The organism is Terriglobia bacterium, from assembly GCA_020072645.1.
Lineage (GTDB): Bacteria > Acidobacteriota > Terriglobia > Terriglobales > Acidobacteriaceae > Angelobacter.
Genome location: JAIQGK010000020.1, coordinates 1 through 93,689, shown reverse-complemented (window position 1 = coordinate 93,689; position 93,689 = coordinate 1). Strand labels below are relative to the sequence as shown.

At 55.4% G+C, this 93,689-nt stretch carries 77 protein-coding genes; 35 read left to right on the top strand and 42 right to left on the bottom strand.

Annotated features, from left to right (window positions below; genetic code table 11):
• Positions 1–354 precede the first annotated feature (354 nt).
• Positions 355–1,467 carry a serine hydrolase gene (locus LAO76_24590; protein MBZ5494114.1) on the top strand — a complete coding sequence of 371 codons (1,113 nt, stop codon included), beginning with the start codon at positions 355–357 and terminating at the stop codon, positions 1,465–1,467.
• A 9-nt stretch (positions 1,468–1,476) separates the two neighbouring features.
• A complete protein-coding gene (locus LAO76_24585; protein ID MBZ5494113.1) occupies positions 1,477–2,841 on the top strand; it encodes a histidine-type phosphatase in 1,365 nt (454 codons plus the stop codon).
• A 116-nt stretch (positions 2,842–2,957) separates the two neighbouring features.
• On the opposite strand, the gene LAO76_24580 is transcribed toward LAO76_24585, so the two are convergent.
• A complete protein-coding gene (locus LAO76_24580) occupies positions 2,958–3,185 on the bottom strand; it encodes a helix-turn-helix transcriptional regulator (protein MBZ5494112.1) in 228 nt (75 codons plus the stop codon).
• Positions 3,186–3,276: 91 nt separating this feature from the next.
• On the opposite strand from LAO76_24580, the gene LAO76_24575 reads away from it, so the two are divergent.
• A complete protein-coding gene (locus LAO76_24575; GenBank protein MBZ5494111.1) occupies positions 3,277–3,573 on the top strand; it encodes a hypothetical protein in 297 nt (98 codons plus the stop codon).
• A 27-nt stretch (positions 3,574–3,600) separates the two neighbouring features.
• Here LAO76_24575 and LAO76_24570 read toward each other — a convergent pair whose 3' ends face one another.
• The 7 genes from LAO76_24570 to LAO76_24540 form a co-directional block, all read right to left on the bottom strand.
• On the bottom strand, positions 3,601–4,617 hold the full coding sequence (locus tag LAO76_24570; protein ID MBZ5494110.1) for a hypothetical protein: 1,017 nt from the start codon (positions 4,615–4,617) through the stop codon (positions 3,601–3,603).
• A gap of 7 nt (positions 4,618–4,624) precedes the next feature.
• The gene (locus tag LAO76_24565; protein MBZ5494109.1) at positions 4,625–4,975 is read right to left on the bottom strand and encodes a helix-turn-helix transcriptional regulator; all 351 of its coding nucleotides are present in this window, start codon (positions 4,973–4,975) and stop codon (positions 4,625–4,627) included.
• Between the two features lie 574 nt (positions 4,976–5,549).
• Positions 5,550–9,104, bottom strand: a complete 3,555-nt coding sequence (locus LAO76_24560; protein MBZ5494108.1) for a PxKF domain-containing protein — start codon at positions 9,102–9,104, stop codon at positions 5,550–5,552.
• Between the two features lie 361 nt (positions 9,105–9,465).
• Complete coding sequence (locus LAO76_24555; GenBank protein MBZ5494107.1) at positions 9,466–11,571, bottom strand: hypothetical protein; 2,106 nt, start codon at positions 11,569–11,571, stop codon at positions 9,466–9,468.
• A 950-nt stretch (positions 11,572–12,521) separates the two neighbouring features.
• Positions 12,522–12,704 carry a hypothetical protein gene (locus tag LAO76_24550; protein ID MBZ5494106.1) on the bottom strand — a complete coding sequence of 61 codons (183 nt, stop codon included), beginning with the start codon at positions 12,702–12,704 and terminating at the stop codon, positions 12,522–12,524.
• Positions 12,705–12,747: 43 nt separating this feature from the next.
• Complete coding sequence (locus tag LAO76_24545; GenBank protein ID MBZ5494105.1) at positions 12,748–12,933, bottom strand: hypothetical protein; 186 nt, start codon at positions 12,931–12,933, stop codon at positions 12,748–12,750.
• Between the two features lie 82 nt (positions 12,934–13,015).
• Positions 13,016–13,642, bottom strand: a complete 627-nt coding sequence (locus LAO76_24540; protein ID MBZ5494104.1) for an MEDS domain-containing protein — start codon at positions 13,640–13,642, stop codon at positions 13,016–13,018.
• Positions 13,643–14,263: 621 nt separating this feature from the next.
• Here LAO76_24540 and LAO76_24535 point away from each other — a divergent pair.
• The gene (locus LAO76_24535; protein MBZ5494103.1) at positions 14,264–14,674 is read left to right on the top strand and encodes a hypothetical protein; all 411 of its coding nucleotides are present in this window, start codon (positions 14,264–14,266) and stop codon (positions 14,672–14,674) included.
• Positions 14,675–14,972: 298 nt separating this feature from the next.
• Here the strand turns inward: LAO76_24535 and LAO76_24530 are convergent, their stop codons facing one another.
• Complete coding sequence (locus LAO76_24530) at positions 14,973–15,170, bottom strand: hypothetical protein (protein ID MBZ5494102.1); 198 nt, start codon at positions 15,168–15,170, stop codon at positions 14,973–14,975.
• A gap of 379 nt (positions 15,171–15,549) precedes the next feature.
• Between LAO76_24530 and LAO76_24525 the strand changes: the two genes are divergently transcribed.
• On the top strand, positions 15,550–15,873 hold the full coding sequence (locus LAO76_24525) for a hypothetical protein (protein ID MBZ5494101.1): 324 nt from the start codon (positions 15,550–15,552) through the stop codon (positions 15,871–15,873).
• Positions 15,874–16,012: 139 nt separating this feature from the next.
• Here LAO76_24525 and LAO76_24520 read toward each other — a convergent pair whose 3' ends face one another.
• The 5 genes from LAO76_24520 to LAO76_24500 all read right to left on the bottom strand — a co-directional run bounded on the left by LAO76_24520 (position 16,013) and on the right by LAO76_24500 (position 21,856).
• Positions 16,013–16,369, bottom strand: coding sequence for a hypothetical protein (locus LAO76_24520; GenBank protein MBZ5494100.1), 357 nt, complete (start codon positions 16,367–16,369; stop codon positions 16,013–16,015).
• A gap of 188 nt (positions 16,370–16,557) precedes the next feature.
• On the bottom strand, positions 16,558–17,604 hold the full coding sequence (locus tag LAO76_24515; GenBank protein MBZ5494099.1) for a 2-oxoacid:ferredoxin oxidoreductase subunit beta: 1,047 nt from the start codon (positions 17,602–17,604) through the stop codon (positions 16,558–16,560).
• Positions 17,604–19,463, bottom strand: a complete 1,860-nt coding sequence (locus tag LAO76_24510) for a 2-oxoacid:acceptor oxidoreductase subunit alpha (GenBank protein MBZ5494098.1) — start codon at positions 19,461–19,463, stop codon at positions 17,604–17,606. Before LAO76_24510 ends, LAO76_24515 begins: the two co-directional genes overlap by 1 nt.
• Before the next feature lie 188 nt (positions 19,464–19,651).
• Positions 19,652–20,845: a restriction endonuclease gene (locus LAO76_24505; protein ID MBZ5494097.1), complete on the bottom strand. Its 1,194-nt coding sequence runs from the start codon at positions 20,843–20,845 to the stop codon at positions 19,652–19,654.
• A 204-nt stretch (positions 20,846–21,049) separates the two neighbouring features.
• Positions 21,050–21,856, bottom strand: a complete 807-nt coding sequence (locus tag LAO76_24500; GenBank protein ID MBZ5494096.1) for a hypothetical protein — start codon at positions 21,854–21,856, stop codon at positions 21,050–21,052.
• 136 nt (positions 21,857–21,992) lie between these two features.
• Between LAO76_24500 and LAO76_24495 the strand changes: the two genes are divergently transcribed.
• Entirely contained in the window at positions 21,993–22,643 is a 651-nt protein-coding gene (locus LAO76_24495; protein MBZ5494095.1) for a DUF480 domain-containing protein, read from the top strand.
• Positions 22,644–23,072: 429 nt separating this feature from the next.
• On the opposite strand, the gene LAO76_24490 is transcribed toward LAO76_24495, so the two are convergent.
• Entirely contained in the window at positions 23,073–23,924 is an 852-nt protein-coding gene (locus LAO76_24490; protein ID MBZ5494094.1) for a dienelactone hydrolase family protein, read from the bottom strand.
• A 341-nt stretch (positions 23,925–24,265) separates the two neighbouring features.
• Between LAO76_24490 and acs the strand changes: the two genes are divergently transcribed.
• A complete protein-coding gene (gene acs, locus LAO76_24485; protein ID MBZ5494093.1) occupies positions 24,266–26,179 on the top strand; it encodes an acetate--CoA ligase in 1,914 nt (637 codons plus the stop codon).
• A gap of 1,065 nt (positions 26,180–27,244) precedes the next feature.
• On the opposite strand, the gene LAO76_24480 is transcribed toward acs, so the two are convergent.
• The 3 genes from LAO76_24480 to LAO76_24470 all read right to left on the bottom strand — a co-directional run bounded on the left by LAO76_24480 (position 27,245) and on the right by LAO76_24470 (position 30,271).
• Positions 27,245–27,976, bottom strand: coding sequence for a hypothetical protein (locus LAO76_24480; protein MBZ5494092.1), 732 nt, complete (start codon positions 27,974–27,976; stop codon positions 27,245–27,247).
• Positions 27,977–28,232: 256 nt separating this feature from the next.
• Positions 28,233–28,967: an N-acetylmuramoyl-L-alanine amidase gene (locus LAO76_24475; GenBank protein ID MBZ5494091.1), complete on the bottom strand. Its 735-nt coding sequence runs from the start codon at positions 28,965–28,967 to the stop codon at positions 28,233–28,235.
• Between the two features lie 11 nt (positions 28,968–28,978).
• A complete protein-coding gene (locus LAO76_24470; GenBank protein MBZ5494090.1) occupies positions 28,979–30,271 on the bottom strand; it encodes a hypothetical protein in 1,293 nt (430 codons plus the stop codon).
• Between the two features lie 247 nt (positions 30,272–30,518).
• Here LAO76_24470 and LAO76_24465 point away from each other — a divergent pair, with 247 nt between their 5' ends.
• A complete protein-coding gene (locus LAO76_24465; protein MBZ5494089.1) occupies positions 30,519–31,955 on the top strand; it encodes an APC family permease in 1,437 nt (478 codons plus the stop codon).
• 24 nt (positions 31,956–31,979) lie between these two features.
• Positions 31,980–32,345 (top strand): hypothetical protein, encoded by a 366-nt coding sequence (locus LAO76_24460; protein ID MBZ5494088.1) that lies wholly within the window; start codon positions 31,980–31,982, stop codon positions 32,343–32,345.
• Positions 32,346–32,349: 4 nt separating this feature from the next.
• Here LAO76_24460 and LAO76_24455 read toward each other — a convergent pair whose 3' ends face one another.
• From LAO76_24455 to LAO76_24445, 3 genes are all read right to left on the bottom strand, one after another.
• A complete protein-coding gene (locus LAO76_24455; GenBank protein MBZ5494087.1) occupies positions 32,350–33,360 on the bottom strand; it encodes a hypothetical protein in 1,011 nt (336 codons plus the stop codon).
• A 255-nt stretch (positions 33,361–33,615) separates the two neighbouring features.
• The gene (locus LAO76_24450) at positions 33,616–35,286 is read right to left on the bottom strand and encodes a B12-binding domain-containing radical SAM protein (GenBank protein ID MBZ5494086.1); all 1,671 of its coding nucleotides are present in this window, start codon (positions 35,284–35,286) and stop codon (positions 33,616–33,618) included.
• Between the two features lie 100 nt (positions 35,287–35,386).
• Positions 35,387–35,611 (bottom strand): hypothetical protein, encoded by a 225-nt coding sequence (locus tag LAO76_24445; protein ID MBZ5494085.1) that lies wholly within the window; start codon positions 35,609–35,611, stop codon positions 35,387–35,389.
• A 354-nt stretch (positions 35,612–35,965) separates the two neighbouring features.
• Here LAO76_24445 and LAO76_24440 point away from each other — a divergent pair, with 354 nt between their 5' ends.
• The 3 genes from LAO76_24440 (at position 35,966) to LAO76_24430 (ending at position 39,062) form a co-directional block, all read left to right on the top strand.
• Positions 35,966–36,211 (top strand): DUF4160 domain-containing protein, encoded by a 246-nt coding sequence (locus tag LAO76_24440; protein MBZ5494084.1) that lies wholly within the window; start codon positions 35,966–35,968, stop codon positions 36,209–36,211.
• Positions 36,183–36,446, top strand: coding sequence for a DUF2442 domain-containing protein (locus LAO76_24435; GenBank protein ID MBZ5494083.1), 264 nt, complete (start codon positions 36,183–36,185; stop codon positions 36,444–36,446). Before LAO76_24440 ends, LAO76_24435 begins: the two co-directional genes overlap by 29 nt.
• A 141-nt stretch (positions 36,447–36,587) precedes the next feature.
• Positions 36,588–39,062 carry an ABC transporter permease gene (locus LAO76_24430; GenBank protein ID MBZ5494082.1) on the top strand — a complete coding sequence of 825 codons (2,475 nt, stop codon included), beginning with the start codon at positions 36,588–36,590 and terminating at the stop codon, positions 39,060–39,062.
• 63 nt (positions 39,063–39,125) lie between these two features.
• On the opposite strand, the gene LAO76_24425 is transcribed toward LAO76_24430, so the two are convergent.
• The 5 genes from LAO76_24425 to LAO76_24405 form a co-directional block, all read right to left on the bottom strand.
• Positions 39,126–39,980 (bottom strand): transglutaminase-like domain-containing protein, encoded by an 855-nt coding sequence (locus LAO76_24425; GenBank protein ID MBZ5494081.1) that lies wholly within the window; start codon positions 39,978–39,980, stop codon positions 39,126–39,128.
• 93 nt (positions 39,981–40,073) lie between these two features.
• Positions 40,074–43,169, bottom strand: coding sequence for a CusA/CzcA family heavy metal efflux RND transporter (locus tag LAO76_24420; GenBank protein ID MBZ5494080.1), 3,096 nt, complete (start codon positions 43,167–43,169; stop codon positions 40,074–40,076).
• Positions 43,169–44,341: an efflux RND transporter periplasmic adaptor subunit gene (locus tag LAO76_24415; GenBank protein ID MBZ5494079.1), complete on the bottom strand. Its 1,173-nt coding sequence runs from the start codon at positions 44,339–44,341 to the stop codon at positions 43,169–43,171. The genes LAO76_24420 and LAO76_24415 overlap by 1 nt, the downstream gene beginning before the upstream one ends.
• Positions 44,338–45,696 carry a TolC family protein gene (locus tag LAO76_24410; GenBank protein MBZ5494078.1) on the bottom strand — a complete coding sequence of 453 codons (1,359 nt, stop codon included), beginning with the start codon at positions 45,694–45,696 and terminating at the stop codon, positions 44,338–44,340. Before LAO76_24410 ends, LAO76_24415 begins: the two co-directional genes overlap by 4 nt.
• A 57-nt stretch (positions 45,697–45,753) precedes the next feature.
• A complete protein-coding gene (locus tag LAO76_24405; protein ID MBZ5494077.1) occupies positions 45,754–46,020 on the bottom strand; it encodes a hypothetical protein in 267 nt (88 codons plus the stop codon).
• Positions 46,021–46,299: 279 nt separating this feature from the next.
• On the opposite strand from LAO76_24405, the gene LAO76_24400 reads away from it, so the two are divergent.
• Genes LAO76_24400 through rseP form a run of 4 tightly spaced genes read left to right on the top strand, consistent with a single transcriptional unit; the run spans position 46,300 to position 50,554 of the window.
• Positions 46,300–47,097, top strand: a complete 798-nt coding sequence (locus LAO76_24400; protein ID MBZ5494076.1) for an isoprenyl transferase — start codon at positions 46,300–46,302, stop codon at positions 47,095–47,097.
• Positions 47,098–48,024 carry a phosphatidate cytidylyltransferase gene (locus LAO76_24395; GenBank protein ID MBZ5494075.1) on the top strand — a complete coding sequence of 309 codons (927 nt, stop codon included), beginning with the start codon at positions 47,098–47,100 and terminating at the stop codon, positions 48,022–48,024.
• Positions 48,021–49,190 (top strand): 1-deoxy-D-xylulose-5-phosphate reductoisomerase, encoded by a 1,170-nt coding sequence (locus LAO76_24390; protein ID MBZ5494074.1) that lies wholly within the window; start codon positions 48,021–48,023, stop codon positions 49,188–49,190. The genes LAO76_24395 and LAO76_24390 overlap by 4 nt, the downstream gene beginning before the upstream one ends.
• Positions 49,191–49,234: 44 nt before the next feature.
• The gene (gene rseP, locus LAO76_24385; GenBank protein MBZ5494073.1) at positions 49,235–50,554 is read left to right on the top strand and encodes an RIP metalloprotease RseP; all 1,320 of its coding nucleotides are present in this window, start codon (positions 49,235–49,237) and stop codon (positions 50,552–50,554) included.
• A gap of 121 nt (positions 50,555–50,675) precedes the next feature.
• Here rseP and LAO76_24380 read toward each other — a convergent pair whose 3' ends face one another.
• Positions 50,676–51,626: a DUF1835 domain-containing protein gene (locus tag LAO76_24380; protein ID MBZ5494072.1), complete on the bottom strand. Its 951-nt coding sequence runs from the start codon at positions 51,624–51,626 to the stop codon at positions 50,676–50,678.
• A gap of 291 nt (positions 51,627–51,917) precedes the next feature.
• Here LAO76_24380 and LAO76_24375 point away from each other — a divergent pair, with 291 nt between their 5' ends.
• The 5 genes from LAO76_24375 (at position 51,918) to LAO76_24355 (ending at position 55,911) form a co-directional block, all read left to right on the top strand.
• The gene (locus LAO76_24375) at positions 51,918–52,460 is read left to right on the top strand and encodes a carbonic anhydrase (protein MBZ5494071.1); all 543 of its coding nucleotides are present in this window, start codon (positions 51,918–51,920) and stop codon (positions 52,458–52,460) included.
• A gap of 178 nt (positions 52,461–52,638) precedes the next feature.
• Positions 52,639–53,214: an aminodeoxychorismate/anthranilate synthase component II gene (locus LAO76_24370; protein ID MBZ5494070.1), complete on the top strand. Its 576-nt coding sequence runs from the start codon at positions 52,639–52,641 to the stop codon at positions 53,212–53,214.
• A gap of 347 nt (positions 53,215–53,561) precedes the next feature.
• Positions 53,562–53,885 (top strand): PilZ domain-containing protein, encoded by a 324-nt coding sequence (locus LAO76_24365; GenBank protein MBZ5494069.1) that lies wholly within the window; start codon positions 53,562–53,564, stop codon positions 53,883–53,885.
• A gap of 123 nt (positions 53,886–54,008) precedes the next feature.
• On the top strand, positions 54,009–54,908 hold the full coding sequence (locus LAO76_24360; GenBank protein MBZ5494068.1) for a hypothetical protein: 900 nt from the start codon (positions 54,009–54,011) through the stop codon (positions 54,906–54,908).
• Between the two features lie 217 nt (positions 54,909–55,125).
• Positions 55,126–55,911: an energy transducer TonB gene (locus LAO76_24355; GenBank protein MBZ5494067.1), complete on the top strand. Its 786-nt coding sequence runs from the start codon at positions 55,126–55,128 to the stop codon at positions 55,909–55,911.
• Positions 55,912–55,972: 61 nt separating this feature from the next.
• Here the strand turns inward: LAO76_24355 and LAO76_24350 are convergent, their stop codons facing one another.
• Positions 55,973–56,341 (bottom strand): TraR/DksA family transcriptional regulator, encoded by a 369-nt coding sequence (locus LAO76_24350; GenBank protein MBZ5494066.1) that lies wholly within the window; start codon positions 56,339–56,341, stop codon positions 55,973–55,975.
• 486 nt (positions 56,342–56,827) lie between these two features.
• Positions 56,828–58,291, bottom strand: a complete 1,464-nt coding sequence (locus LAO76_24345; protein ID MBZ5494065.1) for a sigma-54 dependent transcriptional regulator — start codon at positions 58,289–58,291, stop codon at positions 56,828–56,830.
• A 305-nt stretch (positions 58,292–58,596) separates the two neighbouring features.
• Between LAO76_24345 and LAO76_24340 the strand changes: the two genes are divergently transcribed.
• Positions 58,597–59,028, top strand: coding sequence for a hypothetical protein (locus tag LAO76_24340; protein ID MBZ5494064.1), 432 nt, complete (start codon positions 58,597–58,599; stop codon positions 59,026–59,028).
• 178 nt (positions 59,029–59,206) lie between these two features.
• Here LAO76_24340 and LAO76_24335 read toward each other — a convergent pair whose 3' ends face one another.
• Together LAO76_24335 and LAO76_24330 are read right to left on the bottom strand one after the other, a co-directional pair.
• Positions 59,207–59,935 carry a GvpL/GvpF family gas vesicle protein gene (locus tag LAO76_24335; GenBank protein MBZ5494063.1) on the bottom strand — a complete coding sequence of 243 codons (729 nt, stop codon included), beginning with the start codon at positions 59,933–59,935 and terminating at the stop codon, positions 59,207–59,209.
• 208 nt (positions 59,936–60,143) lie between these two features.
• Positions 60,144–60,533: a hypothetical protein gene (locus LAO76_24330; GenBank protein ID MBZ5494062.1), complete on the bottom strand. Its 390-nt coding sequence runs from the start codon at positions 60,531–60,533 to the stop codon at positions 60,144–60,146.
• Between the two features lie 184 nt (positions 60,534–60,717).
• Here LAO76_24330 and LAO76_24325 point away from each other — a divergent pair, with 184 nt between their 5' ends.
• Together LAO76_24325 and LAO76_24320 are read left to right on the top strand one after the other, a co-directional pair.
• Positions 60,718–61,836 carry a sensor domain-containing diguanylate cyclase gene (locus LAO76_24325; GenBank protein MBZ5494061.1) on the top strand — a complete coding sequence of 373 codons (1,119 nt, stop codon included), beginning with the start codon at positions 60,718–60,720 and terminating at the stop codon, positions 61,834–61,836.
• The gene (locus tag LAO76_24320; GenBank protein MBZ5494060.1) at positions 61,836–63,134 is read left to right on the top strand and encodes a glycosyltransferase; all 1,299 of its coding nucleotides are present in this window, start codon (positions 61,836–61,838) and stop codon (positions 63,132–63,134) included. Before LAO76_24325 ends, LAO76_24320 begins: the two co-directional genes overlap by 1 nt.
• A gap of 47 nt (positions 63,135–63,181) precedes the next feature.
• Here LAO76_24320 and LAO76_24315 read toward each other — a convergent pair whose 3' ends face one another.
• A complete protein-coding gene (locus tag LAO76_24315; protein ID MBZ5494059.1) occupies positions 63,182–64,708 on the bottom strand; it encodes a hypothetical protein in 1,527 nt (508 codons plus the stop codon).
• Between the two features lie 26 nt (positions 64,709–64,734).
• Positions 64,735–65,064 (bottom strand): hypothetical protein, encoded by a 330-nt coding sequence (locus LAO76_24310; GenBank protein ID MBZ5494058.1) that lies wholly within the window; start codon positions 65,062–65,064, stop codon positions 64,735–64,737.
• Positions 65,065–65,739: 675 nt separating this feature from the next.
• On the opposite strand from LAO76_24310, the gene LAO76_24305 reads away from it, so the two are divergent.
• Genes LAO76_24305 through LAO76_24295 form a run of 3 tightly spaced genes read left to right on the top strand, consistent with a single transcriptional unit; the run spans position 65,740 to position 71,488 of the window.
• Positions 65,740–67,713, top strand: a complete 1,974-nt coding sequence (locus LAO76_24305) for a glycosyltransferase (GenBank protein ID MBZ5494057.1) — start codon at positions 65,740–65,742, stop codon at positions 67,711–67,713.
• On the top strand, positions 67,710–69,659 hold the full coding sequence (locus LAO76_24300; GenBank protein ID MBZ5494056.1) for a tetratricopeptide repeat protein: 1,950 nt from the start codon (positions 67,710–67,712) through the stop codon (positions 69,657–69,659). The genes LAO76_24305 and LAO76_24300 overlap by 4 nt, the downstream gene beginning before the upstream one ends.
• Entirely contained in the window at positions 69,641–71,488 is a 1,848-nt protein-coding gene (locus LAO76_24295) for a glycosyltransferase family 39 protein (GenBank protein ID MBZ5494055.1), read from the top strand. The genes LAO76_24300 and LAO76_24295 overlap by 19 nt, the downstream gene beginning before the upstream one ends.
• A 21-nt stretch (positions 71,489–71,509) precedes the next feature.
• On the opposite strand, the gene ftsW is transcribed toward LAO76_24295, so the two are convergent.
• The 8 genes from ftsW to trpD form a co-directional block, all read right to left on the bottom strand.
• Complete coding sequence (gene ftsW, locus LAO76_24290) at positions 71,510–72,604, bottom strand: putative lipid II flippase FtsW (GenBank protein MBZ5494054.1); 1,095 nt, start codon at positions 72,602–72,604, stop codon at positions 71,510–71,512.
• A complete protein-coding gene (gene murD, locus LAO76_24285; protein ID MBZ5494053.1) occupies positions 72,604–73,977 on the bottom strand; it encodes a UDP-N-acetylmuramoyl-L-alanine--D-glutamate ligase in 1,374 nt (457 codons plus the stop codon). The genes ftsW and murD overlap by 1 nt, the downstream gene beginning before the upstream one ends.
• Before the next feature lie 43 nt (positions 73,978–74,020).
• A complete protein-coding gene (locus tag LAO76_24280; protein ID MBZ5494052.1) occupies positions 74,021–75,097 on the bottom strand; it encodes a hypothetical protein in 1,077 nt (358 codons plus the stop codon).
• 221 nt (positions 75,098–75,318) lie between these two features.
• Positions 75,319–75,681 carry a hypothetical protein gene (locus tag LAO76_24275; GenBank protein MBZ5494051.1) on the bottom strand — a complete coding sequence of 121 codons (363 nt, stop codon included), beginning with the start codon at positions 75,679–75,681 and terminating at the stop codon, positions 75,319–75,321.
• 139 nt (positions 75,682–75,820) lie between these two features.
• On the bottom strand, positions 75,821–76,954 hold the full coding sequence (gene mraY, locus LAO76_24270) for a phospho-N-acetylmuramoyl-pentapeptide-transferase (protein MBZ5494050.1): 1,134 nt from the start codon (positions 76,952–76,954) through the stop codon (positions 75,821–75,823).
• A gap of 95 nt (positions 76,955–77,049) precedes the next feature.
• On the bottom strand, positions 77,050–78,423 hold the full coding sequence (locus LAO76_24265; protein MBZ5494049.1) for a UDP-N-acetylmuramoyl-tripeptide--D-alanyl-D-alanine ligase: 1,374 nt from the start codon (positions 78,421–78,423) through the stop codon (positions 77,050–77,052).
• Positions 78,420–79,946, bottom strand: coding sequence for a UDP-N-acetylmuramoyl-L-alanyl-D-glutamate--2,6-diaminopimelate ligase (locus LAO76_24260; protein ID MBZ5494048.1), 1,527 nt, complete (start codon positions 79,944–79,946; stop codon positions 78,420–78,422). The genes LAO76_24265 and LAO76_24260 overlap by 4 nt, the downstream gene beginning before the upstream one ends.
• 189 nt (positions 79,947–80,135) lie before the next feature.
• Positions 80,136–81,188: an anthranilate phosphoribosyltransferase gene (trpD, locus tag LAO76_24255; GenBank protein ID MBZ5494047.1), complete on the bottom strand. Its 1,053-nt coding sequence runs from the start codon at positions 81,186–81,188 to the stop codon at positions 80,136–80,138.
• 219 nt (positions 81,189–81,407) lie between these two features.
• Here trpD and LAO76_24250 point away from each other — a divergent pair, with 219 nt between their 5' ends.
• The 7 genes from LAO76_24250 to LAO76_24220 all read left to right on the top strand — a co-directional run bounded on the left by LAO76_24250 (position 81,408) and on the right by LAO76_24220 (position 91,214).
• Positions 81,408–82,412: a site-specific DNA-methyltransferase gene (locus tag LAO76_24250; GenBank protein MBZ5494046.1), complete on the top strand. Its 1,005-nt coding sequence runs from the start codon at positions 81,408–81,410 to the stop codon at positions 82,410–82,412.
• Between the two features lie 6 nt (positions 82,413–82,418).
• Entirely contained in the window at positions 82,419–83,045 is a 627-nt protein-coding gene (locus LAO76_24245; protein ID MBZ5494045.1) for a hypothetical protein, read from the top strand.
• A 413-nt stretch (positions 83,046–83,458) separates the two neighbouring features.
• Positions 83,459–84,634, top strand: a complete 1,176-nt coding sequence (gene sucC / locus LAO76_24240) for an ADP-forming succinate--CoA ligase subunit beta (protein MBZ5494044.1) — start codon at positions 83,459–83,461, stop codon at positions 84,632–84,634.
• Positions 84,634–85,518, top strand: coding sequence for a succinate--CoA ligase subunit alpha (sucD, locus tag LAO76_24235; protein MBZ5494043.1), 885 nt, complete (start codon positions 84,634–84,636; stop codon positions 85,516–85,518). Before sucC ends, sucD begins: the two co-directional genes overlap by 1 nt.
• A 76-nt stretch (positions 85,519–85,594) precedes the next feature.
• Complete coding sequence (gene ndk, locus LAO76_24230) at positions 85,595–86,020, top strand: nucleoside-diphosphate kinase (protein MBZ5494042.1); 426 nt, start codon at positions 85,595–85,597, stop codon at positions 86,018–86,020.
• Between the two features lie 265 nt (positions 86,021–86,285).
• Positions 86,286–90,926: an Ig-like domain repeat protein gene (locus LAO76_24225; protein ID MBZ5494041.1), complete on the top strand. Its 4,641-nt coding sequence runs from the start codon at positions 86,286–86,288 to the stop codon at positions 90,924–90,926.
• Between the two features lie 99 nt (positions 90,927–91,025).
• On the top strand, positions 91,026–91,214 hold the full coding sequence (locus LAO76_24220) for a tautomerase family protein (GenBank protein MBZ5494040.1): 189 nt from the start codon (positions 91,026–91,028) through the stop codon (positions 91,212–91,214).
• A gap of 51 nt (positions 91,215–91,265) precedes the next feature.
• Here the strand turns inward: LAO76_24220 and LAO76_24215 are convergent, their stop codons facing one another.
• A complete protein-coding gene (locus LAO76_24215) occupies positions 91,266–91,781 on the bottom strand; it encodes a hypothetical protein (GenBank protein MBZ5494039.1) in 516 nt (171 codons plus the stop codon).
• Positions 91,782–91,843: 62 nt separating this feature from the next.
• Between LAO76_24215 and LAO76_24210 the strand changes: the two genes are divergently transcribed.
• Positions 91,844–93,349 carry an MFS transporter gene (locus tag LAO76_24210; GenBank protein ID MBZ5494038.1) on the top strand — a complete coding sequence of 502 codons (1,506 nt, stop codon included), beginning with the start codon at positions 91,844–91,846 and terminating at the stop codon, positions 93,347–93,349.
• The last annotated feature ends 340 nt before the right edge of the window (positions 93,350–93,689 follow it).

Below are 93,689 nucleotides of genomic sequence, written 5' to 3'. Positions count from 1 at the left end.
TAACTGCTCTCGACGGATAAAGGTAAGTCGTGCATTCTTATGAATGTCCATTCGGGCCTCCAGATTTGAGTTGACTGCTCATCACAATCAGCTTCTCTGGTTTTGCTCGAATGGACAACCTCTTGAAATGTCACACCTAGCCCGCACAAATATTTTCCTGGCATTGCTTTTTTCGCCAGAAACGATTTCCCACGGGACCCAGGACAATTGAAGCGCAAGTGCCCGGTAAGGAATCGAGCACTGCCGAAAGGTGAAGCCTTTCATTTGTGGTTTGAATCAAGACGCCAGCAGTTTGCAATGAAATCGCGGGCGCTCTTGCCAGCGAATGAAAGTTAGCGCTGCAAGAAAGGACGGATGATGGGAGATTTGACACAAAACATTACAGACCTCATGGATAACTACCTTGCTCAGGGTTATCCGCCGGGTGTTGCCGTTGCTGCGTACTCGGGAAACCAATCGCTTGAACTCACAATTGGGCGCGGAGTGGCCAATAAGGAATCCGGGCTGAAGGCCGGGCCAGAAGTGATTTTTGAACTCGGTTCGGTAACCAAGGTTTTTACCGCCACGATGCTGGCATTCAAATCTTCTAATCTCGATGATCCGCTCGGCAAATATGTAACCCAGATCAATAATCCAGCGGTACAGCAAGTGACCCTCAAACAACTGGCAACCCATACCGCGGGGTTTCCAGAAAACGTGCCGAAAAAAATTGGCGGTGAGGGAAAAGATGGCGCAATCTACCTTTTTCATGATCAGTATCCGCCCGCAGATTCAGCGCTGGTAAATTTCTGGAACCAGTGGAAGCCGACCGATGAGCTTGGCGACAACTACTGCTGGCCTTGTCAGGTGGGCACGTGCTGGCAATACTCCAACGTGGGCTTTGTCACGTTAGGATATGCGGTGGGCAACAAACAATACAACACACAGCTTACAGCACAAATCACCGGCCCCCAACAGTTGAACATGCCCTCCACTGGGGCACTGCCTCCGTCGGGCGCGAAGCTGGCCCAAGGGTATATGAAAGATGGAAACAAAGCCCCGGGCGAGGCAGCAGACCTGAAATCGAATGCGCTTGACATGCTTACCTGGCTGAAGGCGCAGCTTATTTTAATCAAAATGCCTCCCCCGCTGAAGACGGCAATTCTGATTACTCAGGATACGTTTTTCACTTCAGCGAGCCAGTGCTGTCAAAGCGGACATCCCATCGGGTTCAATATGGGGCTGGGCTGGCAGATACGCACGTTGCAAGTACAGGGAACCAACCAGAACCTGTATACAAAAGATGGCGCCAGTGGCCTTGGAGGACAGAGTTGCTGGGTGGGTTTTGTCCCGAGCCAAAATGTCGGAGTTGCAGTGCTAACCAATGGTATAAGCGCTGACCAGCCTCCACCCGTGCTGGGCATGCAGATCCTGGATACGCTGCTGGGCCTGCCTGTAAACCTGCAGCCAGCGGGGAAGGGCCACTAGGGAGATCAAATGTCCGCAAAGCATTTATTGCTGATTCTTCTTCTGCTGGTTACACCAGCGCTGGGTCAGACGCCAGAACTCAGGATGGTTGTAGTGCTTACCCGGCATGGGGTGCGTTCGCCACTCTCTGCCTCAACCAGTTCTCCGTACCAGAGCCAACAATGGCCCAGCCTTGCCGAATGGCATGTTACCTGTCCAGGGGACCTGACGCCGCGCGGCACGGAACTGGTTAAACAAATGGGTATTTTTTATCACGCCTACTATGCCGACAGAGGGCTGCTGCCGCCGGTCAATCAATGTCCAGCAAACAACGTATATATCTGGTCCGATAATGTTGAACGAACTTTGGGCACCGCCCAGGCGCTTGCCGATGGGATGTCCCGAGGAGCCGCCAATTGCCTGATCGCGGTGAACTCTTTGCCCTACACCCCGGCTCCCCAGTCAGGACCCAACCAATGCAAGGTCAGCAGTAAGAATAAAACCGACTACTTTTTTCATCCGTTATCCGACCCATTACTCCAACAAAACATTGAGCCTAATCAAATAACAATTGTCAGCAACAAGATCAATCAGGAACTGCCGCAGTTGCGGACCAGCTACAACCCTGCGCTGCAAATGATGCAGAACACCTTGAGGTGTTGCGATCCCAAAGAATGCAAAGGAGCAAAGACTTGTACTCTGTTCAACCTGAATGATCAGGCCCAGGCAAGCGGCACATCGCTCAAATGGGATGGGATGTTTTCCGTGAGTTCAACGGCGGCCGAGAATTTTCTGCTCGAATATGGCAACGGCATGCCGTGCAACCTGACCGGATGGGGTCTTGTTACTTACAACAGCCCTGATTGCAATGGCGGCCAATCCTTCCGGCAGATGGAAGGGCTGCATACGTTGTATTTCGACAAGACGAAGCATGACGGATACATGGCGCAGATTCAGGGATCGAATCTGGCAAACCAGATACTGCAAAGGCTGCAGCAGGCCGGCCCTGCGCCTTTTGTGATCTACTCAGGTCACGATACTGATGTCGCCAGCGTTTCCGGTTTACTGCATCTTAACTGGAGCCTGCCAGACCTTCCTGATAACGATACGCCACCGGCAGGCGCGCTGATCTTCGAACTATGGGGCGGAGTGACCCCGGAAACGCAGTCTGTCCGGCTGTATTATGTCCACCAGACCTTGACGCAGCTTCGTACTCTGGAGTCTTTATCGCTAAAAAATCCACCCAACATGGTTGAGCTCAAGCTGCCAAGTTGCACGCAACCATGTCCTTTTACACAATTTCAGACGATCACAAATGGCGCGATCTTAAAGGGTCTAACGACGGCAGGGCCATCCGGTGTGCAGGTGAAGCGGAAATCACGAAAGACAAAATAGCAGTCTTGCTGTTTCTCGTTGCTCTCGCAGGTAAAAGCTCTCCACCGAATCATCGCGCTTTTCGTCTTCCGGCGCCACAGTTTTGGCTATGCTCCTTGCACTCTACACACGCGCTTTTAGCGGCCTTTGCGATGGTGTGTGTCGCCATCGTCCAGGAGCTGTGACGGCATAACGTGCAAGGCGCGGCTGATCTTCGCAAGAGTCGATAAAGTCATATTTTCAGGACCGGTGGTCAGGCGGGCTACCAATCCAACTGAGATACCTAGCTTTCTGGCAAAGGCACGTTGCGTCAATTCGCCTTGCGCCTCGCGAAGCTTCCGGTACACAGTTTTGGCTACGTCCATTTCACTCTACACACGATCCTTCCCGTTGACTCATTTGTTCCATACATGGAACACCTTTTCTGCTAAGAATAACAGGGAGCAGGATTTCACTATGCCGAAGCAATCCCCTAAGAAAGCCACACAAAAGGCCCGCCGCGATCGGACGCCCCATGAAAATACCTACGCGCGTTTGGTGAACTTTCCACAGGCCCGTGGCCGGACGGTAGAAAAGGTCGAGTTAAGTCTCGACTCCGATTATCATTGCGTCTCCATTCGCTTTAAGGACAATACCGACCTCACCGTCGTGATTGATCCGGCATTGACGTTTCAAGCAACGTATTCCAAATGGAAGGCCGGAAACCAGAAGGTCCTCAGGCGCTGGCCCGTGGTGCGCAGCAGCGGAGCCTGAAGTCCAGGCTTTGAATTTGAGTAGCGGCTAGAGTGTTTGAGAAGCCGGCATTACCGCGCCATTGCGCGAGCCTTTGGACATGCGCCGCAGCTCGCGGACAGTTTGATAAGCGTGAACAATCGCTGCGATACAAATGCCAATGACGACGCACAGGATGCTCCACGAAATCACCTGATTCAACTTGACGAGCGCTTGAGTATGTTGTGCGTCTAAATTAGCGGTCCCTGCTGGTATCAAGTAAGGATGGAACTTTGCCAAAGAGACAAAGATAAAGAGCGCGATGGAATCTGAAAGTAGCAGAGCGACGGCGCGAAGCCAAGTCCACCGCGGGCGCAGGATGTTCACGCATTGCTGCATCGCGACAATGGACGGCGGCGCGAGCAGGGGAAGATACCAGGCGTAAAGAGCCGGGTTCAGTGAGAAAAATCCCGCAATGGGTCCAAATATCAACGCTCCGTAACGTGGAAGTGAGAGCCACCAGGCGATATAAACGATACTGAAGACCAGGCCGAAGACGGATTCCACGCGTGAGACCCGATCTTTTGGGCGAGGCAGCTTGCGCGGGTCCCATTGCTGCAACACACTCACGGCTGATTGAACGCGTTCCAGGATGGCGAAGGCCAGTGTGACGCTGCCGAAAATGACAATAATGTTTGTGCAGAATGAAGCCCAGCCGCCAGCCAGAGTCAGCACAGGGTCGGCTGCGCGATGCGAGGGCACAAACACCGTCAGGACAATCCAAACCACAAGCCATGGCACAAGATAACCGAGCGCGACGATCTTCAAAACGAAGCTGTAAAGCGGGAACAGCACCGGGCCAATCAGCGCTTGCTGCTTCTGGTAGCGTCCGGCAACCCACAAAGGATGGCCGGCCTGCTTGAGGAGCGCGACGAGTTCATCCTCGTTCATCGGTCGGCCCAGCGCAGATTCCCGCTCTTCAATCTGCGAGCGAAGATCCTCACCGAGTTCAGCAATAATGTCATCCTGCTGCGCACGCGGCAGCCAAAATCTAACAGCCTGTAAGTAGCGATCAAGAAGTTCCATAAAGAAGTTATGCCTCCCGCAAAATCCGTTCAATAGATGCGTTGATGGTGTGCCACTCCTGCAATAAGTGCTGCAAGATCAGCTCACCCTGCCGCGAAAGCCGGTAAAAGCGTTTGTTGCGCTTGTTTTCTTCACGCCACTCACTGACCAGCAAGCCCTGCGTTTCAAGGCGGCGCAGCAGCGGGTAGAGCGTGCCTTCATCAATGGCCAAGCCGAGATCGTCAAGGGCTTTGCGCAACGTGTATCCATAGTGTTCTTGCCTGAGCTGGGCCAAGACAGCGACGATCAGGCAGCCACGGCGCAGTTCCAGCTTGAGGTTCTCAAACAGGTCAACGTCGAGCTTGGTACTGTTTTTCATACAGTGTGTAAGACATACTATATGTCACACAGTATAGATGTCAAGGGGGAATCGATTTTGTCGGGAAGCCTGGAGCGATTTTAGGATTGCTGCTGCTCTTCAGACAGCCGATCATCCAAGCAGTCCCGATAGCCCTGCGGTGCAGCGGAGCCGATCCTTCGGCTGCCCACCCCAACACGCAAAGACCGCGCGTTGGGGACCCCGGCTGCGCGGAAACGGTGTCGAAACACCTCTGCAAATTCGCGTAACTTGCCTCAGGATAGCGTGTCGCGTGGGTAAGATGGTTCGCTAACCGCGAGACGTGCGTAGTGGATACAGTAGCCCAGGAAACGCTTTACTGGAATTTAAAGTTGGTGTATCCCCATAGTTTTACCTCGATGGCTAAAACCAATCTCTTCAGCAGCTTTACCGCAGGCCCTCGAAGGCTTGCTCCACCATCACCGGAATACAGCAACTCAGAAAATGCTCTAAAGCTCGCAAACGCCGCAACGGACAAAAAACGGGCCTCTGAGATTTGCTTGCGATTGCTGCAAGTCCCAGAGGCCCATCATTCTGTCTAGCCGTGGTTTTGCTTTTAGCGCAAAGTCACGAACACAGGTTTTCTGGTTCCATCGTCCAGAGAAACGATCGCTTCATAACATCCGGCGGCCAGGCCATCGGTCTTCCAGTTGAACTGGAAAGTGTTGTCCTGGAACTGCAGCCCGGAATTCCCGGCTGATCCAGCGTCAAAAGGAACGCCCTCACCGCCGGCTGAGCACGATGGATCGGGCGCTATCTGCACGGCTGCAATCGAGCTAAAGCTACTGATAAAACCCTGTTGCGCGTTCTGGAGCGTCCATTTCAAGGGAACGGTTGAGCCCAACTTGAAAACCTTGTTGTTTGAAACGGGGCTGAAGAAGCCGTTGAACAGATAGTCCACATCGTAGCTGGCGCTTACCGGCGCGGCGATATTGCCCGCGCCATCCTGGGCCCCGCTGCATGTGGCGGTGAAATGGCCAACGCCGTTAGCAGTCCCGCCGCTGATGGAAAGTGAGGCTTGCACCGCGACACCGGTAACTGAATCCGAGGTCGAGCAGCTTGCCGCTGGGACCGCGCCCAGAGTGTAGGTTGCTCCGTTGATGACGCCGTTCAGCACAACCAGCGGCGCGGTGGTGTCGACAACCGTAATGCTGAAGCTGCCTTCCGCGGTTTTGTTGCGGCTGTTGGTGGCGGAACAATTTACCGTTGTGCCGCCCAGAGCAAACGTGGAACCCGACGGCGGAGCGCAAGTCACAATAACATTTGTGTCTCGCGCATCTGTTGCCGTCGCGATAAAGCTCACGATCGCCCCCGCTGGGCTGGTAGCTTCAGCGGTGATGTTTGCTGGCAGGTGCAATACCGGAGGCGTGGCCTCAGGCAAGGTGAAGTAAGCCACGGGCATGTCATGGTCGGAAATGCGCTCCGGGCGGTTGGGATCATTGCGGAAGACTTCAGGGAAATCCGCATCATTCCGCGCGATAGCGAAACGGCTCAGCTTTGACAGCAGGGTCGAGTTCACCACCACGTGGTCCAGCACCTGGTGGCTGCCATTGAAGTCGTACGAGTATTGCTGGTCGCGCGGCAAGGTAGTGACCAGATCAGTGAAGTCAGGATCCACAAGGTCTGGGCTGGCAAGAACAACCTGATCAACCGGCGCGGGCCGGCCGAGAATGGTCCCTATCACATCGACATAGCCGTCACTGAATTCAAAGGCATTGCAATCACAGACCGAGATTACGTTTTCACCTGCAGCCTGATGCAATTGCAAAAGATTAGCCAGGAATTCAGCCTGCGCTTCACGCTTGGCGCGGACGCGCGGGCCATCCACCGGATCATCGATACTCAGCAGAGAGCGTAGATGGTTGACGACCATGGTGAATGGCAGTGAAGTATCAGAGTTCGGCTGTGAAGCGGTTGCCATCAGCACCAGTGGCGGACGATCATTGAGCAGCGCGGTAGTGCCATCGGGCTGGAGGAAAGTTGTGTCCTTGCCAACCTGCTCCACAGAGACCACGTTGATGGCGCCCTTGACGAGAAGACCAACATCGATCCCGCCCACGTCATTGCCCTCAACCAGAAACGGCTGATAGTTGGGATCAGGCTGGCCAGCGGCAACTGCGTCGGCATTTACTTTGTCCGCGAGCGCTTGCAGAGTAGTCAGGTTTTCCATCTCTTCCACGCCGATGACGTCCGGCGTGTTGAGCACGGTGCGGATCGCCAAAGAAGCCTTGTTCAGGCGATTGGCAAAGGCCGTTGGTGTAAGCGCAACGTCACTGGTGGCAGGGTCGTTGACGGTGTCAAAGAAGCGCTCCATATTGAAGTTGGCGATGGTCAGTTCGTTGGGCGCAGCAACCGGAACAGGCGTTGCGCTCACATTGCCGCTGGCCGTAGCGGTATTGGGATCGGTCAGGATGCTGTAGAAACGAGAGTTGAAATCAAGCGGACCGGTGAGGTTGGTTACAGTCGCGCCGGTGGTGACATCAAGAACGTTTGAGCCGCTCTGGACAGCCGTATTCACGCGGAGGATTTCCGGGTTTGTGTCCCAACGCGTCACTGTTAAAGGAGCGCCGGCTGGCAGCGGATCCGGCAGTTGCACTCCGGGCTCACGGAATGGCTGGAGAATACCGGCAATTACGCCAAAGAAGACGCCGTTGGAAGTGGACGTGGCATTGGCTTCGTTAAGATTGCCGTCCGTCGGGCCGCTGACGGTCATTACGTCAACGTGAACGCGCATGCCTTCATATTTTTCCAGCTGGTCGATGGGACCGGCAGGATTGGTATCCGCTGCAGTGAGCGTGACTGGCGTAGGCAGCGGATTCCCTGTGCTGATCAGCGAGATTGAAGGTGATCCGGAAATTTCAGTCGAAGGCGGGCTATTGGGATCACTGCTGGGAATAAATTCGTTCACGGTGCCAGTCACCTGAACAAAATTTCCGACTGCAGCCACCGCAGCGGGACGGCTGGATGTGAACACGAAGACGCCTTCCGAGGTGTTGGGATCAGCATCCGCAGCATTGTCAGGGTTCTGGATGAAGAAGCCGTTCGAGACGACTGCGGTAACAATTCCCGTGGTTGAAACAAGCTTGCCGACGACAGGTGAAGTGTCGCCCGGGCCTTGAATATCATGGATCGAGAGATTCAGGGGCGCGGTGGTAACGGTAAGGGTGATAGTGGCTGAGCCGCTACGGCCCTGCGCGTCTGAAATAGAAATCGGCAGAGATTTTGTTCCGGGCGTGGTGGTGATGGTAACAACCGTGGAGAATGAGAACGTGTTGTTTCCGGCGGTCACGTCGCCATTGGTGCCGTCGTCAAAGAATGGCTCGGTGGCTGAGCCGCCAATACTGCTGAGATCACCGGAAACGACGATGCCGCTACTCGTTGGGTTGGCGCCGGTCGTTACCAGCACGGTGAGCAAAGTTGTGCCGCCTTGAATCACTGAAGCGGGACTGGCCGCGCCAGCACCGCTGGGATTCGTGGTCCCAACCGGAGTGTTGCGAGGATTGGGCGCACCGGTGATGAAGTCTGCGGTGTTGCTGTCAGTGTCCTGGAGGCCGTTGTTGCGGCGAAAATCCGCAGTAGTGTTGGTGAGCGTAGGAGCAGCCGCCGTGCCTTCAAAACAGGAGGCGCCACCCGTGCCGGTGCCATAGCCTACGAAATCGACGATCGCGCCGCCGACCGGACAGCCGCCGGAAAGTGCAACCGTGCTGCTGACCAGCGCGACTTTCCCCGCCGTGGCGCTCATTGCGATGTTGCCCGTGGCGTTAGGCGTGGGAAGATTCGTTGTGCCGCCTGCGCCCTGCGATTCCTGGATCAGAAAATACTGTCCGGGAGCGAGCGAGCCGTTCAACGCCGTTACCTGCCACGTTGTTCCAGCGGCCGAGGAATACTGAACCGACCATCCGCTCAGATTTACCGTGGCTCCATCAGCATTGAAAATCTCAATAAAGTCATTCTTGAAGGTTGAGCCGGCGTTGCCGCCGCCTCCGTAAATCTGGCTGATGACGATGCCATTGGTGCTGGCTTTAACCACGCGAGGCGGAGAAACCAGGACTGAGCTAAGAAGAAGGACAAGGCACAAGGCCAGGCGAAGAGAGAGGGATTTCGTTTTCATAGGCTGCATGAGTATCAATGGAAGAGGGCGAGAGCACAAACCAAAATCCTGTTAAAAACATGATTTCTGTGGATATCAGGACATTCCCATTTTGGGAATTCAACGCGTGGTAAAGCCAAGAGCTTACTGCGGATGATACGGAACGCGGAGAGAGGTAAAAAATTCCAGCGTTTGCTGAGGCTGGATCCAGGTGTGTGCCCGTTGATAATGATGAATTTTTTTGAAAAGCGATGATGGAGTGACACAGTCATCGATCGCGCTAAATATGCCTGGAGCGCCACAACGCAACGGTCGCAAAAAAATCCGGGGCCATTTGCGGCCCCGGAAATTTTGTTGAATTCAAACGTTACTGGACGGTCGCTTACTGGACATTTAATGCGACGTCGTCAAGAACGAATGAGGTTTGCAGGCTGGTGTCTTCAGTGCCAGTGAACTTGATCACAACTGTCTGGCCAATGAAAGAGTTCAAGCTGAACGAATGCTGCTGGTAGCCCGTAGCATGGTTCAGGTTGGAGAACGTACCCAGAGTTGAGAGCAGCGTGCCGCCGGTGTTGAACACCTGGACTTTCAGGGTGTCGAACGCCGTGGTGGTAGTGGTTTCCGCAGTATCAATGTGCAGCCAGAAGACCAGGGTTGCACTGGTTTTTCCCGCGGTAATGGCGACGGTCTGCGCGGCTGAATCGGTATGAGTAGTGCCGTACCCGTCCATCCACGCATCCCATGCTCCGGTGTGCGCGGGCTCCGCGGTGGAATTGTTCAGCACGCCGGCCGTGAGAGTCCAGGGAGAAGCGGAGCCGGTTTCAAATCCGCCGTTGACGATGAGGTTCGTCGTGCCGCCAGCGGCATTGATCGTCAGGCTGATCGTGGTTGTATGAGACAGAGTTCCGGAAACGCCGGTGATCGTAATGGTCGATGTCCCGGTGGTTGCGGTGCTGCTGGCTGTGAAAGTTAGAACGCTGGTCGAAGTTGTCGGGTTGGTGCCGAACGAGGCGGTTACGCCTGAAGGCAGGGCCGAATTCGAGAGCGTCACGCTTCCGGTAAAGCCGCCGGACGGCGTAACCGTGATTGTCGAATTGCCGCTGCTTCCCTGCGTTACGCTCAAGCTGCTGGGCGAAGCCGAGAGCGAGAAGTTTGGTGTGGCCGTGGCACTTACCGTCAATGAAATTGACGTTGTATGGCTGAGCGTCCCAGAAACGCCGGTGATCGTTACCGATGTCGTTCCCGTGGTTGCTGTGCTGCTGGCTGTGAAAGTCACCAAGCTGCTTCCCGTTGTCGGGTTCGTGCCAAAGCTGGCAGTCACGCCGGAAGGCAGGGCTGACGTTGAAAGCGTTACGCTTCCGGTAAATCCGCCGCTCGGTGTCACGGTAATGGTGGAGCTGCCGCTGCTTCCCTGCGTTACGGTGAGGCTGCTGGGTGAAGCTGACAGCGTGTAATTTGGTCCCGACACAACCGGGAAGTTAACGCAATTATTTGCCGAGTTGGAAAATTCCAACTGGATCGTATACGTGGTGCCATTGGCGGTGTAAGAGCCTTGCTGGCCGTTGCAGATATCGCCAATTTCGCCGTTGGTCATGTCATACCACGCCAGCGGCGCGGAGAACGTCGTTGCGATCCCCACATCCGCATCTGTCATGGCTTCAACCAGCTCGTGGCTGGTAACCGACGTATAGTTGCCAAACACAGTCGATGTGCCGCAACCCGTGGAGCAACCGCTGCCCGCCTGCATGTCTGGCAGTACGCCGTACAGAACATGCTTCGTGTTCAGCGTGCTTGACGTTGTGCCGTGATAGGCGCAGAAACCGCCGGCCTGGCAGCTATTGCTGCCGCCCTGTGAGATCGTTTTCCCCGGGGGGAAATAGATCATATAAAGAGTATTGGGATTTCCAAGCGCATCGTTGGTTGGCCCGGGCAGGTGTCCTGCATTGATCTGCGCCAGAAGTTCCGACTGGATCTGCGTGTCAGTAATCGTGGAGCCGTTGTTCGCGGCTGACGGAACAATCTGGAACAATCCGGCAAATGTGCCATTCCCGAATGTCTGACCAGTACCGCCTGAAACAGGTGTGTTGTACTGCTGCAGCAAAGAGATGAGTCCGGTGCTGGTGATATCAGCAAAGAAGTTTCCCATGGTCGGTGAAGTTGTTCCGGCAATTTGTGAGTTATACGAACCGCTGCCGTACAACACCTGTATCACCTGGACGTTCGAGATGATCGGTCCACCGAAATAAGTCAGGTGCGCGCCGGCTGGGGCGGCAAAGCCTATCGGTGCGGGCCCGTTGGGGTCACGCCACGGAACGCCGTGAAACTTTGGCTGGAGAGACAAAACAGGCAGAGGCTGGGCCACGTTCCCGGGCCCCTGTGATACGGAATCTCTTCCGTCTGCATTGGGCTGTGAAACCTGCGCCATTACGGGCAGGGCTAGTAAAATCAACACCAGAAACAACGCTGAACCGCGCAACATTCGGGACATTCTTGGCTCCTTGTTCTCAACGCTCATTCGAACCAGCGTTTTTTCAGGCACGCTCTTTCAAATAAGCGTTCTTTTCTTTTTCGAATTAGAAATAGTTAAAGCCCTATAAAATAAAGCCGAAAAAATATTCCCTTTCAAATCGCCGGGATCGCGCCGGTCACCATCACAGTCACCATTTCGGTTCTTTTAAAACGCCTCCGCGGAATCTTGAAACCGATCTCTGGTCTTCACTGGATCGCTGCGCCACTCCACGTCTCGTCTGCATCATGGGGGCGTCCAGATGCGACGAAACATTCACGCGGCGTGACGTGTTCCTGACCATCGATCAATCTCCTGTTTCTGGTTTTGGTGGCCGTTTGAATTAATTCGAGCTGAGAGCGGAGGTGACCCTATACGTTCTCTTGCCTATCGCTGACTGCCGTCCATACTACTAAACCAGCAGAGACACTGAAGAACTTTTTTTAGTACAGTGCACTTTATTCGCTAACTTTTTCCCGATTTGGGACGCTCGTCATCGCGGCCACCTTGGCGGACTTTGGTCAAACGAGTACATGCGATTGCGATTCGAGTGCCACCGCTTCCGCTTCGACGTGAAGATTTCTCGGCATCGATTCGGCTTGCGCCTTGCAGATTTCTCGAACATCACTTCCACCATTACCCGATTCGTCTCGGTGTCTCCGTTCTCGGTGGTGGTTTTTTTAATCCGCGCTCATCTGCGTAATCTGCGGCGAAGGGTTTGCTTCTCGTGTGCAGTTCGGTTGCCTGGCGTTTCAATTACTGAAGTCACCGGTCTGAATAAAAAGCTCGCTAAAAATGCGCTCAGGCGCGGTATTGTATCGGGCAACGAGGTAAGTCGGCCCATGCACTATCACCCTCAGCACGCTTCTTCTGCATTCACCTTGAAACCCGGCGAAAGAATTACTGACTGCTCTCCGCTTTGGACTTCCGGCTCAGACCGCATCCTGGAGGAAGTTGCCAACTGCAGTCATTGTCTCCAGCCCACATATCGCGTCATCGTCATAACTTCTGCGGCTGGATTGGAACGGCGAGCATCCTTGTGCCTTCAGCATTTTGTTCATGCCGTCAGGACATTCCCTGAATTGCGCCGCCGGTCCGCCTGATCCGCGCCTCATCCGCGTTGATCCGCGGCAATCTTCCGGGAAACCTGATGTAATCTCACATGTGAGGAAATTCAATCTTCATGCGATCATAAATTCGTCGTGCCAGATTGATAGCGTCCCCAATGCGGGCCGCAACGCGAGGCGTATGGTCCCACTTTTCTTCCCGCGCAAGTCGCACGGCGGCAATCAGGCACGCTCCCAGATAAATGATCTTGCCCGGCGCTCCATTTGATTCAGCCATTGGGACACAATAGACGATAAAAAAGCGAAAGTCAAATACCCAAAATGAACCGGCGCCGCGGCCCCAGGATTTTTTGATGGTTTCAGGCTGCGTAGATTATCTGCAGCTTGCCCGCTACTTCATCCGGACGGGCAGTTCGCGAAAACGCCTCTTCCGGCAATTCGTAGAAAGGATTTGAGAGCAGTATCGGACCTTCAATGCGTACGAATTTGTGCGTTGCCAGGCAATGATCGATTGATTCCGGCGGCATCGTTCTCAGGTTGTACAGGCACAGCCCCAGCGCGTGGCTCGATTCATAAAAGCGATTCAGCCGGGCCTCGTACTCCACAAGCTTTTCCGTGCCCGGAACCCCGTCCAGCACCCAATTCATGTCCCCGGCGGCACAAAGGCCCTTAAATCCCGCGCTCAGCGCGTCGTTCACAGCACTCTCCAGCAATGCGATCATCTTTTCCGGATCAAACTTGCCGCCTTCCAGGTGACCGCTGTCCTTTGTAGCCAGCAGGATGGCGCCGCGCGCTTCTTCTGACTCAACGTCAATTCCACCCTGTTTTAAAGCGGATCTAAACTCATCCAGCGTATGTTCGCAGCAAACATAAAAGCACCGTTCGCCCCGGCCCAGGCCGCCGCGAATATATTCAACTGCTGCTGTGAGCTGTTCTTCAGGAGTGAGGTATAAAGCACAAACATGATCGCCTTGCTGAAACACCATTCTTGGAGATGACCCTGGCATAACACCAGGATTATACGCGTTTCCGCCGAGCCCAGAGCAGTTGCATTGGGCCGTTAGCTTTTCCAGACATAGAAATACTTCTCATCGGATTGCGTTCTACTTTCAGGCCCCTGGCCCGGGTGGCCCGGTTCACCGCTGAACGCAGATTCGCCAATCACCAGACACAATCAGCGGGCTAGAAAAAAGCCAGGGGGAGATCGTCACAACTTTTTGCCCCATCCTTCGCGCCTTTGCGAAAGGTGAGGGCCGCTCGCTTGTGTTGCCCTTGCAAAAACTTCATACCCGAACCGGTCAGATTAAGCCAACCTGCGGTACAATCCGCACGAACACACCCCCTGATCATGCCCCTGAAGACGCCCAAGCCGCGTTTTGAGCGCCGTCCTGTTGGCGGAATGCCCCCGCGAATGCAGTCGTATTGCATGGCCTGTCGCGAATTCATTGCTGCCAGTGACAAGCTCAAAAATCTGCGGATCGCGGAGAAGGCGCACCTCTGTCCTCAGCGAAAACAGTAACACTGGGATATAAATGCACAGCGCGTGGGCCACGCCCCTCGACGCATCTCACGTTAGAGTGACGGCTAACGAGGTAGAATGAGGCCCCATGAACACGACCCCGAAAGACCTGTCTTCTGAAATCAGGCATTTCTCCGCTGAGTTGAAGCGACTGGAAGAACGGCTTAAGTCAGAGCCGCCGCCCGCCCCCGCGGCTCTGAGCGAATTTCGTCATCGCGTGGACAATGTGCGCTTGACGGCCTGGAGCGCAAGCGAACTCATCCATGCGGAAGGCGCTAAAAAAGGTCCTGATTCTGTGCTGGCTTTCCTCACGGCCGAGCGGCTCAGAAGGTTTGAGCAGTTGGTGAAAAGCCTGTGCGGCGATATGGAACGCGGGCTGATCACCGTGCGGACAGAAGGAATTCAGGTCTTGTTCGAATCCGTCAACGATCTCCAGCAGCGGTTGGTCTCCGCCATCAATCGCAGGACACAAGGTCCCGGACCCAGCCGGACGAACTAACTTGGGGAAGGTTGGTTCATGCTTACCGAGGGATGAGTGCACGCCTGTCTTAACCGGTTCCAGTTTTCAGCCAGATAAACCTGCATGTCGGCCTCTGCCCAGAAAGTTTTTTTGAAGCCGCACCCCTTGCAGACCAGTGAAATGTCATTGGAATTTACGTGTGGATCAATACGGCGGCCGCAGCCGGCGCATTGAATGTCCCCGGACACAAAACCCTTTTCCGGGGCGCACTCCCCCACGAACCGCAGTCCATCTGCATCTCTTGAAATCTGCATTTCCCCCCTCGCTCGTTCTGCTGTTATGCGCCGCGTTTCATCTTCGGCTTCGCGGGCGCCAGTCCCAGGGCTATATCCGCCAGCGCCAGAAACTTGTTGCATTCTGATGGCTCAACCCTGTGAAGCTTCCAATCCCTTTGCTGTACGGGCTGCTTGAGGCGTGAAGACGGAGCAATCCACAGGTCGCTTTTGCGATAGTTGTTCTTGCCCTTCTTCGCCATTCAAACTGCCGTTATTAAGGTACTTGCCGCTGCAAGCAGGCGCTTTAGGAGAGAAATACCTGCCCGGTAAGGGGGTGGGAATCGGGCGGAGGTTTTAATCCTTTAAAACACCTTACGGCTCAATTTAGATTATGCCGGATTGCCTTGGGTTGTAAGAACGGATTGTAAGAACTGAATCAAGATGATCATCCGATTCGCTTACGCAGCGAATGGGCGACACGCCGATCCGGGGTTATCTGGCGTAAAATCTGCGGCAAAGGGCTTTTGGATTTTCAAGGATTGGGAAAAATTTTTGGCAATCTTCCATAGCAGCTGACGCATCCTACAAATTGAAACGCGCATGCATGCGGGTGGTTGATATTAGTCAGCGGTGATCAACATGCCCAGGAAAACCAAGCCTCGCAAGCCCGTTGCGCCTCCAGATGGAGTTTGGATAGCTCCGCGCACCGTTAACCAATCAGAGCCCAGGACATATGAGCCTGCCGGCATTGCCCGTTCCAACCGCTACCTTGAGTTTGCCGACATCGCCTTGGGCGTGAAGAAGACATCTTTTAGTAGTAAGAAGAAGAAGGCCTCCAATTCAGTGGCCCTCGCGCAGCATGATCAACATCCTGACGGTAAAGTCACATCCATTAATAGCGCCAAAGCCCTGAAACACAGGACTTCACAACAGGGGTTCGGCGCTTTTCGCGGTTCCCGCTGATTCCGCGGAAAAATTTTGCCCGCCCCTATATTTCCGGAAAGCCTTCTGACTCTACTGCTATAGAAGCAGGTTCATCCGTCGATGAAAAATTAAAAGGACACGGACCGGAAGCCGTGTCCTTTTTAATTTTCAACAACTCTTAATTGCCCCTTCCGCCGCGCAGGATCTTTATCACCATTGCCAGAAAGTCGTCAGGCGCCAGCGACTCGTGCGAAAAATCCGGCGACATCAGCTCTGGCCCACTCTCCCTGTGCAACTCCAGCACCGGCACCTCGCAATGTTCCTTCACCGCCGCCCATACCCGCCGCTTCTCTGAAGGCATAAGAGAATATCCCAGCATCACCAGCCGCGGCTTGTGCACCGCGCATGCGGCCTGAATGGCCGTTGAATCACTGGCCGCCAGCACCTCAAATCCTGCCTTTTCAAGCACTTTTCTGCGCACGTCTGCCAGGCCCGGATCGTGCGATACCACCAGAATTTTGTCCTTTTCAGTCACCCATAATGGGATGCTTTGAAGAATGTCTCAGCTCTTTTTCAGAAGCATTTCACAGGTGGAAAAAGTCAATTTTTTCCTAGGGTTTTTTGTCGCTTTTTCTTTTTTTCCTCAGCGATAAAGCGCGCCCGCTCCTCACAGACCCTCTGAGGTTTCTTGGCTGATGTTTCCGCTCGGGACTTTAGAAAAGCCTACCGCAGCTCTTCCATGATTTCGTCCAGCGCCTGACGTGGAGGACGCGTCAACTCTTGCGGCATTCTGGCCAGTGAAGTTTCTGTCAGGTTGAGCTGTTCAATGAAGCTGGGAGCGGTTGTGTTCACGTAAAACACGCCGGTCAGCATCTCGCCTTTTTCGTGCGCCTCCGCCAGCAGCCGCAGCGCGCCCACTTTGTCCGTGGCGTCATAGTCGCGGTCCAGCTTGCGCAGGCGCATGTGTGAACCGTCATGCATGCGCACGCTTGCCGTGGTGCCGGGATCGTAATCCACATCAATGCTTTCAAAACTTGGCACAAAGCCGACTTCCTGCACTGGCTCATCATGGTCCTTGGAATACTTGTAGGACTTGGTGGATCCATCATGATCGTTGAAAGTCACGCAAGGCGAAATCACGTCAATCATCACGGTGCCGCGGTGCGCGATGGCGGCTTTCAGCAGGTTCAGCAACTGTTTCTTGTCGCCGGAAAATGACCGCGCCACAAACGTCGCGCCCAGCTGGATCGCCAGCGCGCAGGTATCGATGGGCGGCAGATCATTGATCACGCCGGTCTTGAGCTTCGATCCCAGATCAGCCGTGGCGGAAAACTGCCCTTTGGTGAGCCCATACACGCCGTTGTCTTCAATGATGTAAATGATCGGCAGATTGCGCCGCATCAGGTGAATGAACTGCCCAATGCCGATGGAAGCCGTGTCGCCGTCACCGGAAACGCCAATCAGCATCAGCTTCTGGTTGGCCAGAGCAACGCCAGTCGCGACGGAAGGCATGCGTCCATGCACGGAGTTGAAGCCGTGAGCGCGGCTCACAAAGTACGCCGGCGTCTTGGATGAGCAACCGATGCCGCTGAGCTTCGCGATATTTTCCGGCTGGACACCCATCTCATACATCGCGTCAATGATGCGCTCCGTGATGGCGTTATGGCCGCAGCCCGCGCACAGCGTGGTCTTGCTGCCGCGATAGTCGAGCACGGTAAGCCCAACATGATTTGTTTTTGGGGCCGGTGTGGGCGTGGAAGTGGCGGACATTACTGGGCCTCCTGAGAAACGTTCTCCTGGGAAACTATAGCGTCAGTGACGGAGCGCGCATCAATCGGCAGCCCGTTGTAATGGACCACGCTGCGCAGCTTCGTCACCTGGTCAGCCGCTATATCAAGCTTGATGAGCTGGAACATTTGCGCGTCACGGTTTTGTTCCACCACGTAAACGCGGTCATGATTTTTGATGAAGTCATGCACTTCCTGCGTAAAGGGATAAGCGCGCACGCGCAAATAATCCGTGGCGATTCCGTGCTCCTTGAGCAGTTGGTCGCACGATTCAGTCAGCGCCCAGTGCGTGGTGCCGTAGGCGATGATGCCGATCTTCGACGTGCCGCTAACTTCCTTCACAGGCGCCGGCACAAACTTGCGTGCTGTTTCAAACTTGCGCGCCAGCCGGTCCATATTGTTCACATAATCGTCTGGACGCTCGCTGTACTGCGCTTTTTCATTGTGTCCGCTGCCGCGCGTAAAATACGCCGCATTCGGATGCGCCGTGCCCGGCAGCGTGCGGTACGGAATGCCATCGCCATCAACATCTTTATAGCGGGCAAAACTGCCCAGGCGCTTGAGGTCTTCTTCATTCAGCACTTTGCCGCGCGCAATCGGCTTTTCAGGATAAGTAAAAGGATGCGCCATCCAGTTATTCATCCCCAGATCAAGATCAGAGAGAACGAAGACCGGAGTCTGGAATTGCTCCGCCAGATCAAACGCATCAACGGCCATGCTGAAGCACTCTTCCACCGATGACGGAAACAGCAGAATATGTTTCGTGTCACCATGGGAGAGGAACGCGCAGAACATCACGTCGCCCTGCATGGTGCGCGTGGGCAAACCGGTTGAGGGGCCTACGCGCTGAATATCAAAGAACACTCCGGGCAGCTCAGTGTAATAACCCAGGCCAATGAATTCCGCCATGAGTGAAATGCCGGGACCGGAAGTTGAGGTCATGGATCGGGCGCCTGCCCAGCCTGCGCCCAGGACCATTCCGGCGGCGGCCAGTTCGTCTTCCGCCTGGACAACAGCGAATGTCGCTTTGCCGTCCGGGCCAATGCGGTATTCTTTTAGATAGTCGATCAGCGTTTCCACCAGCGAACTTGAAGGCGTGATTGGATACCACGTGACCACCGTGACGCCGGCAAACATGCAACCCAGGGCGGCGGCAGCGTTGCCGTCCACAATGATTTTGCCCTGGTTCTCATTCATGCGCTCCACCCAGAACGGGTCCTGCTTGGTGAAGGTGGCAATCGCGTAGTCATATCCCGCGCGGACAGCAGCTGTATTCAGCTCAGCGGCTTTCTTCTTTTTGCCAAACTGCTTGACCAGCGCTTTTTCAGATTCGGCAACGTCAATGCCCAGCAGCGCATCCACCACGCCCACATAGAGCATATTCTTGACCAGCCGGCGCAGCTTGGCTTCAGGGCATACAGGCGCCACCAGCTTGTCAAACGGCACCGGGTAAAAAGTAATGTCCTGGCGCAGGCCGGAGAGCTTGAGCGGCTCGTCATACACGCAGGCGGAGCCGGGCATCAGGGACATCACGTCTTCCTGCGCGGTCTCGGCGTTCATCGCCACCAGAAAATCAATTTCCTTCTTGCGCGCGATGTAGCCATGCTTGCTGGCGCGGATGGTGTACCACGTGGGCAGGCCGGCGATGTTCGACGGGAACAGGTTCTTGCCGGAGACCGGCACGCCCATCTGAAAAATGCTGCGCAAGAGCACGGTATTGGCAGACTGCGAGCCTGAGCCGTTTACCGTGGCCACCTGAATGCTGAAATCATTGACCTTGCGCCCCGGCGGAGGGGTGCGCTCGGCTTTTTCCTGAACTCCAAGTTCAATTGTCGTAGCCATGAAGTATCCTGTGCGGCCGTGCGGCCACAATTACCTGAATGTTGGGCCTTGCTAGTGTGAGGTAACTCCTTATTATAAAACAGTGAGCCAGATCACACTGGCTGAAACCTTGTGCTTTTGGCCGGGTCCCGGGCGCATTAGGACCGCGGGATCCTTTGGGTGAAGAGTCAACACACTTCGCCGCAGCACTATCTCAATCCAAACTCTGCGATAAGCGCAGGGCGTGCAGCGAGCAGGCTTTCCAAATGGCTTTCTGGCCACATCTCGATTTTTAAGGCACGGTCGCTTTGGTTGTGCCTTTCGATGAGACTAACTGCATCCACGCTAAATCGCCCGCTTGTTGCGAATATGAGTACATCCACTTTTGGTGAATCCCAGAGGGCCATTTGTTCCTTAACAGTTGCTACGTCCCCCGGAGACACACTCGTAGTCAACCAATGTTTACATTGAATAATTACGCGGCTACGAAGCGCGCCCGCTAAAGGGTCATTAAGCACACGCATCACTGAAAGGTCCCGGCCTTTGTCGGGTGCCTTCGTTTTCGTAAGCCACGCAGGATTTTCGTAACCAGGAGTCGAACTTATAAGAGCAAAGATCAATCGCTCAAATCCTTCGTCATCCAAAGATTCCCATTTTAATTTTGTTGAGACCGTTCCCGTTGGCTGAGTTGCAGCAAGTGTTCCGATGTCTTCTACTTCAACCGGGACCGGCTCGTCTTGGTCATAGAGACCTTTGGTAAGGCCGCTCTTTACAGAAGGCCAGTCCATACGAATGATGTCACGTAAATCTAGTACCATGCCGAATCCCAGGTGTCGTTGAAGGTCGCCCCAGCGCGGAGGGCGCGGAAGAGCACTCCCTAAAAGCATTTCAATTTCTTGCACCTGACTCTTCAATTTTTCCCAATTTTCTCCTTCGATATCCTCATTTACCTCCCGCTCGCCGACAAGTTCAAGTTCCTCAAGTAATCCGACCGTGTGGTCAATGCGTGCGATAAGATCATTCATTGCATTTCGAATGAGCTGACGACGTTTTTTATTGAGGCGGTGGCGGTATTCCGCAAGCTCACGCCCAGGGGCATTGATGCCTTCCTCAACAGCAATTTCTACGCTTATTTCTCCAAGTTCCTTTGCATCTAAGCGATTCTGACAGATTGCATTTAAATCCATTGGAATACCTTCGGGCTTCCATCCATCGATTTTGGGCAAACCTACAAGCACGTCGCGGTATGATCGGACCCGTTCCTCATACACAGGATCGCTGCCAAATTGGAGACCCTCAGGGATGAGCTTCTCAATTTCGGCCCATAGGCGTTCCAGTTTGGTCAGATTTGCTTCCGCTGCCTCAAATTGGCGCAGAGCAGAATTGATTGGACTTTCGGCCACGGTGTCCCCCACCTAAACAAAAATAAACTCTTTAGGCAAACTCAGCATCTTCCGCTCCCGTCAACTCGAAGAGGACATGTCAAACAAAAGTCCCTCAAAGCTGCCCGCCCGCTGATGACAACACGGACCCGCTCATGCCCTTCGAGATGAAGTTTAATCAAAAGCTCACAACAGAGCCGAATGACCGACTGGCGCAGCTCACCTCTAATACTTGATCTTTACCGACACCTTAAACTCCTGATAATTCGAGTACTCTGCAACGTACTGACCGCCCACCGGCACCCTGGGATTAGGGATGGTTTGTTCAGCAGTGACTGTCCTGGGCATCCAGAAAGTTTTTTTCTGGATCACCACCGGAGCGTAATCGACGGCCAGCGACAGCACGCCTTCCGGCATGGGCGGGTCCAGATATTGGATTTCCAGCCGCAGCACGTTCATGGATGAGGGATCGATCCACGCCTTGCCGCTGCCTTTCATGACGTACTGGCTGCCAAACAATTCACGATGCAGCAGCGCCTGCTGGTCTTTCTTGGTCTCAAACTTGATAAGCACCGCAGTTTTCTTATCAACCTTGTCAGTCCCGATGACCTTGTAATTGAAATACCGAGAATTTTCAGGAGAGAAGATTTCAACCAGAATGGAGCTGAAGCCGCCGCCAAAGAGAAACGGCCCGGTAAGCTGCTGGCCTTTGGGCGCGGGCCGTCCGTCAATCGTCTGGATATCGCGCCATTCGGTAAAGGGCTCGTATTTGCCGTCTGGATTTTTATCTCTGTTCTGCGTGCCCCTGAAGGTCGAGTCGATGTCAGTCTCATGAATGGTCGTTCCGCCCATCAGCTCTTTGGAGGTAATTTTCTCGTCGCAGATAAAATCCGGAAGAGAGCTCTCGAATTCCTTTACATGGTCCTGGACGCGTGGCAGAATCTGGCCCAGTTTGGGCATCGGCTGAGAATGGCCGGCGGAAGACAACACAACGCCGATCAGTCCTATGCAGACCAGCGACCTCAGGCTCATCCCCGCATTTCCTCCTGCGTCATCTTAAAGCCGGAAGCACGCTGCCGCATTCTTTTTCCGCACAAATCGCCTCACGTCCATAACTCTTTGCGGTGAAGTTAAGCGTTGCACCCGCCGCTCCTGATAAATTGTTAGCGTGAATATTGTCCTGAATGCCGCTGAAGCCCGGGTGCTCGGTTCGTTGGTGGAAAAAGACATCACCACTCCCGACTATTACCCGCTTTCACTGAACGCGCTCATCAACGCCTGCAACCAGAAGAACAATCGCGAGCCGGTGACGAACTTTGACGAAGAAACGGTCCGGCTGGCGCTGCGCAACCTGAGTGACAAGCGGCTGGCCGGCCCTGCCGGCGGCGCGGACGGGCGCGTGACCAAGTATGAGCATCGCATGCAGGAGGTGTTCAACTTTACCCGACAGGAAACCGCACTGATCTGCGTGCTGCTGCTGCGCGGCCCGCAGACCCCCGGCGAATTGCGCGGACGCACCGAGCGCATGTACCAGTTTGAGCACCTGGATGATGTGCTTTCCGGCCTGCAACAGCTCATGCGCCGCGAGCCTCCGCTGGCCAAAGCGCTGGGACGAAGGCCGGGCACAAAAGAAATCCGCTACGCGCATCTGCTTTCCGGCGACGTGGAAGCCTGGGAGCCGCCGGCGGAGACGGCCTCAAGTTCGGGATCCGCTGACGCCGAGCGCATGATTCAACTGGAAGAACAGGTAGCGGCATTGCGCAGCGAAGTGGCGGAGTTGCGGCAGCAGATGGCGGAGTTCAAGAAGCAATTTGAGTAAAACCAAAAACCCTAACACTGATAAAACGGACCAGGAACTTCTACCGCGGATTTGCGCGGATGACCGCGGATAAAGAGCGGAAAACTTTTACCACTGATTTGCACTGATGACACTGATCGGAATCGGGTGATCGCGCGTGATCGGGTGATCTGGACAAAAATTATCATCTCCACATTTGCAAAACACTCACCCCTGATTGCACTGATGACACTGATTGGAAGATCGTGATCCCACGTGATCGGGTGATCCGGTGATCTGGAACCAGTACAGCCCCTGCTTTTGGACAAAAAGCAAATCTCACCACGAGATGAACACGGATGACACGGATTTACAAATTCAAAATGGGCCTATTAACTTTTTTGATCCGTGTAAATCAGTGTTAATCAGTGTCATCTGTGGTGAGGTTTTGTACAAAGCCGTACAACTCACTCACGGCTTGAGGTAGCGCGCGAAAAACGCTTCGGCCCGGCGCATTGAGTCTTCCTTGGCTTTGCGGTTGGCAGGAACTCTTTGCTTCTTGTTGCCGGGATCGTCAAAGTCATGCTCCGCGCCGGTGTACAGTACAAACTCAATCTTGGCTCCATCGCGCTTGCCGGTTTCATTGAGCGACTGGCAGAGCCGCGGTGAAACTTCTTCATCGTCTGTGCCAATGGCGAGAAGCACCGGCGCATAGGTGCGATAAGCCTTTTTGTAATGGTCCTGCAAACCGCAGCCGGGATAGAAGGCAATGGCCGCGCGAAAACCGGTTTCAGGCGTCGGGTCCTGCATGCCCGGCGTGTTGCGGGCCATGGATGAAAGCGTGGCGCTGGCGCCGTTCGACCATCCTTGCAGGCCGATTCGATCCGCCGCCACGTCATTGCGTGTGCGCAGATAGCGGAGCGCACCGTAGGCATCAAAGGGACGAATCGTGACTTCATTCAATTCTTCAGGCCTATCTGAATATGTTCCTTTGGCGAAACCGGCGGGATATCCGCGCGGGCCAAAGCCATCCACATGCAGGGCAACATAGCCTCGCTCCGCCCAGAATTCTCCCCACATCTTATGGCGCTTGGTGAGAGTATGAGCGTCATAAACGCCGTGCGCCAAGCTGGAATAAGCGCCATGCCGGCCATGCATCATTACCACCGCTGGATGCGGCCCGCGACCATCAGGCAGCCATAGATAGCCTGTGAGCTTAGTCTTGCCGTCGTCGCTCATGAAGTGCACGGTTTTCGGCGTGACCTGGGCCGCGGCCGACAACATCAAAAACAAAGACACAAAAGTAATCGCGAGTTTACGCATTAGGATGGAATGCCTCTCTCTGGCAGAAGATTTATTGATCAGGAATTTTAGCGCTGCTTCAGTTGTAGGCCAGCGCCTTTGCATTAAACCACGGAGCCCATAGATTTCATGCTTATTTGTTGCTTGTCCTCTAGTGTGATCCCTGTCACATCAAGTCATCAAGGCTAATCTTATGATGTCCGCTCATAGCTGCCTGACGGCGTTACAATTGGCTGCGCCGCCACCTGGGCGAGATGGTTGACTTGCCGTTTCGCCATTTTTCGGCTGAAGGCCACAGCAAAGGACAAGGCCAGCATTGTGGGCCGGATTTGTTTCTGGCCGCATCGCCTGAGGAGGAGTCAATGTCAACAGTCGCCCACTCTGAAGCCGGGATTGAGCAGCTACTACACGCGGAAAACGAACTTCTGCCGCCAAAATCTCTCGTCGAAAACGCGCGCCTGAAAGATTACGCCGCGGAATACAAGCGGTCCGTGGAAGATCCTGAAGCGTTCTGGGCCGACGCCGCGAAAGAGCTGGAATGGTTCCGTCCGTGGACGAAAGTTTTTGACTGGAAGTATCCGACGTTTGAGTGGTTTCAGGGCGGCAAATTCAATATCACTTATAACTGCCTCGATCGCCAGGTGAAGTCTGGCCGCAAGAATAAAGTCGCCTATATATGGGTGGGCGAGGATGGAACCGAGCGGCAGGTAACGTACGGGCAGTTGCTGGATCAGGTTGGTCGCACGGCGAACGCGCTGAAATCGCTGGGAGTGAAGAAGGGCGACAGAGTCATTATTTATATGCCGCTGTGCCTTGAAGGCGTGGTTTCCATGCTGGCATGCGCGCGCATTGGCGCTGTGCACTCCGTGGTTTATGCGGGATTCAGCGTGGGCGCGCTGCGCAGCCGCATTGAAGATGCCCAGGCGCGAGTGATTCTTACTGCGGATGTGACGTACCGTCGCGGCAAGCAAGTGCCGTTGCGCGCGATTGTGCAGGAGTCGATTGCCGGGCTGGAGCTGGTGGAAAAAGTTGTGGTGCTGCGGCGCGCCAAGCCGATGATCGAACTCACGGAGCGCGAAGTGGATTTCAACGAGCTGGTGCAGGCGCAGAAAGCCGAGTGCCTGGCCGAAGTGATGGATTCAGAAGATCCGCTTTACATCCTTTATACGAGCGGGACCACTGGCAAACCCAAGGGCGTGGTGCACGTTCACGGCGGTTATGCCGTCGGAATTCACTATCACATGACGCGCTTCTGGGACGCGAGAGATGACGATATTTATTTCTGCACCTCGGATATCGGCTGGGTTGTGGGGCATTCCTACATTGTTTACGCGCCGCTGCTTGCGGGCGTGACAACGCTGTTCCGTGAAGGCGCGATTGATTATCCCAATCCTGGGATTGCCTGGGAGCTGGTGGAAAAATATCGCGCCTCCGTCGTCTTCACCGCGCCGACGGCGGTCCGCATGTTCATGCGCCACGGCGATGAGCTACCGAAAAAATTCGATCTTCGCAGTCTGCGTCTATTCACCTGCGCGGGCGAGCCGCTGAATCCTGAAGCGTTGCAGTGGGTGTATCGCGTGCTCTGCGGCAATGGCACCACGGCTTTCGTCGCCGACAACTGGTGGCAAACTGAAACTGGCGGCCCGTGCCTGGGCACTTTGCCGATCATGGCTGCGCGTCCGGCAAAGGCGGGCAAGGCGCTGCCCGGAGTTGTGGCTGAAGTCGTCGATCAGCAAGGCAATCCCATGCCGCCGAACAAAGGCGGGCTGTTGGTGATCCGCAAGCCGTTTCCGCACATGTTCCGCACTGTGTATGGTGACCCGGCGCGTTACTCGCAGGATTGGGGCAAGGTTCCCAACTGTTACACCACGGGCGACGTCGCCGTGTGCGATCAGGACGGCTACTTCACCGTCGTGGGCCGCGCGGACGATGTGCTGAACGTAGCCGGCCATCGCATCGGCACCGCCGACGTTGAAGGCGCGCTGGTCAGCCATCCTGCCGTCGCTGAAGCGGCTGTCATCGGACGCCCCGACGAAATCAAGGGCGAGAACATCAAGGCTTTCGTGATCCTGCGCATTGGCCACACGGCCTCGCCAGAGCTTGAACAGAAATTAAAGGAGCATGTGCGGCACGTGCTCGGAGCAATCGCCGTGCCCTCTGAAATTGCGTTCCCCGATAAGCTGCCCAAAACGCGCAGCGGCAAGATCATCCGCCGTCTGCTCAAAGCGCAGGAACTGGGCCGCGACGTCGGCGATCTCTCCACACTCGAAGAGTAGCGAGTGTAGGGAAAGCCCACAACCGGTGCGGGACCACCCCATCCCGACTCCCAGTTATGTTTCCAGCACACAATCACATCGCACTTTTTAGGATCGTGCTTGTGCAGCAGGAAATTGCGGCTTTCAAATTCCAGTTCAATCAGCAGCCGCTGCCACCGTCCCCGCTCCACTTCGCGCAACGCCTCGCAATCCGGAAATGCCGCCTGAATGTGCGTTACCACTAAGCCCAGCTTGTAAGCCACCATGCCAAACAGATAAAGCACGCCCATCTCGTTCACTGGCTCATGCGCCAGCCCCGGCGGCGTCAGTGGACGCCCGTACACGGGCCGGTCCGGCAATAACCTTGGCTTGTGCCCAAGAGGTGCGCCATCAGGTCCGCGTTCCACGGCCTTCCGCATCCCCGGTCCACGTGGGCTCCATTCCGCGATCATCTTCATCAGCTCTGGGTATTTCTTGTCCCGGCCGCTGCTTTCGGCGAATGCGCGCATTCCCTCCGCAACGCTTTTCCATCCTCCAAACCTCGAAAGAAATGGCCGTACGCTGTATTTCCCGTGCATGGATTGGTCATTGATTGAAGGCACCCGCTTCGCTTTCCGTGCCACCTCTGCCCAATCCTGGAATAGATCACCCATGCTCGTGGACACGGACGCATGTCCCACTTCCATGCCTGCTGCTCGCAGTGCTTGGTTGAAGGTTCCAAAATGCCTCATGATATGCCTGATCGTGATGCGGCTCATTTTGGTCAATTCGTGATATCTCGGCGCGCGCCCCAACTTCTCCGCGCATGCGTGCAATGCGGCAATAACCTCTTCTTTAGTGGCTGAGGTCGAACGTCCTTTTTGCTTGATCATGTTGGCTCCAATAAAAAAGCCGCCTCTCGGGCGGCTCTGTGTTGATGTGAAATTGTGGGAATGAGGCACGGATCCAGCCGTGCCCTAAAGAAGTAAAGAGGATTGTTCCTTGGCCTCTGCGGCTGGGCAAGCTTCAGCCTGGCCCGCTAAAACAAAGGGGCTAGTTGCCAATTGCTAAGTGCCAATTGCTCCCCTATTACCATATGCACGGATTTCAGCTTTCCGGGACAAGTTTTCTGAAAGAAATTTTCAATTTCCCTTCCGGCGTCTCGATAAAGATAAGTTCCGGCTCCGCCTCGGGCTCCCTTTGCAGCCGCCTCGCCCGCTGCGGCTCGCCCGATTGCAGCACCGCGCTGATCGCTCCTTTGTGTCGATCAAATCGTCTCCAGGCTGCCTGAAGGACCCGCTTATCGTCCTCCGTAAAGCAGGCCGCCAGCGCCGCCTCGCGTCCAAACCCGATCACTCTTAAATCCATGACGAGTCGTTCCCCCGGGTCCAGGTCCGTCAGCTCTGCCACCCGTTCCCAATCCACAACCAGGTTCTCGTCCTTCAGCGCATCTGCTATATCGTCTTCCAGGGAATGCAGCTCTGCGTCTGACCCGAACCTGTCTTCATAGTCATTCAGGGCCATCCCCAGCTTGTCGTCATGCTCCAGCTGTTCCCCTTCTTCGTCTCGATATTGCAAATCGCACGCAAGGATCTCCATATTTTGGTTGGGTCGGATATCCACGATCCCCATCCTCACCGCGCATCGCACAGCTCCCTTGCGGACATACGCCATCGGGTTCGGGTGCTCCTTCCATCGTCTCTCCGCGAGCACTGCCTGAATTGCTGGAACGTAGAGCAATCCAAGGCGCAACTCTTGCAGCAGTCTCTTCCACTCTTGTTCACAGGCTTCATACGTTTTGGCCTGTACGGCGGCCAATAATTCAACCTCCATTGCCATTCCCGGCTCCTGGTGAGAAATAAAGTCGGAATTTATTATAGGCGAATAAATGGAGAAACTAAAGAATTGTTTTGGGGGCGTTGGCTTTAGACGAAAGTAGCCACCACCGAATCTTTTGGCTCGGCCTGGAATAAAACTATTCCCTGCCCGGTTCTTACCTCAACATCTTCTCAATTCCTCATCGGGCCGCACTTCTCATGCGGCCCTTTTTCTATGCATTATCTGAACTATGCATTATCTGAACAACGACGGGCGGTTACGGCTGGTCCGTTCCGCCCGCCCAGAGGAAGTTTCCCGTGCCGTCGGAATACCAGCGGTTGTTGCCGTTCACGGTATCACCGAGGAAAACGGCGACGACCTGGACCTGCGTCTGGGCCGGAATAACGCGCAGCACGGGCGCAGCCAGTGATGGAGATCCGCTGCGCAGCCGCACATTGCTGACGGTTTTGACGCTGGTGGGCGCTGATGGAGCCACGGGCGCCGCCGCGGGAATGCGCGCCAGAATGGTGGGAATGGCGATGACGTTGCCAGGACAGGACTTGAGAAAGCGTATCTGGTGGTGGCGAATCACGTGGTCCTGGTCCAGCGGAATGCTCCAGCGCTGGGCGATTTCGCCCACCAGCGCGGCGCTGGCGGCAAGCTGGGTATCCGGCCACTGGTCGTCGGCAAAACCTTCATGCTCAATGCCAATGGTATAGAAATTCGGGTTGATAAAAGTTCCCGGCGCGCTGCCCGGCTTCAGTCCGGACCATTCCGGCTTGTCAATGGTTCCGGCATGATACGCGGTGTCCTTTTCGTCAACGTACTGGTGAATGTCGCCGCTTTTGCTGACGCAGTAATGCGCGGAGACCCTGGCGTTGGGATCGCTGAACTGCATATCAATGCTGCGCAGGCTGCCTTCACCAATGTGGATGACGATGGCTTCCGGCTTGAAACCCGCTGGCCGTCCGCGCCGGAAGTTTACCGGGGCGCAACCGACGAATGTTTTCATGGCTCAGCTCCTTATCCTACTGCGTTAACGTCGCCCTGTTCACCGCCCACGCCGACGTTCACAACGGCTGTTGGCGTGCCGGAACCATCGCCTGGAGCTTGCGTGGTCTGGCGAATGCAGCGTTGCGTAGCGTCATTCTGTGCGATGGAAGAGCGCAGCTTCAATAAGTCTTGCAGGCGTCCATACCAGAATGGCGCGCCCAGGCTCAGCAGCAAGGCGGAAAGCAGAATGCCCGGGACCTTTGCCAGTGTCCACTTGTCCCACCAGGTGTCAAAGTCTGTGGGCAGCGTGACCAGGCCGGCGGTGGAAAGCAGATTGTAGTAGTCCTTCTGGACTGAAGCTGTTGTTGGAGGCGGGGTAGATGTGGATGAAGGCGCGTTTCCGGTTGCAGCCGCGTTTGAAGATGAAGGAGTTGAGGTCTGCGGAGATGAAGTCGTGGCCCCAGTTGCCGTGGCGTTCGATGACGACGGAGTGGCAGTCGCGGCCGGAGCCGCCGTTGGAGAACTGGCGGGAGTTGGAGCGCCGGCAGCATCCGGCGTTGGCGTGGGCGATGCGGTGGCTGATGGCGCGGATTTCCCGCTGGGCGTTTCCGCTACCTTCTGCGAGGCATCCACCACTTTCTGCGCGCCGGCTTTCACTGCGTCACGAAACTGGTCATCCACGGAAAGGCGGTTCACCAGGGCAAACGTATCGAGCTGTACCGTGATGGCAATAACCAGCGCGGCAATAAAAGTGACAACGCGCGCCGTGACGGTAAAGCGTGAGCTGACTCGGTCAATCGTCTGGTCAAACCAGCCGTGGACCTTGGCGACAAACTGGCTTTTGGCTTCCTGCAGGATGGCCATTCCATGACGGACATCATTCGCCAGATCAGGACGGAGCGCTTCCAGTTGGAGCGCCGTAGCCCGAATATTTTTCAGTGTTCCCGCAGGATCGGTAATGCCATTTTTCGCCAGCAGATCATCCAGCGCTTTCTTGGCGACCGGCTCAAGCGTGGCCGCGCTTTCTCCCGCGGAGAGCCCCATAAGAAGAGTGGTGAATTCTTCACGATGGATGACTTCGCCCAGCTTTCCGTTGGCCTCAGCCACCAGCGGATGCTTGAGCAATGTTTCCGCAATCTTGTCGGCGGCTTCCTTGCCGATATTGGGATCAATCTGCTTCAGCAGGCCGGACAGGCCTTCCAGCAGGTTTTTGCCCCGGCTTTGCATCAGGTTGGACACAAACTGCGTAACGATGGTGACAGCCATGCTGAACAACAGCATTACCGTGGCTACGCCAATCAAAATGTCGAGAGTTTTCAGCATGCTTGCCCCCGTGCGCCGGGAACTATTGCGCGGCGCTAAAAAATTTGCGTGTGATACTTCTTAATGACGTAAAAAGATGCCGCTTCCCTTCACCAGATTATTGTATTCGTCGCTTCACGCCGACTTTTGCAAAAGCTGCCGACCGAAACGGCTGGAGTTCTTTGCGGGGGATGAACGGCTTACAGGCGCACCGTATAGAATGTTGTCGCTCGCTCGAATCCACGCCACGGAAACTGGGAAGGAATGAATGGCCGAGGAAACCGCTCCAAAATCACAGTTGCGCCGCGCCATGGGCTTCTGGGACGTGCTGTTGTTCAACATCGCCGCCGTGCTGGGCCCGCGCTGGATTGCCGCCGCCGCGCACAACGGTACTTCGTCCATCAGCCTGTGGGTGCTGGCCGCCGTGTTCTTCTTTCTGCCCACGGCGCTGATCATTATTGAGCTTTCCACACGCTATCCGGCGGAAGGCGGCCTTTACGTGTGGAGCAAAGAGGCGTTTGGCGACTTCCACGGCTTTGTGGCTGGCTGGGCGTACTGGATTTATACGTTCTTTTATTTCCCCGGACTGCTCACCGCCAGCGTGGCCATGTCTGTGTACATTGGCGGACCAAAGTATGCGTGGCTGGCGGGCAGCCCAAAATATTTACTCTGGGCGTCCCTGGGATTGCTGGCGATTGCGGTGCTGTTCAACATCGTTGGGCTCGATATCGGCAAATGGCTGCAGAATGCCGGCGGCATTTCCACGTACGTACCGCTGGTGATGCTGGTGGGCATTGGAACTTACCTGGCCATGCATCGCGGCAGCGCGACGCATTTTTCCTGGCCGCGGCTCTGGCCGGAATGGCCGCCTGATATCGACAAGCTGAATTTCTGGTCGAGCATTGCGTTTGCTTTTACCGGCATGGAACTGGTCTGCGCCATGAGTGAAGAGATCCGCGAGCCCCACAAGACTTTTCCTCGCGCCATCTATGCCTCCACCGGACTGATTGCCGTGATTTACGTTCTGGGCACCATGGCGCTACTCTGGCTTTTGCCGGCGGATCAGATTGATCCCCGCAACGGAGTGTTTGGCGGCATCAGCTTTGGCTCCGCCGCGCTGGGGATCGCCTGGTTTGGAATGCTCGCGGCTTTGCTGGTGACGGTCGGCAACGCTGGAGGCGTAGGCGCGACGGTGGCCGGCGTTGCGCGCGTGCCGTTTGTCGCCGGAATCGATCATTACTTGCCTGCGTATTTCGGCAAGATCCACCCCAAATGGAAGACTCCATATATTTCCATCCTGATTCAAGCCGTGATCTCGGCGGCGATCCTTGTGCTTTCACAGATCAACGCCACGGTCATCGGTGCGTATCAATTTCTGGTTTCCATGTCAGTGATTCTCTACTTCATTCCCTTCCTTTATATGTACGCGGCGGCCATTAAGCTTGCTCATCGGTCTGACCGCGCCGACGGACAAGCCGTGCTGGTTCCGGGCGGCATGCCAGGAATCTGGATTGCCGGCTCACTCGCGTTTCTGATTACGCTGGGTTCAATGGTGCTGGCGGCGATCCCTCCCGGCGGAGAGAACAAAGCTCTGTTTGAAGCCAAACTTGTTGGCTGCACCGTGGCATTCATAGGCACCGGCTTGATTCTTTACTGGCGCGGCGCAAGAAACAAAGCAAGGGCTGCAACCGTGCAACAGGTATAGAATCAGCGCAGCAAGCGGTGCCGCATGAAGACTTCATTGTTATTTCTGGCTGCGATTTTGCTTGGCGTCTCATGCGTCGGCTGCGGCGGCGTTCCGCAGAATAATTGCAACATCACCGCCATCGTAGCGCCTATAAGCGCCATCTCTGACCATCTTGCGGCTCCGCCAGACGACGAGGTACAGTTTGCCACGGTCTCCAGCGTCAGCGGCAATTGTCCGCTCACTCCGGACACAATAGGCACATGGTCAACTTCTGCCCCGGGCAATACCAGCATCGACTCCATGGGTTTGGCCAAGTGTCTGAGCGCAACCACCACGCCGGCAACCATCAGAAACAGCGGAACCGTTCGTGGCATAAAATTTGCGTCCGCCACGCTCACCTGCCGCTAGGCACTCATTGGCTTTGTAGACTTTGGGCGACTTGATTCCGCCACGATGAGCAATCGATTTTCTGCGCAATGGATTTATTAAACAACGGCTTCAGGTCGAGCGTTTGCCCATAGAACCACGTTGAAGCGCCGACCACCCGATAATCCGGAGAAAAGTCAGAGGAGTAATACGTCAGGTCTTCCAGTTGGAGCACGTCAAAAGACTGGAATCCGGTCTCAGTGTATGGCATCTGCTTAAATGAGTTGGCTGTGATCTGGTACTCCGCTTTGTTCGCGATGGCCGCCGCATCGCCGCGCCACACGTCAGCGCCAATCTTTTCGCACTGGTTGCGCAGCACCGCCGTCACCTGCGGATTTTTTAGATCATCGTCGGCCAGAATAAACATGCGATGAATCTTGCCGCCGCTGTCAACGAACCGTCGATTCGCGCGCATATAGTCATTGAAGGTGTCAGTGTTCCAGTATTGCCAGTAGTGGTCCACCACCCAGACTTCAATCGCGCGATGCGGATCGCGGCCAAGTATGTCCGCATAACCATCCAGCAGTCGTGTGAGTCCCTGAAGCGTATGGCCGCTCTGGGCCTCATGCATCGGCGCCTTGGGACCTAGCTTCCACAATCCCCACGCCTCGGAAATATGGGTTGATAGCTCAAGCTTCCATGCTTCCGGGTGGCAATTCCACCACCAGAATGGCATGACCACAAATGCAAATGTCAACGTGACCGAAATCTTCAGCCAATGCCGAGAGAGCCAAGCCGGGAAACGAGATGATTCTCGCAGTGCGGCAGGCGATGCGATAGCAAGGCCATCAGCAGAGGCGCTTTCCCCGAGATGGGCAGACGATGGATCTTTGTCACTGACCGGCGGTTTCTTGGATCCCGTCAGTTTAAGCAAAGCGCCGCCCAGCCCCTTCAGGGTTATCGCGATTTTTTCGTAGAGGAAAAGAGCAATAACGGCCACCACGGCCATAACGACAACACTCCAGAACGCTGCCTGGCTTATATTCATATCGCTCATTTTGCGCCTCCGACGTTCCAGTCCAGGAAAACCTGCCAACAGATGGGTCTGGGACTAAGGCCCTGACGGAAGGTGACGCAACAGGCCAAAACGTTTCACGCGACTTGATAGCCATCATTGGAAATCGCGTTCTGTATTTGGGGTAAGGGTAGGCACAAAAACTGCACCGCCGCGGTGTGTGTCTTAGAATCGCGGGCTTTCAGACCCAAACTAGAAATTGAAATCAGGGCGCTGCAACCCGGTGCCTTTTCCAACTCACGCCAGAGAAGGTTCGAGCGCCGTCTCCTGTCTCAATGCCTGCAACAGAACAGACTGCTGGCCGGCGACGAATGCATTCCGTTCCTCCAGCAAATCTCTCTGGAAAGCCAGGCAAGCCGCTCTGATCGTCTCCGGCGTGCATCTGGCCTCCACGCCCACGGAGTAGGAATCCCAAACCTGCTGTACCACGTCAAACAGGAATTCATTGGCAGCCTGGGTAATTTCCTGCAGCTTTTCATGATATTGCGCCAGCCCTTCCAGCGGCGGAAAGAGGCCTCGCATGGCGGCTACTTCGGCTTTGGCATATTGCAGTTGCGGCGTCAGCGCGCCAATACCGTGGATCCAGCCGGATACATGCACCATCTGGTTCAGGTCATAGAAAAGCGCATCCAGCCGGGGATCAAGGAAATCATAGTCAGGGTGCAGAACGTCGCCTTTGAGTCGTCCAGTTTTGGCAAGTTCCTCTTTGATGGGTGTTCCATCATAGGGGACCATACGGCAGAATGAAGCGGCGGAGCTGCCGTCGCCGACGATAGTGCGGAGAAACTCCAGGTTTTCGCGCACGGATTCGAACGTTGAAGAGGGATCAAACAGCATGAACCCATACTCGAACATGATGTCTAAATCCTTCAGGATTTTCACTGCCCGCAGATTCTGTTCTACGTTGATTCCTTTGTGCAGTGTGGTAAGTCCTTGCGCGCTACCGGATTCCAATCCCATATAAACCAGATACAGTCCCGCGTCCCGCATTCGCGTCATCAACTCTGGTTCAACCGCATCGGCGCGGCAATTGATCTTCCAGATAATGCGGCGGGCGAGCCCAGCGGCATGCAGCGCATCCACAAAGTCATTCGCCCAGCGCCGCCATACCGGCCCGTAGAGCGGAAAATCGTCATCCTGAAAAAGAAAGATGGTGATTCCGTCGCGCTCATGCAGCATCCGCATTTCTTCCACCACGCGCACCGGGTTGCGCGTGCGCACAACCTTGCCCGGCGCCGTGCGGTAGAAAACGTAGATAGAACAGAAGGAACACGTGCGAATACAGCCCCTGCTTGCCAGCATGGGCGCTACCCGCCGGCCCAGGAGACTCATAGGCCTCTGGTCGCGGTCGGGATATGGCAAGTCATCCAGGTCACGTACCAGCGCGCGTAGCGGGTTGTCGACTATCTGGCTCTCCTGCCGGTATGCGATTCCATCGATTCCCCGCCATTCCTGCCCCAGGCTAACGCGATCCACCAATTCCAACATCGTCAACTCACCCTCAAAAAGCACGGCGCTGTCTACGGCGGGAGCAAGTTCGAGCGCCTGTTGATAGCTCAGACTGGGGTAATGACCGCCCATGGTGAAATGGCATGAAATACCGTTCTGGCGCAGATAGCCTGCCAGCTCTTCAAACTGTTCAATGTAGAACTGGAATATCAGGGAAAAGCCGATCACCACCGGATTCATCTCTTGCGCAGCCCGCAGGATTTCTTCCCGCGGCTGCTCGAAGTCAAGTATCTCGGCGCGGTAGCCATGACTTCGCAGCGTGGAAGCCAGGTACCCCAGACCAAGATTGGTCTGTTCCTGAAATCCGATCAGCATCACTGGCCGCGACGTGTCACGGCTTTGATGAGAAAACAGCGTTCCGCTGCTTGCAGCAACTTCGTGGGAAATCTCTCGATTCATGGCGTGCTCTCCTTGCCGTAAGATGGGGAAGATAAAAGCGGGCAGTGAGAAAACAGCCCAGCGGCCCCGTTTTTTGCGGGACCGCCGAACGGTAACAGGATCAGCCCTTCCTTTGATTGAGCGCCGAGATGTGCGCATCAATCGCCTTGCTCTGCGCTTGCAGGACTTCTTTTTCCATCTGCAGTTGCGCCAGCGCCACTTTCACAAGCGCCTCTTTGTCATGTAGTTGAAACAGCCATGGCGGGCCCGGATCTGGAATCCGCCAGTGGATGAATTTGAATATGTCTTGAAGCTCAGTTTGAACCTTCGAATCGATTGGTGCCATTTGAGTCGTCCTCCTCGTGCAAGTTGGATACTTTGGGAGCCAGGGTTGTTAAAGAGCCCGGAGTTAAGATCGACGGGGGGCCGCTCTCATGCGGCCGCGACACGTCATACGTACTGTTATGTGCACGGCCATGCAAAAGCGTTACAAATTTTGGAAAGAAAAAATTGACGGTTTTTAGGGACAGGGCGCTCAGCTGGCATGGATTCGATTTGGATTCCTACTCAACTACAACGCAGAGTTTGCAACAAAAGAAATCGGGTATGGTGCGGTGAACGGCGCAATTCCATCCCTTGCAAAAGAGGTGAAAGATGAGCAACGAGTGTTTTTTTTGCTTACTTGTTACAATCCCATCGCATGCCAACCGTGCTTCGTTCCGGACCGTACCGACTCTATTTCTATAGTCACGAGCCAAACGAACCACCACATGTGCACGTAGATCGAGATGATCTGTCGGTAAAGTTCTGGCTCGATCCAGTTGCGTTGGCCCAAAATTTTGGCTTTAATGCGCGTGAATTGGGTGTGTTGTATGGCATCATAGTGGAGCATCAGCAACAGCTCCTGGAGGCTTGGCATGGGCATTTTGGCACTCGGCGCGGATGAGAGAGTAGCCGAAGTTTCGTTCACTGACTCCGCCCTGAGTGTGGCCCTGAAAGATGGCCGAACGATTACCGTGCCTCTCACTTGGTATCCCACGCTGCTGAATGCCACACCTAAACAAAGAATGAACTGGAAAATCGCCGGCGGCGGATACGGCATCCACTGGCCCGACCTCGACGAAGACCTCAGCACCGAAGGTCTCCTGCGCGGTGCACCGGCTCCACGCAAAGCCCGCTAATCCCGCGCCGCCTATAATCTTTTTCAGATCACCTTTGAATTTTCTGCAAACTTTTTTCTTCAGCTTACGTATTCATAAAAGGCAGTCTTAGTCCGTCTATATACGTGTGCCAGCGCGTCCGGCGAAGGGAGCGGTCTTCAAATGGGGAATTTCAACTCACAACTCAGGCAAGTCCTTCGTCGGCTGGTCCGCACTCCCATGTTTACCGCGGTCACGCTAATCACCCTGGCTGCCGGCGTGGGCGCCAATACGGTTGTCTTCAGCGTGCTTGAGGGGATTCTGCTGAGGCCGCTGCCGTATCCCAAGCCGGAACAACTGGTAACCATTGCCCATGCGGCTCCGGGGATCAATTCGGCCGGAACATTCCCGGGCGCGCCTTCCAACTACTTTATCTATCGCGACCAGAACCACAGCTTTCAGGACATTGCCATGATGACCGGCGATTCGGTCAGCATCACCGGAATTGGCGAGCCGGAACAGGTACGGGCGCAGCGTATGACGGACGGGATGACCTCGATTCTGGGCGTCAATCCCGTGCTGGGCCGCGGCTTTTCCCGCCAGGATGATCTGCCCAGCAGTCCGCTCACCGCCATCCTGATGTATGGCTACTGGCAACAGAAGTTTGGTGGCGATCGCGGCATTGTGGGACAGAACATCAAGGTGGATGGCAAGCAGACGCAGGTCATCGGCGTCATGCCCAGGGACTTTCACATACTTGATCAGGATGATCCGGCAGTGCTGGTGCCTTTTCAATTCGACCGGCCCAAGATCTTTCTGGGAAATTTCAGTTACTTCACGGTGGCGCGGCTTAAGCCGGGCGTCACAGTTGAGCAAGCCAGCTCTGACGTGGCCCGTATGCTGCCCGTCGTGCTCTCGAGCTTCCCTGCGCCCCCGGGCTTCAGCCTGAAGATGTTTCAGGACGCGCGCCTTGAACCCAAAATTTCACCGTTGAAGGACCGCGTGGTTGGCGACATCGGCAAGACGCTCTGGGTGCTGATGGGGGCGATTGGGCTGGTGCTGTTGATTGCCTGCGCCAATGTCGCCAACCTGGTGCTGGTGCGCGTGGACGGACGCCGCCAGGAATTGGCGATCCGCTCAGCGCTGGGCGCGGGCTGGGGACGCATTGCTTCTGAGCTGCTGTTTGAAAGCCTGGTGCTGGGATTCTTGGGCAGCCTGCTTGGATTGGGCATCGCTTATGGCGCGTTGCGTCTGCTGGTATCTGCGGCGCCACGCAGCTTGCCGCGCGTGCATGAGATTGGCATGGATGGCTGGGTCTTGCTGTTCACCCTCGGCGTGGCACTGCTGGCCAGCATCTTGTTCGGCTCGATTCCCATTTTCAAATACGCGGGCGCGCGGCTGGCTACCGGTCTGCGTGAAGGCGCTCGCGGCATGAGCCAGAGCCGCGAGCAGCATCGCGCGCGCAGCGTGCTGGTGGTGATACAGGTGGCGCTGGCGCTGCTGGCGCTGATCTGTTCCGGTTTGATGACGCGCACCTTCATCGCCCTCACGCGTGTGCAACCCGGCTTTAGCGCGCCTGAAGAAATTCAGACGTTCACCATCGCCCTGCCCAAGAGCGTGGTGGCCGAAGATCAGAATGTCCCACGCAAGTTTGAAGAAATCATGCACAAAGTGGAGGCGGTGCCGGGCGTCACGTCCATCGGGCTCTCTACCAGCATTCCGCTCGATGGAAACGGAAGCTTCGATCCGGTATTTGCTGAAGACCACACCTATCGGCCGGGTGAACTGGCGGCACTGCGGCGCTTTAAATGGATTTCACCCGGCTTCCTCAAAACCATGGGAACTCCTCTGCTGGCGGGACGCGACCTGACCTGGACCGATATCTACAACATGAATCCAGTGGCGCTTGTTTCAGAAAATGTGGCGCGCGACCTGTGGCACGATCCTGCCGCCGCACTGGGCAAACGCATTCGCGTGGGCTCAACTGACGACTGGCGCGAAGTGGTTGGCGTGGTGAGTAACGTGTACGACGACGGCCTGAACCAGAAGCCCTCCACCGTGGTCTATTGGCCGTTGCTGATGCGCAACTTTGAAGGCAATGGAGTAAGCACGCGCCGCGAGGTTTCATTCACTCTGCGCACTCCGCGCGCGGGCACAGAAAGCCTGATGAAAGAAGTGCGGCAGGCTGTCTGGTCGGTGGATCCCAACTTGCCGCTGGCTAAAGTGCATACCGTGGATTATTTCTATCGCAGTTCCATGGCGCGCACTTCATTCACTCTGCTGATGCTCGGTGTTGCGGGCGTAATGGCGCTCCTGCTTGGGACCGTGGGCATCTACGGCGTGATCGCTTACTCGGTTTCGCAGCGCACACGCGAGATCGGCATTCGCATGGCGATGGGTGCGCAGCGGAGCGAGCTCACCGGAATGTTTGTCCGCCATGGGCTGGCGCTCAGCGCGATTGGCGTCGCCTTTGGACTGGTGGCTGCATTGATCTGCATGCGCTTTCTTTCCACTTTGCTCTTTGGCGTGAAGCCTGTCGATCTATTGACCTACAGCGCGGTTTCCATTGGGCTTGTGGCCACGGCGCTGCTGGCAAGCTATCTGCCTTCGCGCCGCGCAGCCACAATTGATCCTGTGGAAGCATTGCGCGGAGAGTAGTGGAATAGCGATTGCAACGAGCTGAAACCCAGAGATCGCCCAAGTCGCACTCGGGATTGCAGATTAGTTCATCATCGCCATTGACCGCCGCAGTGACAGCGCGGTCTGCCGGATCTCTTCAGCGTCGGAAGCGTCAGGAGACATCTTTACGTACTCATCAAAATCGCTCAGCGCGCCGCGATAATCGTTGAGGTTATACCGCAGCACCGCGCGCTGCTTCATGTCTTCAGGCGAGCGCGGATAGATCACCAGGATCAGGTCCACCACCTGCACAGCTCGGCGGAAATCGCGCTGGGAAAGGTAAACCGTGCGCAGGTTGTTCAGCATGCGTGTCAGCATCTGGCGGCGCGTTACGGCCAGAAGAAATTCGGGTTGCAGCGCCACCTGGCCAGCATAAATGCTGTCGAGCTTCTGGCGGCAATCGTCCTCAGTCACGATTGACCCGCGCTCAAAAGCGTCAATTAAAATGGAATGGCCATCCACGTCATAGTGCTTGAGCAGAAAATGTCCCGGCATTCCGACGCCGAATAACTGAAAACTCACGCGCCGCGCCACTTCCATATAGACCAGCGCCAGAGTAATGGGAATACCCAGGCGGCGGTCGAGCACATCATGAAGAAAAGAATTTCGTGGACTGTAATAATCCACGGTGTTTCCGCGAAACATCTCTTCCTGGAAAAGCACGTCGTTCAACGCGGCAATGATCTGCACGGGATCGTCCGGGTCGTCGATTTTTTCTGCCACGCGCGCGGCCAGTTCGTCCACGCGCCGCACGTAATGCTCGATATCGAGTTGCGGATCTTCAATTCGGGAAAAAGTCAGCGCGGAGCGCAGAAGATCGACCCGCTCGTCTTCGATTTCCGAACCCACCAGCGCGGCAAATGCCTGGATGATGTCTGAACTGGCTCCGGTGATCACCTATAAATTCTAGTTCAAACGGAGGCTGAAAATCTGCTGCCCGGAAGGCCAGCGTATGGCCTTGGCCTAAAGCGAGCTTTCTTTGGTCGCGGATCAAACCTGCAATACGTCGCCTTCGCGGGCGATGGTCCGATACAGCACCGGATTGATAAAGAAGCCTAAGAACAGCCGGGAAATAAGTCCGGCCACAATCACAATGGCAAAAGGCTTCTGCGTGTCTGAGCCGATCCCCGTCGATAGCGCCGCAGGCAGCAGGCCAAGGCACGCCACAAGAGCGGTCATCATGATCGGGCGCAACCGCAGCAGAGCCGCCTCACGCGTCGCCGAGCGTATGTCCATGCCTTCCAGCCGGAGCTTGTTGATGTAAGAGATCAGGATCACGCCTGTCTCCACTGACACTCCCATCAACGCCAGCAGGCCGAGCACAGATGAAACGCTGAACGGCGTATGCGTGAGCTTGAGCGCAATCAGCGCGCCCACCGGCTCGGTCATGATCACGTCCAGGGCAATTGCCATGGGAAATTTGAAGTTGCCATACAGAGCAAACAGGATAAAGAAGATCAGCAGAACCGCCAACGGACCTATGATGCTGAGCTGCTGCTTGGCGGCGATGAACTGGTCATACTCGCCACCCCACGCGATCTGGTATCCGCCGGGTATTGATACATTTTTCTGCACCGCGGCCTGCCCATCTTCTACCGCCCGTTGCAGGTCGCGGTTTTCAATGCTGTACTGCACGCCGATATAGCGTGAGTTGTTTTCACGATAGATAAATGATGCGCCGTTTCCCTGCTTGATTTCCGCCATCTGGCTGATGGGAATCTGCTGGCCGTCCGGAGTGCCCACCAGCAGGTTGCCGATTTCCTGTGCGCTGCTGCGGAACTGCGGCTGCATGCGCACCACAAGATCAAAAAGCTTTTCTCCCTGCACTACCTGTGTAGCGGCCTGTCCGCCCACCGCGGCTTGTATCACTGCTTCCACGTCAGCCACGTTGATGCCATAGCGCGCGATCTTCTCTCGATCAACATTGATGTTCAGGCTCGGCTGGCCCAGCTCATGCACCACCGTAAGGTCAGAAAAGCCGCGCACATTCTCCAGCGTCTTCTTGATTTCCACGGCCTTCTTTTCCAGCACATCAAGATCGGAACCGTAAATCTTTACGGCCAATGAACTCTTCAGACCGGTAAGTGCTTCGTCCACTGCGTCTTCGGCCGGTTGCGTGTAGTTAAAAATGATTCCGGGAAAAGCTTCCAGTCTTTTGTCGATGTCAGCAATCAGCTTTTCCTTGGTATCGAGCTTGCCCTTCCAGGACGAATCGTCGTACGGCTTCAGTCCGACATAAAATTCGGCGTTAAAAAATCCGGTAGGATCGGTGCCATCGTCGGGACGGCCATGCTCGGAGCCAACCACCGTAACTTGAGGATAAGAAATCAGAATGTTGCGGACCTGCGGCACAATCTTGCTCGACTCTTCAAAGGAAATCGTATAAGGCATGGTGGCGCGGACCCACAGCGCGCCTTCATCGAGATGAGGCATGAATTCGCCGCCGATAAAAGGAACGAGGCAGAGCGTCGCGGCAAAAATCAAAACCGCAATCAGCAGCGTCAGCCTGCGATGGTCAAGGCACCAGTCGAGCTGCCACGTATAAATGTCTTTGATCCACTCAAACGCGCGGTTCTTTGGTTCCTTAACGCCCTTGGTGAACATGTAGGAAGCCAGCACCGGAACCAGCGTGAGCGTAAGTATCAGCGCGCCGATCAGGGCGAACGACATGGTTTCCGCCATGGGATGGAAAAGCTTCCCGGAAGGCCCACTCAGCGCATAGATAGGAAGATAACCCGCGATGATGACAGCGACGGAATAAAAAATAGGGCGATCAACGTCCTTGGCCGCCGCCAGAATCACTTCGTTCAGTTTGTAGGGCTGGCCTTCTCGCAGCGCCAGCTCGCGGTAGATGTTTTCCACCATGACCACTGTGCCGTCAATGATGATGCCAAAGTCAATGGCGCCTATCGACAGCAGGTTGGCGGAAACATCATGCGCATGCAGCACGATGAAAGCAAACAACAGTCCCAGCGGGATGGTGAGCGCGACAATAACGGCAGCACGAACGCTCACCAGGAAGAAAAGCAGCACCAGCAGAACCAGGATCATCCCGCGGATAAGATTGCCTTCCACTGTCCGCGTAGTAACCTCGACCAGATCGCTACGGTCATAAAAAGGCCGCACCTTCACGTCACGCGGCAGAATGGAGCTGTTTAACTCCTCCGTCTTCTTTTGTACGGCCTTCAGAACGGTCTGCGTCTGCTCATCGCGGCGCATCAGGATCACGCCTTCCACGGCATCGTCGTGATTTTCGTTGTGCGTCTGGAAACCAAAGCTACCAAGGCGCGGAGCATTGCCAATCGTCACGTCGCCAACGTCCCGGATACGAATCGGCGTTCCCTTGTTGCTGGCAATCACGATGTTGCCGATGTCGCTGGTGTTTTGCACCAGACCAAGCCCGCGGACGTAATAGAATTGGCCGCCCTGGGAATAAAATCCGCCGCCGGCATTCGCGTTGTTGACTGAAAGCGCCTGGAGCACCTGCGGGACTGTCAGGTGATATCCGTACAGCCGCGAAGGATCCAGCAGCACCTGATACTGCATGACCGTGCCGCCAAGGCCGGAATCGTCGGCCACGCCGGGAACGGATTTGTATGCCCGCTCAACCACCCAGTCTTCAATGGTCTTCAACTCCTGCGGTGTGCGGTCAGGACTTTCCAGCACGTAGCGATAGACAAGTCCGCTGGGACTGAATAGCGGCGCCATGCTGGGCGTCACGCCCGTGGGAAGCTCCGCGTCGCCGATTCTCTGGAAAATTACCTGCCGAGAAAAATAATTGTCGGTTCCCTCTTCAAACGTAAGCTTGATATCGGAGAGCCCGTAGAGCGAGATGGAGCGCATCACCACCATTTTGGGCGCGCCAGACATTTCCACTTCCAGCGGGAGAGTGATGAGCCGCTCAACTTCTTCCGCGGCGTGGCCTGGCCACTGCGTGATGAGTTCGACCGTGGGCGGAGCAAGGTCTGGGTATGCGTCCACCGGCATGCGCTGAAATGACACTATGCCGGCGATGATCAGCAGCACGGTGAGCATCAGCACCAGAAAGCGCTGCCGCAAAGCCATTTGTACAAGTCTGTGGATCATTATTGCGAACTCGCAAACTGCAGGAACAAGCTGCCGTTGCCGGCGACGCGTTCTCCAGGTTGCAGACCGGCGATGATCTGCGTTTTGCCGTCACTGCTTTGGCCCAGTTTTACCGGTCGTCGCGCGAACTGGTCTTGCGCCACTGCCACATAAACAAACGGCTCATTCTCTGCGTCGCGCAACACTGCCGCATCCGGCACCAGCAGCGCGTTATCGATCTTGCCTGCCACAACCGTAGCTGTTACGTACATGTCTTTTTTCAAGCGGCCTTCAGGGTTCTTGGTGTCGATTCGCGCTTGCAATGTCCTTGATGTGGCGTCCAGCGCCGCGCCCATGAAAGAAATTCGTCCATGAAACACGTCGGGATACGCATCCGTCTTGATCGTGACAGGATCGCCCACGTGGACGTAAGCGAGTTGGTTCTCATAAACGTTGGCGAGCACCCAGACCGTACTCATGTTGGAGATGGTGAAACACTGCGTTTGTCCCGCTTGAAGCACTTGTCCTGGCGCCACCAGGCGTTCAACGGCCTCGCCCGGAATGGGCGCAAGCACCGGAACTTCCGGCGAAGTAGGATTCTCAATCAGCGTGTCCGGACGCGGAATGCCGAGAATCTTTAGCGATTGCTCTGCCGCCTGCTGATCGGCTTGCGCTTGTATTTCCGCCGACTCCGCCGCCTGCAAATCACGTTCGGCGATCGCATGGTGAGCGTAGAGGTCCTGCGAGCGCAGGTAATTCTTGTGCGCCAGTGAATGCGCGTCACGCGCCTTCAGGTAATTCGCGCGAAGCTGGGAGTAATCCGGGCTGCTGACGTACAACATCGGCTGGCCCTTTTTCACCTGCTGGCCCGGCGAAACCAGAATCCTGCTTACCGGTCCGCTCACCTGCGAGATGACAGGCGTAGTGAGAAAGCTGTTGTACGCAACTGTTCCGTTCAACCGCAGAACGCGCGGCCATGATGTGGGTTGGACCGTGACCACCTGGATGTGCGAAACCTGCTCTTTAGGCACGGTAAACAGCTGGGTCTTATTGGCATCCGTTGCGCTTTTTTCTTTGGCCTTCGGATCGCCACTCGAACATCCGGACAGAATCATCCCAAGAGCCAGAGCCGCCATGATCGAAGCCTTGGCATTAAGCGAAATTGGGCGGAGCAGTTGGTGAAGATATCTCATGGCAAACTCCTTGTCCCGATGGCCTGCCGCAACTGCTCCAGGCTGAGCATGTAGGCGGCCAGCGCCTGCCGGTAAGCGAGTTGTGTTGAGCGATAACTCCGCTCGGCATCGAGAAAATCAAGCAAGGTGGCTGCGCCCGCCTTATATGCATATTGGCTGATGTCGCGCGAATCCTGCGCCTGCTTGAGGTAGCCGGAAACATAAAGCTTCACCACGTCCTGGTTGGAACTTGCCGATTCATACGCGTTCGTCACGTCGGTCATTACCGTGTCCTCAGCGGCTTTGGCGGTTAGCTCAGCGCCGGTCAGCGCGAATTTGGTTCGCGCAATTTCACCTTGATTGCGGTCAAAGATGGGAAGTGGAACGCTAAAGAAGAGCGAGGTAGAGCTTGCGCCGGATACGTGCGAGTAACTGGCGGAAGCATTGAAATCCACTTTCGAATTTGCCTTGGCCAGCGAAATCTGGCTGTTGGCGGCTTTTATTCCCTTTTGCGCTGCCAGCAGATCAGGCCGCGTGGCCAGAGCCTTTACCTGCAAGTCCGGCAGGGCTGCCGTGAGCGGCTGGTAGTCCAAGTCGCCGACCACGTCAAAATCGTGCGGGAGTGAGGCGTATCCAACGAGTTGGCGCAGGCTACCCAGGGCCTGGACTTTGGCTACTCGGGCGGAACTTACATCAGTCTGGAATTGCAGGAGTTGCAGCTTGATCTTCAGGTAGTCGCCTTCACTGATATCTCCGGCTTTGTAACGCTGTTCGCTGATCCTGACTGTGTCCTGAAAGCTGTTCAGGTTTTCCAGCGCAAACTGTAATGTGGAATTTGCCAGCAGCACATCAATGAACTGCTGCGCAACATTGAAGACCAGCGTGCGTTCCGTATCGGCGATCTGCGCTGCTGTCACGGCCGTTGCATCGCGAGCAGCCTGCAATCGGTTCTGGCGTTTGTGCCCGCGCTCAAAAAGATAGCCCAGGCCGATATCAAATTGCTGCAGGTTGTTCAGCGTATCGGTAGAGAAGTCTCCGCTAAACACCGGTATAAATTGCGAGTCCCAGGCAAGTGTCGGGTTCGGCCGAAGATTGGCGGTAATTTCCTGCGCCTGGTTTTGCTGGATCTGCGTACGCGCGGCTTTGATGCTGGGACTGTTCGCCAGCGCCATTGTGATCGCCTGCTCCAAAGTGATTTGCGTGGCCGCGGGGCGATCGCGGGTCGGCGTGGGCGTGGCCACAGGAGGCGTAGATTGGCCTGCGGACGGCGCCGATTGGCTTTGGCCGGCGGCGGAAGAGCTAAGCGGAATTGTCGTCTGCCCCGGCAAAAGCGGAGGCAGCATAAAGCATGAAAGCAAGAGGGACACCCGAAACATCGTTCCCCTCCAAAAAATTCTGGATTTTATGGAGCTAATCTGGATGAATGGCCTGGATCAGGCAGCGGGAGGCGGGCGGATGAAGAGGCTCAGCTCAGAAATGGCGCTCTTGCCCTGTGTTTTATACGGGACGGTAAAAGCTTCCACGGAATGGAAGACCAGCAGCAGGTAAACCGTGACCGTGGGCGCATTCGCATGAACGGAAAGGCAGATAACACAAGTAGAAGAGTTCTGCGCGACTGCGGCATCGGAATGGCTATGCGTTGCTTCCAGTCCGGCCACAAACAAGGCAAGCACAATGCAGACCATTGCGATCAGGCGCATGAGCTTACGGCTCTCGAATTGACTGGTTCCGGCTTGCATGGGCGATTGCGGTGGAGTGCCACCGAATGCAGAATTCAGCTTACAGTAATTTCCACAGCCTGCCAACGTATCCTCATTGTATTGATGCAGGGTGTTCCGTCTTAGGCACTCACGAAAGTGTTCGGCCCTGAGGGTATCCCGCCTCGAGAAACCGCATCTACGGACCAGCTTTACAAACCTTAGGGCCCGGAAATTGCACGACCAGAGCTGCTGTGCTAGCGTTGAAGTGTATTGAGAGGCATTTTGCGAACCATTCCTTCGGGGCTGGACCGAAAGGAAGCTGAACTCTACAGCCAGCTTGATCCTCACCAGTTCCCAAAACATGTCGCGATCATCATGGACGGCAACGGCCGCTGGGCCAAACGCCGCCACCTGCCGCGTATTGCCGGCCATCGCCGGGGTGTGGACTCCGTCCGCAAAGTCGTGACCACGGCTTCCAATATCGGATTGTCTGCACTGACGCTCTATGCTTTTTCAGCGGAGAACTTCACCCGCCGTCCTCCGACGGAAATCCACTTTCTAATGAAGCTCCTGCACCGATATCTGAAGAATGAGCTGCCGCTGATGCATCGCAACAATATCCGGCTGTCATTTATCGGTCGCAGCCACATGCTGCCGCAGGAAGTACAGGAGCGCATGGCCTGGGCCAAAGAGCAAACGGCGCACCACACCGGCATGGTCATGACGCTGGCGCTGAATTATGGATCGCGCTCAGAGATCGTGGACGCCTGCAAATCCATGGTGAACGCCGCGGCCAACAATGGCGGCCTGGACCATTTCAAGATCGACGAAGAGAGCCTGAACCGCCACATGTACACCAGCAACCTGCCGGAGCTGGACCTGATTATCCGCACCAGCGGTGAAATGCGCCTGAGCAATTTCCTGCTGTGGCAGGCGGCGTACGCGGAAATCTATGTGACCAAGACGCTCTGGCCTGACTTCAACGGCGTGCATCTGCTGGAAGCCATCAAGGAATATCAGTCGCGCGAACGGCGCTATGGCGGCTTGAACGAACCCAGCCCAGGCAGCTCAAACTAGATGAAAAGAGTCCTTACCGCAGCGGTGCTGGTGCCGGTGGTGCTGCTGATTTTGTTCAAGGCGCCAAACTGGCTTTACAGCGCGTTTATTGGGCTGATCGCCGTGCTTGCCGTCCATGAATATTTCGGCATCGCGTTCCATTACCAGCAAAAGCTGCATGCCTACGTGGTCGAGGTGGCGATTGGCCTGTATTTTCTGGGCCAGAGTCTTTTTGGAATCAATGCGTTTGGTATAGAAAATCTTGGTAGAGCGTTTGACCGATGGGCCACCGACGCAACCGGTGCACGCGTGCTGCCCCTTGTCCTGGTGGCTCTTGGCATGTTTCTCTGGCCGATGAAGGATGTTTTGCCGGCGGCGGCATTTTCTTATTTCGGGTTCATTTATGTGGCCTTAACGTTGGGCGAAATCTCAACCATCGGGCATTTTGAGAATGGCCGCGTTACCGTATTCGTCTTTCTCTTGGTGGTATGGTCCGGCGACATTTTTGCCTATTACATTGGACGCGCTTTCGGAAAACATAAGCTGGCAGAAACCATCAGCCCGAAAAAAACCTGGGAAGGAGCTATCGCTTCCACGGCAGGAGCGGTGCTGGTCTCAATTGTGCTCTTTCACTACATACACTCTCTTGGAACGGTATTGGTAAAGCTTCACGCGCTGCCGTCAGAGAGCCTTCTCTTTACCGATATCCGGCTGTACGCGCCTGGCTGGCAGCTTGCCGCCGTGTTTGGTTTCGTGGTCAACATTGCTGCTCAGCTTGGTGATTTGGCAGAATCGGCCTTCAAACGCGGAGCGGACGTTAAGGATTCCGGGACATTGCTACCCGGCCATGGCGGTTTGCTGGACCGGATTGACGCGATGCTGTTCGCGGCTCCGGTATTATGGTTTTTCTATCCCGCTTTATATATGGCGCTCAGGCATCAACCATGAAACGCATTGCCATCCTCGGTTCCACCGGCTCTATTGGCCGCAGCACGCTCAACGTGATTGAAAACAATCCTGAGCGATTTCAGTTGTGGACAATGGCCGCAGGTTCGAACATTGAATCCGCCTTGAACGACGCGCGCCGCTGGAAACCGAAAATTCTTTCACTTGCCTCAGAGCAGGATGCCGAAAAAGTTCACAAGCAGCTCAAGGCTGAGGGTCTTGGCCACATTGAAGTTGTCCATGGACAGCCCGGAACCGTGCGGGTGGCCACGCATCCTGAAGTTGATTTTGTGGTGAGCGCCATTGTGGGCGTTGCGGGATTGAAAGCGACATATGAAGCCGTTCGGGCAGGCAAAGCAATAGGGTTAGCAAACAAGGAATGCCTGGTCGCGGCAGGTGAGTTGATCACGGCTGAAGCGCGCAGGCAGGGCAAGCCTCTGCTCCCGATCGATAGCGAACACAACGCCGTCCACCAATGCATGCGTGGCGGAAGAATGAATGAGGTCGAACGGGTATGGCTTACCGCCAGCGGCGGGCCATTTCTGAATACACCAAAATCTGACTTCGAAAAAATCACGGTGGAGCAGGCGCTGAATCATCCCACGTGGAAGATGGGCCAGCGCATCACCATCGATTCCGCCACCCTGATGAACAAGGGATTTGAAGTCATAGAAGCCTGCCGGCTGTTTGATATGCCGCCAGAGCGCGTGAAGGTGATCGTTCATCCACAATCGACGATTCACTCTCTCGTCGAATTCAATGACGGCAGCATTCTGGCGCAGCTTTCGGTCACGGACATGCGCCTGCCGATTCTTTACGCGCTGACTTACCCGGAGCGCATCGAGTCTGACCTGCGATTCAACGTTCTTGACCTGAAACGGCTCGACTTTGCGCCGCCCGATCCTGACAAATTCCCCTGCCTGCGCCTGGCCTATGAAGCGGCGGCTGCCGGGGCATCGAAAACCATTGCCCTCAATGCGGCAGATGAGGTCGCCGTAGCTGCTTTCCTAAAACGGGAAATCGGTTTTACCGATATTTCTAAGGTGGTTGAGCGCACAATGAATGAAACTACGGCCTGCCGTCCTGAATCTATAGAAGAGGTACTTGCCATTGACGCCCAGGCGCGGAGCCTGGCGCAGGAGCAATTGCCGCGTCATGTGGCCCGGTAGCGGGCTGCGGCGCTTTAAAGTTACAATATCGAATCACCTTCATTATGCAGTTATTATCACTTAGCGTCGTCGCGTTCATATTCGTTTTAGGCATTTTGGTATTTGTCCATGAGTTCGGCCATTATGCCGTAGCCAAGCTGTTCAAGGTCCGGGTGGAAGTCTTCAGCCTCGGCTTTGGCAAGCGGCTGTTCGGGTTCAAGCGCGGTGATACCGACTATCGCATCAGCCTTCTTCCTCTGGGCGGCTACGTGAAGATGGCCGGCGAAAATCCCATGGAAGCACGGACGGGCGATCCCGGCGAGTTCATGAGCCATCCCCGCTGGCAGCGCTTTCTGGTGGCGATTGCCGGCCCGGCGATGAACATTATCCTGGCTTTTGTGGTCCTCGCAGTCCTTTACACGTTCCATCATGAGTATTTCGCTTTCAGCAAGGCCCCCGTGGACGTGGTTTTCGTTACGCCCAATTCTCCGGCGGAAAAAGCCGGTTTGCAGGTAGGCGACAGGATCGTCAACGTGCAGGGCATTGATAATCCCACCTGGGAGCAGTTCCTGATTCGCGTCAGCATCAACCCCGGGCAGCAGGTTCCAGTCAAGGTATTACGCGGCGATAAAACTGTGGACATGACTCTGGTGCCGGAAACTACCGGCAAAGACCATGAAGGAGATGTCGGGCTGGATCCGCCGGGCGTAGTGGGGATGATCGAGCCGGGACTGCCCGCCGACAAAGCCCACATCCAGAGCGGCGACGTGTTGGTCTCAGTGAATGGCAAGCCCATCCGTTCCGTGGATGACCTGCTGGGAGCGCTGCAGGAAGCCAAGGGAAATCCGGTGCAGTTGACCATCCTGCGCGACCGCAAGAACCTGACGCTGGCTATTCCCGGTCAGCTCGTAGGCTCACCTGACTCCACGCAGAAAAAGTATCGGATTGGTGTGAGCATGGAGCAGGTGGAGAACCTACCTTTCCGCACAGCGGTGCAAACCTCTTATGAAGAGTGCAAGAGCAATTCCCTGCTGATCTTTGAATTGCTGGGCAAGCTCATCCAGCACAAAAATTCGATCCAGCAGATGAGCGGCCCCATCGGGATCATGCGTTATTCCGGCCAGGCAGCCAGAATGGGCATGCCTTCACTGCTGAAGTTCATGGCGCTGATCAGCCTGAATCTTGCCATCTTCAATTTGCTGCCAATTCCAATTCTGGATGGCGGCCTGATGCTCATGCTGCTGGTGGAAGCAGTCATGCGTCGCGACATTAAACAGGAAGTGAAGGAGCGCGTGTATCAGGCGGCCTTTGTGTTCCTGGTGCTGTTTGCCGCGGTCGTGATCTTTAATGACGTGGCCAAGACTCTGCCGGGACATTTGAGATAACGAGCACTGGCGACTAGCTGCTAGTGAAGGCTCTTGGCGGCTCGCAATGATCGCGATTCCATATTCACCAAATTCCGATATTTCATTTACCGGCTCTCGGGATGTGGTGACCTCTCATCGCTCAATTGCCGATGAGTGTCTTCTTCTGATTATCCCAGCACCATTTAGGCTGTTCGCCTGTTAGGTGCACGCCGCCGAGCCAGCGATCAATACCGCCTTGCAGCTTGATCCAGTCAGCTTTGCCTTCCAGCAACTGGCGGCCGGCGTCGGTGATCGTGAATTCATTCTTGGGCGACTCAATAAGCGCGGGATTAGGTCCGGCAGTGAGCCATGAGAGCCGCAAATAGACTGACAAATCGCCCCAGGGCACATCCTCCTGCTTGCGCGACTCGACATAGATATCCGCTTTCTTGCGTTTGCCCGTGGCAACAGCTTGCAGGATCTGCCGTTCGGTGCGGGAAAGCCCGTCGTTGGTCCATGGATACTCTTCCAGAAAGCGTGTGAGGGCCGCTGCCAGAAACGGCATCTCTTCGAACTTTTGTTGTGCGATTGCCGCCATGTCAGTGGGATCTTCAGCGCGGAAGGCGTGCCATGCTTCCGTGGCAATACTGCGTTGCGCATGCGTTACACGTTTGCGCATGGGAAATAGCCGCGCCAATTGTGGCCCGCTCAGCTGTCCCAGCCCGTAAAACGGCCGCACACCGGGGTAAGAATCGATCTGCACCAGATCGAGGTTGATGCCTTCAAGGTCCTGCTGCTCAAACCAATCCAGCAACTGGAGAAGCTGCAACTGATCGTAAAGATCATGCTCAAACCAAAGCACCACGTCCTGATGCTTGCGGAAATCCTGGAGTGTCCGGTCGCGGTTGGCAAAATCGGCGCGCATTTTCTCGGGATCGCCCCAGCCGAAGCCGGCCAGCGCTTGCGCGCGAACATCAGACAGTTCATTCAGCGTCGCAGTCTGAGGCACGGGACCGTCATGTAGCACGTCGTTCCACGCAAGATACGTTCCCGGAAACCTGACTTGCCGGAAGGTGCCCGTCACCGATTCGCCATTGGTGATATGCAACACAAAGGAAGGCTAGCACAAATGCGGGATCGAGTGGCAATGGCAGTGAAGGTTTGCACAAAGCCACCGCAGCTTCTATACTCTGATTCCATGCACCGTCGTTCACAGCTCCTCTGCTGTTGTTGTTGCTGCGTCACCAGCGGCGACGGCGGCTCTTTGCAGTTTTAAGCCTTTAAACCAAGAGTTTCCATCGCCAGCACTAAGCGGGGCGGTGGGCTTTCCTTTCTGCATCCTTCCCAATCGGCGCTGGCTATGGATAAAAAGCCTGAAGATAAAAAAGGAAAGGAAAAATCCATGAGCGTTATCGATGAGGTTTTACAAAACAATCTGAAGTATGCGGACCAATTTACCCTGGGACATCTGCCCATGCCTCCAGCGCGCAAGCTGGCGGTGCTGGCATGCATGGACGCGCGCCTTACGGTAGAGCAGTTTCTGGGATTAAAGACCGGAGACGCCCACATTATCCGCAATGCCGGCGGCATCGCCAGCGAGGACGCTTTGCGCTCGCTGATCATCTCCCACCATCTGCTGGGAACCCAAGAGTTCATCATCATCAATCACACAGATTGCGGCATGCTCACCTTCAAGGACCACGAACTGCTGGGCAGACTGGAGAAACAAAGCGGCACGGCATTTGTGGCTCCGGTGCACTTCCATGCGTTTTCTGACGTGGAGGAAAATGTGCGGCGGCAAATCCAGCGCGTGCGCAGCCATCCATTTATCCCCAGTCACATTCCCGTGCGCGGCTTTGTTTATGACGTAACGACTGGGCGGCTGAAAGAGATATCGGAACCCGCGGCGGCGAAACTGCCTACCGCGGCGCGCAGGAGCGCGTAACCGGCACGCGAGACACAAAAGAAAGTTCCTCCCGCCCTTCAGATCGAGGCGGGCGGGAGGAAATCCTTGGCTCCCCGTATTGCGGCATCCCGGGCCTCTTCCAGAATCACGGGATGCGGCCCTTCGGGTGGTATGCTCTTGCCACCTCCGCTAAACTGTTCTCACAGGACTTTCCGCCATGGTATTCGTTCTCGACAACTACGATTCCTTTACCTACAACCTGGTGCAATACCTTGGAGAACTGGGACAAAAAGTGGAAGTGCGCCGCAATGACCAGGTCACGCCTGCAGAAGTCGAGCAGATGCGGCCCAGCCACATCCTGATTTCTCCCGGCCCCTGCACGCCGCAGCAGGCGGGCATCAGTATTGATCTGATCAAACACTTTGCCGGCAAGCTGCCGGTGCTGGGTGTGTGTTTGGGACATCAAGCGATTGGGGCTGCATTTGGGGGCAACGTGGTTCGAGCCCACCAGCTGATGCACGGCAAGACCAGCCAGATCAAGCATGATGACAAGACGCTCTTCCGGAACCTGCCCCAGCCGATGACCGCAACCCGCTATCACTCGCTCATCGTGGCCGAAGAGGGCCTGCCCCGCGAATTGGAAATCAGCGCGGAAACGCGTGAAGCCGACGGCACGCGGGTAATCATGGGTCTGCGCCATCGTCGCTTCCCTGTTGAAGGCGTGCAGTTCCATCCGGAAAGCGTTCTAACGGAATCGGGCCGGTTGCTGCTGCAGAATTTCCTGGAGCTTTGAGCTGTCGCTTCGCTCCACACCGCTCGAAATCCTCGCCTTGATAAACTTTTACTCGCTCCTGAGGCAATCCGCTCGGCGCGCAAGCCGGCCTCGCAGATGGTCATTCTCAACGAGGCTTACCGCTTTCACTCCAGATCGTTTACAAGTCCTTCGACAATCTGATTCATTTTCCTTCATCCGTTCCGCTCGGGCTAGGCGAGAAGTTGGACTTTCAGCGCATTCGTGATCCGCGTCAATCCGCGATCATCCGCGATAAGGGCGGACTTTGGCCGTCAGAATATCCAGCAAAATTGCACTCACATAGGCTAAAATCGTGCCAACGATCCAGAGTATTTTGGAGGCCCAGCATGGCGCAGCCGCAGCCGGAGAAGCGAACCACCCGGCGGTTTTCGCTCGATCTGCCCATTTCAGTGAAGTTTCTGGATAATGGCAAACGGGAATTGGCCGGGCACACGCGCGACGTGAGCTCACGCGGTGTCTTCATGTATCTGGATACCGAGATTACCGCCGGCGCGCCGATTGAATTCGTAATGACGCTGCCTCCTGAAGTTACGCTCGCAGATCCTATCCGGGTGCGCTGCAAGGGAAAAATTCTCCGTGTGGACAAAGCGGCGCAGGGCCAGGGCGTTGCCGTCACAATTGAGAAATACGATTTTGTAGGTGAGGAGTAACGCGTTCTGTCAGTCCACCGGTACATCATTCTGAAACGCGTTTTTCGTCACGGATGGGCCGCTTCCCTGCTCCTCACGGCGCCGATTGTCGCGCAAAATGCATCCACACAAAACGTGCCGCCGGTGGGCGAGCTATTTGCTTCCGATGCGAACAGCTCCAGCGCCATGCAACTGGCTGGATCGGGAATGGCGGTCTATTCCGGTTCAGAATTGTCAGCGGGAATCGCTCCGGCAACGCTCAAACTGGCGCGCGGCGGGCAAGTGCGTATCTGCCCAAACAGCGGCCTGAACGTGACGGCGAGCGGCCAGGGTCTGATGTTGGCAACAGGCACAGGCACATTGGAAATCGACTACGAACTTAAGCAGCAAGCTGCTGATGTTGTGATCACTCCAGATTTCAACGTCGCGCTGGTGGGACCTGGCACATTTCATTTCGCCCTGGGAATCAACAAAAAAGGCGACACGTGCGTGAAGCCGCTGGCTGGGAATGCGGGCGAAATTACGTTTTCAGAGCTGCTCGGAACGGGAGTTTATAAATCTGGCCCTAATCAGACAATGGTTTTCCGCGGCGGCAAGCTGAATGGTAAAGCGGAACTCACCGCCGACTGCGGCTGTCCTGCGGCAGCGCCTGTGATGCGCACAGAAGCGCAGCCGAGCCCCAAGCCGGCGGACGAAACGCCCAAACCGGCGGAGCGCGTTGCGGTCATCAGTGCTGAGACTACGTCACCGTTGCCGCCCGATAAGCCCGGTCAGGTCCATGTGCAAGTGGATACGCCTTTTGTGTTCAGCGCCCGGCCAGCCTCAGGCCGCTCCTATGCAGTGGCAAAGGTGCGATTTTCCACGCTTCCGAACGTTTATTTCGTGCAAGAAAGAGTCGATCCCATCGTTCTGGTAGAAAAGCGGCCAGAAGTGTCTCCAACGCCAGTCGCCGAGACATCTAAACCAGAAGAGAAGCCCCGGAAAGAGAAGAAGGGCTTTATGGGGCGGGTAAAGGGCTTTTTCGGCTCACTGTTTCACCGTTAAGTTGTTGGTTCGGCACGGATTACAAATGGTGGCTTTAGTGCAAATACCAAAGTGAAACTTTTATTCGCCGTGTGGAGTCTAAACTAGATAAACTTTTATTATGCCTTTGCCTGATCCACAAAACCCGAAGCCCAAAAGCCCAGCCTCCGGTGACTCTGAAGCGCAGCAACAGGAAGTAGTCAAATTCGCTAAAGAGCCGCCCCTGAACACCTCGGTGATGCCCACGATGCTCGGTGTCGGGTATGGCACGTACCAGCAGCGCCCGGAAAACTTTCTACTTTCCTTTGTGACCCATACGGCGGCCCTGGGCTTGATGTTATGGCTGCTGCATTTGACGGTTCCGGCAAAGATCATTCCGCCCACGACCGCCAACTCCGTGGAACTTGCGCCATATATACCGATGAAAGTCGGCAAAGGCGGTCCCAGCGGTGGGGGTGGCGGCGATGCCAGCAAATTGAAAGCGTCCGCCGGTACGCCCCCGAAAGCGGCGAAGCAGCAATTCACTCCGCCAACTGTAATGGTTCAGCAGAAGAGTAAGTTGATGATGGAGCCTACGGTGATTGCCGATATAAAGACTCCTCCAAACACGCAGTTGGGCGATCCGCTCTCCAAATTGATGACTCCCTCGAACGGCGTCGGCGTTGGCGGCGGTATTGGCAGCGGCAGTGGCGGTGGCGTTGGATCAGGACACGGAGGACCTGGAGTTGGCCCCGGAATCTTCCACGTGGGTGACGGCGTAAGCGCACCCCGCCCGATCTTTACTCCTGAACCTGAATTTTCAGAAGAGGCGCGCAAGGCCAAATATCAGGGTGTTGTGGTGCTGAAGATTATTGTGGGCACGGATGGCCGCGTGCATAGCCCGAGCGTGATTCGTTCACTGGGCATGGGCCTGGATGAAAAAGCCATTGAAGGCGTGAAGACCTGGAAGTTTGATCCTTCAAAGAAAGATGGCCGCGCCGTGGCAGTGGAAATGAATATTGAAGTGGCCTTCAACCTCTACTAAAACAAAACTGAAGACAAAAAGGAGATGCGCGATGCATCTCCTTTTGAATTTGCGGAAGAAATTATTCCACGACTTCTTCCAGTTGGCCGTTTTCCAACTTCTCCTGGCAGGCGATGCAGTAGCGTGTCCAGGGCACGGCTTCCAGGCGCTTGGCATTGATCTCATTGCCGCAGTTCACGCATTCGCCAAATTCGCCTTCACGAATCCGCTGCAAAGCAGTCTCAACCATCGCTAAAAGCTGGCGATCGTTATTGCTCTGGGCAAAAAGAAATTCCTTGGTGTAAGAGCTTGCCGCGCGATCAGCAATGTCCTGAGCTGTGTCCTGGTCAGCAATGCGGCCGTCTTCTTCCGTACGGCTCACGGCTTTGCGCAGGACCTGCTGGCGCTCTTCCAGTCGTTTTTTAAAGCCTTCCAGCTTCTTCTTGTCCATGTCTTTTGATAAGTGATTTATCTTAGTCGCCATAATAATTACCGTCAAATATGTTGTGGGAACGACGATTAGATGCAGCCGAGAGCCCGGTTGTCACCGCGCCGTGTAATGAATCTGTAAAAAAGAAAAATAAAAAAGCGGCCTGATCACAGGCCGCCTTTTGCAAAGAGGCGAAGGAGGAAGGGAAATCTCTCAGGAAAGGCGATGCACGATGCAGTCCCAGCTTGCGCCAAGACACACGGATTGAAGAAGTCTCAATTCTTGGAAGAGGGTTGAAATCATGTTTAGTTTACGTGCCTCTTTATTTGCTTCTTATATAAGCAACTCGGAAACCAAAGATTCTTCTCCTGCCTTGTGGAATATTGGACTCTCATTAACCATTTTATTTTGTGTGACATGCATAGCATTTTAGAGAGAATTGACAGGCTTAGGCGTTCTGTGGCCGCCAGCATTCGAGTTGCTTAACATGGCATCAGAGTACCAACATTAGACCTCTTCGTGCTTAAGCTGGGTTTTGGTTTGCTCCTCCATCGCTTTCAACTTGTTCAGAAGAGCTTTGTAGCTGATCTTGAGGATTTTGGCAGCCTGACGGCGGTTCCAGCGGGTTTGAGCCAGTACCCGCTCAATAGCTTCCCGCTCAGCTTGCATTGCTGCACGCCGGCCAATTTCCAGTAATGATGGCATTTCGATTTCTACGCCATTGCTTGATTGCATCGCCGGCGTTGTGGTCTCAGCCACGGCAACAGACTGCGCTGCCATCCCGCCAAAGGAAGTGACAATGGGCTTGTGCGTAGCCAGCTCACGGATGATCTGCGCCTCGTTCCCCACAATTACGTATCGCTTCACCATGTTTTCCAGTTCGCGGATGTTTCCCGGCCATGGATATTCCATCATTCGATTCACGGCAAACTCGCTGAACATGGATGGCTTCTTGCCGTAATGCTCACTGTATTTTTCCAGAAAATATTTCAGGAATACCGGGATCTCTTCACGCCGTTCGCGCAGCGGTGGAATATGGATCGTCACTACATTCAGGCGATAGAACAGGTCTTCGCGGAACACGCCTTCTTCAACGGCGCGCTCCAGGGGTTTGTTGGTTGCAGCCAGGACTCGCACGTCCACCTGCACATCACGCTTGCCGCCGAGGCGGGAAAATTCATGGTCCTGCAACACGTGCAGCAGCTTGGCCTGTAGCGCAGGATGCATTTCGCTGATTTCGTCCAGAAAAATAGTGCCGCCATTGGCCTGCTCGAATTTGCCCAGCTTTTGCCGATTGGCGCCGGTGAATGCTCCGGCTTCATAACCAAAGAGCTCGCTTTCCAGCAGCTCATGCGGAATGGCGGCGCAGTTCACTTTCACAAACGGCTTTTCGCAGCGCGAGGATTCCGAATACACCATGCGCGCCACCACTTCTTTGCCGGTACCGCTTTCACCGCGGATGAGCACCGTGGCCGTGGTGTCCGCCACCTGCTCAATCGTCATTTTTACTTCCATCATTTTTGGGCTGGTGCCAAAGAGCATGGTGAAATCGCTCTGGCGACGCACCTGCTCGCGCAACTGTGTGACTTCAGTAAAAAGACGCTGATTATCCAGAACTTTGCCGATTCGGACGTCGAGTTCTTTGGGATCGACGGGTTTGGTGATGTAGTCGTCCGCGCCAAGCTTTGACGCCTTGAAAATCAGCTCCGGATCTTTGATGGAAGAAAGAACCATGATGGAGACAGTGGGCTTGATCTGCTTCAGGCGCTGTAACGTTTCATTGCCGGCCTCACCGTCCATTGATGTTTCAACTAAAACCAGGACTGGATCGAAAGAACGGAAGACCCGCAGGGCTTCCTGCTCGCTGGAAGCGACCGTAACCTCAAAGTTCCGGCGGGACAAGTGTGCCGCCAGGTACTTTGCCATAGCTACGTCATCGTCCACGATCAGCACACGGGTCTTGGGGTTCATTCATACTCCCAGCGGCAAAACAGCCCGCCTTCTATGGAAAGTCTAAACCGGCTAAGAATCGGAACGGAAATACCCACCGGGGGCGATTGGCCCTCAGATATTGTACTCCGATTCCATTTTCAGGCATTGGGATGCCTAACTAGGGGCTTTTATGAGGCTTTGGCTGATCCCCTGATGGTAATGTGCTGCGGTTTGAGTCGGAGCCGCTGACGACAGAGGATGGCAACCAGAGTAGCTGATGCTAGATCAAACCATGTATAAATGAAAGCGTCGCTATGCTCTCCGCAGGTCGCAAGGAGCGCCGAATGAACGATCAGGCCGCAAAGAACTATAGTCTCAGCCATTTTCCATTGTTTTTTCTATTGCTGGTAGTCTTCGGCATCGGTTGCGGTGGTAAGTCGCAGGTAGTGGACTGCACTCCTCTGGATTTGGGTATCTCTCCCCAAACGGCGACAGCCGACCACGCAGCGGCGGCGCCCGGCAACCAGGCTTCCTTTATCGCCTTCAATGGTCTGCGCCCCGGTTGCCCGCCCACGCCGGGACCGATACGAACCGACCTCAAATGGTCCGTCTCCGACATGGTGAATACCAAGATCGGCAATACGCTCAATGTGGACTACGGGGTGGCGACCTGCATCAATGCAACTCCGTCGCCGGTCACGGTGACTGCAACCGGAACAAATGGAGCGGGCACGGGGGTTTTGATCAGCGGCAGTGCCACCTTGACGTGCAAGTAGCGCAAGCGCTCACTTGCGCTTGCGCGCCGCAGCAATGGAATCCTTGAGCGCTGCGGCAAGATCGGTTTCGCCCGTCATCACGTGCGCCGCTTTGGGCATGTGTGACTCATGGACAGAAAAGGGCGAAAGCCGGATCTTTCAACCCTTGGAATGCGTCTCTGGATGTTTGCTGAGTCGATCAGGAAGAGCGCTTGCCGGTGATGAAGTGGTAAGGCGGCCAGGGTCCGCTCATCACAACTTCGATCCCGGGCAGATGCCTGGTAGCCATCTGGTAGCGATTCTGGTATTTCTCAACTTTTTTGTGATCAATAAGGTGGGCAATATCGATAAGCATTCCACCGGAATCAACTTTGCGGCAGCAGACGTCCTGGTCAATGGGGGAAAAAATCTTGTGTACCTGGACGGAAAGAGCACGGGCTTTGGTTTGCCGTTCGCGTTGCCGCACGGCTTTTTCCCGCAGGCGGCTCAAATATTCACTGCCCACAGTGGCGGGCAATTCGATCTCTTCCATGGCTTCACGCAGTGAACCGTCTTTAATCAACAGTTTCAGATGCATTTCAGCCTTGCCCTTCAGCTTGGTAACGCTTTCCAGGAAAGCTTTGCGATTGAGGCGGACCGCGCGCCGCAATGCCTCGTCAGTATCAAAAACCGTGCCGAAACGGAACGGCAGAACTGTTGTGCGCTTGAAGCATTCGCTGACCACATGCGCATGTTGGAGAAGGGCCTTTTGGCCAAGATCGCCGGTAGGAATGTACTCGCTTACCAGGACGGAAAAGTCGCCGCTGGGATACGCGAATATCTGGGCGTCTGCTATACCTTTTAGACCTTCTACGGGAACGGGACGACGAGCGCGAATACCACCTTGCACAGCTTGTTGCTCAACGATGCAGTACGCGTACCATGCCATGAGGGAGCTTCTCCTGTCGGAAAAACGTTTAGTGGGCCGGCGTGAATTGTTTAAAAATCGGGCGAAGTTTACTGCGAAGAGCTTCTATTCTGCGCCAGCGGGTTTTCCGGCGACTAGATTCATCCTAAGCTGAGTCTGGAATAAATGCAACAGAGACTGTGCATGAAAACTGAGGAAATCGTGAATTGTGTCTCCCGATTGGTAAACCTTACGCGGCGGAAGCGGCGCCCATAAGCGGAATCAGCACACGAACCTGTTTGTTTTCTTTGATTTGATTAGCATTTTTTAAGACAGCGGCAATGCGGGACACCTCAACTTCCGCCAGCGTCAGGTAACGCAGCGTTTCCGGATCATCACTTCGAACAGCCGCAAGGTACAGGGCATTGCGGATGGCGGCCAGCGGACTATGAATTTCATGCTTCAATTCCTGGATTAGGCCTTTCTTAGTGAGTGCCATGTTCGAACCCTCCCGGATCAAACGATTGATAATGCAAGCAGACGGCCAAGGTGAGAGCCGGAACCAGGCATGAACTAAATCGGGCGATTTTGAGCAATCGGCCACAATAAAGATGTACTGGCATACCATAGCTGGATCCATTAGTTCCACTGTCGGAATGGTTAATACTCGCCCACATCCTTGGCCTACCCTGTACATTTGGCCACTGCCGGGTAAAAAAAACAGAGCACTTCGGTAAGTTTCCCTATAGCGCCGCGTGGCATCTCACAAGAGGCTGAAAAGAGCCCTGGGCCACGCCATGAGCTCCCCTAGAAAAATGTTCCCGATGCCGTCCCCCGAACCCGTTGACCTTGGCTCGTCTCCGCCAGAGCGATTTGTGGTCGAGGTGTTCTCAGAGCTGCGTCCGGAAACCATCCAGAAGAGATGGGAGGATGTGAACGTCATCCTACGCATGAGTATGCTTACGGGCCTGCAAATGCAACTAGAGGCCACCCTTAATCTGCTCTGCGACATGACTGCCGACATGTGCGCGTTTGACAAGGCCATGGTCTATTTCTGGGACGAAGGCCGCGAACTGATGGAGTTGCGGATCGCGCGCAACGTGGAAAAACAGATCGGCCAGGAAATCGCTACCGGGAACATCCTGAATTTCTGGGCCATTAAATATGGGCGTCCTTTGTTGGTTGAGCAAGGCCACAATGCCCAGTCCGATGCGCTGATGCAGATAGTGGGCGCGACCTGCGCGCTGGTAGTGCCGCTGTTTGTCAGCAATCGCGTGATGGGGTCGATACAGATCTTCCGTGCCGGAGCTAATAAACCTTTTACTAAAGAAGACGCACAGCTTTTGTGGATTCTGGCTCTTGTCGCGGAAAATCTGCTTACCCGCGAATACGCCAATGAAGGCCTGCTGCGCTTTGCTTTTACTGACTACCTTACCGGCCTGCGCACGCGCGGATATTTTGAGCAACAACTGGAACTGGAGTTCAAGCGCGCTGAACGCAAGCAGCAAAAGTTTGCACTGCTAATGATCGATATTGACCACTTCAAGGTGCTGAATGATACCTTTGGCCATCACGTAGGCGACCAGCTCTTGCGCGACGTAACCTCAATCCTGATGAAAGACATGCGTGAAGTGGATACGGTGGCCCGTTATGGCGGTGAAGAGTTTGTGATCATCCTGCCGGAAACCACGGAAACCGGCGCCGTCTTTGTGGCCCAGCGCCTGCGGCGCGCCGTGGACCAGGCCAAATTTTTTGCCGGCTCGCCGCACTCCGTCCAGCATCTTACAATCAGCATTGGCGTGGCCGTTTATGATACTGACGCGCAGTTCAAGCGCGACCTGATTGAATTTGCCGACGCCGCCCTTTATGCCGCCAAGCATGCGGGCCGCAATCGCGTGATGCGTTATTCCGAGCTGAGCAAGCAAGGACGCGAAGTTTCATAATGAGTTCAAGTTTTTCTACCGCGCAACAGCGCGGACAATCCGACGCCACTGGCACCCTGCCCCGCTTCACCAAGACCAAAGTCTGGCGCGTTATCCATGCCTGCGAATATGCTCGCGACGTTCTGCCCGTGGTTGAAGGACAAGTCGCCGTTGGCATGCGGCCGTTTATCGTAACGCCGCAGGGAGCGGGCACCGCGGAGCTGTATCTATCCGGCGGCAACCAGGACCAGCCGCGTTCACTTTCACTCCTACGTTCCTGGCAGGATGTCCGCAACTGGCGCAAGTCGCTGCTCGACTGCGCTCCTGAAACTACCTCTGACCTTGTCCACGCGCATTGCTTTGCCGCAGGCATGGCTGCCGTGAGGAGCTGCAGCTGTGTGGTCTATGACCTGGGCGCATGCATTGAAGAGCTAGCCATCTCCGCCGGCCTAGTTGAAGCTGGCAGCTGGATGGGACGCTCTTTCCGCGTGGCTGAACAATTTATTCTCTCCCGCGCCGCCGCCGTAATCGTGCATTCACTCGGGCTGAAAGAAGCCGCGCTGGAACGGGGCGCTCCGCCCGACGCAGTCTTCCTTGTTCCCGAACCTATCAGTGAAGACAACGAGCCACCAGCGCTTTCACAGGATTTTGACTTTCTAACTCGACGCTTCGGCTTCGCGCCTGACTCAGTTTCATTCTTCGTTCCGCTGTTCGCTCACGACGCAGAAGAGCAGCTTTCGCCCGCCGCAGTTTCCGTGCTGGAAGGTTTTGCTCTGGCGTGTAATGAACTGCCGCAGTTCAACCTGCTGCTGGAAGCGCCCGAAAGCGCGCGCCGGGCCATCAATGAGCATGCTTCGCGCCTGGGAATTTCGCAGCATGTAGCGCTGGTCCACCAGTTTGACGTTCCTGCAACCATGCAGAGCGCGCACGTTGTTGTGGCTATGGGAGAAGTTCCCGCCAATCCCGTTGCCGCCCGCCAGCCCAATGAAACCTGTATGAAAAGCCTGTGGCAGGGCAAAACTCTTCTCGCCGCCGACGTTCCGCGCAATCGCGACGCCAGCCCTGAAGGCCGCGGCTGCCTGTGGTTTGAGGCCGGTAACGCGCGCGATCTTGGCTATCGCATGGCCTTCGTCGGACGCAACCCTGAATTTCGCGCCGCTCTGGGCGCGGCCGGTCGCATGTTCATGTATGAAACACGCAACTCATCAGCTATCGGCCAGAAATACGACGAAGCTTACCGCTTTGCCGCCAGCCGCAAAAAATCCAATGGCGTTGGCCCCAATATGGTTCGACTGGAGACAGCGGAAAATTGGGGATAGTCCGTGACTCAGGCCGACTTCTGACGCGCGAACTCCACGCCCTCGTCCTACCTGAACAGACTATCGAGATCAAGCGTAATGCCGACCTGTCCCCGGGTTTCACTTTCATTGATAAGTTCTTTCCGATTTGACCAGGTGACGGAAATCGGAATCTTAATGGTGTTATTGATTGGCAATGTCAGGCGGCCCTGAACTACCCCGATATTACCTTTCGTGCCGAGCAGGGTAGCCGCCGTGCCGGGAAGTAAAATTCCGCTACCTGGAGCCACGTTGCCGGGACCAATCGTGATCAGCGCGTCTTCCTTCATCCATTGGTAGTACCCGGCCAATGTCATTACGGCATTTCCCAGGTTCGGGATCACGCCAAGCCTGCGGTCAAGCTGCCCGGCGGCTTGAACGTCACGCAATCGGCTGGCGGAAGTTGTTGCCGGGAGCGAGTTGTACCACGTGACCGCAGCGTTGGCGGTGAGAAGAATAGGGGCCGCGGATGGCTGGTGCGAGAATATAAGGCGGACATTCGACGTTGAGGGCTGGTTCAGCGAATGCAGGTTAGTGTACTCAACGCTGAATTTATGGCTCTGGATCGCCTGCAATAGATCATCCCGCTCGGACAAATAGTTCTGCGAAGCGCGGCGCAACGTCGCTACTTTCGTGTAAAAGTCCGGGCTCAGGGTGGCCAACTTATCAATCAGGATGTCGAGCTGCTGCCCCAGCTTCTGTTTGAACTCGGCTTGCGGGGCCGCCTGCAGAATGGCAAGGGTCTCAGTCTGCCATGCCAGATAGACCGGTTGAATGTTGGTATCTCCAAACAGAGCTTCGACGCTTGCCGCCAGATCGGCGGGTGTATGGCTGCCGCGCAACGTATCAATGGTTTGTTTAAACCTGCTGATGTATCCAGGATCGGAGGGATCGTTGGCAGTAATATCAAACCGCGCGCCCCAGGAAGCCATTCGAAATCCATCACCAAATAAATCAACCACGGTGGGATTATTGGTGGTCACGGGCACAGCAGTGCCGGTCGCGGTGGTATTGTTCACATTCTCGAAGGAGGCGCTGCCTGAGAACCTGCGCGCCCACCGCGAGGCCAAGGTGCAACCCGCTTGATCTATGACGGGGCAGTACGGAAACTGCTCGGCGCCAAGCAACATTCTGGAAACGCCCAACAGGTTGGCGCGCAAGGTCGTCGTGTTTCCATTTGTGCTCTGGAGGATGCTGCCGTACTCGACTCCTACTCCTATCAGCGCTGGAACCGCCACGCTCGATACCAGGCTGGTAATACCAGATGCCCCGGCGGCGCTGCCGACCTGCTTGTTCAAGCGCAGCTTGTCCACATCCTGCAGCAGGGTAGCGTAATCCACCTTCGCGGTCTTGGCCGCTACGTAATTGGCAAAACTAGTGGATTTCCTCACGGGCAAGATGGCCAAGATCTTGGCATTGTCACGGCTTCCCGGCGCACCGGCGGCAGCATCATTAAAGTCCGCATTGCTCGTGTAACTATCAATCGGGTGTTTCTGCGCGAAGCACGGGAGAGCTCCAAGCATTAGGGTCAAAAGAAAAAACGCACGTTTTGCCATAGATCAGTTCCTTTCCTCGCGATTTTTTATGTGCTCTTAACAAAAAATCCCGGAGCCGGATTTTGTGGATCGTAGTGAAAGCTTGAGAGCACGTTGTCGCTGCCGTCCCCGCAATCTTCCCTAAGTTGAATCAAAGCTCCAGCTTTGCTCGCTTCCACTACAACAACCAGAAGATTGGTCCCGCTTTTCTGGGTGAAACTAAACGGAGACTGCGAAACACCGGTGCCTGCATACCGAAGATGAACAATTTCAGCATCTACACCGTCAGGAGCCGTCAATTTAAGCGTTACAGTGGCCCCAGAAGACCCAAGAAAATCCACACTCCCACTCTGATCCACTTTGAGGTTACAAGCCATGTCTCACTCCCTTTCCGTTCTTTGTAAATAACGCATTTCATTGCCAAGCCCCTTTTCGGGCTTTCCCGGGATTTCATGTAGTGATACCAGAAAACCGATCGTTGCATCGACTTTGATTTATTCCTTCGGGCTGCATGAAACCAGGAAAAGCTTATCAGGTGCGCCCCGGTAGCGTTTCTGAATAGGAGAACTCCTTTTTTGACTATGATCACCCGAATGAATAACGAGTCTGCCTGGTTCCTTCCGTCTGCTGTCACGCCTTGGCATGAGATCTACGGCTGCCGCCTTGTTTCATCGATTCGCACCATAGTCTAGGTATCCTGTTTTTACTCGCAGTTCCGCTTTTGTGACGGCATGGGAAAAGGCTTAAAGAGTTACAGTCATTTCTAAAAAACTGCCGCGTCTCTTATCCCCTGCTTGTGACCGTTGGATTTTGGTTGATGAAGCCGCGAGTAATTATATTTCCACTCCATGCCCGCTTCGCCATTTGTGCGATTCACGTCGCTTTTACGATTTTGAAACCGGTTGGTGACCGCAATCACATCCTTTCTTTCCGCCGTTCGGTAGTCTCAATGCATAAATTTGCACAAGCTGCAAAGAGCGTGCTCAAAGTCACGCTTGATGCCTCGGACGATCGGTGGCCATAGGCCCAGATTTTCCGGCTAGTGAGGCCAAATGATTCGCGAACAACTCCCTGACGTTCATGACCGCGCAGATATTTCCAGCCCCCGGAGCCTTCAGGCCCCTGTGGCAGCAGTGCCCATTAAGAAGCTTTCACCTCACGGGCAGCTCAAGCTGGCAATCATGCGCCTGGCCATGGTGCTGGCGACTCTTTTTACTCTTCGCTATTTTTACTGGCGCGTCCTTCATACCATGAACCCGGCCGCCAAAATTTTCTTCTACACGTTTCTGGCGGCTGAAATTCTGAGCTTTCTTGAGAGCGGCCTGTTCTATTTCATTGGGTGGAACCCGACGCATTACCACGCGCCCAAGCCGCTCGCTGGGCGAGAAGTGGATGTGTTCATCCCAACCTACAACGAGCCGGTTGAATTGTTGAGGGAAACAGTTATCTGCGCCATCGGTATGACGTATCCGCACAAAACTTTCATTCTTGATGATGGCCGACGCGAAGATGTCCGCCTGCTGGCCCAGGAACTCAAGTGCGGCTACCTCACGCGCGACGACCACAAGCACGCCAAGGCCGGAAACCTGAACAATGCGTTGAAACAGACGACTGGGGAATTCATTGTCACGCTGGATGCCGATCACGTCGCCATGCCCAATTTAATTGATGAGATGCTGGGCTTCTTTGCCGACCCAGAAGTAGCCATCGTGCAATCGACCCAGAATTTTTACAATCTGGATTCCTTCCAGCATCTGGTGAACTGGGAAACCCGCGCCGGTTGGCAGCAGCAGGAACTCTTCTTCAGCATTATTCAACCCGGCAAGGACCGGCATAACGCCGCGTTTTATTGTGGAAGCCCGGGGATCATCCGCCGCAAGGCCCTGGAAGAAATCGGCGGCTTCCCCACCAACACCATCACTGAAGACATGCACACCGGCCTGAGAATGCAGAAGCAGGGATGGCGCGTGCTGTATTTCAATCGCACCCTTGCGCGCGGACTGGCCCCGCAGACCTATGAAGGCTTTGCCACGCAGTGGAGCCGCTGGGGCAGAGGATCAATGCAGGTATTGCGGGCGGAAAAGCCTCTTTTCAGCTCGAAGCTGAATTTCGGGCAAAAGCTGGCTTACTTCAGCTCGTTTTATTTTTACTGGACCAGCTTTGTGAAGCTGGCTTTTGTTCTAACGCCGATCATCTCGCTCCTGTTCCTGGCGTTTCCGTTGTTTACTGACCCCGTGTCGTATGCCAGTTTCTTTTTGCCGTACTTCTTCCTGAACCTTGCATGCTCCGTGCTGATACAGGGCAGTGTGCGCAACTTTATCGCCAGTGAAAACTTCAACCTGCTCAAGATGCAGGTGCTTATGGGAAGCCTGGGCGGCCTGTTCCAAAGTGACAGCAAATTTACTGTTACGCCCAAAGCCCGTGCTTCTTCCGCACGCATTAGCCAGCTTCTGCTGCCGGTGTTACTGATTGTTGCGCTGGTGGCGGTACTCGTGGTGGGAACCGTGCGCGTCCTTCACGTTCCTTTGTATGGATACGTATTCTGGGCGCTGGCCATCAATCTTTTCTGGTCCGCAGTGTTCCTGGTAATGCTGAACTTGGTGGTCTGGCGCTCACTCCGGCGTACGGAGTTGCGCTCCGGCTATCGCTTCCGCTCGCATCTTGACGCTCCCATCAAGGTTTCCTTCACTGACCCGACCGGGAAGATCGTGCGCTGCGAACAGTTTGCGCGCGACCTCAACCGGAACGGTGTTTCCGTAAATCTTGAAACCGCGATTGTTCCAGGCACGGCTGTTGATGTGGAGCTCTGGCTGCCGCAGCGCACTGTACATACCTCAGGAAGAGTGGTGCGCAACAAGGCGTACAAGGCGAACGGCCGTCTCAAGTTATCCAACGGCATACGGTTCGACAAAATCTCCGTCGCCGATCAGGATGAAATCTCCAAACACCTCTTCTGGGAGGTCGCCCCGAAGGAGGACGCTGTCTTGAGCCTGACGCATGACAGCCAGACGGAGGAAAGCGCATGAAAACCTCTCGGCCATACTTCATTTCTCTTGTTCTCCCGCTGGTATGCTGCGCTGCGTTGGCCTTTGGCGCTCAGCCCCAACAGTCCGCCGCAGGGGCTGCGGGTAGCACTGAAGCCTCGATTCGGGCCCAGCTACAAAAGGACCCGCAAAATCTTGCTGCGCTGCAATCTCTTGCCGCCTTGCTGGAAAGCAGCGGCAAGTGGCGTGAAGCCGTTCCCGTGCTGGAACAAATTATTAAGCTGCAACCGCAGAATGCGGACGCGCTGTACCGGCTTGGGTCGATGAAGAGCTGGCAGCCCGGAGGACGCGAAGAAGCTCTTGACCTTCTGCATCGTGCCTGTGAACTCGATAGCCGCCAGCCGGATTATTGCACGGCATACGCCGAGGTGTTGAGCTGGACCCAGAACGATCGGCCAGCAGCGCTTGCGCGCCTGCGTGAAAACGTAAAAGCCCATCCTGATGACATTGCTTCGCGGCTCAAGCTCGCGCAAATCCTGAGCTGGAATATGACCACAAGGCCCGAGTCACTTGCTGTTTACGAGGAAGGGCTTCGCGTTGATCCCAACAATGTGGAGTTACTGGTTGACTCGGCTCAAGTTCTTTCCTGGAACAAAGACACCTGGCCTGAAGCTGTGGGGCGCTATGAGCGGGCTTTGAGTGTGGATTCCACCCAGGTACGGGCGATGGATGGCAAGGCCCAATTGATGGCATGGCAGGGCCACACCTCTGAAGCGATGGATCTCTATCGGCGCGTGCTGGCCTTGGATAAAAATAATGTAACGGCGTTGCGAGGCCAGGCTGAGGTGCTGAACTGGCGAGGTCAATATGTTGCGGCGCGCACTCTGGCGCGGCGCGCATGCGCGGTCGACGGTAAAGACCCACAATCAAATCTCGAACTGGCGCGTGCGGACATCGGTCTGCGGATGTTCGGCGAAGCCCGCTCCGCTCTCTCTGGCGTTGACGGCAGTCCCACACCGGACTTTAGAGAGGCACGGCAGGAAGTGCATCGTGGCCTGGGAACGTTTATAGAGTCAGGTCTCAGCGTCCGCCGGGAGAATGATCTGGGCTATTACCGACCGGAAGTTGCGATCTCAACCAAGCTCGGACTGGAAAACCGGATCATCTTCTCTTACCAGCCCACCCTGTATGACGCCAGTGGCGTTGGATTCAATACCAACCATTTCCGGGCCCGGCTTGAGTCGGAACCAAGTGATAAGTTCATCAGCGCCGTTGAAGTTGGAGCAACCACGTATAACAACGTTCCCGCGAACGTGGATGGCGGATTTGATCTGCGCTACCGGCCAGTCTCTTCCACCGTCTTGAAATTTGGCTTCGATCGAGCGCCGGTGGAAGAGTCGCTTCTTTCGACCCGCGGCATCAATACGGATGTCTTTCGCGGACAGGTATTTGCAAACCTGGCCCATCTGGGAATCGGATACTACAGCACCCCTCATCACCTGGATTTTTCAGTGGACTACACGGATGGCGCAAATACCGGCCGCAACCTTGACAGTAACCGGCGCTATACCGTGGAGGGCCAGATAGGCAAGGCTTTCCATGATGACCAGCCGTACCTGCGTCTGGCCTATGGCGTGAACTATACAAGTTTTGCTTACGACGCTGATATCCAGCCGGGGCAGCCGTTTTCACGCACTACCGGCGGTTACTTCAGCCCGCAACAGTTCCTGCTGAATCAGGGCATCCTCAACATTTCGCATCGTTTCTCTACCAGATTCCGTTGGGAAAGCACGACCACAGCAGGTGTGCAGAACGTTGGAGACACCGGATCTTCATTCTCAAATGCGCAATTTGCTTCGAGCTTTGAGACGCACGTGTTCTGGAGAATTTCCCCGAACAACGAACTGACCGTAGGGTACGACTATCTGAATGTGTTTAACGCATTCCAAAGGAACCTTTACAGGATCGCATGGCGACACTACTTCTAAACAAACCAGCACTCGCAAGTACGGGGCGAGCTCAGCGTTTGCCGGGCAGCGCCGATTCTTTTCGGCTGGAACGGCGGCTGGCGTTGATGCTAATAGCCGTGGCCGCAATTTACCTGCGCTTCTGGAACCCGCTGTACAGCACGGCTTACATGGACGAGTCAGTCTATGTAGTTTATGGGCGCATGTTTCTTGCGCGCCATTTTGAAGCGCCGCTGGATACGCCTCTGCAATGGAGCTTTGGCTGGTATCTGTGGCCGGCAATGGCGGCCCTGGCCGACCGCATTGGCGGCCTGCTGGCTGTGCGTGAATTAGCCGCCGGACTGGGCGTCATCACGGTTGCAGCCACCTATGGTTTTGCCAGCCGCGTGTTTTCCAAGCCTGTAGGCATAGTTGCAGCTCTGGCAATGTCCCTGCTGGCTCCGGCAGTTCTGGTATCGCGCATCGCAACCCGCGATTCGGGCTCTGTCTGCTTTTTCGCGCTGGGATTATGGGCGTTCGCCGTGGCATGGGAAGGAAACAAGAAGCGCCATTGGGCAATCGCCGCCGCCTTATTCTTCGCGGCATTTCTCTGCAAATATCTTGTGGCCATTTACTTCCCTGTGCTGGTTGTACTGGCTCTATGGAAACGCTGGAAAGCCCTGCTCTGCTTTGCGACCCCGTTATTCGCGGGCTGCGCGGCTTACGCGGTCCTGCATCGCGCGGACCTGATTCACCTGCTCACTTATGGCGGCGCTTATGGTTCGCTGCGAGCGCCGGACGCAGTGGATATCTACGTTTGGCGCCGCTGGGACTTCTGGCTGATAACCATCGTCGGACTAGCCGCTTTTGCCAGCCTGCAATGGCGTATCCGCGCCATCTGGATGTGGGTTGGAGCGCTGGCGATTCTGGTTTTTCAGTGGAAGTCGCGGGCCGATTACGACTACTGGAAGCATGTGAACTATGCTCTGCTCTTTCTGGTTCCACTCGCGGCTGCCGGCCTAGTGTTTCTTGTAAGAAAACTTCTTGCGGAAAAATACAGCGCACAACTGCTCTGGGGCACTGCGGCAGCGCTGGCCCTGGCCCTGGGCGCGGGATGGCTGGGGCGGGCTCAAAGCATTGAACGCTTTGTGTTCTGGCCCAACGTGGATCCCATTCTCGCCTACTTTGAGAACCGGCTCACTCCGCAGGACCGCGTGCTTGTAGATGACACGGTATTCCGCTACTACTTTCATCCGCCTCTCAACCAGCACCAGATGGTTGATCCCATGTACTTCTATTATCACGATAGCTCAGGCCGCGATCTGTTTGGCGAAGAAGCCTACAAAACCGCTGTGGCGGAAGGCGCTTTCACATATGTGGTTCTGGATGGCGGCATAGGCGAGGAGGCGCGAAGGCTGAATAATGCAATCCGTCCTGCGCTTGGCCGTTATACCTTGCTTATGGGCGGGTTCGAGCCGACGCTGGGCCAGCGGATTGAGATTTACGGCAAAGCAGACTCACAGCCTGCGGCAGACAATTCCGCTTTCCACATCTCAGAGCCCGCAAGCAATTCAATTATTGACGGAGGAACCACCACGCTGCGTGGCATAGCGACACAGGCACAACCAGGATCGTTTGCATTGGTTGAAGTTTTTACCGACCGCTGGTATCGCCAGGGCGAGTATGTCCCCATTGCCGCCGACGGAACCTTCTCCCAGAAGGTTTATCTGGGTGGCCAGGGTAAACAACAATGCTCACACTTGGTGCGCGCCCGCCTGTATGATTCGCGTGGGCATGCTCAGGCCGTGGCAATGAATTATGGAATCGTGCGCGCCGGCGGCCCAGAAGACTGCACCCATGGTCCGCAGTAACTCTGCTTAGGAATGAACTGCCTACTCCGTCTGCTGGCTCACGTTCAGCAGGACGCCCACGCTCGCCAGCATCACAAACAAGCTTGATCCGCCATAAGAAATAAAGGGCAGAGGAATGCCTTTCGTCGGCAGCAGGGCCAGCACCACGCTGATATTGAAGAAGGCCTGCACCACGATCATGGTGGTTACGCCCACGGCCAGGAAGCGGCCAAAGGGATCGCGCGCCCGGAGTGACGTTCGCAATCCGCGCCAGGCAAAGATGAAAAACAGCGTGGCGACGAGCGCCGCGCCAATCAGTCCCCATTCTTCTGAAATCACGGCAAAGATGAAATCTGTATGCGGCTCGGGCAGGTAGAAGAGTTTCTGCTTGCCCTCCATCAGGCCTAGGCCGGTCAAGCCGCCCGTGCCCACGGCGATCAATGACTGGTTGATGTGAAAACCGATTCCCTGCGGGTCGCGCTCAGGATGAAAAAAAACCACCATGCGTGCCAGCCGCCACGGAACGAAGATCAGCATATAAGCCAGCACCGGGACAATCGGCACCAGGCCGGCGGCAAAATATCTGAGGCGCATGCCGGCCGCGTAGAGAATCGCAGCGGTCACGCCTAGGCACACCAGCGCCGTGCCCAGGTCAGGCTGCTTCATGATGAGCGCGGCAAAAAGAAATGCCGGAATCACCGCCGGCAGCAGCGTGTGCCGCCAGTCGTCCATGGACTTGGTGCGCGATTCCAGAAAGAACGCCAGAAAGAGAATGAGCGCGGGCTTGGCCAGTTCAGACGGCTGGAATGACATGAAGCCGCCCAGCTTGATCCAGCGGTGGGTGTTGTGCGAGCGATCAAGAAAGAAGACCGCCACCAACAACACCGCCGTGATTCCTAGCAATGAAAACACGATGGCTGGTTTTTTCCAGCGGCGATAATCCACCGTCATGGCCACGGACATGGCCGCAAGCCCCGCCAGGGCCCAGCCTAGCTGTCGAAATAAAAAGTGGTAGGGCGATCCAAACTTTTCACCGGCCATGACCGCCGACGCGCTGAAGACCATCAGCACGCCCATCACAACCAGAAGCAAAGTTGAGCCGAACATCCATTTATCTACGCCGACTCTTTTGGCCACTAAGACCTTTCTCCCGTGGTGACCGGAGTGAGTGACTGGACAAGTTCTTTAAAGACGCGCCCGCGGTGCTCGTAATTTTCAAACTGATCAAAGCTGGCGCATGCCGGCGCGAGCAGCACCACATCGCCGGGCTTGGCAGCATCAAAGGCCTGGTGCACCGCGCGTTCCAGCGTGCCGGAGCGCACTATGGCCGTTGAGTTTTGCAGGTGAGAAGCAATCTTGTCTGAGGCTGCGCCAATCAGGTAGGCGCGCTTCACCCGCTCACGCAGCAGCGGATTCAGCACTGTGTAGTCACTGCCTTTGTCTTTGCCGCCAAGAATAATGTGGATGTTCGCCGGAAAAGATTCCAGCGCTTTCACCGTGGCATCAACGTTAGTGGCCTTGGAATCGTTATAGAAGGTAACGCCATTGATAGTCGATACGAGCTCAAGCCGATGCTCGACGGCACGAAATTCCTTTACCGCCTGCCGCACCTGCTGCGGCGCGCATCCGGCAACCATGCTCATGGCGACAGCGGCCAGCACATTCTCCAGATTGTGTTCACCCTTTAGCTGAATATCAGAGCGGCCCAGCACCTGCTGCTCCTGCCCATTCTGGCAAAAAATAATCTGATCGCCGATCACAAATGCGCCGTTCTCGACTCGCTGCTTGCGGCTAAACCACAGCAGCGTGCCTTTAACCTTGTCTTTAAGCCCCACACAGGTAGGATCGTCGGCATTCAGCACTGCAAAATCGGTCGATTGCTGATTTTCAAATATCCGCGCTTTCGCAGCGACATAAGCTTCGAATGTGTGATGGCGATCCAGATGATCCGGCGTGATGTTCAGAATCGCGGCAATCCATGGGCAGAACTGTTCAATGCTTTCCAGTTGAAAACTCGAAACTTCCAAGACAACCATTGTGTCCTGCGTTGACTGGCCGGCTAGCGAGATCACGGGTGTTCCAATGTTTCCGCCCACCAGCGTCTTCTTTCCGCTCTTGGCCAGAATCTCCCCGACAAGCGTCGTGGTGGTGGTCTTGCCATTGGAGCCGGTGATCGCCAGGACTTTGCCCTTCAGAAAGCGAAACGCCAGCTCAACTTCGCCGATCACCGGGATTCCCAGGGAGCGCGCGTGCTGCAACTGCGGCTGGTCAGAAGGAACGCCCGGGCTTACCACGATCAGGTCCTGGTCACGAAAGGTGCGCTCGCCGTGGCGGCCGGTCTCTATCGATATGCCACGATCCAGCAGCGCCGGGACCTCTTTCTGCAACTGGGCTTCGGCCTTGGAGTCGGAAACAATTACCTTAGCGCCGTGCTCCTGCAAAAAAATGGCCGACGACACGCCGGAGCGCCCCAGTCCCACCACCAGAACCCTTTTGTTCTTTAACTCCATCTGAAATTCCATTGTGCCATGAAATTATGTTGATTGAGAGTTACTACTTCTTTCGTTCACGATTTTTGGTGTAACTTGTCTTATTCATCCTCCCACTCTTGCCCATCGGGTTTTTTAATGGACGAGGAGAATAGGAACACTGCATACGGCTGGCGGGCATCTCGGCACCAGGTTGCCCACCTTTAATAACCTCTTTCAAGAAATCCAGCGCTAATAGACTTTTCCCAGAGCCAGGAGCATAGAACTCCAAATCCACGCATGTCGCGTCGAGCATCGAACCAAAGTTTACGGGGATATCGGGGGCAGCAGGTTTCCAAATCATGTAAGAAACAGAGGGGGATTCTACGAAGTCCCCCTTCCGTATGCTTTCGATGACGGCTGCCACTGCTTTATAGAATTGATCCAAATGTTGGATCGCATTCTTGACCAATTCTTGGTTTTTGATTCCGGCGTTGAGGGTTTTTAAAAGGTGCCACAGCTCATAACCTTCTTTCAAAAATTCCGCGCCCGGATCAACATATCTAGTTTGAAGCAGAAGTTCGAGACAGCCGAAGGAAATATATTCGCCTCCACGCCTGAGGTCGGAAATGTTCCCAGTAATTTCCGTAGCTAGCGCGCTTAACTTACCCAGGTTTTCCCGCTGGACGTAGTCTGAAACCACCAAATTTTCTTTTTGTAAATATTCGGCAACCGGATTGTCGCTTTTTTGGGGGGCTGCTTCGAACTCTTTGACCAGACGGGCAATACTGGCCTTAAACTCACGAACTTCCGCTGGACGAATCCCATAGGTCAGGAACCAATATCCGCGCAAATCAGACGGGACATATTTCTCGTTTTGAGAAACGATGATTGTCCCTCGCCGCAACGCATGGCGCACCCCGAGTTCATAAAACACATTTGGATTTCGGTCCGTTAGATCTGCCAGGACTATGCGACTGGTCCGGAGTTGATCGACAATGCTTCCCGTGAGGTTGCCAATAGCAGGCTTGGCACGCTCGCAAGCATATCCTAAATCCGAAAACGCAGGGCGAAAAATATCTTCAAATATTTCTGTCCATTGGGCTTGGATACATGAAGGCGTATCCGAAAATGGCATGATCACGAACACGGTTTTCTCCATAACGACCTCTCGGGCACACGAAATCAGACTTTTTACATTCTACGTTTTTAACGAGGGTATGCCCTAGTCCACGTTTGATGTACTGGGATTATTGCAGTTTTCGCGGGGCTCCAACGCGGCAGCAGCGAGGCACGCTGCGGCAATACTCTTCAAAGTCGCTCCGAATTTTTCCCGCAGGCTCGGCTCCTCATAGAAGCGCACAAAGAGATGCAGGCCGAGAGCTAGAGAAACACTCCGATGACGGCCCGGGTCGTGGCGCTTCCGAAGACGGTCCACAGCCCGATCCGCCCGCGCAAGCCTATGTATATCGGGTTGCGAACGTTGCGATAGAAGCCCACGCTCATTAGCCGCTGCGGCAGGGCCACGGGAACGTCGCGTACCGCGCCCGATCCAGCCGACGTCGAGATGCAGCGCAGGGCCACGGAAAATCCCAGCACATAGGGAATGGTCGCCTGCCATCGCCATGGGCGGCGTCCGGCGTGTCGGCGTGGAAGCCGAGAGGTCGCAGCAAAAGCTAGGAAGCGTAAAGCAAAGAAGCATGCGCCGACAATGAGCGAGGCCAGCAACGTTAGCCAGCATTTCAAGAGAGAAGATGCATCTCAGCCATAGCCGCCTGCTCACACGTCAAAGCAAACTTTACCACTGATAAACACTAATGACACTGATGGAAACAAAAGTTTTTGATCAGTGTTATCAGTGTTGATCCGTGGTAAGCCTTTGCCCCTATCGCAACTTCAGAGTCGTAAGCGCGAAGAGCGCAAAGATCAGAGCCAGAATCCAGAACCGGATAATGATCTTGGACTCCGACCATCCCGCCAGCTCAAAGTGGTGGTGCAGCGGCGCCATCTTGAACACGCGCTTCTTGCGCAGCTTGTAGGAAGCCACCTGAATGATGACCGAAAGCGCTTCCAGCACAAAGATCCCGCCAATGAACGGCAGCAGCAGTTCCTGCTTGATGATTACGGCCACAGTGCCGATGGCGCCCCCCAGCGCCAGCGAGCCAACATCGCCCATAAAAATTTCCGCCGGGTGCGCGTTATACCAGAGGAAGCCGATGCTCGAGCCGACCATGGCACCGCAGAAGACCGTTACCTCGGCAACCTGCGGCATCTTCTGCAGCTCAAGGTATTCAGAAAATACGACGTGCCCGCTCAGATATGTAAGGACGGTCAATGCTCCGGCGGCGATTACCGTGCAGCCAATGGCCAGCCCGTCGAGCCCGTCAGTGAGATTCACGGCATTGCTGGCTCCCACCAGCACCAGCATCACAAAAAACACAAACGGAATAAACGCCAGCCACCACATGTGTGGATAATGGCGGAAGGTCTCAATCACCAGATCGGGACGGAACTGCTTGAAAAACGGCACCATCAGGTGCGTGGAATACTGCCGTGTGGCGGTCAAAGTGACCAGCGCAACCCCTACGAATCCTGCGGCCAGAAACTGCAGCACCAGTTTAGTCCTGCCGGTCAGGCCCAGGTTGCGCTTGCGCACCACCTTTATATAGTCATCGGCAAAGCCAATGGCCCCAAACGCGATGGTGGAAAAGATGGCCAACCATATATATGTGTTGGAAAGGTCAGCCCAAAGCAGCGTCGGGACAATGATGGCGATCGTGATCAGCACTCCGCCCATGGTCGGAGTGCCGGCTTTTTTCTGGTGCCCCTTGGGGCCTTCTTCACGGATGTACTGGCCAATCTGGAAATCGCGCAGCTGCTTGATGATGGCCGGGCCAATAATCATGCCCATAAAGAGCGCCGTGAGGCTGGCAAACGCCGTCCGGAACGTGACGTAACGAAAAATACGGAAAGGAGGAAAGTGCGCGAATAGCCGTTGATAAAGAAGCCAGTAAAGCAATAGTCCTCCGGAAACAGTATCCAGTTTACAGGGAGCAGCGCGACGATATCTCCAACTTACAATAATCAGCGTTGGCCGCTGGGCTGTGGAAAAAACTATTTCGCTGGAACCTTATCCTGCAACCCCTCCAGCGCGCGTTCCAGCTTTACCCCGCGTGATGCTTTCAGCAGCACCGCATCTCCAGGACGAAGATTGCGCGCCAGCCACTCTCCCGCCTGCTCCGGTGTTTCCACAAACTGGGCTTGCGTGCCGGAACCACAAGCAGCTTCCGCCACGGCGCGGGCCATTCCACGAACGCCAATCACCATGTCAATTTTCTTTTCTGCCGCGTGCTTGCCGCATTCGCGATGCAGCGCTTCAGCCGTTGGGCCAAGCTCTAGCATCTCGCCGACTACCAGAATCCTGCGCTCGGCTTTCATGCTGGCCAGGGTGTCAATCATCGCTTCCAACGCGCGCGGATTGGAGTTGTAGCAATCATTAATAATGGTGGCGCCGTTCAGGTGCAGCACCTGGCCGCGCTTGTCAGGCGGAGCGATGCTGGAAAGCGCCGCTGCCGCCTGCGATGGCGATATCCCGCGATCCATGGCGGCCGCGGCTGCCCCCAGCGCGTTATAAATGTTGTGTTCGCCTACGAGCGGAAACGTTACCGGCTCGCCCACGCTGTCCACGACCAGCTCAAACGTCGAGCCTTCCGCGCCGTTGAGTTTGACCTTCTGCGCGCTCACGTCCGCTGAGCGCTTGATGCCAAACGTGACGACTTTGCCTTTGAAATCGCGGCCAAACTGGCAGACGTAATCATCGTCGGCGTTTAGCACGGCCACGCCGCCGGAAGGCAGCGTCTCAATAATCTCGTATTTCGCGCGGGCAATCTCCGCGAGCGATGCAAAAAACTCCAAATGCACCGGCGCAACCGTGGTAACTACGGCCAGATCATGATGGGCCAGCGCTCCCAGCGCACGAATTTCACCGGCATGGTTCATGCCCATCTCGACGACGCCCAAGTCGTGTTCGGCTTCCAGCTTCAGCAACTGCAATGGCAGACCGATATGGTTATTCAGGTTGCCGGAACTCTTCATCACGCGGAAGCGCGTAGCCAGGATGTGCGCCAGAATTTCTTTGGTTGTGGTCTTCCCCGCCGATCCCGTCACTGCCAGCAGCGGCTTGCCCCAAAGACGGCGCGCGGCGGCGCCCAACAGTTGCAGCGCTTTCAGCGAGTCTTCTACTTGCAACAGCCGCAGCGGATCGCCCTCAACCTTCTTCCCTGCTTCAACAATCGCGCCCACAGCGCCTTTTTCCAGCGCGGTTTGCACGTAGTTATGTCCGTCAAAGCGCTCGCCCGCGATCGCAATGAACAGGTCGCCCGGATTGAGCGTGCGCGAATCAATGGAATACCCCATGGCGACTGCTTCCTGATCGCATTCGCCCTTGGATCCCACAAACTCAGCGATTCGCCACAACGGCAACTTCATTTCTCTCCTCCACCTGCGTAGCTGATCTGTTGTAACGCTTCCCGCGCGACCTGCACATCATCAAAAGGGAATGTACCTTCGCGCGTGACTTGAGTTTTCTCATGCCCCTTGCCGGCAATCAACACCACGTCGCCCGGCTTGGCTTCAACCAGCGCCAGGCGGATGGCTTTTTTGCGGTCCGGCTCCACTTCATGCCGTGTGCCGGTCTGGAGAAGGCCGGGCAGCGCATCGCCAATAATCTGCAGCGGATCTTCAGTGCGCGGATTGTCAGAGGTCAGGACGACGAAATCGCTTCCCTTCCCGGCGGCCTCCCCCATGAGCGGGCGCTTGGTCCGATCACGATCACCGCCACAGCCAAAAACAGTAATCACCCGGCCCAGCCCTGATCCCCGACGGGCAAAGTCGCGGGCAATCGCCGTGAGGTTGCGCAGCGCATCGTCGGTATGGGCATAGTCCACCACCACAGTGAAAGGCTGGCCGCAATCCACTTTCTCAAACCGTCCTGGCACCTGCTTGAATTGCGCAATAGCTTCAGCAATCTGCTGGAGCGAGCAGCCACAAGCAAACGTGGCAGCCGCTGCCGCCAGGATGTTGTAAATGTTAATGCCGCCGATCAGCGCCGTCTTAATAGTTACGCCGCCGGAAGGCGTGATGAGCTCAAACTTCGTGCCGTCCTGCTGCAAATCGATGTTGGTTGCCTTGAAATCGCCATTCTGGATTCCATAGAGAATCACCTGCTGGCTTAAAGTTTTGCGGCTTTGACCCAGGCTCTGACCGTATTCGTCGTCGGCGTTGATCACTGATGCCCGAGGCGGCCACGTTCCGCAACCCAAAAACAGAATGCTTTTGGCCTCAAAGTAGCTGTCCATGCTCTTGTGGTAATCCAGATGGTCGCGTGTGAGGTTGGTGAACACCGCCACTTCATACGGAACACCCCATACACGCTCCTGCGCCAGCGCATGCGACGAAACTTCCATCACCGCGTGAGTCGCACCTGCGGCCAGCGCTTCAGCAAAGACCTGGTTCAGCTCCAGCGCTTCCGGCGTGGTGTGCGGCGAAGGCAGAACCCGGTATGGAAGGTCGGCGCCTGCCTTGGCTGGCACGTGATATTCAATTGTTCCAATCAGCGCCGACGGACGCGCGCAATGTCTGAGGATCGACTCGCACAGAAAACTTGTTGTGGTCTTGCCGTTGGTGCCGGTAATGCCAATGACCTTGAGCTTCTCCGCCGGATGACCGTAAAAGTTAGCGCTCATGTGGGAGAGCGCGCGGCGTCCGTTGGGAATCACTGCCCATGGAACCTGCTGGCGTGGCTGTTCCGACTTTGAGTCTGTCACGACCGCCACCGCGCCGTTCGTCAAGGCGCTATCAATGTGGCGATTGCCGTCACTGCTCTCGCCGCGCATGGCGACGAAGACAAATCCCGGTTTCACACGCCGGGAGTTGTAGTCCAGACCTGAAATTTCCGGATCGCCACCGCTGTGCGAGACGCCCAGCCCCCACAACAGTTGAGAGAAGTTCATTGAGCTAGATTATAAGCATTTTTTCCCGAAGTCCCGAGCGCAGTGAGGGATCACTTTGGCCACAAGAATCTGTCGTAATCAGCCACTTTGTTCTTTCAGAACGCCAAGGGATTCCTTACCGGTAGGGCCCCCGCTTCGCTCGGATGTAAGAAGTTGTCCGTGCTAAAGGTTTGAACGGAGAAACTACGATTACACTCGGTTGGTGAACTCTACCAGCGCGCCCAGCTTGGCGCGGGCAGCTCCGGTATCGATTGATTGGACAGCCATCGGCATGGCATCGGCCAGTGAGTCAGCGCGGCCGGCGGCGACCAGCGCAGCGGCGGCATTCATCAGCACGATATCGCGACGCGGAGATTTTTCTCCCTCAAGCAGTTTCCAAATGATGTCGGCATTGGTCTTGAGATCGCCGCCCAGAATTGCGCTCATGGGCGCGCGCTCCAGTCCAAATTGTTCCGGCGTGACTTCATAAACGCGCACCCATTCGCCACGCACTTCGCCGATCTTCGTCGGGCCGCTGATGGAAATTTCATCCAGCCCATCCGCGCCGTGCACGACAAGGGCGCGCCGCAGTCCCAACAGCTTAAGCGCCTGCGCCAGCTTTTCCACCAGATCAACGGAATACACTCCAACGACCTGCGCCGATGCGCGCGCCGGGTTGGTGAGCGGTCCGAGAAGATTGAAGACCGACCGCAGAGGCCGCAGTTCTTTGCGCGCCGGCTGAACGTGCTTGGTGGCCGCATGCATGGCCGGGGCAAACATAAAAGCGATGCCGATTTCGCGAAGGCAATCGGCAATGCGCGGCGGCGGAATAGTGATGTTCACGCCCAGGGCTTCCATCACGTCAGCCGATCCGCATCTGGAGGTGATACCGCGATTGCCGTGCTTAGCGACGCGAACGCCAGCTCCAGCGATCGTAAGCGCCGTGGCGGTGGAAATGTTGAATGTGTCGCTGGCATCGCCGCCGGTACCGCACGTATCGACCAGAGCTTCACGCTCTGTGCCGCTGACGTCGAGCGCGGTGCCATCGGCGTTAGATAGAGGTTGCGCAGCGGCGCGGATGGCTTCAGCAAAGCCGACGATCTCTTCCACCGTCTCACCCTTCATGTGCAGCGCCACCAGCAGCGCGGCCACCTGCGCGTCTGTGGCCTTGCCGGCCAGCAGCTCGCCCATCACGGCGCGGGACTCTTCCCGGCTGAGGGAGGTGCGGTGGTTCGCGATTTTGCAGAGCGCGTCGATGATCATGGGATTAGGTTGAATATTAGCAGGTTGGGTGGGGAATTAAGGAATGGAAATGTCGTTCGAAAGAGAGCAATTATGTTTTCGTTCGCTTGGTTGGAAATGCTAGTGTCCCCAAGTTTAGAAATTTCGCGGGAAAACTGTTGCTAAGCTTTTGAGTCCATGCCTACAATTGAGTTCATCTATTCTCGGATGGGGACAGGATGCTGTGAAGGAAGAAAGTTGATGGGTCTCTTCGAAACACCATTTCGGGATATATCTTCGATTCGAGAAGATGAACCCGCATGGTTAAGCGATCTCAGACAAGGCGAGGAAAGCTCGTGGGCGACTTTGAGGAATTTGGGGGCACAGAAACGCCATCACCTTTCTGCACGTGCCACGTATGTATTGAGTGATGTACTGAAGTGGCTGGCCGACCTCCCGGACAACTCAATTCACGCAGTAGTTACCGACCCGCCATATGGAATTGTCGAATATGACGACAAAAACCATAGCAAGCTGCGAAAGGGTCGGGGCGGAGTGTGGCGAATACCACCGAGTTTCGACGGCGCTAAACGCCGTCCTGTGCCCAGATTCACTGTGTTATCTAAAGAAGAGATTATCAACTTGCATGGTTTCTTTAGCTCAGTAGCTTATGGGCTCTTAAAGGCGCTAGTTCCAGGGGGGCATGTTTTCGTCGCATCGAACCCTTTGGTTTCGACAATGACATTTCACGCTTTCATTGAATCAGGGTTTGAGAAAAGGGGCGAGGTGATTCGCCTGGTGCAGACTTTACGAGGAGGAGACCGCCCTAAAAACGCTGAAGGAGAATTTCCCCACCTTAGCGTAATGCCACGATCATGCTGGGAACCTTGGGGCGTTTTCAGGAAACCTTTTGAATGTACAGTCGCAGAGAATCTCCGTATGTGGGGCACCGGCGCTTTACGGCGGATTTCAGACGTCGAACCATTCAAAGATGTAATCCAATGTTCGCCTACGCGATCACCGGAAAAAGACATCGCGCCTCATCCTTCACTGAAGCCGCAACGATTTATGCGGAAACTGGTGCGAGCGGCCCTCCCACTAGGAATTGGAATCATCTTCGACCCATTCGCTGGTTCCGGAGCAACCTTGGCTGCGGCGGAGGCCATTGGATCCCGAGCCATTGGCACCGACTCAGATGAGGAGTATTTTGCGATGGCCAAACAAGCTTTCCGATCCCTATCTGTCATGCCCGTTGAAAAGGGCTGAGACATTATGCCGATCGTTCGCAACGAGCCTGATGTCAGGAAATTCAATCAGAATGCAACGCTCCCTTTCGAACTCCGCCTTAAAGATTTCGAATTGGCACTGCAGGACGTTTACGACTTTTTTTATGATGTAAATGTTTTGTTGTCGAGCAAGGGCTTGCAACGCCTCGATGATATGCTGCGACCAGCGATTATGTCCGGCTTGCTTTCCGACATGATAAGTGCGAGTCTAGCTAGGCACTCCAGAACATTAGTGCAAAACCAACATTTCAACGGCCATCCAGATTTATTGGTGCAGGGCCGATACCCTAATGACGGCGTAAGGGCAGGCTCTGACGGAGTTGAAATAAAGACCACGCGCAAGTCTGGAGGCGCTGTCGATACACATGGCGCTCGGAACCAGTGGATGTGCGTCTTCGTGTACCGCATCGATAAGAGCACGGAGCCAGCTGTGGATCGTGCCCCCATGACCTTTACTGAAGTGTATCTGGGCCAAGTTACAGAACATGATTTTCGCAGAAACGCACGAGGCCCCTTAGGTACGAGAACAGCGACCCTGGATCGGCAAGGGATTTTGAAACTCAGGAAGAACTGGATATACCAGCTAGAACCTAAAGCTCAATCTGATATTTGACCCACCAATTTCTCGTGGACATTCTTCGCTCGCCCCTGCGAGGATGACACATGCAAACATCTACGTGAAACATCCGAATCCCCTAAACTTGCTCCGGGTGCAATTGTCCGCTTGACTAACTGGAGTTGCGAATCTTATTCAGGAACTTGGTCTGTAACACAGAACGCCAGCGAACGAGGCTCCCTCACCTGCCTCAATCTGTATCGAAGCCTAGATCGGGTTCCTGTGTCGGTCTTGGAATGACCCTTGATCATGAAAAATGTTCTGAAAGGCCGAGAAAATTGGCTTCGCGAGTTTGCGGAACTCCTCACCACTCTTATAGAATCACAGGTTCCCTTCAGCGCACTGACGTCTGCTGTATGAACGCTCCAGTTAAATTGAACACCAAATAGAACGCCAACAGAACCCCAGACATGAAAATTCACGAGTACCAGGCGAAGACAATCCTTGCGAAGTATGGCGTGGCCGTGCCTCGCGGCGAGATGGCCCTGACCCGCGCCGAGGCGGAAAAGGCCGCGCACCGGCTGTTTGAAGAAGGTGCAAAAGGCGTGGTGGTGAAAGCCCAGATCCATGCCGGAGGCCGCGGCAAAGGCGGCGGCGTGAAGGTGGCCAAGAACCTGGAAGAAGCCAAGCAATGGGCGGACAAGATCCTGGGCATGCGCCTGGTGACGCACCAGACTGGCCCGGAAGGCAAGATTGTGCAGCGGCTGCTGATTGAAGAAACGCTGCCGATTGACCGCGAACTGTATCTCGGGATCGTGGTTGATCGCGCGACGGCGAGGCCGGTGTTTATGGCGTCGGCCGCGGGCGGCATGGAGATTGAAGAGGTCGCGGCGAAAGATCCCAAGGCGATCATCAAAGAAGCGATTGATCCCACGATCGGCTTTCAGGCATTTCACGCGCGCAAGCTGGCCTTTGGCCTGGGGCTAAAAGGCACGCAGGTCAATGAAGCGGTAAAGCTGATGACCGGCCTATATCGCGCGTTTGTGGATACGGACGCTTCACTGTGCGAGATCAATCCTTTTATTACGACGACAGACGGGCGCGTGTTTGCGCTGGACGCCAAGTTTGGCTTTGACGACAATGCACTCTTCCGCCATAAAGACCTGAAAGAGTTGCGCGACATCAGCGAGGAAGATCCGCTGGAAGTGGAAGCTTCAAAATACAACCTGAATTACATCAAGCTGGACGGCAACATTGCGTGCCTGGTCAACGGCGCGGGGCTGGCCATGGCGACGATGGACATCATCAAGTATGCGGGCGGGGCGCCGGCAAACTTTCTGGACGTGGGTGGCGGCGCCAACGCAGAGCAGATTGGCCACGCGTTTGAAATCCTGCTGAGCGACAAGAATGTGAAGGCCATCCTGATCAATATTTTTGGCGGCATACTGCGTGTGGATACGCTGGCTGATGGCGTTGTGCAGGCCGCAAAAGCGACGAACCTGAAGCTGCCGCTGGTGCTTCGGCTGGAAGGCACAAACGTGGAGCAGGGCCGCGAGATTCTGAAAAAGTCCGGGCTGAATTTCCAGGTGGCGGAGACGATGAAAGACGCAGCGGAAAAAGTTGTGGCTGCCGCGGGAGGCCGGTAATGGCGATTCTTGTCGATAAATCCACGCGGCTGATGATCCAGGGAATTACCGGACGTGAAGGCACGTTCCACGCCAAGACCTGCGCTGCTTATGGCACCAACATTGTTGGCGGAGTTACGCCGGGCAAGGGCGGCACCACGCATGAAGGCTGGCCTATCTTTAATACAGTGGCGGAAGCCAAAGAAAAGACCGGCGCTAATGCAACGATTATTTTTGTTCCGCCGCAGTTTGCCGCCGACGCTTTGCTGGAAGCGATTGACGCTGAAGTCCCATTAATTATTTCTATCACGGAAGGAATTCCGGTTCTGGACATGGTCCGCGCTTATGAGTTTCTGAAAATCAAAGGCAAGTCGCGGCTGATTGGGCCAAACTGTCCCGGCATCATTTCTCCCGGTAAGGCCAAAGTCGGCATTATGCCCGGACACATCCATAAAGAAGGAAACGTGGGAATCGTTTCGCGCTCCGGCACGCTGACATACGAAGCCGTTTTTCAGCTTACGCAACGCAGCATTGGCCAATCGACGGCGATCGGCATTGGCGGCGATCCCATCATCGGCACAAATTTTGTGGACGCGCTCAAGCTGTTCAACGAAGACCCGGAAACGCACGCCATCATCATGATCGGAGAAATTGGCGGCAACGCGGAAGAAACCGCTGCTGCCTACGTGAAACAACATGTAAAGAAGCCGGTGGTCTCGTTTATCGCCGGTCAGACAGCGCCTCCGGGACGCCGCATGGGTCACGCGGGCGCAATCATTTCCGGCGGACAAGGCACCGCGGCAGACAAGATCAAGGCGCTGGAAGCGGCGGGGATTGCCGTGGCCAAGTCTCCGGCCATGATGGCGCAGACGCTGCTCGACCGGATCGGCACCGCAAAAGTTTAGGGATTCACCGCAAAGAGCGCGAAGGTCGCAAAGGAAAAGATCAGCAATTCATTTTGACAGGAGCACAAGACCAGGAATGCATACATTGCAGCGCACATTTTCCATCGTAAAACCCGACGCCGTAGCCAAAGGCGCCACGGGTGACATTATCCATATGCTTCAGGAAAAAGGTTTCCGAATCATTGGCATGCGGATGTTGGAAATCAACAAACAACAAGCAGAGGGGTTTTACGCAGTGCACGCCAGCCGTCCATTTTTTGATTCCTTGACCACGTTCATGTCCAGCGGGCCGATTGTTGTGCTGGCACTGGAAAAAGATAATGCCATCGCCGACCTGCGCAAGCTGATGGGAGCCACCAATCCCGCGAACGCCGAAGAAGGCACGATCCGTAAGAAGTGGGCATCAAGCATTGAGCATAACGCTATCCACGGCTCCGATGCCGACGACACTGCACGTTTCGAGCTCAGCTACTTCTTTGCCGGATACGAATTGAACCGCTAGCATCCAGGGACCATCAAAGGTGGCAATGGATTTTTATTGCCACCTAAGCTTTTGGCCTGAAGTATTGTTTGGCTGGCCGCATTCTTCTAGTTTAGTATGGCTTCAGCTATAGATTTAGTACACCGCACTTAAGTAATGGATAATTCCACAGCCTGATTCCATCCATCTACTACCATAACGATCTTCATTTAAAGTACAATCAGCTCCGCTCTATCCACTAATCCATTCAATACTGTCTGCTTTCGGTATAGAAAAGAGTATATTCATGCCATTCTCTGGCTGCAACCTACCTTTGTCACTTCCATCCCTCACTATTGCCACTTCTAAGAAGTTGAGAGGTTCCAGCCTTGCCGCAGGAATCTTGTTGTTTTTGTTGATGGGGCAGTCCGGGCGTATGCAGGCCCAGGCGGTAGCGGGAGCGGCAGCACCGACCAGCGGGCAAATCATCGTTAAAATCAAACCTTCGCTGGCTTCAGAGGCAGAGAGGCAGCTCTCAAATGTGGCGGCAGGCCAGCCAATGAAAATTCGCGCCGGCCAAGGTGCAACGCCGCGAATCATCAGCTTCCTGGGGCGATATGGCGCTCGGCAGCTCACGCCTCTTTACCCGCAGATGATTCGGGCAAAAAAGCAGCATGGATGGTCGGATGCGCAACTGGCAGAGAATATCCGGCAGCATTTCGCGGCTCGTGCCCGCCGGGTAGCGCACGCTAAGGCCCTGCCTGAGGTTTCGCGCACATATCTCCTTGATTTGGGCAGCTTGACTCCGCAACAGAAGGCGCGCACGCTGGAGCGGTTAAAGGCAGACCCAGATGTTGAGTTCGCCGAACCAACCCACACCTTTTCTACCAACCAGCTACCTAACGATCCATTCCTTGCGACTAGCGGCACCTGGGGACAACCTTATCAGGACCTATGGGGTCTGTTTGCCATTAACGCTCCTGCGGCATGGGACACGACACAAGGTGACGGCACAGTGGTCGCCGTGGTTGATACCGGTGTGGATTATAACCATCCTGATATTGCGGCCAATATATGGACAAACATCAATGAAGTGGATGGAAATTTCATTGATGACGATGGCAATGGCTTTGTGGACGATGTCCGCGGCTGGAATTTCATTTTTAACAACAATGACCCCAGTGACCGCAATGGCCACGGGACACACGTCGCTGGAACCATTGCTGCGCTTGGCAATAACAGCATTGGTGTGATTGGCGTCGCATGGCATTCGAAAATCATGCCGCTGAAAGCGCTGGACGACAACGGCTTTGGCTTCGACTTTACTCTGGCTCCGGCCATCATCTATGCCGCCAGCAATGGCGCGGACGTGATCAATGCGTCGTGGGGAACAGACAGCAGTTCACAGTCCATTGAAGAAGCAATCCAGTTTGCTACCGGACTTGGCACGGTTTTTGTGGCCGCGGCAGGAAATTCGGGCCAGGATGCAACGAATTTCTTCCCGGCAAATTCGCCTGAAGCCATCACTGTGGCTTCTCATGATCCTTTTGGAAATTTCAGCTTCTTTTCAAACTTTGGTCCCAGGATTGACGTGACAGCTCCCGGTGAGGACATCCTTTCCCTGCAAGCGGCTGGGACGTTCCAGGGCCAGCCTGTAATCGATGGATATACCCGGATGACAGGCACCAGCATGGCTGCGCCCCATGTTTCAGGCACTGTTGCGCTTATTTTGTCTGGAAATCCAACCTATACCACCGATCTGGTTCGGCAAATCCTTCATATCTCCGATACCACCGTTCCTTTCGATTCCAGATTTGGCGCTGGTAAGCTCAACGCGGCAGCGGCCCTCACCATTGTTAATCCCCTGGAGCCCAAGATTACAGGGATACAATTCGGTGCCACACCGATTGATCCAATTACGATTCTAGGCTCGGCACAAGGAACAGGTTTCGCCAGCTACTTGCTGGAGTATGGGGCCGGGACACAGCCATTTTTCTTTACGCCGTTCTTTAGCAGCACCACGCCTACTTCCGGAGTGCTTGGCCAGTTGGATCCCAGCAACTTGTCCCAGGGCACGTATACCATCCGCCTTACCGCGTTCAATACCAATGGACTCGCCTTTGTAGATAGCACGCAATTCACTTTGACTTTCGTGCAGATAACCAGCCCCCCGGCAATAGCGTCAACATATAAACCAGGCTTTTTGCTTCCGATCATTGGAACGGCGGCGGTGCCGAACTTCCAGAGTTTTACGGTGCAGTGGGCAGGCCCGGATGGCGTGTGGCAAACCAGCGGCATCACTCTCGTCGGCGATGGTTTTTTGCCTTTAGCCAACACACAACTTGCAACATGGGATACCTCTGCAATCACGCAGGCGGGATTCTATTCAATTCTGCTTACCGTGAATGGGAATCAATTCGGGCAAGCCTTTACGCGAATCTACCTTGAGCCAGATCTACTCTCGTTTGCCTGGCCTGTATTCCTTGATACCACGCCATGTCTTGAATGCCCCGTGGTGCCCGCGCTCAATCCTGACGGAAGCTATCGCCTGGTAACGGAGAACCCTGCCCAGAGCGCAGCGCCCGGAGCATCATGGATCATAAATCCTGATGGTTCCTCGCAAAAAGCTGTTCTCAACCAGTTTGGCGGCGATCACCAGCCATCCGCTGGAAACCTTGATGGTTTGCCCGGGGATGAGGCAGTCATGGCGGATTTCAATGTCATCGACGTGTTTCATCCGGATAACACGTTCGATGTATTCGCACCTGGTCTCAACGTTTTCCTTTCAAACTTTCCTATCGTGCTCGAAGATTTAAATAATGACTTTCAACTGGAAAGCATAACCGTGGGCGGGGATTTTAGCCCCAGCAACCGTTTTGCCTACGTTTTTGCCTGGAAACCAGACGGACAACAGGCTAGCGGCTTTCCTATTCAGGTACAGGACAACAATTTCATGTCCGGTACATTCAACCTAACAAGGGTAATCGCCGGAGATTTTGATGGCGATGGGCTCAAAGACATCCTGGTGCTAGATGGGCTCACTACAACAACCTATGCCTTGCGCCTTTTCAATCATGACGGCACGGCAAAGCCGTTCAATGCGCCAATACTCACAGGCGTTCCAGCAGGAATGGCTGCCGCTGATCTCGACCATAACGGTAAGCTTGAGACGATTCTTGTCAACCACAGCGATTCGCTTGGAACCCAGGCAGCGATTCACGTTTTCCAGCCCGATGGTTCAGAACGGCCCGGCTGGCCGGTGGACATTTCAGCATCGAACAGCAGTTTTTACAGCTACCCTGGTGTCGCCGTCGGCGACCTGAGGCGCGATGGGCACGAAGAGATAGTGGTCTCCAACGGGTCCGGACTTTATATCTTCAATCCCGACGGCACCCTTTTCTCCAGCGCCTGGCCGCTCCCAATGGCGAACAGCCTCACCTACCTGCGGCCATTGATCGCTGATATCGATGGTGACGGTTTGCCGGAAATTGTAGTTCCATTGAACGATTTCAATTCTGGCGGCCTTCAATTGCGCGCTTTTCATATTGATGGTAGCGTCCTGAAAACCTGGGCGCTCACCGGGGTGAACAATTTTGAGCCGAATTTCGACGCAGCAGCCACCATTGGTGATTTCAACCAAGATGGCGCAACCGACATCGCAGTGGCTTACGGCCTTTCCGCGCCAACTGTCTTCCCGGGAGCTGTGACAATGCTGCAGACTCCCGCTCCTTTTGTCGCTGCTAACAATGATTGGCCCATGGTCCTGCAGAATCCACGAAACAATCCTGTGCTGCTGCGCACTTCAGCCAGCAGCCTGGCCGTTACGTTAAGCACCGGTTCCAATCCCTCAACCTTGGGCGATAACCTGGTATTTAACGCCACGCTGACGCCGACGACCGGGAATGGCTCTATCCAGTTCCTTGATGGCGGCGCGACAATTTCAGGAAGCATTCCCCTAAGCAACGGCACCGCTTCATTCAGCATTGCTGATCTGGGTCTGGGAACGCATTCCATTACCGCTCGTTACACGGGCGACAACAAACTGAACTCTTCTGTAAGTCCTGCGCTGACGCAAACTGTCAACAGACCCAACACCAGCGTCAGCGTTGCTTTGACCACGGGCGCAAATCCATCTCTGGTCGGCGATGCCCTAACTTTTACCGCGAATGTTACGCCGACTTCGGCTACCGGCACCGTGGTCTTCTTTGACGGAAACAATGCCATCTCCGGCGACGTGACTCTGGTTGGCGGAACTGCCAGCATCACTACGTCGCAATTGTCTTTCGGAATACACTCCATCACCGCACAATACAGCGGCGATGCGAGCTTCAACGGCTCAACATCCGCCGCGTTCTCGCAGACCGTAAACAACCCGAAAGCGAACTCTGTTACCTTGCTGAGTTTGAGCGCCGGGACCAATCCATCGGTCTTTGGCAACTCACTCACGTTCGCCGCCAATGTAACTCCGGTTTCGGCCACGGGAACGGTTGTGTTCTTTGATGGCTCCACACCGATCTCCGGCAACCTGACTCTCACTGGCGGAACGGTATCGCTTACCATTCCTGCTCTGGGCGCTGGGACTCACTCCATCACAGCCCAATACAGTGGCGATGCCGCCGTCAATCCATCCACCTCTGCTGCCTGGATCCAAACGGTGAGCAAAGCCAATACCGCAATTACGCTCGTTCAGGCTGAAGATATTGATGGCCTCAAACTCGGAGCCCCAGGCACGTTCATGGCGACTGTGACTCCAGCGACTGCGACCGGATCAGTAGTGTTCTTTGATGGAACCACACCGATCTCCGGCGCAATTCCGTTGAATAACGGCACTGCCACTTTCACCACATCTACTCTGGCAACAGGAACACACATGATCAGCGCGCAATATACCGGAGATGCAAACTTCAATGGAGCTCTTTCCAACAGCATAAAAGTGAAGGTGAAATAACCGAGCATCACCAATCATTCTCTCTGTAAGGGGCCAGCTCCGGCCCCTTACTTTTTTGCATTTATAATTGCCGCCGGATTGTTGCAAAGGAGCCACGCCATGCCATTGATACAAGTCACCATGTTGAAGGGTCGCACTATCGAACAGAAGCGCAAGATTGCAGCTCGCATCACCGATGCCATGGTGGAAGACGCCAAAGCCGCGAAAGAAGCAGTGGTCGTCACATTTATTGAGATCACTCGCGAGGACTACGCAAGCGCAGGCGTCTTGCTGGCAGACAAAAAGTAGTCGGGCTTTGTTTACAACGTGCGCTTGCTAATTTCCGGATGCCGTAGCGCTTTACTGCTTCAACCGACCAAGCACAATCTGCGCCAGCTCTTGAAGTTGCTGGCGCGCGCCTGCGCTGCGGGGAATCATAATGTCAAAAACCGCTTTGCCTCGGCGCACCACAATCACCGCCGACGCGGGCTGGTCCGGCAGCGCCATACTGAGCTGCGCATTGTCCGCACCGGGCACTCTCAGGTGTTCATATTTGGCGCCGCCCTCGCCCAGCACGGTCTTTTCTGTGCCGCTTATTTCCTGCGGTGTTTTCCCGGCAAGAAAAAAGATGTCAAACTCCACCTTACCGGCCTTGCTCTGGTAAACGCAGTATGCGCCATCATTGCCGTCAAGGTTCGCCTGGCTTAGCGACTGCACCGGCACTCCGGCTTTGGTAAAGTCCGCGGGCGTCAGCGCGGAGCACATGGCCTTGCCCGAGGACGGCACAACGCTGTGCGCGCCAGCCTGCGCTGCTGCGGAACCTGCGGCCAGCGCCAGTGCACATCCGGCAAAAATCGTACAGATGCAATGCTTCATGGAAATTGTCTCCGTCCTTTTTTGGGCTGCGATCACCAGCATAGCAGCTCTCTCCGGACATCCTGCGGCTTGCGTTCTGCATTCCTATCGGCGTGGCCACAGAAACCATCAGTCGCTCCATCATCGTAAGTGACGTCCCTGCGCGGCTCGACCGTCTGCCCTGGAGCCGCTGGCACTGGCTCGTCGTCATCGCGCTGGGCATCACCTGGGTGCTCGACGGACTTGAAGTCACGCTCGCCGGCGCTGTTGGCGCTGTACTCAAGCGCCAGGATACGCTCGCACTTTCTGACGCGCAGATCGGAGCCAGCGCAACTTTTTATCTCATCGGCGCAGTCACTGGCGCGCTTTTTTTCGGCTACCTCACAGACCGTCTGGGCCGCAAGCGCCTTTTTACCATCACTCTGCTGCTCTATCTCAGCGCCACTGCGCTCACGGCTTTCTCCTGGAACTTCGCTTCTTACGCGTTGTTTCGTGCGCTTACCGGCGCGGGCATTGGCGGTGAATATTCCGCCATCAACTCCGCTATCGACGAACTGATCCCCGCGCGCGTCCGCGGCCGCGTTGATCTCATCATCAACGCCAGCTTCTGGATCGGCGCTGCCATCGGCTCGGCTGCCGTCATCGCGCTGCTTGATACCGGCATCGTTCCCATCAGCCTTGGCTGGCGGATGGCGTTCGCCATCGGCGCGGTGCTGGGGCTGATCGTAATTTTTCTGCGCCACGCCATTCCTGAAAGCCCGCGCTGGCTCATGACGCATGGCCGGGAACCTGAAGCCGAACAGATCATGACCGATATCGAGCGCCGCATCTCGCATCATCCTGAACTGCTGCCTCCGCTCGCGCCCGATGCACGCATCCACATCCGTCCGCGCAGCCATACTCCATTTCGTGAAATCTGGCGCGCCATTGCCGTGCAGCATCCTTCTCGGTCATGGCTTGCCATGGCACTTATGACCTCGCAGGCTTTTTTCTATAACGCCATCTTCTTTACTTACTCGCTGGTGCTGGTCACGTTTTACGGGCTGCCTGCGCAAAAAGTTGGGCTCTATCTTTTCCCTTTCGCGCTGGGAAACTTCATCGGTCCACTCGTGCTCGGCCGCCTGTTTGATACCGTTGGCCGCCGACAGATGATCACCATCACCTACGCGCTCTCCGGCGTCCTGCTCGCTCTCAGCGGATGGGCCTTTCAGCACGGCCTGCTCACCGCACAAACCCAGGCGCTCTGCTGGACCATCATTTTCTTCGTCGCGTCGGCAGCCGCCAGCTCCGCATACCTCACTGTGAGCGAAATCTTTCCGCTTGAGATCCGAGGCCTTGCCATCGCCGTCTTCTATGCTGCCGGAACGCTCGCCGGCGGTGTCGCTGCGCCTTTCATCTTCGGCTTGCTCATCCAGACCGGCTCGCGCACCGCGCTCTTCCGCGGATACCTTGCCGGCGCGATTCTCATGATCGCTGCCGCCGTGGTTGAAGCTTTCATCGGCGTCCGCGCTGAGCAGCGATCGCTGGAGTCGATCAGCACGCCGCTCTCAGCAACTGGCTTGGAAGATCCGCCCGCTCGGGCAGCGTAACGATCTTATCTTCCGATCAGTACCATCCGTGTTTACTCCGTGTCTCGGTGTCTCCGTGGTAGGTTTTGCTCTTCGATCCCGGCGATTCTTTGGCAATTTTGGCACTTCTGGCAATTTCCCAAAATTTACTTTCTAGTTAACACTCTCAGGCTCCCCTACCCCCTCCCCATGTATCCCCGGCCATCCCACTTTGGCGTAGGTTTTGAGGTGCACCCCTGAGGTGAGACAGAAAATTTATCCCACAGATGTGATTGTGAATAGTGAACCCCTGATTTGAGACAGTCAACAGAGTCACAATGCACCCTCGTTGTTCTCCAGCAGGGGGTTGGGGTTCGGGGAA

What these genes read in the sequence shown, in the direction of transcription:
- LAO76_24405 (MBZ5494077.1), bottom strand. Translation starts at nt 46,020, where the DNA reads ATGCGCCTGATCGCAATGGTCTGCATTGTGCTTGCCTTGTTTGTGGCC.
- LAO76_24415 (MBZ5494079.1), bottom strand. Translation starts at nt 44,341, where the DNA reads ATGAGATATCTTCACCAACTGCTCCGCCCAATTTCGCTTAATGCCAAG.
- LAO76_24450 (MBZ5494086.1), bottom strand. Translation starts at nt 35,286, where the DNA reads ATGAATCGAGAGATTTCCCACGAAGTTGCTGCAAGCAGCGGAACGCTG.
- acs (MBZ5494093.1), top strand. Translation starts at nt 24,266, where the DNA reads ATGTCAACAGTCGCCCACTCTGAAGCCGGGATTGAGCAGCTACTACAC.
- LAO76_24540 (MBZ5494104.1), bottom strand. Translation starts at nt 13,642, where the DNA reads ATGGTGTTTCAGCAAGGCGATCATGTTTGTGCTTTATACCTCACTCCT.
- LAO76_24470 (MBZ5494090.1), bottom strand. Translation starts at nt 30,271, where the DNA reads ATGCTGAAAACTCTCGACATTTTGATTGGCGTAGCCACGGTAATGCTG.
- LAO76_24440 (MBZ5494084.1), top strand. Translation starts at nt 35,966, where the DNA reads ATGCCAACCGTGCTTCGTTCCGGACCGTACCGACTCTATTTCTATAGT.
- sucC (MBZ5494044.1), top strand. Translation starts at nt 83,459, where the DNA reads ATGAAAATTCACGAGTACCAGGCGAAGACAATCCTTGCGAAGTATGGC.
- LAO76_24315 (MBZ5494059.1), bottom strand. Translation starts at nt 64,708, where the DNA reads ATGGCAAAACGTGCGTTTTTTCTTTTGACCCTAATGCTTGGAGCTCTC.
- LAO76_24395 (MBZ5494075.1), top strand. Translation starts at nt 47,098, where the DNA reads ATGAAAAGAGTCCTTACCGCAGCGGTGCTGGTGCCGGTGGTGCTGCTG.
- LAO76_24535 (MBZ5494103.1), top strand. Translation starts at nt 14,264, where the DNA reads ATGAACACGACCCCGAAAGACCTGTCTTCTGAAATCAGGCATTTCTCC.
- ndk (MBZ5494042.1), top strand. Translation starts at nt 85,595, where the DNA reads ATGCATACATTGCAGCGCACATTTTCCATCGTAAAACCCGACGCCGTA.
- LAO76_24515 (MBZ5494099.1), bottom strand. Translation starts at nt 17,604, where the DNA reads ATGTCCGCCACTTCCACGCCCACACCGGCCCCAAAAACAAATCATGTT.
- LAO76_24420 (MBZ5494080.1), bottom strand. Translation starts at nt 43,169, where the DNA reads ATGATCCACAGACTTGTACAAATGGCTTTGCGGCAGCGCTTTCTGGTG.
- LAO76_24500 (MBZ5494096.1), bottom strand. Translation starts at nt 21,856, where the DNA reads ATGAGCCTGAGGTCGCTGGTCTGCATAGGACTGATCGGCGTTGTGTTG.
- murD (MBZ5494053.1), bottom strand. Translation starts at nt 73,977, where the DNA reads ATGGAGTTAAAGAACAAAAGGGTTCTGGTGGTGGGACTGGGGCGCTCC.
- sucD (MBZ5494043.1), top strand. Translation starts at nt 84,634, where the DNA reads ATGGCGATTCTTGTCGATAAATCCACGCGGCTGATGATCCAGGGAATT.
- LAO76_24530 (MBZ5494102.1), bottom strand. Translation starts at nt 15,170, where the DNA reads ATGGCGAAGAAGGGCAAGAACAACTATCGCAAAAGCGACCTGTGGATT.
- LAO76_24480 (MBZ5494092.1), bottom strand. Translation starts at nt 27,976, where the DNA reads ATGGCAATGGAGGTTGAATTATTGGCCGCCGTACAGGCCAAAACGTAT.
- LAO76_24370 (MBZ5494070.1), top strand. Translation starts at nt 52,639, where the DNA reads ATGGTATTCGTTCTCGACAACTACGATTCCTTTACCTACAACCTGGTG.
- LAO76_24220 (MBZ5494040.1), top strand. Translation starts at nt 91,026, where the DNA reads ATGCCATTGATACAAGTCACCATGTTGAAGGGTCGCACTATCGAACAG.
- LAO76_24260 (MBZ5494048.1), bottom strand. Translation starts at nt 79,946, where the DNA reads ATGAACTTCTCTCAACTGTTGTGGGGGCTGGGCGTCTCGCACAGCGGT.
- LAO76_24320 (MBZ5494060.1), top strand. Translation starts at nt 61,836, where the DNA reads ATGAGTTCAAGTTTTTCTACCGCGCAACAGCGCGGACAATCCGACGCC.
- LAO76_24555 (MBZ5494107.1), bottom strand. Translation starts at nt 11,571, where the DNA reads ATGTCCCGAATGTTGCGCGGTTCAGCGTTGTTTCTGGTGTTGATTTTA.
- LAO76_24560 (MBZ5494108.1), bottom strand. Translation starts at nt 9,104, where the DNA reads ATGAAAACGAAATCCCTCTCTCTTCGCCTGGCCTTGTGCCTTGTCCTT.
- LAO76_24340 (MBZ5494064.1), top strand. Translation starts at nt 58,597, where the DNA reads ATGAACGATCAGGCCGCAAAGAACTATAGTCTCAGCCATTTTCCATTG.
- LAO76_24545 (MBZ5494105.1), bottom strand. Translation starts at nt 12,933, where the DNA reads ATGGCTGAATCAAATGGAGCGCCGGGCAAGATCATTTATCTGGGAGCG.
- LAO76_24330 (MBZ5494062.1), bottom strand. Translation starts at nt 60,533, where the DNA reads ATGGATCCAGCTATGGTATGCCAGTACATCTTTATTGTGGCCGATTGC.
- trpD (MBZ5494047.1), bottom strand. Translation starts at nt 81,188, where the DNA reads ATGATCATCGACGCGCTCTGCAAAATCGCGAACCACCGCACCTCCCTC.
- LAO76_24455 (MBZ5494087.1), bottom strand. Translation starts at nt 33,360, where the DNA reads ATGAGCGATATGAATATAAGCCAGGCAGCGTTCTGGAGTGTTGTCGTT.
- LAO76_24575 (MBZ5494111.1), top strand. Translation starts at nt 3,277, where the DNA reads ATGCCGAAGCAATCCCCTAAGAAAGCCACACAAAAGGCCCGCCGCGAT.
- LAO76_24460 (MBZ5494088.1), top strand. Translation starts at nt 31,980, where the DNA reads ATGAAGACTTCATTGTTATTTCTGGCTGCGATTTTGCTTGGCGTCTCA.
- LAO76_24570 (MBZ5494110.1), bottom strand. Translation starts at nt 4,617, where the DNA reads ATGGAACTTCTTGATCGCTACTTACAGGCTGTTAGATTTTGGCTGCCG.
- LAO76_24345 (MBZ5494065.1), bottom strand. Translation starts at nt 58,291, where the DNA reads ATGAACCCCAAGACCCGTGTGCTGATCGTGGACGATGACGTAGCTATG.
- LAO76_24265 (MBZ5494049.1), bottom strand. Translation starts at nt 78,423, where the DNA reads ATGAAGTTGCCGTTGTGGCGAATCGCTGAGTTTGTGGGATCCAAGGGC.
- LAO76_24490 (MBZ5494094.1), bottom strand. Translation starts at nt 23,924, where the DNA reads ATGCGTAAACTCGCGATTACTTTTGTGTCTTTGTTTTTGATGTTGTCG.
- LAO76_24250 (MBZ5494046.1), top strand. Translation starts at nt 81,408, where the DNA reads ATGGGTCTCTTCGAAACACCATTTCGGGATATATCTTCGATTCGAGAA.
- LAO76_24525 (MBZ5494101.1), top strand. Translation starts at nt 15,550, where the DNA reads ATGCCCAGGAAAACCAAGCCTCGCAAGCCCGTTGCGCCTCCAGATGGA.
- LAO76_24300 (MBZ5494056.1), top strand. Translation starts at nt 67,710, where the DNA reads ATGAAAACCTCTCGGCCATACTTCATTTCTCTTGTTCTCCCGCTGGTA.
- LAO76_24435 (MBZ5494083.1), top strand. Translation starts at nt 36,183, where the DNA reads ATGGGCATTTTGGCACTCGGCGCGGATGAGAGAGTAGCCGAAGTTTCG.
- LAO76_24335 (MBZ5494063.1), bottom strand. Translation starts at nt 59,935, where the DNA reads ATGGCATGGTACGCGTACTGCATCGTTGAGCAACAAGCTGTGCAAGGT.
- LAO76_24375 (MBZ5494071.1), top strand. Translation starts at nt 51,918, where the DNA reads ATGAGCGTTATCGATGAGGTTTTACAAAACAATCTGAAGTATGCGGAC.
- LAO76_24410 (MBZ5494078.1), bottom strand. Translation starts at nt 45,696, where the DNA reads ATGTTTCGGGTGTCCCTCTTGCTTTCATGCTTTATGCTGCCTCCGCTT.
- LAO76_24355 (MBZ5494067.1), top strand. Translation starts at nt 55,126, where the DNA reads ATGCCCACGATGCTCGGTGTCGGGTATGGCACGTACCAGCAGCGCCCG.
- LAO76_24325 (MBZ5494061.1), top strand. Translation starts at nt 60,718, where the DNA reads ATGCCGTCCCCCGAACCCGTTGACCTTGGCTCGTCTCCGCCAGAGCGA.
- LAO76_24350 (MBZ5494066.1), bottom strand. Translation starts at nt 56,341, where the DNA reads ATGGACAAGAAGAAGCTGGAAGGCTTTAAAAAACGACTGGAAGAGCGC.
- LAO76_24430 (MBZ5494082.1), top strand. Translation starts at nt 36,588, where the DNA reads ATGGGGAATTTCAACTCACAACTCAGGCAAGTCCTTCGTCGGCTGGTC.
- LAO76_24365 (MBZ5494069.1), top strand. Translation starts at nt 53,562, where the DNA reads ATGGCGCAGCCGCAGCCGGAGAAGCGAACCACCCGGCGGTTTTCGCTC.
- LAO76_24580 (MBZ5494112.1), bottom strand. Translation starts at nt 3,185, where the DNA reads ATGGACGTAGCCAAAACTGTGTACCGGAAGCTTCGCGAGGCGCAAGGC.
- LAO76_24245 (MBZ5494045.1), top strand. Translation starts at nt 82,419, where the DNA reads ATGCCGATCGTTCGCAACGAGCCTGATGTCAGGAAATTCAATCAGAAT.
- LAO76_24585 (MBZ5494113.1), top strand. Translation starts at nt 1,477, where the DNA reads ATGTCCGCAAAGCATTTATTGCTGATTCTTCTTCTGCTGGTTACACCA.
- LAO76_24310 (MBZ5494058.1), bottom strand. Translation starts at nt 65,064, where the DNA reads ATGGCTTGTAACCTCAAAGTGGATCAGAGTGGGAGTGTGGATTTTCTT.
- LAO76_24445 (MBZ5494085.1), bottom strand. Translation starts at nt 35,611, where the DNA reads ATGGCACCAATCGATTCGAAGGTTCAAACTGAGCTTCAAGACATATTC.
- LAO76_24305 (MBZ5494057.1), top strand. Translation starts at nt 65,740, where the DNA reads ATGATTCGCGAACAACTCCCTGACGTTCATGACCGCGCAGATATTTCC.
- LAO76_24215 (MBZ5494039.1), bottom strand. Translation starts at nt 91,781, where the DNA reads ATGAAGCATTGCATCTGTACGATTTTTGCCGGATGTGCACTGGCGCTG.
- LAO76_24550 (MBZ5494106.1), bottom strand. Translation starts at nt 12,704, where the DNA reads ATGAGGCGCGGATCAGGCGGACCGGCGGCGCAATTCAGGGAATGTCCT.
- LAO76_24475 (MBZ5494091.1), bottom strand. Translation starts at nt 28,967, where the DNA reads ATGAAAACATTCGTCGGTTGCGCCCCGGTAAACTTCCGGCGCGGACGG.
- LAO76_24280 (MBZ5494052.1), bottom strand. Translation starts at nt 75,097, where the DNA reads ATGGAGAAAACCGTGTTCGTGATCATGCCATTTTCGGATACGCCTTCA.
- LAO76_24565 (MBZ5494109.1), bottom strand. Translation starts at nt 4,975, where the DNA reads ATGAAAAACAGTACCAAGCTCGACGTTGACCTGTTTGAGAACCTCAAG.
- LAO76_24390 (MBZ5494074.1), top strand. Translation starts at nt 48,021, where the DNA reads ATGAAACGCATTGCCATCCTCGGTTCCACCGGCTCTATTGGCCGCAGC.
- LAO76_24225 (MBZ5494041.1), top strand. Translation starts at nt 86,286, where the DNA reads ATGCCATTCTCTGGCTGCAACCTACCTTTGTCACTTCCATCCCTCACT.
- LAO76_24295 (MBZ5494055.1), top strand. Translation starts at nt 69,641, where the DNA reads ATGGCGACACTACTTCTAAACAAACCAGCACTCGCAAGTACGGGGCGA.
- LAO76_24590 (MBZ5494114.1), top strand. Translation starts at nt 355, where the DNA reads ATGATGGGAGATTTGACACAAAACATTACAGACCTCATGGATAACTAC.
- LAO76_24465 (MBZ5494089.1), top strand. Translation starts at nt 30,519, where the DNA reads ATGGCCGAGGAAACCGCTCCAAAATCACAGTTGCGCCGCGCCATGGGC.
- rseP (MBZ5494073.1), top strand. Translation starts at nt 49,235, where the DNA reads ATGCAGTTATTATCACTTAGCGTCGTCGCGTTCATATTCGTTTTAGGC.
- LAO76_24510 (MBZ5494098.1), bottom strand. Translation starts at nt 19,463, where the DNA reads ATGGCTACGACAATTGAACTTGGAGTTCAGGAAAAAGCCGAGCGCACC.